This window comes from Gardnerella vaginalis ATCC 14018 = JCM 11026, from assembly GCF_001042655.1.
Classification (GTDB): Bacteria; Actinomycetota; Actinomycetes; order Actinomycetales; family Bifidobacteriaceae; genus Bifidobacterium; species Bifidobacterium vaginale.
On the sequence record NZ_AP012332.1, the window covers coordinates 1,557,130 to 1,667,406 of the forward strand.

At 40.9% G+C, this 110,277-nt stretch carries 90 protein-coding genes, 2 tRNA genes and 1 pseudogene (1 of these 93 only partly in view); 26 read left to right on the forward strand and 67 right to left on the reverse strand.

The annotated features are described in order from the left end of the window. Positions 1 to 919, reverse strand: partial view of a hypothetical protein gene (locus GAVG_RS06090; protein ID WP_013399332.1) — the 5' portion only. It extends 107 nt beyond the left edge of the window; 919 of the gene's 1,026 nt are visible here — the first part of the coding sequence; the start codon lies at positions 917 to 919; the stop codon falls past the left edge of the window. A gap of 15 nt (positions 920 to 934) precedes the next feature. Then, positions 935 to 2,740 (reverse strand): hypothetical protein, encoded by a 1,806-nt coding sequence (locus GAVG_RS06095; protein WP_009994589.1) that lies wholly within the window; start codon positions 2,738 to 2,740, stop codon positions 935 to 937. 248 nt (positions 2,741 to 2,988) lie between these two features. Between GAVG_RS06095 and GAVG_RS06100 the strand changes: the two genes are divergently transcribed. Beyond that, on the forward strand, positions 2,989 to 3,984 hold the full coding sequence (locus tag GAVG_RS06100) for an FKBP-type peptidyl-prolyl cis-trans isomerase (RefSeq protein ID WP_004114189.1): 996 nt from the start codon (positions 2,989 to 2,991) through the stop codon (positions 3,982 to 3,984). Between the two features lie 146 nt (positions 3,985 to 4,130). Here the strand turns inward: GAVG_RS06100 and nucS are convergent, their stop codons facing one another. The 31 genes from nucS to gatC all read right to left on the reverse strand — a co-directional run bounded on the left by nucS (position 4,131) and on the right by gatC (position 36,694). Next, positions 4,131 to 4,919 (reverse strand): endonuclease NucS, encoded by a 789-nt coding sequence (nucS, locus tag GAVG_RS06105; protein ID WP_004114187.1) that lies wholly within the window; start codon positions 4,917 to 4,919, stop codon positions 4,131 to 4,133. A gap of 42 nt (positions 4,920 to 4,961) precedes the next feature. After that, on the reverse strand, positions 4,962 to 6,434 hold the full coding sequence (locus GAVG_RS06110) for an amino acid permease (RefSeq protein WP_004114185.1): 1,473 nt from the start codon (positions 6,432 to 6,434) through the stop codon (positions 4,962 to 4,964). Positions 6,435 to 6,512: 78 nt separating this feature from the next. Next, entirely contained in the window at positions 6,513 to 9,287 is a 2,775-nt protein-coding gene (locus GAVG_RS06115; RefSeq protein ID WP_013399334.1) for an ABC transporter permease, read from the reverse strand. A 21-nt stretch (positions 9,288 to 9,308) separates the two neighbouring features. Beyond that, a complete protein-coding gene (locus GAVG_RS06120; protein WP_009994591.1) occupies positions 9,309 to 10,010 on the reverse strand; it encodes an ABC transporter ATP-binding protein in 702 nt (233 codons plus the stop codon). Positions 10,011 to 10,089: 79 nt separating this feature from the next. Continuing rightward, positions 10,090 to 10,710 (reverse strand): DUF5701 family protein, encoded by a 621-nt coding sequence (locus GAVG_RS06125; protein WP_004120463.1) that lies wholly within the window; start codon positions 10,708 to 10,710, stop codon positions 10,090 to 10,092. Between the two features lie 51 nt (positions 10,711 to 10,761). Continuing rightward, entirely contained in the window at positions 10,762 to 11,829 is a 1,068-nt protein-coding gene (locus tag GAVG_RS06130; RefSeq protein ID WP_009994594.1) for an aspartate-semialdehyde dehydrogenase, read from the reverse strand. 88 nt (positions 11,830 to 11,917) lie between these two features. Beyond that, positions 11,918 to 12,499, reverse strand: a complete 582-nt coding sequence (locus GAVG_RS06135) for an ACT domain-containing protein (RefSeq protein WP_004114175.1) — start codon at positions 12,497 to 12,499, stop codon at positions 11,918 to 11,920. Between the two features lie 70 nt (positions 12,500 to 12,569). Continuing rightward, complete coding sequence (locus tag GAVG_RS06140; protein WP_004114173.1) at positions 12,570 to 13,334, reverse strand: aspartate kinase; 765 nt, start codon at positions 13,332 to 13,334, stop codon at positions 12,570 to 12,572. A 202-nt stretch (positions 13,335 to 13,536) separates the two neighbouring features. After that, complete coding sequence (gene recR, locus GAVG_RS06145) at positions 13,537 to 14,145, reverse strand: recombination mediator RecR (protein WP_009994597.1); 609 nt, start codon at positions 14,143 to 14,145, stop codon at positions 13,537 to 13,539. A 6-nt stretch (positions 14,146 to 14,151) separates the two neighbouring features. After that, positions 14,152 to 16,467 (reverse strand): DNA polymerase III subunit gamma/tau, encoded by a 2,316-nt coding sequence (gene dnaX / locus GAVG_RS06150; RefSeq protein ID WP_009994599.1) that lies wholly within the window; start codon positions 16,465 to 16,467, stop codon positions 14,152 to 14,154. A gap of 154 nt (positions 16,468 to 16,621) precedes the next feature. Further along, the gene (locus GAVG_RS06155) at positions 16,622 to 17,032 is read right to left on the reverse strand and encodes an Rv3654c family TadE-like protein (protein ID WP_004114168.1); all 411 of its coding nucleotides are present in this window, start codon (positions 17,030 to 17,032) and stop codon (positions 16,622 to 16,624) included. After that, positions 17,029 to 17,433 (reverse strand): TadE/TadG family type IV pilus assembly protein, encoded by a 405-nt coding sequence (locus GAVG_RS06160; protein WP_004573653.1) that lies wholly within the window; start codon positions 17,431 to 17,433, stop codon positions 17,029 to 17,031. The genes GAVG_RS06155 and GAVG_RS06160 overlap by 4 nt, the downstream gene beginning before the upstream one ends. Positions 17,434 to 17,591: 158 nt before the next feature. Further along, positions 17,592 to 17,867, reverse strand: a complete 276-nt coding sequence (locus GAVG_RS06165) for a DUF4244 domain-containing protein (RefSeq protein ID WP_004114162.1) — start codon at positions 17,865 to 17,867, stop codon at positions 17,592 to 17,594. 101 nt (positions 17,868 to 17,968) lie between these two features. After that, positions 17,969 to 18,586, reverse strand: coding sequence for a type II secretion system F family protein (locus tag GAVG_RS06170; protein WP_004114161.1), 618 nt, complete (start codon positions 18,584 to 18,586; stop codon positions 17,969 to 17,971). A gap of 30 nt (positions 18,587 to 18,616) precedes the next feature. Next, the gene (locus GAVG_RS06175; protein WP_004114160.1) at positions 18,617 to 19,255 is read right to left on the reverse strand and encodes a type II secretion system F family protein; all 639 of its coding nucleotides are present in this window, start codon (positions 19,253 to 19,255) and stop codon (positions 18,617 to 18,619) included. A 30-nt stretch (positions 19,256 to 19,285) separates the two neighbouring features. Next, positions 19,286 to 20,344: a CpaF family protein gene (locus GAVG_RS06180; protein ID WP_009994600.1), complete on the reverse strand. Its 1,059-nt coding sequence runs from the start codon at positions 20,342 to 20,344 to the stop codon at positions 19,286 to 19,288. Continuing rightward, complete coding sequence (locus tag GAVG_RS06185) at positions 20,325 to 21,506, reverse strand: hypothetical protein (RefSeq protein ID WP_013399338.1); 1,182 nt, start codon at positions 21,504 to 21,506, stop codon at positions 20,325 to 20,327. The genes GAVG_RS06180 and GAVG_RS06185 overlap by 20 nt, the downstream gene beginning before the upstream one ends. A gap of 117 nt (positions 21,507 to 21,623) precedes the next feature. Next, positions 21,624 to 22,982, reverse strand: coding sequence for a ClC family H(+)/Cl(-) exchange transporter (locus tag GAVG_RS06190; protein WP_004574835.1), 1,359 nt, complete (start codon positions 22,980 to 22,982; stop codon positions 21,624 to 21,626). Between the two features lie 112 nt (positions 22,983 to 23,094). Beyond that, positions 23,095 to 23,514 (reverse strand): fluoride efflux transporter FluC, encoded by a 420-nt coding sequence (locus GAVG_RS06195; RefSeq protein WP_004114152.1) that lies wholly within the window; start codon positions 23,512 to 23,514, stop codon positions 23,095 to 23,097. After that, positions 23,511 to 24,068 (reverse strand): fluoride efflux transporter FluC, encoded by a 558-nt coding sequence (locus GAVG_RS06200; protein ID WP_004114151.1) that lies wholly within the window; start codon positions 24,066 to 24,068, stop codon positions 23,511 to 23,513. Before GAVG_RS06200 ends, GAVG_RS06195 begins: the two co-directional genes overlap by 4 nt. A 47-nt stretch (positions 24,069 to 24,115) precedes the next feature. Further along, positions 24,116 to 25,417: an adenylosuccinate synthase gene (locus GAVG_RS06205; RefSeq protein ID WP_004114149.1), complete on the reverse strand. Its 1,302-nt coding sequence runs from the start codon at positions 25,415 to 25,417 to the stop codon at positions 24,116 to 24,118. Between the two features lie 104 nt (positions 25,418 to 25,521). Next, a complete protein-coding gene (gene fbaA / locus GAVG_RS06210) occupies positions 25,522 to 26,574 on the reverse strand; it encodes a class II fructose-bisphosphate aldolase (protein ID WP_004114146.1) in 1,053 nt (350 codons plus the stop codon). A gap of 99 nt (positions 26,575 to 26,673) precedes the next feature. Continuing rightward, entirely contained in the window at positions 26,674 to 27,033 is a 360-nt protein-coding gene (locus GAVG_RS06215) for a chorismate mutase (protein ID WP_004114144.1), read from the reverse strand. 7 nt (positions 27,034 to 27,040) lie between these two features. Then, the gene (locus GAVG_RS06220) at positions 27,041 to 27,538 is read right to left on the reverse strand and encodes an Lrp/AsnC family transcriptional regulator (protein WP_004114142.1); all 498 of its coding nucleotides are present in this window, start codon (positions 27,536 to 27,538) and stop codon (positions 27,041 to 27,043) included. A 432-nt stretch (positions 27,539 to 27,970) separates the two neighbouring features. After that, positions 27,971 to 29,965 (reverse strand): transcription termination factor Rho, encoded by a 1,995-nt coding sequence (gene rho / locus GAVG_RS06225; protein WP_004116351.1) that lies wholly within the window; start codon positions 29,963 to 29,965, stop codon positions 27,971 to 27,973. Positions 29,966 to 30,144: 179 nt separating this feature from the next. Continuing rightward, complete coding sequence (locus GAVG_RS06230; protein ID WP_004114139.1) at positions 30,145 to 31,761, reverse strand: NAD(P)/FAD-dependent oxidoreductase; 1,617 nt, start codon at positions 31,759 to 31,761, stop codon at positions 30,145 to 30,147. A 103-nt stretch (positions 31,762 to 31,864) separates the two neighbouring features. Then, positions 31,865 to 32,179 carry a DUF2469 domain-containing protein gene (locus GAVG_RS06235; RefSeq protein ID WP_004105898.1) on the reverse strand — a complete coding sequence of 105 codons (315 nt, stop codon included), beginning with the start codon at positions 32,177 to 32,179 and terminating at the stop codon, positions 31,865 to 31,867. Further along, complete coding sequence (locus GAVG_RS06240; RefSeq protein ID WP_013399341.1) at positions 32,176 to 33,099, reverse strand: GNAT family N-acetyltransferase; 924 nt, start codon at positions 33,097 to 33,099, stop codon at positions 32,176 to 32,178. Before GAVG_RS06240 ends, GAVG_RS06235 begins: the two co-directional genes overlap by 4 nt. A 221-nt stretch (positions 33,100 to 33,320) precedes the next feature. Then, positions 33,321 to 34,820 (reverse strand): Asp-tRNA(Asn)/Glu-tRNA(Gln) amidotransferase subunit GatB, encoded by a 1,500-nt coding sequence (gatB, locus tag GAVG_RS06245; RefSeq protein ID WP_004105892.1) that lies wholly within the window; start codon positions 34,818 to 34,820, stop codon positions 33,321 to 33,323. 32 nt (positions 34,821 to 34,852) lie between these two features. After that, positions 34,853 to 36,394 (reverse strand): Asp-tRNA(Asn)/Glu-tRNA(Gln) amidotransferase subunit GatA, encoded by a 1,542-nt coding sequence (gene gatA / locus GAVG_RS06250; protein WP_009993697.1) that lies wholly within the window; start codon positions 36,392 to 36,394, stop codon positions 34,853 to 34,855. 3 nt (positions 36,395 to 36,397) lie between these two features. Beyond that, entirely contained in the window at positions 36,398 to 36,694 is a 297-nt protein-coding gene (gatC, locus tag GAVG_RS06255) for an Asp-tRNA(Asn)/Glu-tRNA(Gln) amidotransferase subunit GatC (RefSeq protein ID WP_004114131.1), read from the reverse strand. 501 nt (positions 36,695 to 37,195) lie between these two features. Between gatC and vly the strand changes: the two genes are divergently transcribed. After that, complete coding sequence (gene vly, locus GAVG_RS06260) at positions 37,196 to 38,746, forward strand: cholesterol-dependent cytolysin vaginolysin (protein ID WP_004573633.1); 1,551 nt, start codon at positions 37,196 to 37,198, stop codon at positions 38,744 to 38,746. A gap of 142 nt (positions 38,747 to 38,888) precedes the next feature. Here the strand turns inward: vly and GAVG_RS06265 are convergent, their stop codons facing one another. The 10 genes from GAVG_RS06265 to clpB form a co-directional block, all read right to left on the reverse strand. After that, positions 38,889 to 39,878, reverse strand: a complete 990-nt coding sequence (locus GAVG_RS06265) for an ABC transporter permease subunit (protein ID WP_009993690.1) — start codon at positions 39,876 to 39,878, stop codon at positions 38,889 to 38,891. Beyond that, positions 39,875 to 40,894 carry an ATP-binding cassette domain-containing protein gene (locus tag GAVG_RS06270; protein ID WP_004573631.1) on the reverse strand — a complete coding sequence of 340 codons (1,020 nt, stop codon included), beginning with the start codon at positions 40,892 to 40,894 and terminating at the stop codon, positions 39,875 to 39,877. The genes GAVG_RS06265 and GAVG_RS06270 overlap by 4 nt, the downstream gene beginning before the upstream one ends. Before the next feature lie 132 nt (positions 40,895 to 41,026). Next, positions 41,027 to 41,833 carry a TrmH family RNA methyltransferase gene (locus GAVG_RS06275; protein WP_004116368.1) on the reverse strand — a complete coding sequence of 269 codons (807 nt, stop codon included), beginning with the start codon at positions 41,831 to 41,833 and terminating at the stop codon, positions 41,027 to 41,029. Between the two features lie 57 nt (positions 41,834 to 41,890). Beyond that, entirely contained in the window at positions 41,891 to 42,739 is an 849-nt protein-coding gene (locus GAVG_RS06280) for a type I phosphoribosyltransferase (protein WP_004573630.1), read from the reverse strand. A 57-nt stretch (positions 42,740 to 42,796) separates the two neighbouring features. Beyond that, complete coding sequence (rmuC, locus tag GAVG_RS06285) at positions 42,797 to 44,137, reverse strand: DNA recombination protein RmuC (protein ID WP_004137617.1); 1,341 nt, start codon at positions 44,135 to 44,137, stop codon at positions 42,797 to 42,799. A gap of 54 nt (positions 44,138 to 44,191) precedes the next feature. Then, a complete protein-coding gene (locus tag GAVG_RS06290) occupies positions 44,192 to 44,923 on the reverse strand; it encodes a hypothetical protein (protein WP_004137763.1) in 732 nt (243 codons plus the stop codon). Next, positions 44,913 to 46,007 (reverse strand): hypothetical protein, encoded by a 1,095-nt coding sequence (locus GAVG_RS06295; RefSeq protein ID WP_013399345.1) that lies wholly within the window; start codon positions 46,005 to 46,007, stop codon positions 44,913 to 44,915. Before GAVG_RS06295 ends, GAVG_RS06290 begins: the two co-directional genes overlap by 11 nt. A gap of 530 nt (positions 46,008 to 46,537) precedes the next feature. Continuing rightward, positions 46,538 to 47,308 carry an ABC transporter ATP-binding protein gene (locus tag GAVG_RS06300; protein WP_004116382.1) on the reverse strand — a complete coding sequence of 257 codons (771 nt, stop codon included), beginning with the start codon at positions 47,306 to 47,308 and terminating at the stop codon, positions 46,538 to 46,540. A gap of 26 nt (positions 47,309 to 47,334) precedes the next feature. Beyond that, positions 47,335 to 47,523, reverse strand: coding sequence for a hypothetical protein (locus GAVG_RS07160; protein ID WP_013399346.1), 189 nt, complete (start codon positions 47,521 to 47,523; stop codon positions 47,335 to 47,337). Between the two features lie 266 nt (positions 47,524 to 47,789). Continuing rightward, positions 47,790 to 50,384, reverse strand: coding sequence for an ATP-dependent chaperone ClpB (gene clpB / locus GAVG_RS06305; RefSeq protein WP_048653139.1), 2,595 nt, complete (start codon positions 50,382 to 50,384; stop codon positions 47,790 to 47,792). 218 nt (positions 50,385 to 50,602) lie between these two features. Here clpB and GAVG_RS06310 point away from each other — a divergent pair, with 218 nt between their 5' ends. Then, entirely contained in the window at positions 50,603 to 51,418 is an 816-nt protein-coding gene (locus GAVG_RS06310) for a fumarylacetoacetate hydrolase family protein (protein WP_009993595.1), read from the forward strand. A 49-nt stretch (positions 51,419 to 51,467) separates the two neighbouring features. Here GAVG_RS06310 and GAVG_RS06315 read toward each other — a convergent pair whose 3' ends face one another. The 3 genes from GAVG_RS06315 to GAVG_RS06325 form a co-directional block, all read right to left on the reverse strand. After that, positions 51,468 to 52,268 carry a YggS family pyridoxal phosphate-dependent enzyme gene (locus GAVG_RS06315; RefSeq protein WP_009993596.1) on the reverse strand — a complete coding sequence of 267 codons (801 nt, stop codon included), beginning with the start codon at positions 52,266 to 52,268 and terminating at the stop codon, positions 51,468 to 51,470. Positions 52,269 to 52,302: 34 nt separating this feature from the next. Then, complete coding sequence (locus GAVG_RS06320; protein WP_009993597.1) at positions 52,303 to 53,352, reverse strand: glutamyl-Q tRNA(Asp) synthetase; 1,050 nt, start codon at positions 53,350 to 53,352, stop codon at positions 52,303 to 52,305. 162 nt (positions 53,353 to 53,514) lie between these two features. Then, on the reverse strand, positions 53,515 to 54,246 hold the full coding sequence (locus GAVG_RS06325; RefSeq protein ID WP_009993599.1) for an MIP/aquaporin family protein: 732 nt from the start codon (positions 54,244 to 54,246) through the stop codon (positions 53,515 to 53,517). A gap of 565 nt (positions 54,247 to 54,811) precedes the next feature. Here GAVG_RS06325 and GAVG_RS06330 point away from each other — a divergent pair. Further along, positions 54,812 to 57,049 carry an RNA degradosome polyphosphate kinase gene (locus GAVG_RS06330; RefSeq protein WP_004114108.1) on the forward strand — a complete coding sequence of 746 codons (2,238 nt, stop codon included), beginning with the start codon at positions 54,812 to 54,814 and terminating at the stop codon, positions 57,047 to 57,049. A gap of 89 nt (positions 57,050 to 57,138) precedes the next feature. Here GAVG_RS06330 and GAVG_RS06335 read toward each other — a convergent pair whose 3' ends face one another. Continuing rightward, positions 57,139 to 58,506: an ATP-binding protein gene (locus tag GAVG_RS06335; RefSeq protein ID WP_009994247.1), complete on the reverse strand. Its 1,368-nt coding sequence runs from the start codon at positions 58,504 to 58,506 to the stop codon at positions 57,139 to 57,141. 369 nt (positions 58,507 to 58,875) lie between these two features. Here GAVG_RS06335 and GAVG_RS06340 point away from each other — a divergent pair, with 369 nt between their 5' ends. From GAVG_RS06340 to upp, 5 genes are all read left to right on the forward strand, one after another. Then, positions 58,876 to 60,201: an AAA family ATPase gene (locus GAVG_RS06340; protein ID WP_009994245.1), complete on the forward strand. Its 1,326-nt coding sequence runs from the start codon at positions 58,876 to 58,878 to the stop codon at positions 60,199 to 60,201. Between the two features lie 55 nt (positions 60,202 to 60,256). Then, entirely contained in the window at positions 60,257 to 60,979 is a 723-nt protein-coding gene (locus GAVG_RS06345; protein ID WP_009994243.1) for an RloB family protein, read from the forward strand. Between the two features lie 303 nt (positions 60,980 to 61,282). Beyond that, the gene (locus GAVG_RS06350; RefSeq protein ID WP_009994241.1) at positions 61,283 to 62,446 is read left to right on the forward strand and encodes an NUDIX hydrolase; all 1,164 of its coding nucleotides are present in this window, start codon (positions 61,283 to 61,285) and stop codon (positions 62,444 to 62,446) included. Positions 62,447 to 62,492: 46 nt separating this feature from the next. After that, positions 62,493 to 63,155: a hypothetical protein gene (locus GAVG_RS06355; RefSeq protein WP_004114101.1), complete on the forward strand. Its 663-nt coding sequence runs from the start codon at positions 62,493 to 62,495 to the stop codon at positions 63,153 to 63,155. Positions 63,156 to 63,452: 297 nt separating this feature from the next. Continuing rightward, on the forward strand, positions 63,453 to 64,091 hold the full coding sequence (gene upp, locus GAVG_RS06360; protein ID WP_004114100.1) for a uracil phosphoribosyltransferase: 639 nt from the start codon (positions 63,453 to 63,455) through the stop codon (positions 64,089 to 64,091). 110 nt (positions 64,092 to 64,201) lie between these two features. Here the strand turns inward: upp and GAVG_RS06365 are convergent, their stop codons facing one another. The 6 genes from GAVG_RS06365 to ftsY form a co-directional block, all read right to left on the reverse strand. Continuing rightward, a complete protein-coding gene (locus GAVG_RS06365; protein WP_004114099.1) occupies positions 64,202 to 65,008 on the reverse strand; it encodes a type 1 glutamine amidotransferase in 807 nt (268 codons plus the stop codon). Between the two features lie 16 nt (positions 65,009 to 65,024). Next, positions 65,025 to 66,401 (reverse strand): Mur ligase family protein, encoded by a 1,377-nt coding sequence (locus GAVG_RS06370; protein ID WP_172822332.1) that lies wholly within the window; start codon positions 66,399 to 66,401, stop codon positions 65,025 to 65,027. 65 nt (positions 66,402 to 66,466) lie between these two features. Continuing rightward, a complete protein-coding gene (gene dnaB / locus GAVG_RS06375; RefSeq protein WP_009994238.1) occupies positions 66,467 to 67,942 on the reverse strand; it encodes a replicative DNA helicase in 1,476 nt (491 codons plus the stop codon). 111 nt (positions 67,943 to 68,053) lie between these two features. After that, positions 68,054 to 69,445 carry an MATE family efflux transporter gene (locus GAVG_RS06380; RefSeq protein ID WP_009994237.1) on the reverse strand — a complete coding sequence of 464 codons (1,392 nt, stop codon included), beginning with the start codon at positions 69,443 to 69,445 and terminating at the stop codon, positions 68,054 to 68,056. Positions 69,446 to 69,820: 375 nt separating this feature from the next. Further along, positions 69,821 to 71,644 carry an ammonium transporter gene (locus GAVG_RS06385; protein ID WP_004116419.1) on the reverse strand — a complete coding sequence of 608 codons (1,824 nt, stop codon included), beginning with the start codon at positions 71,642 to 71,644 and terminating at the stop codon, positions 69,821 to 69,823. A gap of 114 nt (positions 71,645 to 71,758) precedes the next feature. Next, positions 71,759 to 72,880, reverse strand: coding sequence for a signal recognition particle-docking protein FtsY (ftsY, locus tag GAVG_RS06390; protein WP_013399352.1), 1,122 nt, complete (start codon positions 72,878 to 72,880; stop codon positions 71,759 to 71,761). 151 nt (positions 72,881 to 73,031) lie between these two features. On the opposite strand from ftsY, the gene GAVG_RS06395 reads away from it, so the two are divergent. Then, on the forward strand, positions 73,032 to 73,295 hold the full coding sequence (locus GAVG_RS06395; protein ID WP_009994234.1) for a mycoredoxin: 264 nt from the start codon (positions 73,032 to 73,034) through the stop codon (positions 73,293 to 73,295). A gap of 99 nt (positions 73,296 to 73,394) precedes the next feature. Continuing rightward, a tRNA-Lys gene (locus GAVG_RS06400) sits at positions 73,395 to 73,467 on the forward strand. A gap of 103 nt (positions 73,468 to 73,570) precedes the next feature. Here GAVG_RS06400 and GAVG_RS07635 read toward each other — a convergent pair. Beyond that, positions 73,571 to 74,710, reverse strand: a pseudogene (locus tag GAVG_RS07635) (ROK family protein); the annotation flags it as partial. 307 nt (positions 74,711 to 75,017) lie between these two features. On the opposite strand from GAVG_RS07635, the gene GAVG_RS06405 reads away from it, so the two are divergent. The 4 genes from GAVG_RS06405 to GAVG_RS06420 all read left to right on the forward strand — a co-directional run bounded on the left by GAVG_RS06405 (position 75,018) and on the right by GAVG_RS06420 (position 81,595). Continuing rightward, positions 75,018 to 76,337, forward strand: a complete 1,320-nt coding sequence (locus GAVG_RS06405; protein ID WP_004114086.1) for an ABC transporter substrate-binding protein — start codon at positions 75,018 to 75,020, stop codon at positions 76,335 to 76,337. A gap of 108 nt (positions 76,338 to 76,445) precedes the next feature. Beyond that, on the forward strand, positions 76,446 to 77,378 hold the full coding sequence (locus GAVG_RS06410) for a carbohydrate ABC transporter permease (RefSeq protein ID WP_004114084.1): 933 nt from the start codon (positions 76,446 to 76,448) through the stop codon (positions 77,376 to 77,378). Positions 77,379 to 77,421: 43 nt separating this feature from the next. Beyond that, positions 77,422 to 78,339, forward strand: coding sequence for a carbohydrate ABC transporter permease (locus GAVG_RS06415; protein ID WP_004114082.1), 918 nt, complete (start codon positions 77,422 to 77,424; stop codon positions 78,337 to 78,339). 103 nt (positions 78,340 to 78,442) lie between these two features. Beyond that, positions 78,443 to 81,595 carry a glycoside hydrolase family 2 TIM barrel-domain containing protein gene (locus tag GAVG_RS06420; protein ID WP_009993889.1) on the forward strand — a complete coding sequence of 1,051 codons (3,153 nt, stop codon included), beginning with the start codon at positions 78,443 to 78,445 and terminating at the stop codon, positions 81,593 to 81,595. A 106-nt stretch (positions 81,596 to 81,701) separates the two neighbouring features. On the opposite strand, the gene GAVG_RS06425 is transcribed toward GAVG_RS06420, so the two are convergent. The 4 genes from GAVG_RS06425 to GAVG_RS06440 form a co-directional block, all read right to left on the reverse strand. Beyond that, positions 81,702 to 83,129 (reverse strand): alpha-L-fucosidase, encoded by a 1,428-nt coding sequence (locus tag GAVG_RS06425; RefSeq protein ID WP_009993891.1) that lies wholly within the window; start codon positions 83,127 to 83,129, stop codon positions 81,702 to 81,704. 224 nt (positions 83,130 to 83,353) lie between these two features. Beyond that, entirely contained in the window at positions 83,354 to 83,800 is a 447-nt protein-coding gene (locus tag GAVG_RS06430; RefSeq protein WP_009993892.1) for an RbsD/FucU family protein, read from the reverse strand. A gap of 158 nt (positions 83,801 to 83,958) precedes the next feature. Continuing rightward, positions 83,959 to 85,374 (reverse strand): DUF4032 domain-containing protein, encoded by a 1,416-nt coding sequence (locus GAVG_RS06435; RefSeq protein WP_009993893.1) that lies wholly within the window; start codon positions 85,372 to 85,374, stop codon positions 83,959 to 83,961. A 193-nt stretch (positions 85,375 to 85,567) separates the two neighbouring features. After that, on the reverse strand, positions 85,568 to 86,695 hold the full coding sequence (locus GAVG_RS06440; protein ID WP_004114066.1) for an ABC transporter ATP-binding protein: 1,128 nt from the start codon (positions 86,693 to 86,695) through the stop codon (positions 85,568 to 85,570). Positions 86,696 to 87,048: 353 nt separating this feature from the next. On the opposite strand from GAVG_RS06440, the gene GAVG_RS06445 reads away from it, so the two are divergent. From GAVG_RS06445 to GAVG_RS07460, 6 genes are all read left to right on the forward strand, one after another. Next, complete coding sequence (locus GAVG_RS06445) at positions 87,049 to 88,770, forward strand: serine/threonine-protein kinase (RefSeq protein ID WP_004116436.1); 1,722 nt, start codon at positions 87,049 to 87,051, stop codon at positions 88,768 to 88,770. A 99-nt stretch (positions 88,771 to 88,869) separates the two neighbouring features. After that, positions 88,870 to 89,811 (forward strand): DsbA family protein, encoded by a 942-nt coding sequence (locus tag GAVG_RS06450; protein WP_004573609.1) that lies wholly within the window; start codon positions 88,870 to 88,872, stop codon positions 89,809 to 89,811. Positions 89,812 to 89,917: 106 nt separating this feature from the next. Continuing rightward, positions 89,918 to 89,991, forward strand: a tRNA-Thr gene (locus GAVG_RS06455). 424 nt (positions 89,992 to 90,415) lie between these two features. After that, on the forward strand, positions 90,416 to 91,942 hold the full coding sequence (locus GAVG_RS06465; RefSeq protein ID WP_004116443.1) for an aggregation-promoting factor C-terminal-like domain-containing protein: 1,527 nt from the start codon (positions 90,416 to 90,418) through the stop codon (positions 91,940 to 91,942). Between the two features lie 3 nt (positions 91,943 to 91,945). Then, positions 91,946 to 92,836, forward strand: a complete 891-nt coding sequence (gene rsmA, locus GAVG_RS06470; RefSeq protein WP_004114054.1) for a 16S rRNA (adenine(1518)-N(6)/adenine(1519)-N(6))-dimethyltransferase RsmA — start codon at positions 91,946 to 91,948, stop codon at positions 92,834 to 92,836. Positions 92,837 to 92,977: 141 nt separating this feature from the next. Beyond that, positions 92,978 to 93,601, forward strand: a complete 624-nt coding sequence (locus tag GAVG_RS07460; protein ID WP_009993929.1) for a LytR C-terminal domain-containing protein — start codon at positions 92,978 to 92,980, stop codon at positions 93,599 to 93,601. Positions 93,602 to 93,671: 70 nt separating this feature from the next. Here the strand turns inward: GAVG_RS07460 and GAVG_RS06480 are convergent, their stop codons facing one another. Then, on the reverse strand, positions 93,672 to 95,141 hold the full coding sequence (locus GAVG_RS06480; protein ID WP_004114050.1) for a CCA tRNA nucleotidyltransferase: 1,470 nt from the start codon (positions 95,139 to 95,141) through the stop codon (positions 93,672 to 93,674). Positions 95,142 to 95,183: 42 nt separating this feature from the next. Here GAVG_RS06480 and GAVG_RS06485 point away from each other — a divergent pair, with 42 nt between their 5' ends. From GAVG_RS06485 to trxB, 5 genes are all read left to right on the forward strand, one after another. Beyond that, positions 95,184 to 95,948, forward strand: a complete 765-nt coding sequence (locus GAVG_RS06485; RefSeq protein WP_004114048.1) for an NUDIX domain-containing protein — start codon at positions 95,184 to 95,186, stop codon at positions 95,946 to 95,948. Beyond that, on the forward strand, positions 95,941 to 98,364 hold the full coding sequence (locus GAVG_RS06490) for a DUF6049 family protein (protein WP_009993927.1): 2,424 nt from the start codon (positions 95,941 to 95,943) through the stop codon (positions 98,362 to 98,364). The genes GAVG_RS06485 and GAVG_RS06490 overlap by 8 nt, the downstream gene beginning before the upstream one ends. Further along, positions 98,361 to 100,148: a murein biosynthesis integral membrane protein MurJ gene (murJ, locus tag GAVG_RS06495; protein ID WP_013399360.1), complete on the forward strand. Its 1,788-nt coding sequence runs from the start codon at positions 98,361 to 98,363 to the stop codon at positions 100,146 to 100,148. The genes GAVG_RS06490 and murJ overlap by 4 nt, the downstream gene beginning before the upstream one ends. Before the next feature lie 125 nt (positions 100,149 to 100,273). Then, positions 100,274 to 102,757, forward strand: a complete 2,484-nt coding sequence (locus tag GAVG_RS06500) for a protein kinase family protein (RefSeq protein WP_013399361.1) — start codon at positions 100,274 to 100,276, stop codon at positions 102,755 to 102,757. A gap of 37 nt (positions 102,758 to 102,794) precedes the next feature. After that, complete coding sequence (trxB, locus tag GAVG_RS06505) at positions 102,795 to 103,736, forward strand: thioredoxin-disulfide reductase (RefSeq protein ID WP_004114045.1); 942 nt, start codon at positions 102,795 to 102,797, stop codon at positions 103,734 to 103,736. Positions 103,737 to 103,831: 95 nt separating this feature from the next. Here the strand turns inward: trxB and GAVG_RS06510 are convergent, their stop codons facing one another. The 8 genes from GAVG_RS06510 to rpmH form a co-directional block, all read right to left on the reverse strand. Continuing rightward, complete coding sequence (locus GAVG_RS06510; protein WP_004114043.1) at positions 103,832 to 105,112, reverse strand: ParB/RepB/Spo0J family partition protein; 1,281 nt, start codon at positions 105,110 to 105,112, stop codon at positions 103,832 to 103,834. Next, the gene (locus GAVG_RS06515; RefSeq protein ID WP_162037912.1) at positions 105,112 to 106,062 is read right to left on the reverse strand and encodes a ParA family protein; all 951 of its coding nucleotides are present in this window, start codon (positions 106,060 to 106,062) and stop codon (positions 105,112 to 105,114) included. Before GAVG_RS06515 ends, GAVG_RS06510 begins: the two co-directional genes overlap by 1 nt. Positions 106,063 to 106,360: 298 nt before the next feature. Further along, complete coding sequence (gene rsmG / locus GAVG_RS06520; RefSeq protein ID WP_004114039.1) at positions 106,361 to 107,071, reverse strand: 16S rRNA (guanine(527)-N(7))-methyltransferase RsmG; 711 nt, start codon at positions 107,069 to 107,071, stop codon at positions 106,361 to 106,363. Between the two features lie 116 nt (positions 107,072 to 107,187). Beyond that, positions 107,188 to 107,745, reverse strand: coding sequence for a Jag family protein (locus GAVG_RS06525; protein ID WP_004114037.1), 558 nt, complete (start codon positions 107,743 to 107,745; stop codon positions 107,188 to 107,190). Positions 107,746 to 107,851: 106 nt separating this feature from the next. Beyond that, a complete protein-coding gene (yidC, locus tag GAVG_RS06530) occupies positions 107,852 to 108,859 on the reverse strand; it encodes a membrane protein insertase YidC (protein ID WP_004114035.1) in 1,008 nt (335 codons plus the stop codon). Then, complete coding sequence (yidD, locus tag GAVG_RS07185) at positions 108,859 to 109,179, reverse strand: membrane protein insertion efficiency factor YidD (protein ID WP_016827106.1); 321 nt, start codon at positions 109,177 to 109,179, stop codon at positions 108,859 to 108,861. The genes yidC and yidD overlap by 1 nt, the downstream gene beginning before the upstream one ends. A 6-nt stretch (positions 109,180 to 109,185) precedes the next feature. After that, on the reverse strand, positions 109,186 to 109,713 hold the full coding sequence (rnpA, locus tag GAVG_RS06535; RefSeq protein WP_004120215.1) for a ribonuclease P protein component: 528 nt from the start codon (positions 109,711 to 109,713) through the stop codon (positions 109,186 to 109,188). A 20-nt stretch (positions 109,714 to 109,733) separates the two neighbouring features. Continuing rightward, positions 109,734 to 109,868: a 50S ribosomal protein L34 gene (rpmH, locus tag GAVG_RS06540; protein WP_004114029.1), complete on the reverse strand. Its 135-nt coding sequence runs from the start codon at positions 109,866 to 109,868 to the stop codon at positions 109,734 to 109,736. Positions 109,869 to 110,277: the final 409 nt, after the last annotated feature.

Sequence of the window (110,277 nt, forward strand, 5' to 3'; positions counted from 1 at the left end):
CACGCATTGTAGAAGTAGCCTTAGCATTTCCAAACAAAGCTTTCTCCTCGTCAGACGCTGGTCTTGATTCTCGACCTTCTCCAGCTCTTCTAGTCCACACGGAGTCAATACGCGCAACCACTAAATCACTACCATCGCTTGCGCGCATAACGCTAATCTGATTTGGAACTGAAGTAAAAACCTGTTCCTGAGAACCTTTGTTTCGCTCCATTCCTGCTTGAACAGTCTTAGATAATTCTGCTAATTTTGCGCGCAAATAATCACTAGCAAAACTCTTTGCAAATTTACTAGATTCTCCTTGCTGCAGAACATCAGCATAAGCCGCTGCTGCCGCATGAGGAGTCATAACAAGGCCAGAATCATTTGCTTTACCCATTGAAGCACCGATTGAAGAAACAGGGAATTTTGGCAGACGCACACCAGGGAACAGTCTTGCAACTGCCCACAATTTATAGTTTGAGCGTGCCCTATCCTGACGGATCACCAACAATCTCTTAGACTGCTGGTCTTTTGTTGTAGTAGTAATCGTCATCAAATCACGAGGCCAGTTTGCATTCGTAGGCACAATAGTCTGAGCAACTTCACGAGGAATTGTTGTTTTTGGATCCAATTTTCCTGTTTTAGCCGCAATCGCAAGCTCACTAGTTCGCACAAGCATTGCAGGACCACTCATATAGCAATCAAGATTACTAGAATTCTTCTCTTCATTCGCGCGCTCTAGAGACCTCAAAACTCTTAAACGTATATCTTTTTCTCTAATAGACGTTACGTTTGGAAGTTCCTTTGTGCTATGCCCCTCAGCGGCTTTAGGAACTTGACCATCGCAAGCGCTAAGAGCAAAACACATAATTAGCGTCATTATTGTAGCGAATGTAAATCTTACATAATATTTGATTTTATGCGCATAAAACATAGTCATACTTACTTTCCACACTCACTTTTGCTCATTTCCACGCGCATTATTTTTACGCTTACGATTCTGGTTATAGTTTGAATTCGTGTTGCCACCAGCGTTTCTGTTATTTGCATTATTTTCGCCGCTATTTCTATTACGATTATCTAATTCGTTAGATCGACGATTTTTGCCATATTTTTGCCCGCGCTGACTATGCTGATTATTCTGACTATTCTTACGCTGGTCGCGATGATTACTCAAATCACGATTATTCCCTTGATTTCGCGACTTGCTGCGATTATTTGACTTTTCATTGCTTGAGTCGCAAGCCTCCGCTGATTTACTACGATTATCCCTATATTTGCGATTTTCTACATCTCTACTACTAGAACGACCATCTTGATTGTCATGCGAATCACGATTTCTTCTACCATATCTACTATTGCGGTTGCCGCGATTGCTATGACTCGACTTTCTAGAATTATTATTGCTACTATTCCCTGAATATTCCTTTGAAGATTGCTTTTTATTAGAATCATCATTCAAAGAATCTTTGGAATCACGTATAGCATCTTCATCTTTAAAAGAATCATAGGAAGATTTATCAGAAGAAGCATCAGAAACTTCTAAAACAGTAGACGAATCGCTATCATTCTTGGAAACATCCGAGAATGATTCACTAGCAAAACGAGCAAAATAAGACTGCAAATCTTCTTTAGAAATCACAGCAGTTTCATCCAAAGATGGAGTTGGAGAAGAATTTAAACCAGACTTTACGTTTACAGACAAATCCACGGTTGCTTGCGACTTTGCAACACGAGTTTTTGAATGAGAACCATGACGAGCATGAGAAGCTGAAGAACCTTTATGCCTTGACTTCTTATCTTTAGCAAAACTGCCAAAAATACTAGCCATTGTGCCAGCAAAAGCATCTGAGAATTTAACTTCTTCGTCTCTGGAGACACTTTCTACAGTAATAAGACCACTTCTACTAGCCACCAAACGCTTATTACGCCTGCGATGTGGAGCCATAGCGAACACAGAAGCAGAAAGGACACAAAGCAGAGCAAACAGTGCTCCAACAAAATACAAAGGAGTTGCAAAATCTGGAAGATTGTGTCTACGCCAACGAAACTCTACGAATGCTTCAGGAGAATTTTTACCTAAGTCAATAATCAGCACGCGTCGAGAAATCCTTGCACGCAATGCGGATGAAACTTTTTGATGATTCGACTGGCTATTTTCTTGATTTGCTTGATTTGCTTGATTTACAGCATTGCCACTGCTCAAATCTCCAGGAACAATGTTCTCAGATTGTTCAAAATCTTCCGCATTAACAAACAATTTAGCCAAACCCATTTGGCAAGTAGCATTAGTCCACAAATCTGAATCTTTAAAATCTACATCTTTAGAAGCCTTAGAATAAGAGTTATTCGCGGAATCTACAGAATTTTTGTTATTCACATCTGACTTTGCAGAATCATCCGCCTTCATAGGGACAGTAGAAAGATTCTCCCAATCTTGCAAACCAGTTATTCTCTGTACAGAGTAGCCACGAGTCCACCCACGAACATCTTTAGCCAAACCAACTGCTACACAAATCGGCTTACGAGTATTAAGAGCCGCAACACTAATTTTTACGCGGTAATCCACAAGATTTAAAACACCTGGATCCGTAACAATGTATCTTGAACCATACACGTTTGTATGAGCCGAAACAATAGAGTTTGGCTTCCAAACTGTGGCATTAAGAACACCAAGAACAATACTAAGCACAGCAAGCAACCCAAAAATAGGTGCCACGATTCCTCGCATAAACTTAGCTCGTTTTGTAGGTCGTTGCATCAAACCTCTTTCTGCATCCTAATCAGCAATAAATCATGCATTATGCTTGTAATCAGAGCATGAATTCTTTTTGATATTCGCCTTAATAATCGTCATATCGTATTTGCTCCTATCTATTCTACAATCTTTCATAATCTTTTATAATTAATCGATTGTTATATTTATTAATCTTTTACAATTCTTCGTAATATTTAAATATATTTGCTACTGAATAATTAAAATCAGACTCAAGCGATAGTCTTAAACCTATGAGAAAAACCAGATTATACACAATCAAATCTTTTGCAATACGCGCAATTAGCACAATTAGCGCTGCAGCCTTGTGTTTTACAATGGCATCTTGCAGCGGGAATAGCACGAATGATAACGGAATGGCAGACCCAGCCGCGAATGCTGCTGGAATGCAAGTTTTAGGCGGCGTTAAGGCTAGTGGAACTTTAGGCAAACAACCAAAGGTCGATATAACTACTCCTATAGACGTAAAGCCAAATTCTTACGCCATTTTGCAAAACGGAAACGGTGCTAAAATCCAAGAAAATAGTCGCGTATGCGCTAATGGCATTGTGTACAATGCTAAAAACGGCAAAGAGCTTATGAACACATGGAAACAAGGCAAACCAGATTGCTCAATCGTTGTTAAAAAAGGCGTTACGAGTAAACCTTATTATGCACTGTTTAAGGGAAGAAAAATTAATTCCACGATTGCATTTGGTGTGCCTGCAAATCCGCAAACTAAGCAAGATGCGTACGTAATGGTGTTAACTCTTGTTTCTTCAATGAAATCTCTTGAACGCGCAACAGGCAATAAAGTTAAGGATATCCCTGAAAATCTGCCGAAAGTAACTCTGAGTAAATCTGGAGAACCATCGTTAGATAAGAATAACTACGTGCCAGATGGAAAGTTGGTTTCTCAAACTTTGATTGAAGGAACTGGTAAAGAGGTGACCAAAGAAAGCACTGTAACCGCTCATTACACTGGCTGGACTATCGATAAAGACGGCAAATTGCATCAATTTGATTCGTCATGGAAGCGCGGCACGCCTGCAGACTTCTCTCTTGCAGGTCAAGTGATTCCAGGATGGACTAAAGGCTTAGCTGGGAAGAAAGTCGGATCTCAAGTTCTTTTGGTAATTCCTCCAGAAGATGGCTATGGCAAAGAAGATAAGAAGGATGCACAAGGAAATGTAACAATTCCTGCAAATTCAACGCTTTACTTTGTTGTAGATATTCTCTATGCTTCCTGATCTATTAATCTCTTAATGATTAATTCTCTTAGTGATTAATTACCAATCGAATCATGCCGCGCTTGAATAAATCTTGCGCGGCATTTTTATACGTAAATTTACGTAAATTTCGTAATAAATTACAGATAAAGCAAAAAATCGCTAAGCTAAAACAGGCGAAGATCGTTAGACTCAACACCGCGCATTTCATCGTAATCGAGGATTAAGCAAGTAAAGCCACGATCCTCAGCCAAAACTCGCGCTTGCGGGCTAATAGTCTGCGCAGCAAAAATACCTCGAACTGGTTTAAGCAACGGGTCTCGATTCAACAACTCACAGTAACGAGTAAGCTGCTCAACACCATCAATACCACCGTGTCGCTTAATCTCAATAGCAACATGAACACCGTTTGAATCCTGCGCCATAATATCCACGGGGCCAATAGCAGTAGGATATTCTCGGCGAACCAATGTAGCACCATCGCCAATACGCTCAATTTGCTCAGCTAAGTAGCGCTGCAAATGGTCTTCTACACCATCTTTAACGAGACCTGGGTCTGTGCCTAAATCATACGAAGAATCGCTATAAACGTGTTGCAGAACAATGCGAAGCAGGTCATTGCCCTTTTTTGCAGCAATTTTTAAAACAGTTCCATCGCCAAAAACGCGCGAAAAGTCGAAAGCCTCCGTGCTACAAGCGCCGACAGCACCATCTGAAGAAACAGAACTCGAATCGTCGTCTTCACAAGAACAATCGTTATCTTTAGAAACATTTCCATCAATAACGCGCATAGTACAAGGAGCAACCATCCAATTAAGTGGCTTATAGGACCCTAACTCTGAAAAAATCAGTACACTACCATCAGCCTTAATAAGCAACACGCGCTTAGCCACTGGAAGACTTGCATTAAGCCTACCCGTATATTCTGCACTACAATCCGCAACAATAATTCGCACACAAAAAGCGTAGCATAAATCGCGTAACTACTTGCACAAAAACTATCTGCCCAAAGCCGCCGCCAAATCGCGATTCTGCCAGCGCTGATGCAACGCGCAATAGCCTCCAAAAAGCAAGAGCCAAATAATGCCGCCAATTGCCGATCCGCGAGTGTCTTCGCTAATAAACAGCGTTATGTACACAAACACAAAGAATGCAATAGTAAGAGAATTAAGCAGCTTATAATGCGGCATAACAAAACCATCTGGCATAAAATCAGCAGAAGCGCGGTACTTTCTGTGCGTAACCATAATCAAAATGTAAATCATGATTATTACTGCCGAAGACGCAGAAGCAAACACAATAAACGCGCCATGCACTCCAGGAATTGAGTTAATAATCGGAGAGAACAGGATTAGCGCAGCAGAAAAAATGATTGCTCGTGCAGGAACTTTAGTGCGCGAAACTTTGCGCAAATGTGAAAGAACAGGAGAATTAGATTCTAGCGCAATTTGATACATATGCCTTCCTGCAGAATAAAGCAGCGAATTAAGCGCAGAAGATGCGGCTGTTATTACCACAAAGAACACAAGCGCCGAAGCCCAATGAAGCCCCGCATATTGGAAAACCATTATAAACGGAGACATATAAACGCCTTTAGAATCGGTAGCTTTAAATTGTTGCCAAGGAACAATTAGCATGATTGAAGCAAGCGCTCCAACGTAGAAAATCAAGATTCGCATAATAATCTCGTTGATTGCCTTTGGCAAAACTTGGCGAGGATTCTTAGTTTCCGAAACCGTAACGCCTACAAACTCAATAAGCTGGTATGCGTAGAACACCATTTGGAAACTCATCAAAAATGCCAACCATCCATTTGGCATAAGCGAGAAGTTGTTGAAAATATTGTCAAAGCCTGCGTGGCCTGCAGGATTTGCAACGCCGCTAATCTGTGTTGCAGGGTAATGGTAGCCAATAATAACCATAACTGCAGCAGTTGCAATAAGAGCCACAATCAACGTGATTTTAATCATTGAGAACCAAAACTCTGTTTCGCCAAATAGCTTAACAGCAACCAGATTTATGCACACTAAAGCAGCCAAAAACGCTATTTCTATAAGCCATTTCCAGCTGCTAACGTCTATGCCAAAAGTTTGGAAAAATGTAACACAATACGTACTTACAGCCGTAATCTCACTCATGCCAATAAGCACAAGCACTATCCAATACGACCATCCTGCAAAATCGCCCCAGCCTTTGCCCAAGTATTTAGTAATAAAACTAATAAAAGTGTGCTGATTTGGATCCTTGTACATAAGTTCGCCAATGCCGCGCATAAGCAAAAACATGATTAAACCAACAATTATGTACACAAGCATAATGCTTGGACCCGTAAGACTAATGGATTTGCCAGAACCTAAGAATAGTCCCGTGCCGATTGTTCCGCCTATAGCAATGAATTGCACGTGTCTTTTTGTAAGGCTGCGCTCCATCTTGTTAGTGTGACCATTGTTAGTTTGGTCAATATCACTCATTGCTATAACTCCATTCTTTTAGGCGTGAGCTTTCAATTTTATAAGAACCCGTAAATATTTGAATTTCATTATTCAACTTTATTCAACACTTTTAAGCGAACTAACAGGGTCAATGCGGTCTAACGCGGGATTAGTTGACCATTGAACAATTAAAGCAAAAATCAGCGTTGCAAAGCCAGCAATAACATAGCTTAATGGAGACACTTCAACCTCAAAATACAGAGAAGGCATGCGCAAAGCATTTGTTAACAAGCCTGCAACCAATCTTCCAAGAGGCAAACCAACAAGAATACCAATTACAGTAAGAGTAAGCATCTCCTTATGCACGTAAGCATGAACTTCTCTACGATAAAAGCCAAGAACCTTTAAAGTTGCCATCTCTCGCGCACGTTCCGAAATATTAGTGCTTGACAATGTAAACAGCACAGCTAACGCCAAACCTGCTGCAAGAGTTACTATAAGCGCAACCACAGCATTCATTAAATCAAAGCTAAACGAATGTTTCATGCGCGTAATGTTCATAACAGCTAACACACCATCCCTATCTGCCACATGGTCTGCGTAACGCATTCTTGCATCATCGTCTCCACGAAGACGCATAATTAGCGCATTATTCTTAACATTTTTTCCATTTTTAAAACCGAATATTCTTTCATAGCAGCGAGAAGTCATATAAATATTTGAACCAATAAGATTACGCACGACTGCACGCAACTTCACTTTTGCGCGCTTAAAACTGGAGTTTGTTATTGTAATATAGTTTCCGCTCGCAATTCCCAACGACGATGCTGCACTCTGTGAAAGAAGCGGACCATCATCATTAAGTGAAATATTTTGCAAATTATTGTTAACATCTTGTAGACGAACCATATTAGACAAAGCTGCGGCATCTTTAACAACTACGATTTGTACGCTTTCAGAATCTCCAACGATTTTATTATGCGAATTGTTATTGGAATTGCTATTAGATTTACCATTATCTGCATCGCTTTTTGCGATTTCTCCAGAGCTAATGTAGGCAGGCAAAATGGTATCAACAAGATTGCTGGATTTATCTTTTTGCACACTTTTCTTCATATTTTGAAATGCATCTGGAGTGGAAATAGAAATCATATCGTAGCGGTAAATGCCGTCATATTGGCGGATTCCAAGAGTGGCTACAGTATCGTTTAATGCTAAAGCACACACGATTAATGCCGTGCAACCAGCTACACCGCCAATCGTCATAAATAGTCTGCCTTTAAAACGAGCCAGATTCCTTATAGATACTTTGTTGAGGAAACTTAGACGATTCCAGATAAAAGGTAAATGTTCAAGAAGCACGCGAGCGCCAGCTTTTGGAGATTTTGGACGCAATAATGCCGCTGGTACTTGCCTTGTCTCCCTCCAGCTTACGATTATTGTGCATATTGCAACTGGTATTACAAACGCGAGTACACAAATCGAACCATAAAGCCAATCGTATCGTAAAACAACTCCTGGAACTGTGTACAATCCGCGCAAAATCTTAAGTAATAAAGATGGAATTGCTAAGAATCCTAGAATATCGCCAATTCCGCCTCCTACTAGACAAGCAAAAATCGCAAAGAAAGCGTGCCTTGTTATTGCTGCGCAACGTCCATAACCTAAGCTTAAGTACGTTCCAATTAGTCCTCGTTCTTCTTCTACCATTCTTGCCATGGCTGTTAGGCTCATCATCATTGCCACCACAAGAAAAAGCACTGGGAAAGCGTATCCAAGAGATTGAATCGAGGCAACATCAGAACGCAAGCGAGTATAGCTCCCGTTTGATATGCGAGCAAAAATATGCCATCTTGCTTGAGGAACATGCTTTTGCACTTCTGTCTTAATTTTTGCGTAAATTTGTGCGCGAGCCTTAGCTAAAACCGAGTCGGGAGCGTTTTTAAGCATTGGCATATTGGCTATAGTTTGATCTACTTGTTGATTAGTCTGGTCTTTTACAACCTGATTTGTGCGCGCCTCTTGGCAATCACTCTGCACACTGTCTTTAATTTGGTTTGAAGCATTTGCCACAATTGCGCGATACTTTTGCGAAAAATCGTTAACGCGTCGAGCCTCATTTAGGCGCACATATATAGCTGTGTATGGAAGATTATTTGTGCTTTCAGTAATCGCAGAGGTAAAAATAGGGTAGCGTGATATTACGGAATTGCGGAAAGCTTTTGATTGATACCCGTTTGGATTATCCAAATCGTTTACGTCTAACACGCTTCCTGTGATTAGAAGCTTATATTTTTGATTTTGAATCGGTTGATTAGACGAATTAGGCTGATTAGTGACTTGTTGCATACTCAAAAACAGTGTGCTACCAATTCGCAATCCGCTATCGTGCAAAAATCGTTCAGTTACCACAGCTTGACGATTGTTTGTTGGCATATTGCCACGCATCAAATGCAGACGATTCAGTTTTTTAACATTGTGATTATATTGCACAACGTTCATTGCATAAGACAAATTGGCATTATTCGAAGGATGAGCAGTAGCTTTAAACGACTTTTCCGCCTCTGCTTCACTAACAAATGGCAATTTTTTGATTGCTTTAACATCTTTGTCAGTCAAACCAAGCGTAGAAATAATTTGTAGGTCGTAAGCTTTGAGTTTAGAGTAAGTGTCATTTGCTCCAAGAAGCATATCGTTGCATCCTGCATAAATGCCAGTCATAACTGCAACGCCAAGCATTGCTATAACTGCTAGTATGCAGAAACGACGCCATTCGTGAAACCACATTCTAATAGCACTAATAAAAACCATTGGAAAAATAGAACGTGAGCGCTTATTACTAATCGCATATTTACGCTTGATTTTCTTAGATTTTACAGTTTCGCTACTCACTACAAACCACCACTCTACAAATCACCATTCAATATCTGCAATTGCCGTAGGATTTTCTTGTACTGTTTCGCTCACGACTTTTCCAGAATGGAATCTCACAACTTTATGAGCCATAGGAGCAATAGCAGCATTATGAGTAATAATAAGAACCGTCATTCCTTCTTTTTGGCAAATATCTTGCAATAATTGCAAAACAGCTTTTCCTGTTTCATAATCTAGCGCACCCGTAGGCTCATCGCATAAAAGCAACTTAGGCTTTTTAGCAAGTGCGCGCGCAATAGAAACTCGCTGCTGTTCGCCTCCAGAAAGTTGTGCTGGGAAATTATTAAGTCTTTTTTCCAACCCTACGTCAATAAGTGTTTGAGCTGGATCAAAATGATCTGAGCAAATTTGTGAAGCAAGCTCCACGTTTTCTAACGCCGTCAAGTTTGGAACAAGATTATAGAATTGAAAAACAAAACCAATATCTTCTCTTCGATACTTTACAAGCCCACGACCATTTAGCTTTGTAATATTTAAATCACCAACAGTTACGCTACCGCTTGTTGCCGTATCCATACCGCCTAAAATATTCAATGCTGTAGTTTTACCTGCGCCCGAAGCCCCTAGTATTACGGTGAGCTTACCGCGCTCGGCTGTAAAACTAGCATCATCTAGAGCGCGCACAACACTTGATCCAGATGGATACTCTTTTACAACATGATTAAAAGTTATGTATGCCACAATACACCTTGCTTACTTACTACCTAATGACGCTTTTTCTATCAACTTCTTAATTTATTAGATTAATATTTAATACTCTTCATTGGAATAGAGATACACCACGACGTGCTGTACAATACGCGTTACCAAGCCAAGTATGCCTTGAATTTGGCCATACAGCTCCAAGACGAGGAGCACCTTGACTCATCCAAATACTCGGCACTCTTCCATCGGAGCTTTTAGATCCGAGAAGATTAAAACCATTTTTTATTTCAAGCCAATCTGGATGCTGCGTAACAATCGCCAATCCTTCTTCTAAAGTCAAAGGAAGACGCTCGTCTGAATCTATAAGTTTTCTGGCAACATCTGGCTCACGATTCAAATACGATGTGCCTGTATGAGGGTCTAATGCCAAGTAAAATGGACCTTCTGGAGGCTCAAAACCATCTTGTGGCAGAAAACTAGCTATATCTCTAGGCGGCATTGTTGTAAAACCAGCCATACGATCAATACTCGTCCTAGAAATTAAGGACTCTGGCGAAACTAGCTCGCGAGTAGGCACAAGAAGAATATTAGTACCCAAATCGCTTTGCTCAAGAGCGCGAATAAGCGGCAAAGCTAAAGCACGAAACGATGCAGCACTCATATCTGCAACATCTGGGTAGCCAAGAGCAACAATGCGATCAAGCTGCTTTTGTATTTCTTGCGAAGCTATAGACATAATTACATTTTACGTAAAATTTTTTATAATAGCTAATTCGCGCAGGTCTAATTAATCTACAAAGTGTCGTTTTTTAGCTACGATTTCCGCCAATTGCACAGCGTTAAGAGCAGCGCCCTTACGAAGATTGTCATTTGTAATAAACATTGCCAATCCACGCTTTTCATCAACCGCTTGATCTTGGCGAATACGCCCAACGTAGCTCGCGGATTTTCCTGCAGCAAGCTGAGGAGTAGGAATATCATCTAGCGCAACGCCAGCGGCCGATTTTAGCACTTCGCGAGCCATATCTGGAGTTACATCGCACTCAAATTCGGCATTAATGCTCATTCCGTGACCTGTAAAAACGCCTACGCGCACGCATGTGCAGCTTGCTGCAAGCTTTGGCAGATGCAGAATCTTACGACTTTCGTTGCGAAGCTTTTGCTCCTCGTCGGTTTCTTGCGAACCATCCTCAACAATCGCACCAATGAATGGCACAACGTTGAATGCGATTGTGCGCGCAACTTTTGTTGGTTGCGGAAAATCAATAGCATCTCCATCAAACACAAGCTTATCCGCGCCCTGATCTAAGGCAGCTTGCGCTTCGTTCATAAGCTGCAACGCTCCAGCTCTGCCAGCTCCAGAAACCGCTTGATAAGAAGATACAATAAGTCGCTTTAAGCCAAAAGCATCGGAAAGCGGCTTTAAAACAGGCATGCACGCCATTGTTGTGCAATTAGGGTTGGCAACAATCCCACGCGGAATATCATTTAAATCTTCTGGATTTACTTCTGCAACTACAAGAGGCACATCGTTATGCATACGCCATTGAGAAGAATTATCTATTACTATTGCACCCGCATCCGCAAATCGCGGTGCCCACACTTTGGATGTTCCGCCGCCTGCGGAGAAAATCGCAATGTCAATTCCACTTAAATCTGCTTTTTCTACATCTTCTACAACAACATCTTTGCTGCGATATTTCAAAACAGTTCCAGCGGAGTGTGCGGAAGCCAAATATCGCAAGTTTTTAATTGGAAAATCGCGCTCGTCTAATACGCGGCGCATAACCATTCCAACTTGGCCAGTGGCGCCTAAAACCGCAAGGTTTACGCCTTTGTTGCTTATAATTGCCATTTTGTCTCCCTTATTTTGCGTGATTTTGCGATTTTCTTTGATTTTTGCGATTATTTAAGCGTGATTTTTGCGTAATTTTTTCGCGCGATTAGCGTCCGCTTCCTCCATAAACAACAGCTTCGACTTTGCTTGCGTCTAATCCGTAGGCTGTGTGAAGCGCACGAACCGCTTCGTCAAGCTGTTTTACTGGAACAATCGCTGCAATACGAATTTCTGATGTAGAAATCATAAGAATATTAATACCGTGATCACTTAGCGCTGTAAAGAAGGTTGCTGCGAGACCAGAATAGGTTTTCATTCCAACGCCAACAACTGCGACTTTGCCAACAGAAGGGTCCACGTCCATAGACGTAAATTGCAATTCGCCGCGCGCGCCCTGCAATACCTTGCACACAGCGTCTAGGGACGAGCTTGGAGCCGTAAGCGATATGTCAGCCGTTTCGGTGGATGCGCTTGCCTGAGCAATCATGTCTATGTTAACGTCTGCAGCAGCAAGAGTTGTAAACACTTTTGCAGCATTTCCAGGCTTATCGGGAACGCCTCGAAGAGTAATCATAGATTCGCTTCTATCGTGTGCAACGCCAGAAATCACAGGGGTCTCTGGGCCTAAGTCTGGGAATAAATCGCCCATTGTTGAGCGAATGTCTACATTTGTTATTTTATTTGCCATTTTTGCCGCCTTATGTCTATTGCCTATGCGTTCTGTCTGTTGTTATGCTTGTGTCTTCTTTAATAAATAATTAGTTTAAATTCGGCAAGCTCTTTGGATTTACTCCACTCGGCACAATTAATGTTCCGTTTCTGTGCGAAAACGAGCTGCGAACATGAAGAGGCATACTGAATCTTTGTGCGTATTCAACGCATCTCAAAGCTAACACTCGAGATCCGCAAGATGACATCTCAAGCATTGAATCATAATCGATAACAGGAATTCGCTTTGCGGTTGGAACAATTCGAGGATCTGCCGTAAATACGCCATCAACATCTGTGTAAATCTCGCAAACATCTGCTCCAAGAGCAACAGCAAGCGCCACTGCCGAAGTGTCTGATCCGCCTCTACCAAGCGTTGTGTCGTCACCAATCTCGCTGATTCCTTGGAATCCTGCAACAATAGCAACACTGCCTTTTTTAAGCGCATGCTGAACACGATCTGGCTTAACAGCGCGAATATGAGCTGCTCCAAATTGCGCGTCTGTCATAAATCCAGCTTGAGAACCAGTAAAAGAGTATGCGTGCGAGCCTTGAGCATGAATAGCCATTGCTAGAAGACTCATGGAAATACGCTCTCCTGCAGTCATAAGCATATCCATCTCTCTAGCAGGAGGATGCGCATTTACACTCATTGCTTGGTCAATCAAGTCGTCTGTGGTATCTCCCATAGCGGAAACGACAACAGCAACATCGTTACCAGCAGCTTTTGTATCAAGAATCCTTTTGGCTACACGCTGAATTGCGTCCGTATCTTCTACGGACGATCCACCGTATTTCTGCACTATAAGAGCCACTGTAACCCCTTATGTTCAGCCGTCACTATTATCTAAAGCACGCTAATGCAATAAGAATTAATCCAAATAAGACTAATCTAAAATTAGACTATCAACTGTGCTCTATTTATTTTTAGTTTTAGAGATATTATGAGTGGCGTATATACAACAAGCGGTTTCTTGCGACTTATCAAACGCGTTTGCTTATGAATTCACAAATCTTCTATACTTCTTGTCTTCCTGCAAATGCGCGACCAAGAGTTATCTCGTCTGCATACTCTAAGTCTCCACCAACTGGCAATCCGCTTGCAAGTCGCGTAATACTTATGTCAAGCGGCTCAAGCAAACGTGCTAAATAAGTTACTGTAGCTTCTCCTTCAATATTTGGGTCAAGCGCTAAAATGACTTCTTTTACTTGCGCGTCTTTTAAGCGCTCAAGTAGTTGCGTTATTTTTAAGTCTGCAGGTCCAACGTTTGCCATTGGATTAATGGCACCGCCCAAAACGTGGTAAACGCCAGCGTATTCGTGAGTTCTCTCAATGCTCATAATGTCTTTTGGCTCTTCTACAACGCATATTTTTGTGTGATCTCTTCGCGGATCTTGGCAAATAACACAAGGACTTTGCTCGCAAACATTTCCGCAAATTTCACAAAATCGCACATTCTCGCGCAAGTCACTGATTGCGCCAATTAAATCCTGCGTTTGTACATCAGATGATGAAAGTATATAGAATGCAATTCGCTGCGCGCCTTTTGGTCCTATTCCTGGAAGCTTAGAGAACGCATCAATAACTCTGCCTATTGCACCGTCATACGATGACACGTTATGCACTTTTACTTACTCCTCTTGCTTTCGCTTATGCAATCCTGCATTTTTAGGATTTTTTGGATCACTTGCAGCGAATTCTTTTACAGATTTCACCTCAAACATCTTCTCTAAATCATCTATGCTCAAATTGGTTGCCGACTCTAACGATTCGTCCTGCATTGAACATTCGTCTTCTTGCGCGCCGTTTACACCATCAGAGATTCGTGCTTTTGACTCATTATCTGCCTGTGATTCTGAATTTGCGCGCTGAGGATTTTGCTGGCTTATCTTCGACTTTTGCCCCCATTGCTGCGCGTTAGATGCAGCGTTATCTGCGTTTTCTGAATCGTTTACTACTTCAGCATTAAAATCTGCATTCTGTAATGCAGCAATCGCATCTCCCATTGGAGCAGATCCCATACCTGCCCATGCGTCATCTTTCTCAATATCTAAATCTAAAGCACTTTCTGAAATTGCAGAACCAGATAAATCGCTAGCCTCCGCACCAGCACTTGAATCGTCACTAGAGCCAGCATCATCGCTACTGGAATTCGAATTATTTGAATTTGAATCAGAACTTTTCTCGATTATTTTTCCGAATCCTTTTACGATTCCAGCTTTTCGCATAAGCAAGTCTCGCTTAACTTGTGCTAGTCGTTGCGGAGTCATTCTTGCAACAGACTCCACTTTTTCGCCGTTTGCAGCTACTAAATCTGGCGCTATTGCAACGTTTTTTCCAAATGCGTCTTTTACTTTGTTCATAACCACAACTGGCACTTTTTTACCATCGTAAGGTTCTGTTGTGCAAATCGCGAGCGCAAACGCATGTTGGCTTATAGGCTGGTCAAAAGTTAATACAAGCCTTCTTTTTGATGCATTTCCATCGTCTAATCTAACTTTTGGAACGCGATCTCTCTCTACGTATTCACGAACATCGTCTGGCAGATTTTTAACCAGATTATCCCAAGTTTCGTCCACGTCAAGCTCTTGTGTTGTCTGTTTTTCAACGGTTGCAGTTGACCAATTCGCTTGCGTGTTATTGTTGATTTCAGATTTATCATCAAGAATTACCGAAGGAGCTTCAGCAATTTTTACTGGATTTACTGGATTAACAGGATTAACTGAATTTACAGCAGAATTTGAACCAATAAAATGCCTTGCAGAAGATGCAGGATGCGAGGAGGACTTTGCAAGAGATTGATTAGTGGCTTTAGAAAATGGTTCCTGCGCAGTAGTACCAGATTGCATATCAGCAAGAAGTCTAGCCATAAGAATCTCAAGATTCATTCTAGGAGAAACCGCATTTGCCATTCCCGCAAAAGCATTATTGACGATTTCTGCCATTTTGGACAAGCTTCTCAAAGTTAGCTGACTTGATTGTCGTTGCAAATCTTGCATGTCTTCTGGCGATAAATCGCCTAACAAGTTTTTAGCACAATTTGGACCAGCAGAAACCAAAAGCAACAAATCACGCAACCGTCCGAGAAGATCTTCCACAAACTTACGAGTGTCAAATCCTCCGACTACCACTTTTTGTACAACTTCATACAGTTTTGCACCGTCTTTTTCAATAAGAGCATCAATAACATCTGCAATAAGATTAGAAGGCGTAAAACCAAGCAAAGCAACTGCTGAATCTAACGAGATAACACCATCATCTGAGCCAATCATAAGCTGATCTAAAACAGATAATGTGTCTCGCATGGATCCGCCGCCAGCGCGCATAGCAAGCCGCAAAACGCCCTTTTGCGCTTGAATACCTTCCTTTTTGCAAATGTCTTGCAAATACGGTCCCATTACTTCTGGAGGAACAAGTCTAAACGGATAATGGTGGGTTCTAGAACGTATAGTTCCAATCACCTTATCTGGTTCAGTAGTGGCAAAAATAAACATAACATGCTCAGGTGGCTCTTCCACAATCTTCAGCAAAGCATTGAATCCTTGCGGAGTTACCATGTGCGCTTCATCAAGAATAAAAATCTTATATCGATCGCGCGCTGGAGCGAAACCTGCACGTTCGCGTAATTCTCTAGCATCGTCAACACCATTGTGGCTTGCAGCATCTATTTCTACAACGTCTATTGAACCTGATCCGCCTGTTGCAAGATCTTTACAGCTTTGGCATTTTCCGCATGGTTTAGAAGTAGGACCCTCTTTGCAGTTAATACAACGAGCAAGAATACGCGCAGAGCTTGTTTTTCCACAACCGCGTGGACCCGAAAATAGGTAGGCGTGCGTTATTTTGCCTTGATCTAGCGCTCTCATAAGAGGAACGGTAACTTGATTCTGTCCTATCACTCCTTCAAACGTGTCTGGACGATACCTTCGATACAATGCAAGTGCCATAACTATAACCTACCGTCACCTGAATATTAGCTCAACTCTACTTGAGCAAAGTTTCTGTTCTATTCTAAACATTTAGACATTAACATGCTAATCGCCTATTAACATGCTACATTATGACCAATCGCATGAATACTTGATATTTTCCACACACTTATTAGCCACAATCTATTAAACCAGCTCTAGCCGTTACATTTATCTTATTAACCATAGGAAGTCGTAAAGGCACACTTAGACTGATTAATACATCATCATCTTTTTCAACACAAGATTCTATTTTCCCATTATTTGCCTTTGCTGTGCGCTCTGCAACTTGACATGCATCATCTTGCATATTTCTCATAGCAACTGCACCTGATATAGCCGATGCATTTGCAAGAGCGTAAGCTCGGTGTTTTTGCACCAAAATTGACCCTAAAGTTGCACAAACAACAAGCATAGAGCAGATTGCTATTACCAATCCTATGCCTAACATAGTTCCAGAACCACAATCTGCTCTACGCAAATGTTTAAAACTGTAATATTGCGTATTTAAAATGCTTAATCGCTTACATATTTTTTGACTCATATTAAAACCTGGCTAATGCGAGCTTCCACAGACAATGGCAATACTTTTAAAGGGTCTGGCACAACTGGGCAGCTTACAACAATATCTGCCATATTCCCAACATATTTGACTTTTACAGAACTATTAACTCCAGATACTTTAGATACTATATTTTGCGCATCTTTAGAATTGTGGTGCGAAGCAACATAGTATGCTACTTGACCTGCTGCATCATGGCAATTCATTGTATTTACTACTGATTTACCAACAAAAAATAACGTTAAAGCAAGTACCACAACTGCAGGAAGAATAATCGCAAATTCTGCGGTAACAGCCCCAGAATCTTTTGAATTATTTATCTTATGACAATTATTCTTAGTCGTTCTCTTATCTAAAATGTTCAAAAATACATGATTCTCCATTTTGTCTCGTTTCTTTTCGCATTAGTTAAAATCCCACAACAAATCACATAAACATCACGGTCAAAAAACTTTATAAATATTTCATATCACGTTTTTCAAAGTATGTTTTAAGTTTCACGCAATGTTTCACAGTTTTACAAATGACTATTTACTTAAAGCTAGCTAACATGTAGAGCTTTTGTAACAAGCTCACTGATAGCTGTACGAACAGCATCTGATTTGGCAATAGCAATAAGCACTGTAGCAAAAGCTGTGGCAGCTATAAGAACAACAGCATATTCTGCCGTAACAGCCCCATCATCACACTGCTTTAAATCTTTGCTCAAACGATTCTGCATGTTATTACATGCTTGTTCAGCTTTAATTAATCCTTCATTCATTCGCATTGAACACATGCAATACCATGTTGACAATGCAGCAGTAATTGATCTCATAATCACTCACCGTTACCTTTCTTTTTGTTATTTTTATTGTTATTTTTCTTTTATTTATGTACCCAATATTGGGATACAAATTTTTTATTTTTAGATTGCGATTAATACATAAATGCAGATACTGTCGGCAAAATTCCTACGAAAATAAACGCTGGCAGAAAACATAACCCAACAGGCAGAAGCAGACGAACAGAAAGCCTAGAGCTTTCTTTTTTTGCCACGTTTCGCATAGATTGCTCATAATTTTGTAAAATCGCTATGAGTACAGGAACTGGAGAACTTCCACAACTCCATGACTCTCTAAGTGACTGTCTAAGCCACATACTTAACACAAAAGATGCAGATGGATTTTTATCTTTTTTATCGAAGCACACATAAGGAGCACTCCAAGCTTCTATCCAAGTATCTCCAGAAAGTAGTGCTTTAGAAACATTCCTTAGCCAAATCCCTTTTCCTCCAGGAATAGATGACCCAACAGCGTCAAGCGCTCTGGTAATTGCGACTCCACTTTTTAAAGCAACTATCATCATTTGCAAACCCAAAATTGGATCTATATCTTCAACTTTGTTACACCTAAAATCGTAATTGCTTCTCATAGAAACCGCAGGCTTGTAGGCGCGCTCATAGCACGGATTAAGAATCATCTGTCTAGTAAAAAATTTGCATAACGTAACTATATAAGCTACTAAAATAATCCAGACGATAATTGCCTTAAACATTTTCCACGATCCTTAATAACCATTAGTTCATCAATCGACATTAGAAACAGCACTCAGCATTGCTTTTTTAGATGACTTCATGATCCATGTAACCCATAAAAGACCGATTACATAAAACAATAAGCCAATACCTAAGAGTGCGTATCCTCTAGAACTTGTAAAAATCATCAATATTGGATTTACACCCAACAATTGTCCAGTAAGAAGAGCCAAAAATGGTAGAGCAGTTAGCAATCTAATAGTTGCTTTAGGCATCGCAAAAACTTCTGAGCTTAAATCATTAACCCTCTTATTGGCATGATAAGAGTCAGAAACAGCTTGAACGCAATCAGTCATAGAGCATCCTATAGAACTGCTCAATTCGTATACAGACATAAGCGATTGTGCAACCTTGCGCATGTCTTTTCTAACTTTACTTCTTTGGCGAGCGCTAAGATTTTTAATCCTATTAGAACAGCGAGAATCAATCCATTTAAACACCGATTCAACGTTTATAACTTGGAAATAGCTTTCGCTGTTATTGCTGTTGTAATTGTTATTGCCATTATCGGTCTCTTCAATAAGTCCATTGCGATTCTCATTATTGCTGTCTCCTCTTATAATCGATTCAAAAGAAGCACCAGAACGCAAAGAAGACACAAGAGCAGCTAGTGATTCTTCAATACCCATTTTCAAAAAATCCTTTACTGTCGGTATCAATTACAGAAACAACCCTGTATTCAACGGTAAATGCCATTTAACAGCAAAATTTTTCCAAGCAGACGTTTCCTCTATCTGAGCAGAAAAATTACTATCATTAGAATTAACGCAATTTTTCAATCTTAAAATTGGCACACCTTCTAACGCGCCGGAATCCGTAGAACGCAATACTCCAAGTTCTTTTACAATTCGCATACCATTTACTCTTTCTACATGTATAACAACATCAAAAGCATCAGCGGCAAGAGCACATAGTGAAGAAGGTTCCAGTCCTGCAAGAAGCCCTAAAGACATTAATCTGGCTGGCACCTTTTGGACTTTATCAGCATGCAAAGTTGTCATTCCACCTTTATGACCACATGTAAAAACGCGTAATAAATCAGCTATTTCTTGACCTCTGCACTCACCTAAAATAATTCTGTCTGGTCTCATCCTCAAAGTTGCCTTTACAAGATCTGACAAGCCAACGCTGCCTACTCCTTCAACGTTTGCTTCTCTTGTAGCTAAAGACACATGATCCTTAGATAATGAACCTAATTCTCTTGTTTCTTCAACAGTAACTATTCTGTCTTTTTCATCACAAGAAGCTAAAAGAGACTTCATTAACGTTGTTTTACCAGAGCCAGTGCTTCCCGTAATCAAAATATTCGCACGTTGAGTTACCAATAAATAAAGTATTCTAGATAATTCAATAGGAAACATTCCTCTACTACTTAACTCTGTTAAGCAATAGCGTTTTAAAGCGGGAAAACGAATCGAAATAGCAGCACCACTTAAAACTATTGGAGCAATAAGAGCGTGTACTCGCACTCCTACTGGGCTAGAAGCATCTGCGATTGGGCATGAATCATCTAATCTTTTGCCTAATTGTGCACAAAGCCAAACTGCATATTCTCGCAAAATCATAGGATTATCAAATGGAATTCTTGGATTGTACTCTTGCAAACCAAGACCTTTATCTACCCAAACGTGACCTGTGTCTGTAACAACAATATCTGTTGTTTGAGGGTTATCCGCAAGCTCTTGCAGAATGCCAAAATCAATATCTTCTAAAACCATGCTTACCCCTTGATATTTTTGAGAATCTTTCAGATTCATATGATTGTGAATTTGATTGTTTATATTGTTGTTCAGATTGTTTTCCAGATATTTTCAAAGAGGAATTAGAGGAGTCTCCAAGCAACCATGTTGTTATTTTTTCTATTGGAATTTTGGCGGATTTTGGAATATCTCTTATACCGTAACCAGATATTATGTCTTCGTACATTTTAGGATCGTGACCAATTGGGCCTTCTACATCGCAAAGCAAATAATCACAAGCTTCATTAACATTTACAGGGCAAAACCTTTTAGAAAGACCACGCGGATTTAATCCTGCGACAATAGAAGTTTGTTTTCTAGAGTAATCTTTATGGTCAGATTCTAGGCTTCGCCAATATGCACGCAATCTGGCAAGACCAAGAACACTAAGCTCTGCAGCAAATATGGTTGGAACTTGCGCCAAAGTTGGAAGATTCTTTAAAAGCCTTCTTGCTGAAAAACCAGATCCAATATCAACAATTACTACATCACAAGCGTTGGAAAGACCTCTAATAGCAGCTTCAATAACCCATGGCTTAGGCTCTTCACCTTTCCAAGGAGCGTAAGCCAAAATATCAACGTTATTCCAGTGCAGAAGTTCACAACGCAATACATATCCGTCTAATCGTCCTAAAGGAGCTTGAACCTCTTGCAATCTTCTACCCTCGTCCTGCTCCAATCCCAACAAAACATCTAATCCGCCGTTAGAAATATCTGCGTCGATTAGTGCAACAACATATTTTTTACTAGATATATGACTTGCCAGAAGAGCAAGAGTAGTGCTTAAACCAACTCCATCATTTGCCGATGAACCGATTACAACATTTTTTGGAAAAGGCTTTAGCGAATAGTTCAAGCTACCAATATTTTTTTGAACACTATGATTATCTAATGCATCAAAATCGCTATGAACTGAAGTAGAAGATACACCAGTAGCGTAATCTACATGATTTGCGTAATCTGCATTATCCACATGATTCGCATGATTCAAAGATGCGATAACAGTCGAATCTTCCAACTTATTACTATCAGATGTACTTTTGCGCATACTTTTTATCGCACTCGCCTGAGGCGGGTACGTTTCTATAATGCGCGGAACGCAAGAAGGAGCATCGTAATTATCAATAGTCATATTGTCCATGTGGCTATTGAATCGCATACTAAACCATTAGGCAATACTATTTAAACAATGTGGTTAAAGGATCAATAAACGTTGCAATTCCGCCAAAAAGTTATCCACATTGCTGTTTTTGTTGTATTAACGCACAAGTTTTGGATTAGAAGCCATATATCTTTCCAGAAGTTCGCCATAGATTGGCTTAGTGTGCAAAATATCGGATACAAGAAGCGCAATAAAAGCAGATGCAGCAACTGGAAGAGTGTGAATCATTGTTCCCGACATTTCTACAGTTAGCAAAATCGAAGTGAGCGGAGCTTTTACAGAAGCCGAAAGCGTGCCAGCCATAACACACACTGTAAAAATTGGCATTAGCTTTGCGTCAATGCCAAGAATCGGAATGCTTATTATTGCGCGAGAAGCAACGCCGCCTGCAAGTGCGCCGACAGCAAGAATTGGCATAAAAATTCCGCCAGGCGCTCCGCATCCAAAACTTGTAGAAGTAAATAGCATTTTTGCAACAAACAGGATGCACAGAAGCGCTATGCTTGCTTTTCCATATTCAGAGAGCTTAACAAGATTCGATCCTCCTCCAAGAACATCTGGCAAATATAAGCCAACAGGAATCGCGATTAAGCATGCTACAGATACGGGAGCCCACTTTGGCAAATACTTATACAGCGTTTGTAATCCAAGCAAGGATCTGTTCATTAAAGAGCCAATAAGCCCTGCAAAAATGCCAAGTGGAATCAGCCAAAAATGAAGTGTCATTGGTAAGTCTGGAATTCTTCCAAAGTCTAAAACAGGTCGAAGTCCAAAGCATGTTTGAGACACAAAGTCCGCGCAAATAGATGCAGCAGCAGCTCCCATAAGAACTGTAGAAGACAATCCGTGTTGAACTTCTTCCATAGCAAACATGAGCCCAGAAAGTGGAGCGCTAAACGCTGCAGATAAGCCAGCTGCCGCTCCAGCGGTTACAACATAATGCTCTTGCGTATCGTTTTTATTGCCCTTTCTAAAGATGCGAGACATCATTTGCGCGCCGCAAGCTCCGATTTGAATCGAAGGGCCTTCGCGCCCAAGAGACAAGCCAAATAGCGAACCCAACAATCCGCCTACAAATCGAACAGGCAAAATAGTGTTCCAACACATTTTTAGACCGCGTTGAACGTATCCAACAACTTGTGGAATGCCGCTTCCAGACGCCATACTTTCTTTGCGACTCATCCAGCCAATAAAAAGCCCAGCAGCAATTGCAAAAACCACGCAAGGCACAATCCAAAGCATGTTTTGCAATATTTGCGCATACATCCATCGCGCAAAATCGGTTCCGTACTCAATCCCAAGTCTATAAGTTGCTACAAGCACGCCAGAAACAAGACCAACAACTATGCCAGCAAGAACCATCTTCCATCTAAGATGCTTAAGCGTTTTAAGAACGCGATCAGAAAAGTCGCGCAAAAAATCGCGTATAAAACCGCCTACGTTCTTTAAAGTCACAATAAACCTATTCTTAAATCAAATCGCAAACAAATACATCAAGCATTTTAACATTTTTAATAACACAATAAATATAAATTAATAAAATACGTCAATTAATAAAATTCAAAACTTAAGACTTTAGAAGCATAAATATTACAAATGACGGTCCAGCGTATGCAATAAATGCGCACAAGAATGGCACTATTAGTTCGCTAATAAAAAGCCATAGTCCAAGCTTGATTTTCTTTAGCTTAAACAGGCTTACGATTTCTAAGATTGCGGTTGAAAACGTTGAAAATCCGCCTAAAAATCCCAATGCGCACGTGTAAATAATAGTCGAAGCAAAAGTTAAATCGTATATAATCGAAGAACTTAAAAATACAACTAAGCCCATTATAAAAGACGCAAAAGCGTTGATTAGCAAAGTTGCGATTGGAAAATCATGGTTATAAACGCGCCCGATTGCGTCAGATATTGCACAACGAAGAACGGCGCCAAGTCCAGCGAAAACAACAGGCAGCCAAAAAAGAACATATGCGTAAGACATCATTTTGCACCGCCCCTGTTAGCGTCTATTTTATTGATGACGTTTGAATCACCAGCATTTTTTACGCTGCCATTGCCTTTAAAAGCAAAAATTTTATCTCCAATTAGACTCCCAACAAGCACTGCTAAAACGCCAAGAACCATAGACAACGCCATAATGGCAATTACTTCTACAATGTTCATTGCAGTAAATGCGGAATGCGCGCCCTCAAAAGCAAAAGTAGACATTGTTGAAAGTCCGCCGCAAAATCCTGTGCAAAAACCGTATTTTATTAAGTCTTTGTTCTTGCAGCTCTTCCCACTTACAACAAGTGAACTTACTAAAGCAAGAATAAAACATGCTAAAACGTTCGACAAAAGAGTTGCAAAAGTAAAGCGGCTAAAAAGCATAGAATATCCCGAGTCCCAATGCATGCCGTGCGTAAAACCACTTATTTCACTACGCACAAAAGCGCCAAGCAATCCGCCAATAAACACAACAAAATATGTTTTTGCACCAAGTGATTTATGCTTATGCTTTTTAGGCAAGTCGTGGCAATTACTGCTTGGAATACTCATAGTTTTTAGCCGCCTTAAATAGCCTTAAATAGCTATTCAAATAGTCACTAATCAATCAACGAATGAACGCTAATAATGTGGTCGCGCTGAGGACCAGTACCAATTGCCGAAATACGGCACTTGGAAAGTTCTTCTAAGCGCTTTACGTAGCTTTGAGTATTTGCTGGCAATTCTTCAAACTTGTGAATTTGCGAAATATCCTCACTCCATCCTGGAAGCATCTCGTAAACTGGCTTAGCGCTAGCAAACAGAGACTGATCTACTGGCATTTCGTTCATTCTCTCAACGCTTCCGTCAGACAAAGTTACATCGTAAGCTACGCAAACTGGAATTTCTTTTAAGCCAGTCAAAACATCTAACTTAGTAAGGACAATATCAGTTAAGCCATTTACGCGAGTAGCATAGCGGCTTACAACGGAATCAAACCATCCGCATCGGCGAGGGCGACCAGTAGTTACGCCATATTCGTGACCCTGCTCACGCAGCCAATCGCCACTTTCATCCAAAAGTTCCGTAGGGAATGGACCTTCACCAACACGAGTGATATAGGCTTTAGCAACTCCAATTACTCGCGTAATACGAGTTGGACCAACGCCAGTTCCCGTGCAAGCACCTCCTGCAGTAGGATTTGAGGATGTTACAAATGGGTAAGTTCCATGATCGACATCCAGCATGGTTGCCTGACCGCCTTCAAAAAGCACGGTTTTGCCATTTTCTATAGCCTGATTCAGTATAAGCGAAGTATCTGCAACATAAGGCTTCAAACGCTTTCCAAGCTCCACAAGCTGTGCTGTAACATCATCAATATCTATTGGATGCTGGTTGTAAAGTTTAACTAACATCTGATTCTTTTGATGCAAGCTAGCTTCAACCTTATCCCTCAAATGCTCTGCATTAAATAAATCATGCACACGAATACCAACGCGATTAATCTTATCTGCATAAGTCGGGCCAATTCCGCGACCTGTTGTACCAATCTTGTGCTTGCCAAGGAACCTCTCCGTAACCTTGTCAATTACGCGATGATAAGGTGTAATCACATGCGCAGACTCGCTCACTTTCAAACGAGAGCAATCAACACCTCTAGATTCAAGTGCGTCAATCTCCTCAAACAGAACTTCTGGGTCTACAACAACACCATTACCAATAACAGGAGTTACATTAGGGCTGATTATACCGCTAGGAAGTAAATGCAAAGCGTAAGACTCGTTTCCCACAACAACAGTATGTCCAGCGTTATTACCGCCATTAAATCTTGCGACAATATCTACCTTAGAACCAATTAAATCAGTCGCTTTGCCTTTACCCTCGTCACCCCATTGAGCGCCAATAAGCACAATTCCAGGCATGCTGAACCTCCATTTTTGGGCTAACGTTGCCCAAATAAACACAATTCCTACGTGTTAAGACTAGCGCAAAGCCAATACCGAATTTAATTTGCAACTTGATGAACTTATAAGGCTTTACCGGCAGAGCCAAGCTGTACACAGGCTTCAACAACACGCTGAGCCATTGCTTTTTCTGCCTCTTTGCCCCAAGACCTTGGGTCGTAGAGTTTTTTGGCTCCAACTTCTCCGTCGATTTTAAGAACTGAGTCGTAGTTGTGGAACATGTGATCTGCTATCGCTCGAGTAAACGCATATTGTGTGTCTGTATCGATGTTCATTTTTACTACGCCGTAGCTTACAGCTTGCGCAATTTCTTCGGGAGTAGATCCAGAACCTCCATGGAATACCAATAAGAATGGTTTTGTTGGCACACCAAACTTGCGATTACATAAATCAAGCTTGTACTTGTTGTATACAGCGCTTTGAATGTTGTCTAGCAACTGTGGTCGCAGCTTGACAACACCAGGCTTGTATGCACCATGCACATTGCCGAACGTAAAAGCAGCCATATATCTTCCGCTCTCTGCCAAACCTAATCGTTCAACTACTCGCATAGCGTCCTGCGGCGTTGAGTATAGTTTTTCATCAATGTCTGCTCTATGACCGTCTTCTTCGCCTCCCACGGCCCCAATTTCAATCTCTAACACCGTATGAGCCTTCGCCGACGCCTCAAGCAATTCTTCCGCAACGTCTAAATTGTGTTCAAGCTTAACTGTGGATCCGTCCCACATATGCGACTGGAAAATCGGCTCTTTGCCGTGCGCAACTTGATCTGCCTCATAGGCTAAAAGTGGCTTAATCCAATCATCTAAATAGCTTTCTGCACAATGATCTGTGTGCAATGCAACCGTAATGTTTGGGTATTGTGCAGCAACTTGATGTGCGAATTGAGCAAATGCGATTGATCCAACAACGCGATTATTTACGCACTGTCCCGAAAAATATGCGGAGCCCCCAACAGAGACTTGAATAATTCCGTCGCTTTGCGCTTCTGCAAATCCTTGTAGTGCAGCATTTAAAGTCTGCGTGCTAGTAACATTAATTGCAGGGTAGGCGTATCCACCTTTGCTGGCGGCATCAAGCATTTGCGCGTAACGTTCAACGGTTGCAATAGTCATATTTTTATTATGACTCTAAGCGCGCATATTTTTTTAGATTTTGCTAGATTTTTTACTAAATTTGACTAGATTTTTGATTAAATTTGTAGCTATTTTTAACTATTTCTGGCTATCTTTTATTTCTTGATGGCGCTTTTTTGCGGCAGCTACAACAAAATGTAAATATTCGAGCGCAATTTCTTCTTTTAATCCAGATTGTTCAGCAATTTTTTTAAGTCGATTTGCTTGGCGATTTTCTCTAGATTTATCTTCCGCAGCAAGATTTGCGTGCGCTTTTATTTCTCCGACTTTTTCCGTGAATTTAAAGCGCTCTGCAAGAAGTGAAACAACTGCATTGTCAATATTGTCAATCGATTGACGCAACGCAAAAATCTCGCTTATTGAATCGTTACAATCATTGCAACTCGGTTCAATCGAATGCTTGCGCGCGTCAACCGATTCTTTAGGAAATTCACACATATTACTTCTAGTCGAAATAAGTCTGCAAAACCATAGTTGTTTCTGTGCTAACTGGCACAATCCTATGAATCGTGTTAATTAGCTCTTCTAGCTTGCTAGGTGTAGCAACACGAACTACGAGCATGAAACTTGGGCTTCCAGTGATAGAATAGCAGGCTTCAATACCTTCAATATCTTTCAACTTGGCTGGAACAGATGCTTCTTGCTCAAAGTCAAGAGGTGTTACAGCAACAAATGCGCTTACTGGCAAGCCTCTGCGCTCATAGTCAATCAACGCACGGTAACCAGTGATAATTCCTCTGCGCTCAAGCTTTTGTACTCTAGATTGTACGGCAGAAACCGATAATCCAGATGCTTTAGCTAGTCTGGTTAATGTTGCACGACCATCATGTTCAAGAATATCTACAATAATCGCATCTGTAGAATCTATAGGAGCAACTGTGCTCACATTAGCGTTCAAGCCAGAAGGAATATTATTTTCAATCTTATGAGAGTTTCCTGTCATACGACCTCCATCCTCATACAGCGCATCTTCCTGAATACTGTTGTAGATTTCAGATTGCGCTACCCTGCAGTCTCTTCAATCGTATCGTATTTTTTAACGAAAAAGAACAAAATTATATAAAAAATCACGGTTTTTCACATTAAATATCAAATGTTTATAGGAATAAACTTTTGACAAGTAATTATAATTATTTAATTTTTATTATTTGCATACGCATTATCAATAGTAAAAATTACCAAGAATAGTGTATTTTATAGGAAAATAATTATATATAAACGTATATTTTTTTATTTTAAAACACAAAATGAGTTTGTAATAAAAACAGTATTAAAAAATAAACAATAAAAATTACCCCTCGATTGATCAAACCAAGGGGTAATTAAAGTGTATTTTTTAAAGTTATATTTATAAAATTACACGAACATAACCTACTTAAGCAGCGGTTGCTGGCGACCCGCCATTTGTAGAGTTATTCGCTTGCTGCACAATAGCCGCAAGAAAATCGCGATTCGACGCAGTTTTCTTTAAGCGTGGCACCAAAGTCTGATAAGCCTGCTCTGGCTCAAGTCCGCCAAATAGTCGCCTCAAGCGATAAATAATAGGCAATTCTTGAGCAGGAGTAATCAACTCTTCGCGGCGCGTGCCAGAAGAATTAATATCCACTGCTGGGAACAAGCGCTTATCTGCCAAATCGCGACTCAAGCGAAGCTCCATGTTTCCAGTGCCCTTAAACTCTTCGAAAATAACTTCATCCATCTTTGAACCAGTTTCCACCAAAGCGGAAGAAATAATAGTCAAAGAACCGCCATTTTCAATGTTTCGCGCGGCACCAAAGAACTTCTTAGGAGGGTAAAGCGCCTGAGCATCCACGCCACCAGAAAGAATACGACCAGATGCAGGAGCAGCAATATTGTATGCACGAGCAAGACGAGTCATAGAATCAAGAAGAACAACAACATCTTGGCCAAGCTCTACAAGCCTCTTAGCACGCTCAATCGCAAGCTCCGCAACAGTAGTGTGGTCTGATGCTGGACGGTCAAATGTAGAAGAAATAACCTCACCCTGAACAGTGCGCTCCATGTCGGTAACTTCTTCTGGACGCTCGTCTACAAGAACAACCATCAAATGCACTTCTGGATTATTAACAGCAATCGCGTTCGCAATATTTTGCAAAGTGATTGTTTTACCAGCCTTAGGAGGCGAAACAATCAAACCACGCTGACCCTTACCAATAGGAGCCACAAGGTCAATGATTCTGCCAAGCATACGATTTGGCGTAGTCTCCTGCTTTAAGCGCTCTTGCGGATACAAAGGCGTGAGCTTAGCGAATTGTGGACGATTCTGAGCATCTTCTACGCTCATGCCATTAATGCTGTCAACGCTTTGCAAAGGAACAAATTTTTGGCGCTGATTCCTACGATCACCTTCGCGAGGAGCACGAATAGAGCCTTGAACCGCATCTCCCTTGCGCAAACCATACTTTTTGATTTGGCTCATAGAAACGTAAACATCATTTGGACCAGGCAAATATCCAGAAGTGCGCACAAACGCATAAGATTCAAGCACATCTACAATACCAGCAACTGGAACAAGCTCTTCTTTTGGTTCCTCTCTACGAGAAGCTGATTCACGAGACTCGTGGTCTTCACGAATATCATTGCGATCAGAACGATCATTCCTCGTAGGTCGATCTTCACGCTCTAAATGATCAGAGCGATCCGAGCGGGAATCGTAATCATCTCTATCGCGTCCACGGCCACGCATACGGCGTTGATACCTGTCATTCCTATCTGAATGCGTATCATAATCGTCATCGCCATTAGAACGCGAAGCTCCGCGTTGCCTGCGAGATTCAGAATCACGATTTGCATTAGAATCAGAAGACTTTTCACTTGGCAAAGTAGCAAGAATCTGATCTAAATCATCTTCCGTATCATCTGCATCATCCGAGTTATTTCCGCGATAATTATCTTTAAAATCAGACTGACGACGACGCTGAGATTGATTATCACGCGTAAACTCACGACGACGCCTAGACTTACCGCTTCTATTTGAATCAACAGAATCATCAGAATCAGAAGATTCAACAGAATCAGGCAAGCCGAGATTTTCTAACAAATCCTCATCAGCAGATTTACGAGCAGACTCACCACTATCATCATCAAAATTGCGACGCGACCTAAAAGATGAAGATGAATCGTATTTAGACTCATCCTCATCATTAAGCGACGAACGACTATCCCTAACAATGCTTTTAGGAACATGTACGCTAACTCCTGCTGGCGCATCCCCACCATTGCGCGCAGCGGTAAGCGTAGCAATCAAATCCGGCTTACGCATTGTAGACGTACCGCGCAAGCCCATTTGCTTCGCAAGATCCTTAAGCTCAGAAAGCTTCATATCATCAAGATTTTGGCTTGTTGCCACAGTTATACCTTTCCCTAACCCCAAGAAACAAACTACTTGGAGCTTTACATGGAAGATTTCGGAAAAATCCGTTGTGAATACAACGATAAGCACATAACAATGTGACTTAATCGCTGATAAATGTATGCTACTACACTCATGCGACTCACAACAACACGGCGTGGCAAAAAGAAAAAACGCTACTTCTTTTCGTGATATGACTTTTCTGTATTAACAGACCAAACATTATCTTTAGACTGTTTTCCACTGTTAATATTAGACACGGCTTCAATAGCAGTAGCCATAGAATGATCCTGATTATTGTAACGATGCTGACCATTTCTACCAACACAATACAAGTTACCAAAACCATCCAAATACTTAACAAGCTCAGGCATCTGAGCATAAGTATCGAAGTAAGCTGGATAAGCCTTTGGAACACGCTCACGATGCGCATCCAAAACATCATCTTCGCCATCAATAACCTGCATACGAGTAAGCTCATCAATCGCAGATTTACGAGCCTCTTCGTCGCTCATATTCCAAAAATCATCGCCCTCATTGCAGAAGTATTCAAGACCAATCCACACAGTGTTGTCAACATCCTTAACGAGATATGGGCTCCAGTTGTTAAAGATTTGCAAACGACCAACTTTGTATCCTGGATCCTGCACATAAATCCAGCAATCAGGCACAATAGGAGGGTTACCTAACGTTGGAATATCAGTCGTATTACGCAAACGCATACGCTTAACAAGAAGTCCAACGGTTACGAAATCACGGTAAGGCAAGCCTTTAGCAACTCGTTGTAATTCGGCTGGAACCTGCACGGACTCATTTCCTTCGGCGCCATGCTCAATAGCTGCAACCAAATCTTTTATTGGCATAGAAGAAATAAACTGATCCGCATGAAGTTCTTGCTGCAAACCATCTTGATTTTCAACGACAACACTAGAAATTTTACCGTCGCACTGTTTAATAGCAACAACTTTTGCATCTGTTAAAACAGTAGCGCCATTTTCACGGCAACGACGTTCAACAGTCTCCCAAAGCTGACCAGGACCAAGCTTAGGATACCAGAATTCTTCAATCAGTGAAGTTTCAACTTCCTGATTTGCCTTCTTTTTCGGCATAAGCTTAGAGAAAGCATTCTTTAAAACTTCAACAATGCTCAAACCCTTAACTCGCTGAGCACCCCAATCTGCGGAAATCTGACTTGGATGCCTTCCCCAAAGCTTCTCGGTATAGCCCTCAAAGAACATAGAATACAGCTTTTTGCCAAAGCGATTAATGTAGAAGTTTTCGAGATTTGTTTCTGGCAACTTGTGAATCATAGACCAAAGGTAGCTAAAACCAACCTTCATAGTAAGAACAAAGCCCATAGAGCGCAAAGTAGACGCAGAAAGAGAGATAGGGTAGTCGAAGAAATGATGATTCCAGAAGATTCTAGAAACGCGATGACGCTTAAGCATAACCTCATCTTCGACTTCTGGGTCTGGGCCGCCATTCTCTAAATCGTGGTGTCTGCCAAGTTTTTTGTCGTCGTAAGAAGGAGCGCCTTGAAGTGGCAGCATATCTCGCCACCATTGCATAATTCGATCATCTTTAGAGAAGAATCGGTGACCGCCAATATCCATGCGGTTTCCGTTGTATTTTACAGTGCGAGAAATTCCGCCAAACTCTTTAGATGCTTCAAGAACAGTTACATCGTAGCGGCTAGCTCCGCCATCTTTTACAAGCTCCCATGCAGCCGTCAACCCTGCCGGACCGCCACCAATAATCACTACAGATTGTTTCTGGGATTGTGTATCAGTCAATTTTCCTCCATACCTAAAAGACGCTTTATAAAGTCAAAATCGCAAAATTGCAAGCACGTATCTATATTAAAATCTAAACATAAGCTTTACTAGCATACTCTTATCATGCGATAGATTCTGGAATATCGATATCTGTTTTCTGCACTTCTTCCACATTTACGTCTTTAAACGTAACAATACGAACGTTTTTCACAAACCGCGAAGGGCGGTAAACGTCCCACACCCAAGCGTCTGTTAATTGCACGTCAAAATACACATCTTGGCCTGCAGAACGCACGTTAAAATCCACCTTGTTTGCCAAATAGAATCGTCGCTCAGTTTCTACAACGTACGTAAAAAGCTTAATAACGTCACGATACTCCTTGTACAACGCAAGCTCGGCGTCAGTTTCGTAATTGTCGAGATCTTCAGCGCTCATCGCTTCCCTTCCGCATTATTGCCATTAGTGTTACGCTTACGACCGCGTCCTATAATACGCCACCATGCGCGTTTAGAAGAATCTTCTTTGACTGTAGCCGCATTATACGGCCACGATTCGTCGGAATTATCTTTGCTAACAGGTATTGCAATTGAATGCTCATGCGCACTTAGCGCTTCACAAACACCAGGATTATCTTCAATAACGTGCAGACCAAAAGCGTCTAAAGAACGAATGGCATCATATTCATCTACGAGAGTGTCCATAACAACAAAATCTTGATATTTTTGATTTTGTGAATCCCACAAAGCATCTCTAGCTGTTCCAGTTTTTACAAAACCAAGAGACTGATAAACAGAAAGAGAACGCGTATTCGCTGCTGGAACACCAACCCAAATCCTATGCAATGCTAAACCAACTGTGTCTGGAGCAAAACCATACGTCATAACTCTAGGCATTGCATCTCTAGAATACCCACGACCCCTATAATCGCGTCCTAGAATCACCTGAATTCTAGCGGATTTAGACCAACCATCAATGTCGATCAAAAAAATCATTCCAATAATATCGCCATTGGTATTTTTAGCGTCATCAATAAGATCTGGCACAATTGACCATGCGATTGTTGGGCGCGATTGAGCATCTCCAATAACCCCAGCATAATCAGACATACTTTTATCATTATTGCCCAAAGACCACTGCACAGAACGCTCAACCCACGCATGAACCATAGCACGTTCAGATTGTGAATCCTTGCCAGTTATAACAGCCGCACCATCAAAAGCATGTAATGAATCCATCCTCGCTAAATCTTCGATGGTTGCTTGCCTAAGACGAGCCATCTCGCCGCGTATTGACGGAATTACAATACTTTCTGGTAACTCTCGAGAGTTTGTAGAGTCAGCATTGACTTCCTGCATATTCACCTGTTTCCTGTACCTAATTGACCTTGCGTTACAAAAAGTTCTACAAAAAGCATAAGCAAAATACAAATGCGTAAGCAACTACAATATAAGATTACACTTTTTGCACTCTACACAATGCTATAAAACACAAGGTTAAAACGCAAAGCATAAAATGCAAAAAGTGCATCTATAAACTATTCTTTTCTAGCTAAATTTTAATCTAACTAAAATTTAAATCAGCCTTTAATCTTTGCCATCACGATCTTAGTAACAGCCTTAGCATCAGCCTGACCTTTAGTCGCACGCATAACAGCGCCAATAATTGCGCCCATCGGCTTCATATTTCCAGCCTTAAGCTTTTCTGCAACTTCAGGATCAGCAGCAAGAGCAGCGTCAACAGCAGCTTCTAAAGCGCCGTCGTCGTTCATAACCTTGAATCCGTGCTTCTTAACAACTTCATCAGGCTTACCCTCGCCAGCCAAAACGCATGCAACAGTTTGCTTAGCGAGCTTATCGTTAAGATTGCCATCTGCAATTAGCTTTTCAACTTCAGCCACATCTTGCGGAGTAATAGGCAATTCTTCCAAAGTCACGCCACGAGTGTTTGCTTCGCGAGCAAGCTCACCAAGCCACCACTTCTTAGCACCAGCAGCACTTGCACCAGCCTTAACGGTTTCTTCAACCAAATCAAGAGCATCCGCGTTAAGAATATCTCGCATTTCAAGATCGCTAATACCCCATTCGCTTTGCAAACGGTTACGGCGCTCGCGAGGCATTTCCGGCATTTCGGCCTTCATGCGCTCAATATGCTCTTTAGTTATATGAAGCATAACCAAATCAGGATCTGGGAAGTAGCGATAATCGTCAGCATCCGACTTCACACGACCGCCAGCAGTAGTCTGAGTTGCTTCATCCCAGTGACGAGTTTCCTGCAAAATCTCGCCACCTTCGCTCAAAATAGCAGCCTGACGACGAATCTCATATTGCAGCGTCTTTTCAATACCGCGGAATGTGTTCACATTCTTAGTTTCGGAACGCGTACCAAATGGATCGGTTGGCTTTCTGCGAAGCGAAACGTTCACGTCAGCACGCATATTGCCCTGCTCCATACGAGCGTGGGAAATGTTAAGAGCGCGAACAATATCGCGAATAGCACGCATATAAGCACCAGCAATTTCTGGAGCGCGGCTACCCGCACCTTCGATTGGCTTAGTTACAATCTCAATTAAAGGCACGCCTGCACGATTGTAATCAACCAAAGAATGATTTGCGCCTTCAATACGACCGTCAGCGCCGCCAACGTGAGTATTCTTACCAGCATCATCCTCAATATGAGCACGTTCGATCGGCACGCGGAACACGGTGCCGTCTTCCAGCTCAACGTCCAAGTAACCATTGCCATTAGTAGGCTTATCGTACTGGGAAATCTGATAATCACGAGGCATATCTGGGTAGAAGTAGTTCTTACGAGCGAACTGGCTCCACTCAGCGATTTCGCAATGCAATGCCAAACCGAGTTTAATAGCGTAATCAACTGCAGTCTTGTTTACAACTGGCAAAGAGCCTGGCAAACCAAGGCTTACAGGAGTTAACTGAGTATTTGGCTCACCACCAAAAGATACCTCCGCTGGGCAGAACAGCTTTGTGCGCGTGCAAAGCTCAACGTGAGTTTCCAAGCCGAAAACTGGGTCAAACTGCTCCACAGCATCGGCGTATTTCATAAGTTTTTCAGCCATGAGAATCCTTCTTACTTAAGCTTTATTTCACTTTACTTAGCCAATGAATCGAGCCAACCAGCTTTAAGCGACTTCCAGATTGGGCCACTCCACTTTTCTTCGAGCGCTGCTTCCAACGCTGCTGCAGGCTTGTACATCTTTTCATCATGGCATTGCGGAGCAATAATCTGAATACCAACAGGCAAACCATCGTCGCTTAAGCCAGCTGGGAGGCTCAAAGCTGGAACGCCAGCCATGTTTGCAGGAATCGTAGCAATATCGTTCATGTACATGGAAAGTGGATCGTTCATCTTCTCGCCAAACTTAAATGCCGTTGTAGGGCTTGTTGGGGAAACAAGAACATCTACCTTATTAAACGCTTCTTCAAAATCGCGAATAATAAGCGTACGAACCTTTTGTGCAGAGCCATACCAAGCATCGTAGTAGCCAGCGGAAAGTGCGTAAGTGCCAAGAATAATACGACGCTTTACTTCATCACCGAAACCAGCTTCACGAGTTGCAGCCATCATATTTGCAGCAGTTTGAGGCTTATCTGCTGGCGGCATTACGCGCAAACCGTAGCGCATGCCATCGTAGCGAGCCAAATTAGAGCTAACTTCTGAAGGCATAATAATGTAGTAAGCAGCCAAAGAATAAGGGAAATGAGGGCAGGAGACTTCTGTTACTTCTGCGCCCATATCTTTAAGCAATTGCACAGCTTCATTAAAGCGTGCTTCAACGCCTGGCTGGAAGCCTTCGCCGCTAAGCTCTTTAACAAGACCAACCTTCAAGCCCTTCAAATCACGGCGAGCGCCCTCACGAGCAGCTTGAGCCATTGGAGGAACAGGAGCTGGAATCGAAGTAGAATCGCGTCTATCGTTGCCGCCAATAGTCTCCTGCAAAAGCGCAGAATCAAGAACGGTACGAGAAACAGGACCAATCTGATCAAGAGAGCTTGCCATAGCGATTGCGCCAAAACGGCTAACGCCGCCATAAGTTGGCTTTGCGCCGACTGTACCCGTTAAAGCGCCTGGCTGACGAATAGAGCCGCCAGTATCTGTACCCAAAGCAATAGGAGCCTCGAATGCAGCAACAGCAGCTGCAGAACCGCCGCCAGAACCGCCAGGAACGCGCTCAGTATCCCAAGGGTTGCAAGTGGTTTGGTAAGCGGAATGCTCGGTAGAAGAACCTTGAGCAAATTCATCTAGGTTAGTCTTGCCAAGAATTGGCATGCCAGCTGCCTTGAGCTTTTCAATAACAGTAGCATCGTAAGGTGGAACCCAGCCTTCAAGAATCTTAGATGCTGCAGTAGTAGGAATGCCCTTAGTAACAATCATGTCTTTAATGGCAATTGGAACGCCTGCAAGCTCAGGTAAGCCTTCGGCTTCGCCATTAGCGTTCTTTTTATCAAAAGCATCTGCTTGTTCAAGTGCAACATCTGCAGAAACATGCAAGAATGCTTTGATTTCTGGCTCGGCTGCTTCGATTACTGCCAAGTGAGCTTCAACAAGCTCGCGGCTAGAGACTTCTTTAGCTTTTACAGCCTTTGCCATATCGGCAGCAGAAAGCTTTACTAAATCTTGAGTATTAGTCATGTTTTATTCCTCCCCCAAAATTCGAGGTGCTACAAACATGCCAGACTCACTTCTAGGAGCGCCAGAAAGCGCTTCTTCTTGAGTCAATGGCGTAGCAGGCTCGTCTGGGCGCAAATACGCTTCAAGAGGTACTGGATTTGCAGTAGGTGGCACATCTTCGCCAGCAACTTCCTGCACTTTGTTAATGGATTCTGCAATGACGTTTAATTCGCCTTGCAAGCGACTGATTTCTTCATCGCTTAAAGCAATCTGGGACAAAACACCCAAATGCTCAATTTCTTCGCGTGTGAATGTAGGCATAACCTCAACTATATGTGTGATGCGTGACCTTCTTATAGAAGAAAAAAGCAATATTGATAAAAGATTTACACACGTTACTGTAGAAATATTTTCCCAATTTTAGAACATGATTGTCGATCCATATTTTCTAGGGAAAATTATGTGTAATATTAAAAAAAATTTTATTAGTGAGACAATAAGCGAAATAACAATTATTGTCACATACAGTTTTCATAAAATTAACGAGTATAAAATATGTGAAAACGAAGGTCTATGCATGTCAACACGCCATGAAATGTAAATAATTCAATAAAAGAATGTTGGCATTCCAACCTTCTTCATACGTTTATTTGCAGAATAAAAAAATTTGTTTTATTTCACTATCCCAGAAATAAAAAAGCATGTAATAATAAGATGCTATGAGATATTAAGCTAATGCAGCGAAGCATGCCATGCATAGAAGCAAATAAGTTACGGTATCTCATAAAAAATAACAGAAAATATCATAATATAAGGATACATATGAAGAGTACAAAGTTCTACCGTAATGCAGCAATGTTGCTCCTCGCGGGCGCAACTATTGTTCCACAATGCTTAGCAGCACCAGCAATGGCCGCTCCTTCCGCTAAGGATTCTGAACCAGCTACATCTTGCGCAGCTAAGAAAGACTCGTTGAATAATTATTTGTGGGATTTGCAATACGATAAAACAAACATTCTCGCCCGTCATGGCGAAACCATTGAGAACAAATTCTCCAGCGACAGCTTCAACAAGAACGGTGAATTCGTTGTTGTTGAGCATCAGAAGAAGAACATCACCAATACAACTTCAAATTTGTCGGTTACTTCCGCCAACGATGATCGCGTATACCCAGGTGCTCTTTTCCGTGCTGATAAGAATTTGATGGACAATATGCCAAGCCTGATTTCTGCAAACCGCGCTCCAATAACGTTGAGCGTTGATTTGCCGGGATTCCACGGCGGCGAAAGTGCTGTAACTGTTCAGCGCCCAACCAAGAGCTCTGTAACTTCCGCAGTGAACGGCTTAGTTTCTAAGTGGAATGCACAATATGGAGCAAGTCATCATGTTGCAGCTCGCATGCAGTACGATTCTGCAAGCGCACAAAGCATGAACCAGCTCAAGGCTAAGTTTGGTGCTGATTTTGCCAAGATTGGTGTTCCGCTGAAGATTGATTTCGATGCAGTACACAAGGGTGAGAAGCAGACTCAAATTGTGAACTTCAAGCAAACTTACTACACCGTAAGCGTTGATGCACCAGATAGCCCAGCAGATTTCTTTGCTCCTTGCACTACGCCAGACAGCTTGAAGAACCGTGGCGTTGACAACAAGCGCCCACCAGTTTACGTGTCAAACGTAGCTTATGGTCGCTCAATGTACGTAAAGTTCGATACCACCAGCAAGAGCACTGATTTCCAGGCTGCGGTAGAAGCAGCAATTAAGGGCGTAGAAATCAAGCCAAACACCGAATTCCATCGCATTCTCCAGAATACTTCTGTTACTGCAGTGATTCTTGGTGGCAGCGCTAATGGTGCAGCTAAAGTTATTACAGGCAATATCGATACGCTTAAGGCTTTGATTCAGGAAGGTGCAAATTTGAGCACCTCTAGCCCAGCGGTTCCAATTGCATACACCACTTCCTTCGTCAAGGATAACGAAGTAGCAACTTTGCAATCCAACAGCGATTATATTGAAACGAAGGTTTCTTCTTATCGCAATGGCTACTTGACTTTGGACCACCGTGGAGCTTATGTAGCTCGCTACTACATCTACTGGGATGAGTACGGCACCGAAATTGACGGCACTCCTTACGTGCGTTCTCGCGCTTGGGAAGGCAATGGTAAGTATCGTACAGCTCACTTCAACACCACTATTCAGTTCAAAGGAAATGTACGCAATCTACGAATCAAGTTGGTTGAAAAGACTGGTTTGGTTTGGGAACCATGGCGCACAGTATATGACCGTTCTGATTTGCCACTAGTTCGTCAGCGTACTATTAGCAACTGGGGCACAACCTTGTGGCCTCGCGTTGCTGAAACTGTAAAGAACGACTGAATTCATAACACATGATTAAATATAGAAAAATAGAAAAGTAAACACAGGAAAGGGCTTTATCTTGTAGTCAGTTACGAGATAAAGCCCTTATTGTTTTTGCAAAATATTATTTGCAGAATATTTAAATATTTTAGATATCGCGCTAAATATCGCGATGCTTTTCCACAACGTGGCCAATTGCATACATGACTACGCCCCAAGCAAGAACCACCAAGCCTGATTGCCACCATGTAAAAACATATGCGTTTGGTGGAAGCTGTGCACCCGAATTAGGGGAGCCGCCCAAGAATTTCTCCACCGCTGTGGCTGGCAAAAGCTGTATAAGTATTGAATTCCACTTCGCGAAATTGCTTGCAAACATAATAATGCTAAGAACACTAGGCAAAATCATCACGGCTCCAATAACGCACATAATTCCGCCAGCAGTTGACTTGCAAATCATGCCAAAGCCGTACGCCATTGCTGCTACAACAACCATAATTGCAGGAGAGCCAAGAAACAGCGTAAGAGGCAATTTCCACGCGTTGCTTCCAGATAATCCAGAAGTGTTGTCTCCTATAAAGGCTAATTCTGCAGCGCCTAGCGAAACTGCCATTGCAATAAGTTGCACTACAAAAACGTAGATTGCAACAGCAATAAATTTAGCCGTAAAGAACATACCCCTTCTAGGTACAGCAGTAAGAGAAGCCTGAATCGAAGTTGTAGAATGCTCCGCGGTTACAGCAAGCACTGCAAAAATCGCTAGAACAATCAAAGATACAGAAGCAAAACTAATAACTAAGTGGAAAATGCTATCTTGAGATGCAATAAGGCTACTTTTATTGCTCGGCCCAACAGTAATTGCAGCGCTTGATTTGCCTTGATTTGCTCCATTCTTAATGTCAACTTTAGACATTGCTTTTTGCACAATCGCTATAATAAAGCTAAAGATTACTGGCAAAACAATTGTTAATGCCATGCACCACCAGGTGGATGCAAGTCCGCGCAACTTAACAATCTCGGATTTAAGCGTGTGCATAAATGTTAGGCGCAAGTGTTGAGCGTTCATGCTGCGGCCTGTTTTGTACGCGTTGGATTGGTGTGCGTTGAACTCAGAAGATTGCACTTGTTGATTTGCTACTTGCTCACTCATTTTGCACTCTCCTCATTATTAGATTGCTCTACGTTTTGTTCACTCGGCTTTTGTTCACTCGGCTTCGAGCCGCTGCTAGGAACAGCCTTCGTTACATACTGCTCTTGACCGTGTGTAAGAGCCAAATATGCTTCCTCAAGTGACGCGTGCTCGTAATTAAGCTGATATACCAAAATTTGATTATCCGCAATTTCTCGCGCAATCTGACTTAGTTCGCAATCTGTTATTCTAAAAAGTTCGCCTTCTTGAACGTCTTGAGGTGTGCGATTATCTGGCAAAATCTTGCACTCAGGATGATTTTGAGCAAGCACTTGCTTTAGCTTTTCGCCTTCTGGAGTTACAAGTCGCACAGCGTGCTGCGAATGTGCGTCAACAAAATCTTGAACCGTTGTGCGCTTCAAAATCTCGCCATGCGCAATAATCACAAGGTTATCTGCAGTAAGCGCAACTTCGCTCATTAAGTGCGAGCTAAGAAGTATTGCACGGCCTTCGCTTGCGTAATACTTGCATAATTCACGAACCCACTTAACGCCTTCTGGATCTAAGCCGTTAATTGGCTCGTCCAAAATAAGATTGTGCGGATCTGCTAAAAGAGCCGCCGCAATGGAAAGACGCTGGCTCATACCAAGCGAGAAAGATCCTGCTTTGCGGGTTTTAACACTTGATAATCCAGTAATATCAATCACTTCGTCAACGCGCTTTTTTGATATTCCGTGAGTTAAAGCCAATGAATACAGGTGATTGTAAGCCGTACGGCCCCTGTGAGCAGACTTTGCGTCAAGAACTGCGCCAACTTCTGTCATTGGGGATACGATTTTTGCGTAAGGTTTTCCGTCAATAAGAGAAGTACCACTATTGGCATGAATAAGATTTAACGCGCAACGCATGGTGGTAGATTTACCAGCGCCATTAGGTCCTAAAAAGCCTGTGACTTTGCCGTCTTCGGCGACGAAAGAAACGTCGTTAAGCGCTGTTTTTGCGCCGAAACGCTTTGTAATATGTTGAAATTCTAACATAAATTAACAATATCACAAATAAAAAAAAATACACCTAAAATGTAAGTGTTTATGAGTACAGGCTGCTGCATTTTGATTAATATTTTTGTTGAGATCTTGCTGATGAAATTTTAATTAATCTCTTATTAAGATTCAGCAATTTGGTGCTGCATGTTGCGCAATCCACGCGTGCATGGAAACAGCTGCGGCTGCTCCTGCGTTTAGCGAGCGAACAGAGCCAAATTGCGAAATGTAAACAACGTCATCCGCCATTTTTAGTGCTTTTTTAGAAAGACCAGGACCTTCCGCGCCAAAAAGCATAAGGCAACGTTTAGGGAACTTGTAGGTTTCCATAGCAACTGCGCCTGGAATAATATCGAGCGCTATAACGCGAGCGTTTTTAGCGTCTTGTTCCTTGATATTTGCGATTTTTTCGGCTTCTTTATTGCCATCTGCTTGTGCTTTAAGCAAAAGTTGATGCGCTTCTTCTGTTTCTCGTGCTATATTTTCGCGCCAATTAGTTACTAGAGTTTCAATAGTTGGGCAGCACTCAACGTATTGGTAAAGCTCAGTCATTAACGAGCCTTTGCGATTCCATTTATGAGGCCCTACGATATACACTTTTTTCGCAGTAAACGCGTTTGCAGTGCGAACCATAGAGCCTATGTTGAAATCGTGAGTCCAATTTTCTACAGCTACTTCAAACTCATGACGGCCTTTAGAATCGAGATCCGCTTTTATATCTTCTACTTTCCAGTATCGGTAGCAATCTAAGACGTTACGCTGGTCGCCTTCGTCTAGTAATTCAGCGCTAAACCGCACATCGTAATTTGGCGATTCTGGATTATCTGGACGAGGCTCACCTGGATGTTCTTCTTCCCATGGGCCAACTCCTATAGGTCGGAATTCTGGCTCATCGGAAGCTTTTGCAGCCAAAGTAATTGGATTCGGTTCGTGCATGTATAAGTTTTGCTCCGTTTAATACTTTTGCTTAGTATTGGCAGCTAGTCTTTGCAGCTAGTCTTGGCAGCCGTCTGTTACGCAATCTCCTGTGCAGTCTGACTTGCAGTGACCGCCACAGCAGTTGTCTTCGCAGCACGGCTCAGTGCAACCGTCATGCTTGCAATCGCCAGTGCACTCTACTTTGCAATGGCCACCGCAGCAATTATCTTCACAGCAAGGCTCAGTGCAACCATCATGAGCACAATCACCCGTGCATTTAACCTCGCAATGACCGCCACAGCAATGATCGTTGCAGCAATCTTCGTGTTCTGCATCTGCGCGTAATTCTTCTTCACCGAAAGCTTGAACAAATGCCATTTTAGTACTCTCCTTACTTATTGGATTTACTAATTGAAGATGCCTTGTGCCTTGTTCGTCGGCGTCAACACCACCAATTAATGCAACTATAGCAAGAATTTGCGCGCCTTGCTGATTAACAATGCCAAAATCAAGACTTAATTCATTTCCGTGTCGTAAAGTCACAAGCGAAGAAGTTTGAACATACGATTTTTCAGAAAGCCAAGAGTCAAGTAACAATACTCGCTTGCCTTTAACTGACGGACCTTTTGTTGCAGGGAAAACAAAATCCATAACAAAGCCGTCGAGTGCAATTCCTTTACGTTCTGCAGCATGAATAAGCGCAAAAACCATAGGCACTGCAGCAGCAGTTAACGCTCCAACTGCGTCAACATCGCGTTCTAACGAATACCCAGCTTTCTCAATTGCATCAAAAAGAACATCACCAACCAACTTGGAGCCGCGCTGAGCAAATGTAACAGAAAACAGTTCACTAAATGGTTTCGCACTCATATCCGCACAAAGCATGCGCTTAAGTTCCGCGCGCTCTTCTTGTAATTCTGTCATTTTGCACTCCTTAGCATTTAGAGTTGTTCAATTTTTGATGCTTTAATGTTTTTATGCTTAACGATCTTCTACTGATACTTCCGGAGCGCTCAGCTCTTTAACATCAGCTTTATCAGAATCTATAAGATCTATTGAAGCAATAACTTTACTTTGATCTAACTTCTGAAGTTTACGCGCTGTTACCAACACTCGCGACTCAAGCGAGGAAGCAAACTTATTGTAAGCTGCAACTGTTCTTGCCAAAGATACGCCAAGTTTTGAAGCATTTTCTCCAAGAACCGCAAAGCGATCGTACAATTCTCTAGATAAATCGAAAAGTTCTTTCGCATCATCTGTAAGACTTTGCTGCTGCCATGCGTACGCAACAGACTTAAGCACAGCCCACAAAGTAACTGGGGAAGTGAGTGCTACTTTTTGCGCAAAGGCATCATCCATAAGCGTTGGATCCGCTTCAAGAGCCGCCTGAAGCAACGCTTCGTTTGGAATAAATGCAACTACAAAGTCTGGTGCTGTTTCAAAAGCCTGCCAATACGCTTTAGCTCCTAATACTCTAACATGCTCTCGCAAAGCCTTAGCGTGCGCTTTTAGAAGCTCGCTCCTTCTAGCTAATTCTTCGTCACTTGCGTTATCTGGGATTTCGCAAGCACGCTGATAATCCGCATATGGAACTTTTGCATCAACTGGAATTGTTTTGCCTCCTGGCAGATGCACAACCATATCTGGCCTCTGCTGTTCGCCATTTACTCCAGTTACAACAACCTGCGTATCAAAATCAACGTGCTCAAGCAAACCTGCAGATTCCACAATATTCTTTAGCTGAGCCTCACCCCAAGCTCCGCGAACCTTGTTATTACGCAATGCTGCAGAAAGCGAACTAGTTTCGCGGTCAAGCCTTGTTTGCTGCTCGCTTAAGCCTTTAAGCTGAGTGCTCAGCACACCCATTTCTTGCTTGCGTCCTTCTTCAATCTGCGAAACTTTATTCTTCAGAGCTTCAAGATTGTCTTTTACTGGAGCAAGCGCTTCCAAGACTTTACCTTGCTCTTTCAAAGTTTTTTCACGATTTAATCGTTCGCGTTCTTCTCGCTCTGCACGCAATTGTTCTTCGCGATTCACTCGCAATTGTTCTGCTTGCTGCGCTTTTAGCAGCTCAGACTCCACAAATTTCAATCGCTCAGCAAGCTGCTCTGCTTGAGTGCGATACCGTATAGCTTGATTGCCATTTTCCTGCGCTTGAGCGCGCGCTTGTTCATACTGCGAGCGCAATTCGTTAAATTCGCGTTGGCTTACGCCATTAGAGCCTTGCGTTCCATTGTTGTGCTTAACAATAGCCAGCACAACAATGGCGGTTATTACGACAGCAACCACCATTAAAACAAACATCACAATATTATCGAACATACGTTCTATTAAACACTATTGAGTTGACTTTTGAAACATAATTAGACACGTCTTTTAAGCACGTTCAAAATAAAGCAATCCACGTCCACACGTGCCGCTCCATAGGCAAACTGCAATTACAGTAAGCACAACAATGACGTATAACAATATGGATTGTCCAGGAATTACAGGCAAAGTTCCAGAAGGATACCATCGCAAAATCAATCCAATTTTACTTTGCAAACCTTGTGTAGCAATATTCATCACCACTAAAAAGACACCAAATGCAAGACCGTAAAACCTTCCAAAACAGGCTAATCCAATCATTATGAGCACAATATCAATCCACGCATTACCTAAAATCATCTGCAATGTACTAAATAGCTGCAAGTCAACTATACGAACAATCAACACTGAAGCGCCAAATGAAACAAACAAACACAATAAAGCAGCACTCAATGCATATATTCGCAACCTTTTCATCACGAAACGTTCCCACGATACCATAATCGGAGCAAGACAAACGAATGCCGCGGCAATAAACCCAACTACAATAACTTCATACAGAGGAACAACAAAATTAACAACACTACTACCAGATTGACATTGAAACGTTATACCTCCTACCGCATTATGCACATTAGCAGAATCCGGCAAACAAATATAACCAACATAAACTGGCAACTGCGTTACAAATGATCTGAATATAACAAGCATTAAAGAGGGAAGGACTACGGACAATAAAATTGCAACGATTGCAACAATATAATGCCTACCTTCAAGCCAAGCGCGAAAATTATTTTTCATGCTTATCACCAAGTTCCGATAAGACTTGTTGTGGAGTTATGCGGCATTGATTAAGTTCTTTAACATGATTTTTTACAAATTGTTTCAGCTTAGCATCATCAGCATTATTAATACTCATAGCCACTTTATCGTTTGCTTCACCTGGAATAAATCCATATGACCCATACACATCATTACTTATACGAGAAGGAAGCTGAGCAAGCAAAAATGCTGTAACAGAAGCGTTTGAATCAAGATTCTTTTTTACATATACTTCTTTCATAGCATTTGATGCACATTTTGCAGGCACAAATCTTTGTAACACTTCTTGAGCGATACCAGTCATATCACCATATTTCTCAGAACGCCTAACAAATGTATCTGTTTGTTGTTGAATAACAGTAGCTTTAAGATTACGTAACTTTATTAAACCACTATTAGTAAGATTCCAAGATTTTTCAGTATTTGTTGGAGTAAACGCATTTCCAAGCACAAGCACAATTCCTTTGCCTTGCGAATCTCTCTGATTCTTAGGAAACCAAGAAGCAACAGTTTTCAAATGTTTAACAGCACGAAGTTTACGAATATAAGCTTCTTCAGGATGTACACAAACAGAAAAAGCAGTATCTTTAAACGTCGTACACTGAGGCACAAAAGGTCCAGAGCGAATCCAAGGTTTTGGACCCCACATAGCTATACAACAAGCACATACTATTGGCATAATTAAAGAAATACTTATTGCTTTTATGCACCAATAAGATCCCTTTTGCCAAAAATATCTAATATGCGCGCAACAAAGAATGCATGAAACGATAACAACACACACAAAGAATATGCGCAAAGTCACCAACCATGGGTTCATTCGCAAACCAGGCTCAGCACCAATACCAGCATCCGACACTGGAAGTATTGCGTATAAACTACTACCCCAATATCTAGGAAAAATATCTCCCTGAGGGATAACGCCATTACGCATTATAATGACGCCATAAATACAGCACCAAATTATTGCAAAAGATAATAAAGCTGATAATACAATTGCCCAACGATTGCCAATAATTACCCCTAAAGTAAAACCAATTGCAAAAAATGCACTCGGCGTCACGCCTCCACACAATAGTGGAAAATACGGAAAATTTGTAATATTTACATCACTCTGAATTACTGTTGGCAATATACTTACGCAATATAACAAACTGCACAGTATAGCGCCTTTTAGTATAGGAATAGCGTAACGACTGGCTGATTTTCCTGCACACCACGCAGAATTGACCAAACATCTGGGCGAGCAAGCTTTACATGAACACCATGCGCCAAAAATGCAAGCAACAATATCAGACAAACAATGCATCCATGTGACATCAATTCTTAACCAAAGCGCATAATTATTATTATGCGCTAAAAAATTTGCCACACCCAAAAAAATAGGATATGCAATCAAAAATAAGCTAAAAATACAACTGCTTATTAGAGATAATGGGGACATAATATGTGAAACAATCGTGCACTTCTTATGACTTTTCGTAAAAAATCTGAATTCAGTTAAAAAGTTAGAATATTGACGCATATTTAATCACATCCCTACTCACTACCACATTAACAAAATAAGAAACTATACATATCCAGTTACTGCTACTACTCACTTTTATGAAATTTAGATAGCAAATGCCTATATCCTGATTCCCATGGAGTTACCATAAGATCTTCACGATTAGCATACTGAAGAAGATTATCCATTTTCCCATCAAGCAATATAATTCCTTCATTAAGAACTATAACCCGATCCGCAATTACTGCTAAATCTTCTACTAAATGTGTACTGACAATAACAGTATGCTTTTGCGAATAAGACTTAAGAAAATTACGAATATCAATACGCTGCTCAGGATCTAAACCAACAGTAGGCTCATCAAGTATTAGTACTGCAGGCTGACTAGCAATCACACAAGCAATACCAGCACGCTGACGCTGACCTCCTGATATTTTAGCAACGATGCGATGTGCTTGTTTTTCCAAGCCAACCTGTTTGAGAGCATTCCAAGCAGCTTGATACGCAGCGCTCCACGATAAACCTCGCGCCCATGCGGCATATTGAACATTTTTTAACACACTCGATGCATTCATAAGTTCAAATGATTGTGGCAAATAACCAATATTTGACCGAGCTTTAGCCCTTTCCGCACGACAAGTTACATCAAAGCCATGAACAAAAAGTTTCCCACTAGAGGGAGCATAAATCGTCGCTATAACGTTAAGCAGAGTAGTTTTCCCAGCACCATTTGGCCCCAAAAGACCACATATGCCAAAAGATAAATCTATAGAAAGATTATGCAAAATTTGTTTTTTCCCATACGAAAAATTCACATTAACAAGTTGCACATCTGAGCCCGTATATGATTCTTGCATATCTCACCACTTAATAACTAGACTACTTACCTACAACTTCGTATATTTTCTCTGTCTATTCCAACTACAGAACCACTCATCTGAGCATAAGCTGAAATTGGCACAGTATAAACAATAGTAGCAAGCGCAACTATTGCAAATCCTTTCTTTGCGAACATATTCGTATCTCCATTTTCAATCTGCTTCATAACGTATTCAGCCTTGAATACGTACATATATTTTATGATAATTCAATATAAAAAAAATAGATTTTTATAAAAACCAATTAAAATTTTAAAAGATATGCATATCCTATAATGCCAATTATCAGCAATAACTTGAAAAATTAAGGGGGATTCCACCTTTTTATTTCAAGTTCCTTCTACAAATATTTTTTATTTAGATACAAAAATAGCGTGCTGTCTAATGGAAAATAATCCAATAAACAGCACGCTTTGTTTTATTTGACTATATTATTTGACTACATTAAATAATGCAGGCACTACGCAATCTTTAGGGTTACATGGTCGCTAGTATTCTCACAATCCGCAACTACGCGAGCCCCATCATGCACCTTGCCAGAAAGCAACAATCGCGCAAGTTGATCGCCAATTTCCGTTTGAACCAATCTACGCAACGGACGAGCACCGTAAACTGGATCATAGCCATGCTCCGCAAGCCAAGCGCGAGCAGAATCACTCACATCCAAGCTAATACGGCGATCACTCAAGCGTGCAGCCACTTGACGAACTTGAATATCCACAATTCCGCCAAGCTCTTCGCGGCTCAACGGATGGAACATAACAAGCTCATCCAAACGGTTAATGAACTCTGGCTTAAACTCAGCGTGAACAGCGTTCATAACAGCCTTGCGCTTAGCATCATCATCCAAGCCCTCTTGCACAAGGAATTGCGAACCCAAGTTTGATGTCATAATCAAAATCGTATTCGTAAAATCAACTGTTCTACCTTGCCCGTCAGTCAAACGACCATCGTCCAAAACCTGCAACAAAACGTCGAATACTTCTGGATGTGCCTTCTCAATTTCGTCAAAAAGCACTACAGAATACGGGCGGCGTCGCACGGCTTCAGTAAGCTGGCCGCCTTCCTCATAGCCAATGTAACCAGGAGCAGCACCTATAAGCCGTGAAACGGAAGCCTTTTCCATGTACTCGCTCATATCAATGCGAACCATTGCGCGCTCGTCGTCAAACAAGAAGTCGGCAAGAGCCTTTGCAAGCTCCGTCTTACCAACGCCAGTAGGACCCAAGAATAGGAACGAACCAGTTGGGCGATTCGGGTCTGCAATTCCAGCACGGCTTCTGCGCACAGCATCCGCTATAGCGCGGATTGCTTCGCTTTGGCCAACAACGCGCTTAGAAAGCTCCTTTTCCATGTTGAGCAGCTTCTCATTTTCGCCTTGCATTAAGCGACCAACAGGAATGCCAGTCCATTCGCTAACAACTCCTGCAATAGAATCGGCATCAACCTGGTCTGGGACCATTGGCTCTTTCGCTTCACTCTTAGCATTAGCAGCCTGTGATTCCGCTTCTTCCAAAGCTTTTTGAATGCTTGGAATTTCGCCATACAAAATACGGCTTGCCTGCTCCAAATTGCCTTCGCGCGTGAATTTGTCGGCTTCTACGCGCTTAGCATCGAGTTGCGCTCGCAAATCACCAACCTTGTTATGGCCAGCTTTTTCCGCATCCCAACGCGCTTTCAATCCAGTAAGCTTTTCGCGCGAGTTTGCTAATTCTTCTTGCAACTTTTCTAAGCGTTCTTTAGCAGCAGCATCTTCTGCTTTCTTTAATTGCATTTCTTCCATTTCAAGACGCGTAACTTTGCGCTGCAATTCGTCGATTTCTTCTGGCTGAGAATCAAGCTCCATGCGCAAGTGAGCTGCCGCTTCATCCACCAAATCAATCGCCTTATCTGGAAGCTGTCTACCAGTAATATAGCGGTTTGAAAGCGTTGCTGCAGCTACGATTGCATCGTCACTAATCGTCACCTTGTGGTGTGCTTCGTAACGTTGCTTAAGTCCGCGCAAAATCGTCACCGTATCTTCAACAGATGGCTCGCCAACAAATACTTGCTGGAATCTGCGTTCAAGCGCCGAATCCTTTTCAATATGCTCGCGATACTCGTTAAGCGTAGTTGCACCAACCAAGCGCAGCTCACCGCGCGCAAGCATTGGCTTAAGCATATTGCCAGCATCCATTGAACCTTCTGCAGATCCTGCGCCAACAACAGTGTGAATTTCGTCAATAAACGTAATAATTTGACCGTCCGATTGCTGAATTTCCTTCAACACTGCCTTTAATCGTTCCTCAAATTCGCCACGATACTTCGAACCTGCAACCATCGAAGCCAAATCGAGACTGATAAGACGCTTGTTTTGCAAAGTCGTAGGCACATCTCCTGCCACAATTCGCTGAGCCAATCCTTCTACAACTGCCGTTTTACCAACGCCTGGCTCGCCAATTAGCACAGGATTATTCTTCGTGCGGCGAGAAAGAATCTGAATCACGCGGCGAATCTCCTGATCTCGCCCAATCACAGGGTCAAGCTTTCCTTCGCGAGCGCGCGCAGTCATATCAACAGAATATTTTTCGAGCGCTTTGTAGTTGCCTTCCGCGTCTGGACTTGTAACTTTCGCGCCTCCGCGCACAGTTGGCACAGCCTTGCGCAACGCATCTGCAGAAACATTGTGCTTTTTGAAAATATCCGCAACAGCATTCGGCGCGCTTGCAACTATGCCAATAAGCATGTGCTCTGTAGAAACGTATTCGTCTCCCATTGTGCGCATTTCTTTTTCTGCCTGGCTTAACGCAGCCAAAAGCTGACGACTTGCGTCTGGCTTAGTTGTAGTTGAGCCAGTAGATGAAGGCAATGCCACTAATGCGTTGCGAATTTCAGCGCCGATTTGTTGCGCATCTGCACCAGTCTGTGCAATAAGCGCGCGCACTACGCCTTGCTCTTGGCGAAGTAAGGCATCTGCCAAATGTAACGTATCTACTTGCGCATTGCCAGCTGCCGCCGCGCTTTGCACAGCATCGCTTAATGCATCTTGCGCTAAGGTTGTAAACTTTTGTTCCATATTTACCCCCATTTGCACCGCTATCTAGCGGATTTTAGGTGATTTGCGTGCAATTTTTGCAATTACGCTCAAACCACATTCCGTCAATTTCTAAAACTTGAGTCTACTACACTCAAGTTTTGTTTTCAAGATGTTTGTGGCGTTTCCTTATACAACGGTTGCTTGCGACTTTTCCTAAGTATTTTCCTAAGTATTAAATATGTCGTAATCTTAAAAATATGAGAATTGCACGTTTTTCCTATAATGAAGTTCCTCAATACGCGTTTGTTCAAAAAGACGAAGCAGACGGCAAGGATTATTTAGTAGCGCTAGAAGGCCATCCACTAAGCCCTCAAGGAGTTAAACCAACAGGCAAGCGCTACGAGTTAGACGCCGATGGCGTGCGCCTGCTTGCACCAGTAATTCCTTCAAAAGTCTACGGATTGGCAAAAAACTACGATACGCGTTCTGCCGAAGAGCGCGCATCTTCTGCTGCGTCGTCAAGCCACACGGCAGCAGACATGGTGATTTTTACAAAGCCGAGCACATCTGTAATTGGCCCAGACGACCCAATTGTTATTCCGGCTTTTTCAAACGATATGAATTTTGAGCCAGAAGTGGCTGTTGTTATGGGCAAAATCGCCAAAAATGTGTCGGTAGATAAGGCAATGGACTACGTTTTTGGCTTTACATGTGTAAACGACGTGACTTTGCGTGATTGCGCAGGCAGCGATCCAATGTTTACGCGCGCAAAAGGATTCGACACGTCTTGCCCACTTGGTCCATGGATTACAACCGAGCTAAATTGGCGAGACGCGCATATCTCGTTTACGCTTAATGGCGAAAATGTTCCGGAAGCTGACGGCACTACAGCGCGATTGATTCACAGTATCCCAGAGCAAATTGCTGCGATTTCAAGCTTCTCAACGCTTCTTCCAGGAGATGTTATTTTGACAGGAACGCCGTATCCAGCAGGAACTTTGCACGCTGGCGACGAAGCGATTGTGCATGTAAATGGTATTGGTTCGCTGCGCAATGTGATTATGCATGCGTAACGGCAATAAAAGTAAAAGATGAAAATCAGAAGCTAGACAAAACTTAATACTACACAAATGCGCGCGGGCCAAAGATTGCCGAACCGATTCGGACCATCGTCGAACCATCGGCAATCGCCCACACAAAATCGCCAGACATTCCCATTGAAAGCTCTAATTTTGCAGAGTTTCCATCATGATCTTGCGCAAGTTGTTCACTCACGCAATCTCTAATTTCTCTCAATTTTGCAAAACCGCTTCTCACTATTTTTTCATCATCCACGCGCGCTCCGAGCGTCATAAATCCGCGCAAATTAAGTGCAGTCAGGCTAGATATAGCGAGAGCTTCGTCAATCGCACGTTCCGGCACACATCCGGATTTTGTAGCTTCTCCTGAAACATTCACTTCCAACATAACGTCTGTGCAAAGTCCCAAATTTTGAGCGCGAGCAGATATTTTTTGCGCAAGCTCAATGCCGTCAACCGACTGAATACCATTTGCAAGCGGCAAAACTTTGTTTATTTTATTGCTTTGCAGCTGACCGATTAAGTAGAGCGGAATTTTTCCATTTACGCCAACGCTTAAATTCTCGCGAGCAGCTTGTGCGCGTAAAATCTCGGCTTTTGCGACAATTTCTTGCGGACGATTTTCCCCAATTACGCGCACTCCAGCTTTAAGCGCTGCCATAATTTCGCCAACATCTCGCGTTTTAGTTGCAGCAAGCAGCGTAACCGACTCAGATTTGCACCCATAATGCGATTCGGCTTGAGCAATGGCGTCTTGCACGCTGTGCACGCCGTCGGCAATTTGACGCGCGCGAACACAATCTACCTCAGTATTCGCTAAATCTTTTTGCGTCATGTATGCCATTTAGTGCCCCAATCTATCATTCTAAATACATAGTTTAGTCGAGGAAGGGCACGGATTTGTCTGCTAGGTTTGCGCGAACAGAATTCCACGGCGTTTCGTCGCTTTTAAATAACGCGAGCGCATCTGCAGCGCTCATATCTGCTGGGCGAGTTTGCCCAGGATTTTTATATCCCAAAAGATACATGCAATAGCCAATCATGCGCTCGGCGCTCCAACCAGCTTCTCGAAGTGCGCCAACATCAAGCGAATGTTTACTTTTGGCGAGTCGCTCGCCTTGAGCGTTATCAATTAGTGGCAAGTGCGCAAATTGCGGACGCACATAGTGCACGCCGTTAGCCGCAAAAAATCCAGATTTTTCAAGCAATTCACCAATCCAAATTTGAAGAGCCGCCGAACGCAGCAAATCACGTCCGCGCACAATGTCGTTTACTCCCGAAAGCACATCGTCAACAACAACCGCAAGTTGATAAGAAAAAACGCCATCCGCGCGACGAATCACCATGTCTCCCAAGTCGCGATTAATGTTAAACGATTGCGCACCAAAAATCGCGTCTATAAAACTCACATTCGCTTGGTTTAAATCAGCAGTCGGAACAGCAAGCCGCAAAGAATGTTGTTGATTATTTTGCAAACGCTTTTCGATTTGCGCCAAGCCTTGCGCATTTTTGCGAAGATTTCTGCACGTACCGGGATAGCGTATAAAGCCGTCGCCTTCTTGCGGCGCTGCAATCGCGCGAATATCGGAACGCGAGCAAAAACACGGGTAAATCAGGGAATTCCCGTCTCCGTCTTGCAAAGATTCTAACGCATCAAGAGCTTCTTGGTAGAGTGCAGTGCGCTCATGCTGATAAGTCGGCTCACCAACCCAATCAAGCCCAGCCCACTTCAAATCGTCAATCACTCGCGCGCTTGCATCTTTTGGCATTCTAGCAATATCGAGATCTTCCAGGCGCAAAATCATGCTTCCACCTTGCGACTTTGCAGAAAGCCAAGCAGCCAACATTGCTACCATATTGCCAATATGCATACGTCCAGAAGGAGTCGGCGCAAAACGACCAATTGCAATAGGTGACTTAGAAAACATGATTTCGTCTTTCTAATATCTTTCTTAAAATCTTTCTTAATAAGCACAAGTTTGCAAAGCATAAACTTGCAAAACAAGAAGCGCGTAACGCATTCATACTAGCATCACGCGCTTCTTACAACCGCAATTAATCACAATCAATAACAATTAAAAGCAACTGTTTTATGCAAATAGCGACTTAAACATAAGCACGCCCAAGATTGCGCCGGCAATAGGGGCTACGACTGGAATCCACGCCTCGCCCCAACGAGAAGAACCCTTGTGTGGAATAGGCAAAATGGCGTGGAGCAAACGCGGCATAAGGTCTCGAGCAGGATTCAAAGCAGGACCAGTCGGACCACCCATAGAAGTCACCAATCCCCAAACAACAAAGCCAACTACGATTGATGCTCCAGCCAAATTCTTCTCTCCCCAAGGAGAAGTAAGGCAGCAAAGCGCAGCCAAAACAAGCACGAGCGTGCCAAAGAATTCGTTTAGGAAGTAGTTAAGCTTGTTATTGTAAGCATCCGTAGTGCAGAACGTGCCAAGAATAGCCTCTGGCTCTTCGGTTTCGTTGTAATGTGGCAAATAAGTTACGTACACAATAAGCTGACCGACCAATGCGCCCAAAAGCTGAGCCACAATATACGGAAGTACGTTTGACCAAGGGAACATTCCGCAAACAGCTTGCGCAATTGTCATAGCAGGATTTATGTGCGCTCCAGAAATTCCACCGAACATTAGCACTGGGAACATAACGCCAAAACCATAGCCCATAGCAATGTTTAGCCAGCCTGCGTGATGACCTTTAGTGTTTTTAAGTTCAACATTGGCAACGGCTCCATTGCCAAAAATCATAAGAATGGCAGTTCCAATAAACTCGGCTGCCAACATTACTGTAAATGAATGTTGCATGGTCCTTCGATCCTTCTTAATTGTTTTGCTGCTTTTGCTTTTGTGCCACATCTCATTTTCAAAGAAGCTAAGAAAATGAATCCAGCAATTATTATTCCAACAATTATTCTTTGATAGTTTCCCCTATGAACACGACACTGCGAGTAAATATCAAATCAAAAGAGGCCCGCCACACTGGCGAGCCTCTTACTTACAAAAACAATCTTCAGCGGTTCTATCTGCACAACATCCTCGTTGCAACGGTAAAGTCTTATGTATCCGTCCAACGTAATTGGAATCTAACATCCATACATTTTCTGTGGTCTACCGCTCTTTTAATTTGTTCTTGTGATTCTTATTATTACTGTTTTTTGTTCTTTAGTAAAGTACAAAACCATCTTTGTTCACATATTGTAATTAGTGTTCATTCGAACATAAAAAATAGATGGTTTTGCATCATTTTGTGAATATGCAATGGTTGTCATGTTCAGATGCGTTCACATATTGCAATTATCGGCGTGTCGAGCACGCGCAGCTGCCGACACTCAGTCGCGCACATCCCTTACAGCGCATACAATTACGGAGTATGGTACAAATTTTTGACGCTCCCTCAAAGGCGATTCTGCGCGGTCAAATTGCAGAGCACATCGCCGAAGACGAAAAGGCAGAAAAGCGTGAGGCTCGTGAGGGCGAGCTACCGTTGCCAAAAGATCGCTTCTTTGACCGCGAGCTTAGCTGGTTAAAGTTCAATCGTCGCGTGCTTGAGCTAGCGCAAAATACTGATTTACCACTTCTTGAACGCGCTAATTTTGCAGCCATCTTTGCTTCCAACCTAGACGAGTTCTTTATGGTTCGAGTTGCAGGCTTAAAGCGCCGAATTGACTCAGGAATTGCAGTAACCGCTGCAAGTGGGCTTAGCCCGCGTCAGCAGTTGCGCGCAATTAGCGAGGTTACGCATCGTCGTCAAGATGAGCATGCGCATTATGTTATTGACCACATTTTGCCAGAGCTTGCTAAGCAGCGCATTGTTATGCTCAGTTGGGACAAACTTACGCAATCCGAAAAAGATAGACTTTCAGACTATTATCGCAAGCAGGTTTTCCCAGTATTAACGCCACTTGCAGTGGATCCTGCACACCCGTTCCCATATATTTCTGGCAAGTCTATTAACTTGGCTGTTATTGTAGAAAATCCAAATTCTGGCAAATCGCATTTTGCTCGCGTAAAGATTCCAGATAATTTGAATCGTCTTGTTCCAGTTGACGATTTAACCGACGAAGAGGGTCGCGAAGAGCGCTACGGCTTTATTCCTATGGAAAAGTTGATTGCAGCACATTTGGAATCGCTTTTCCCAGGCATGATTATTAAAGAAGCGCGATCTTTCCGCGTTACGCGTAACGAAGATATTGACGTTGAGGAAGACGATGCAGAAAACTTGCTTAACGCTATGGAAAAGGAGCTTTTGCGTCGTCGTTTTGGACCGCCTATCCGTCTTGAGATTTCCGACGAAGCTAGCCCATTCTTGTCGCAGCTGCTGGCTAATCAGTTGCGTGTAAGCCCAGAGGAAGTCTATCGTTTGCCTTCGCCGCTAGATATGACGGTTCTTTTTGAGTTGCAGGCGCTGGATCGCCCAGATTTGAAGTATCGTCCGTTTATTCCTACTACAAATCGCCAGATTGCAGAAGTTGAAACTAGCCATGCGCAAGATATTTTCGCTTCGATTCGTGAGCATGATATTTTGCTTCATCACCCTTACGATTCGTTCTCTACTTCTGTTCAAGCGTTCTTGGCGCAGGCGGCGGCAGATCCAAAGGTGCTTGCAATTAAGCAAACGCTGTACCGCACGTCTAGCAATTCGCCAATTATTGACGCTCTTGTTGACGCAGCACACGCTGGCAAGCAGGTTCTTGCGCTTGTTGAGATTAAAGCGCGATTCGACGAAGACGCTAACATCGCTTGGGCGCGTAAGCTTGAGCGCGCAGGCGTTCACGTTGTTTACGGCATTGTTGGATTGAAGACGCATTGCAAGCTTTCGCTTGTGGTTCGCCAAGAAGCCGAAGGATTGCGCCGCTATTGCCACGTTGGTACTGGCAACTATAACCCTAAGACGGCTCGCCTTTACACAGATTTGGGCTTGCTTACTTGCGATCCTGTAGTTGGTCAAGATTTGACTCGCTTGTTTAATCAGCTTTCGGGTTACGCTCCAAAGTCTAGTTTCCATCGCTTGCTTGTGGCTCCTCGCACAGTTCGAACGGGCATTATTGAGCGAATTCGCAGGGAAGAGGCAGCGGCTCTTGCTGGAAAAGAAGCGTGGATTAAGATTAAAGTCAATTCTGTTGTTGACGAAAAGACGATTGACGCTTTGTACCGCGCGGCTCAAGCTGGAGTAAAGATTGACATTGTTGAGCGTGGAATTTGCTCGCTAAAGCCTGGCATTGAAGGATTGAGCGAGAATATTCGAGTTCGCTCTATTCTTGGCAGATTCCTTGAGCACAGCCGAATCTATGCTTTTGCTAATTCTTGCGGTCCGCAAATTGGCGATGGTCCTGCAAGTGGCCCAGAAGTGTGGATTGGCTCGGCCGATTTGATGCATCGAAATCTTGATCGCCGCGTTGAAACACTGGTTCGCATAAGCGCTCCAGACCAGGTGGAAGCGTTGATTCAATACATTGATTTGCAAATGGCTGATTCAACAGTTTCTTGGTGGATGGATGGAGATGGCACATACACGCTGCATTCTCGCGATTCCGAAGGTCGTCCTCTAGTTGACAGTCAGGAATATCTAATTCATACTCACACACGCAAACCTCGAGGTGTGAACTGATTGCGAGTAACTAATAAACAATAGGCAAAGAGCCAGATTCAGCAATATGATTCTGGCTCTTGTTGTATTTATTGCTCCTTCTAATCTGACTAAATCTCAAGCGTTCCCTCAGCCAAATCGCTAGCCACGAACGTCATAAAATAAAATGGCATAGTCGCGATTTTCTGATTTGCATCATAGCCATAATTATTTTTAGAAACTTTTATTGCAAACTCAAACTTGTTGTGCATTGCAAACTTATTTAGAGAATTAAGAGTTCCTCTGCCTTTTTTAACATCAATCGGAAAAAGTTTGTTATTTGATTCAATTATAAATTCCAATTCTGAATCTGATTTTCCGCGCCAATAAAACAGTTTTAAACCATTTGCGCTAAGTTCGTTTGCAACGTAATTTTCGAAGAAAATACCAGATAGCGTATTGTCTCTTTCGTTTGAAATAAAAGATGCTGCATTAACTCCGCTTTGATATGAGAACATGCCAATATCGCACAAAAATAGTCGGAAATTACTTTCGTTTTCTTGCATAAGCGGCGTGGTTATATGCTCTTTGAGTTGGAATGACTGATTAACAATATGAGTCATAAGCAGCCACTGAATGGACGTCGCAAAATCTCTAGTTCTACTGTCTTTTTTAATAAGACCAGCTGAAAAGTTTTTTGATTCCTTGTTAAGCTCTCTGAAAATATTCTCAAATAAAAGTCGAGATCTTAAAATCGATTCGCTACTTGCTTGGTACAACTCCATATCTGCAAGATAATTGTCATAAAGCGAGCGCAAAATCTCACGCGATTCTAGTAAATCTTTACGTTCAATGTATGCCTGTACTGCTTCTGGCATACCCCCAATCAGCAAATATTTATACACTTCATTTAACGCAAGATTGTGAATTTCTGTAGGCAGCGCTTGCTTAGAATCATATGCTTCGCGCACCTTTGAATATAGAAGACTATTATTGTTCAGTAGGAACTCACCAAAAGTCATTGGATATATTGTTATCTGGTCAATTTTGCCTACTGGAAAGAGGAATTGACCAACTGCTGATTTCGACGAATTTTGCTTGTGAGCTTCGCGATGCAATTTAATTCGCACCATTGAACCCGTTGCAATTACGTGAATTTTTCTAAAATCTTGGCAAAAATATTTAAGCGACGAAATAATATTTGGGCATTCTTGGATCTCGTCAAAAATCAGCAAAGTGCCTTCATCTATAGCCTTGGAAAATCGCAAAGACAAGTATTCTATAATCTTTTCTGCGTTTGCTGTGCTTTCGCAAAAGTTACGAACCTCATCTTCTTTTTTAAGATCGATGTAAATATAACTATTTTTATAATATTTTTCCGCAAAAAGTTCTTTTACTAGATACGTTTTGCCAACCTGGCGCGCACCCCATATTATTAGCGGCTTGCGATTCGGCTTGCTATTCCAGGCGATTAATTTTTGTAATGCTAGTCGTTCCATGGCTTACTCTTTTTAATGTTGATATTACAACGATTATAGCATTATTTGCCAGTTTTAGGAGGTTTTTTGAGCAATTATTTGCCAGTTTTGGCATGTTTTTTACGCCATAATTTGCCAGTTTTTGTAAGTTTGGGAATTTAGTGTTGCCAATGTTTTAGTACAAGTCAATTACACGCGCGAGAACAATAATCTTATTCTTTAAATTTTCAACTACTTTTATGTACATTTTATACAAAAAACTATTTGTAGATTGCAAATATGATATTTTACGATATTCTTATATAAGATATATCGCTGTAGATAGTAGATAATAATCAAAAAATTGATGCTATTTTTGGTTAAATAGCAAACTTAGCACTGGAGACCACTATGTTGCTTAATTTTAGCGTAGAAAACGCACTAAGTTTTCGTCAATCGCAACAATTCAGCATGCAAAGAACCGTACATGCAAAAAACAGTTCGTGGCCCCATCCAGATGTATCAACTCTTGCAGCCATTTACGGAGGAAATGCCTCAGGGAAAACAAATCTGCTAAAATGCATAGCATTCTTAAAAAATTTTGTGGAAGGAAGCTTCAAAGGCGGTAACTCAAATTCAAAAATAAATGCACTTCCTTTTCTTTTAAATAAAGAATCTGAAAATGAACCTTCAACATTCTTTATAGAATTTATTGCAAAAGATAACAACAGATATAAATATTGGTTTACCTTCAATAATAATTACATTATTGAAGAAGGACTATGGCTTTTCCGCTCTACAACAAACAGAAAAACTGTGCTGTTTGAACGAGAGCATGGCAAACCAATGCGATTTGGCTCAAATCTAAAAACCATAGGAAAAACTGTAGAAAAAATTACAAGAGACAACGCATTATTTCTATCTGCATCTGCAGCATCAGGTGTACAAGCATTGCAAGCTGCATACGAAGAAATAACTTCTACACAGCAATGCAAAACAGTTGACTTTGATAAGTATTCCAATAATTTGATAACAGTTTTACAAGAAAATCCAGATTTTGCATCCAACATTAGCAAGTTGCTAAAATATGCAGATTTAGGATTAAAAGGTGTAACAGTCCAATCCGAACAGCTAGATGCTAAACAATCAGAAAAACTAGCGAGACTCGCAAATCTTCTTAATGAACTTGACGGAGACAACAATAAACTTACAGATAACACTTCTGAAAACACTGAAAAATTGCAAAAATTCAGTGTTTCACGTTTAATGTTTACACATTCTGGTCAAAAAGATTGCCAACTTCCTGAAGATTTTGAATCTTTAGGAACTAAAACAGCATTATTGCTATTTGCTTTCGTTATAGATGCATTATCAAAACATTCCATACTTCTAATCGATGAAATCGACACAAGTCTAAGCATGCAATTCGTGTCTGAAATACTCAAGCTTTACAGTAATCCAGAAACGAATCCTAACCAATCGCAATTAATTTTTACTACTCACGATTTAAGTCTTATTAGTAATTCTGGAACCGACAAAACTATTCTCGACAGAGATCAAATTTGGTTTATAGAGAAAAATACATTAGGCGAATCTTCACTACATCCACTTACGGAATGGGAAAACCGCAATGTAAACTTTGGTAAAAACTATCAACACAACATATATGTCTCAGCGCCACAACCTTCGCTACATGATGTTTTTGCGGAAATACTTACAAATACTAACAGAAGCTAAAACACTACCAATATTCAAAACGATATAAAACACTAGTATTCATGAGGAGCGGGCTATGGTTCATGTTCCATCACACGGCCGTTCAAAGAAACAGTCGAAACGAAATAAAAGATTCCTCATTGTTTGTGGCGGTGTAGTTACAGAGTTTGAGTATTTTAGCTATATAAAATCAGAAGTAAGTAAATATTGTGCTACATCATGGGATATTCATAAATCAATTAACATAGAAAAAGAGGGCGTAGATCCACTCACTTTAACAAATTATGCGATTAAACTTGAGAGATTAGACTGCAAAGAAGCGAAAAAAGAAAACTACAATCCGTTTACACTGGTATGGGTTGTAACAGACGTTGATGAATTTGGAGAAAAAATTCAACAAGCTCAATCTAAGTCGGATTCAACTTGTGGGAAGATAAAATTAGTAATTTCCAACCCTTGCTTCGAAGTATGGCTTATTGACCATATAAAAAGCTGCCCTCTTTCTTGCACAGAAACGCGAGATTGCCAAAAAGAAGCAAAAGAACTTGGGCTACTTCACAACACTACTGGGAATAAAAATAAGCATATCCAATTAGAAAAATTAACTGGAAACTATAAGAATGCTTTTAAAAACGCAAAGCAGCATATGCAAACCGAACAGATAGAAAATCGCAAAAATCACCCTTCAGTAACTCAAAAGTCAAACTACGCTCCTTGGACAGATGTTCCAGAAATAGTAGAAACAATATTAAATGAATGCAAGCGTGTATCAGGAATAGATTTGTCAGAAAAATTGTGAATTAATGATGTAACTACATATGTCTTCATTACTGTTATTAACAGCAATAATCTAGATGTGGGTGAGATGATGGCGCAATATTGATGAGTCATCACGTCTATGGAGTGAATTATCACAGTCACGGAAGTTAAAATGACAGTCACAGCGCTTTTATCACTATCATGACTGTGATAAACGTAAGCAACGTAAATATGCGAAAACCAGCAACTAAATTGACTCTAACCAAATAAGCGAATAAACGAATCGTAATAAATAACCAGGCACAACTAAAAGTTGCGAAAGAAAGCCGCTAAAATAGTGAATATGAGTGTAGTAACGACGCGATACGTTGAGGCTGCTGGCGGAATTATTTATCGCAAGCGAAATACAATAGACAGCTCAAACACAAGTGACTTGAAAAAAACAAGCAATCAAGCGGACATGATAAGCGATGACGACTTTGAGCTTTGCCTAGTCTACCGTCCTAAATATGACGATTGGAGCTGGCCAAAAGGCAAGAATGAGCCAAAAGAATCGCATCGTCACACAGCTGTGCGCGAAGTTGGGGAAGAAACAGGCTACGCAGTAACACTAGGACCTCACATTGCACAAATAGAATATCCGCTTGAAAACGAAGGCAAAAAATCAATCTCAAAAAGCGGTGCGAAAAACAGTTCACAAAACAACAACAAAACAGAAGTAGTTAAGCGAATTCACTACTGGATGATGCGCGAAATAGACGAGAATGCCGCAATGAAGCGACTACCAGCATTTGGTCCAATAAAACCAGCAAAACCTACTGAAATTGGCAATGTTATATGGCTTACTCCTTCTAAAGCTCGCAAAAAACTCACACACGATAGCGATAGAAAAGTTTTAGATGCTTTTCTTGAAAAGCTACACGATGGTCAAACTGAATATAAGACATTGATACTAGTACGACATGGAAAAGCTGAATCACGTAAATCATGGCAAGGCAGCGAAGCAACTCGTCCAATCACTCCTCTTGGATCTGCAGCATCCTACGCTCTAGGTCGTGAGCTTGCTTGCTATGCTCCAAATCGAATTGTCTCGTCACCTTGGAAACGTTGCGTGGAAACTGTTGCAACTTTTGCACACGATTCTTCTCTTTCTATAGAACAGATTGCGGAACTTACTGAAGACCATCATGAGAATAAACCAAAATCTACATTATCTGTTCTTATAAGTGAAATACAAAATCTTGATTGCAACGCACAAAACACACAAAACACACAAAACACAGAAGCAAATATTAACAATTCAACAGTTATGTGTTTGCATCGCCCTATTATCGGCACTTTCTTTGACTATTTGCGAGGAATCACAAAACCGCGAGCACATAAACGTATACTTAGCCAAAAATCTCCATACATGCCTACTGGTAGCGCAATAGTTTTGCATATTAGCAATACTTCTAAAGGCGCTCGCATTATTGATATTGAAAAGGTGTTACCAATTGTCTACTAGCCTTAATTCACAATCGAGTTCTATCCATTCGAGCAGATCTGCTTTTATGCCAAGTCCAATAGGTGCAAGTCGCCCAAGCAGACCTGCACAAATGGATCCTGCAATGCTCGCGCAAATTGAAGGCGGCACAGATCCACAAATTGTAAACGAAATCAGCCACACTTCAGCAGCAGTTCTGCTTAACCGCGTGCATAAAACACAATCTCCAGAGATTGTGGAACGCGTACTGAATTTGGTTGAGAATGAGGGTATTGAGGTCATCGCAGACTTGTGGAGTCAAGCGCAACCAGATTCGCTCCCTGGAATGCTTTTTAGGCTATATTTGCTTAGGGAGTCTTTGCGTAAGCAGCGAGAAGCATATGCGGAGTATTGGAATCTTGGAGAACCCTCTGCAACTAGCGCTTCAGCAATTACTGGAATTGACGAATCTCCTACAGGAGAAGATATTGCGCGACTCGCGGATTCTATTCTTTCTGGTGCTTTTACGGGCGATTTTGCTGTTGCTCTATATCGAGCTTCTGCGTTTACTGCGATTATTTCGTGCGGAATGCGTTCTTACGCGAAAAAATTAACACAGAAGATGAACGATTCCAAAAGAGATGATTCACAGCGTCTTGCTAGCGTTTTGCACAAATCCGCAAACATGCATGCACTTTCCTTATGCTTCGCTAATGGAGCTAAATTGTGGAGACTTGGAAAACTCGATTAGTTTATTTGTTATCACACTGCGTTTATTTGTTATACAACAGCGCGGCGCGCTGAAATCTAAAAGCATGTATACTCGGGAAGTGACGCTGGCTTGTGTTTAAGCCCCGGGCTCCATTTTTTGCCGCTGCGAGCGGCGTTTGCGCCGACAGGCGCTTTCGCAAGTCAGCGTTTTCAAGTATGTTTTAATTTTCCAGCAATTCACAAAATTCAACCTTCATTAACACTTGTTTATATTTTTTCTAAATAGTCACGGCACGCCGATAGCTTAACATGCCGCACTTGCACTAATCTAGAAGGTATGGATCTTCATGTTTTACATCATCCGCTGGTGGACCACAAGCTCACCGTTTTGCGTGATAAGAATACACCTTCTAACATTTTCCGCGAGTTAGTTTCCGAATTGGTAACTCTCGAAGCATACGAAGCAACCCGCAATTTGGAAGTTAGCGATCGCGAGATTGAAACTCCTATTTGCAAGATGACTGGCAAGCATTTGAACCGCCCACGCCCAATGGTTGTGCCAGTTTTGCGCGCAGGTTTGGGTATGCTTGACGGCATGACTCGCCTTCTTCCAACCGCTGAGGTTGGATTCCTTGGTATGAAGCGCGACGAGCAGACTCTCGACATCGTCACTTATGCTAACCGTTTGCCAGAAGATTTGACTGGTCGTCAGTGCTTCTTACTGGACCCAATGCTTGCCACTGGTGGCACTCTTATTGCGGCTACGCACTATTTGGCTGAGCGCGGCGCTAAGGATGTTACTGCTATTAACATTTTGGCAGCTCCAGAAGGCTTGGAACGCCTAGAGAAGGAGATTGATCCTTCTATTGACTTTAAGGTTGTTGTTTGCGCTGTTGATGAGCACTTAAACGACAAGGCTTATATCGTTCCTGGTCTTGGCGATGCTGGCGATCGCTTGTATGGTTTAATTGATTAATAGTTACTAACCGAATCAAACGAAAACTAGAATCAAAAACTAGAATTTAAAACCACAAAATAGCCTGCTGTTTTGCAACACTTTGCAATTTTCAGCAGGTTATTTTGTATTTAGCGCGGACGAGTTATGGCGACTTCGCGAGCGCGATTTGCCAATTCGTCCAATTTTTCAAGCTCCGCGCGCTGAGCATTAGTCTGCTTTGGTGCAAATTCTCCGTAACGATTCTGCGCAGCTGTACGAATTAAAAAGTCAGACAAACGCGGATTTTTTGGCAAAACTGATCCGTGCATATAAGTGCCGATAACGTTGTATTTGCGCGCACCTTCCGTATGATCTTCGCCGTTATTTCCGCAATTTTCGCCATCAACTGAGCCGAGTGGCTGCGTACCACTCTCCAAACTTGTGCGACCAGAATGGTTCTCGTATCCCACAATATCTCCAAAATCGCGGCTATGCTCAACAAGATTCCCAATCATGCGCACGTCTTGACCAACCGTATGCTCTCCGAGTATGCCTATGCCTTTAAGCTTTTGGCCTTCAATAGTCTCAAAGTACTCTCCAAAAAGCTGGTAAAGCCCACAAATCATAAGCATTGGAACGCCATTTTTTGCAAGCTCGCGAATCGCGCCCGCGCGCGCAAATAAATCATCCGTAACTCTACTTTGACCATGATCTTGACCGCCGCCACCAAGAACCATATCTACTCGCTTTGGCCAATCATCGCCAACGTTGTATTCGTGAAGCACAGGCTTGTAACCGTACAATTCCGCTCGACGCATAATCGTAAGTACATTGCCATAGTCACCGTAAATATTCATGTCTTTCGGGTACAGCGACACAATATCTAATACACGATTTTCGGCTTTATTAGTAGCATTCGCTTGACTAATATAATTAACATCACTCATATCATTCATGACGACTACTTTCTTGCTACTTTCCAACTCCAACGTCTTTAACGCTTGCGATTTGCCCCAACGTAGATCGCACGCGAAGCATAGCAGTGTATGTGCAATATATGCGCTTAGCATTTTTAGCATCACTACTAAAATCGCCATTTACAAAGGTTTTAACATCTTCTTCTAAATCAGTGTTCACATTTCTAGAGGCAACTTTGTCGTATTGTAAACGCAAAGCCATATCCCACGCGCGCGTGCCAGAAACACAAGTGACTCCAGTGCCACTAAAGCATGTAAAATCAACGTCCCACAGCCAGCTCATGTCTCGCCCATCCGCGTATTCGTCACAAATCGCAATCATTGTGTCATGATTTGCAGGCTTATCCGAGGCGAGCGCAAGTCTAAACCCAATAGGATTTTTCACTAGAACAAGCTCCACAGGAGCGCCGTTAACTTCGATTACTTCGCCTCGACCAAATGCTGGCGTTACACGAGAAATAGCTTCCATAAGCGCATCGTCGTCGAATTTTGCGAGTGTTGCATCTTTTTTAGCAGCATCTGCCAAAATAGAGCGCACAATCGCCGAAGCAGCAGCAGCGTTAAAAACGTTATACACGCCTCGCAGCTTAACGCTAGTGGTTTTTCTATGCCCATCAATCAAAAAATCGGCTTTATTATCTGCAACTTTTGCCAACACAACATCTGCATGCAAAAGATTGCGCGAATCATCATGCGAATCATCATGCAAAGCATCACGCGAATCGCCAGCCAAATCGCCATTAAAATCGCCAGCCAAATCATTATGCAAATCGTCGTCGGTTGGAAACATGCTTCTTAACGAATCATCCAAACCGAAATATTTTATCTTACAAGACGGCAAAACGTCTTTAGAAAGCGCAGAAATTCGCGGATCTTCGCGATTTAGCACAACTACTTGCTTAGTTGCGCGCGCCACATTACTCAACAATTTAGCTGTAGTGTCAATCTCGCCAAATCTATCTAACTGATCTCGCATAACGTTTAGAAGAAGCGAATAGCGCGGCTTTATTTGATTTACAAAATGCACCGCATAAGCTTCATCAAGCTCTAAAACAGCTATATCCGCATCTAACTTTGTGCCAAAAACAGGCATTTCTTGCACCAATGCTGCTACAACTCCGCGTGTAAAATTCGATCCCGTAGGATTTGTAAACACGCGCAATCCAGCATCTCTAAGCATAGACGCAACCATGCGAGTTGTAGTGGTTTTACCGTTAGTTCCAGAAATTAACACAACACCATAAGGTAATTTTCCTAGCGTTCTAGCCAAAAACCCAGGGTCTAGTGTTTCCACAACTTTGCCTGGTAAAGCACTTCCTCCGTGGTTTGTCGCGCGCGAAATCATCCTAACCAGTTTCCCTACAGCTGGCATTATGAATCCAAAACAACAGCGTTTTACCACTTTATTTTTGACGATCATCAATCCCCCTATTAACTCTACTGCTGATATGCCTGAGACTGATGCGAATCATAACCTTGAGCATCATTACCTTGCGAATATGATTGCGGCTGGTATCCTTGCGGCATATCTTTAAACTTAGACGTTGCTCCAAGAAAAGCTAGATTAAATGTTTCTGTAGGGCCATTACGATGCTTTGCCATAATAATGTCTGCTTCGCCTGGACGATCTTCTTTGTTGTAAAAATCAGGTCTATGCACAAGAAACACAACGTCAGCATCCTGTTCAATAGATCCCGATTCGCGCAAATCTGAAAGCTGAGGCTTTTTATCGTTTCGCATTTCTGGTCCGCGGTTTAGCTGGCTTAGCGCAACAACTGGCACTTCTAGCTCTTTTGCTAAAAGCTTTAATGCACGCGAAAACTCCGAGACCTCTTGCTGCCTCGATTCAACTTTCTTTCCAGAAGTCATAAGTTGCAAATAGTCGATTACAACCAACTTTAGATCGTTCGTTTGCTTTAGTCGCCTGCATTTTGCGCGAATTTCCATAAGACTCATATTTGGGCTATCGTCTATAAAAAGCGGAGCGTCTTTCATTTTTGACCAAAACGCATTTAGCTTAGTCCATCTATCTGTTGTAATGTCTTCTGAAGTCCCGCGATGCATTGCCGTCATTGGAATATCCGTTTCGGCTGCAATTATTCTTTGAGCAAGCTCCAATTTGTTCATTTCTAGCGAGAACACAATTGTTGTCATATTGTGATGCAACGCTGCAGAACGCGCAAAGTCGATTCCAAGAGTTGACTTTCCCATTGCAGGCCTACCAGCTACGACTACCATTTGCCCTGGTTGCAAGCCTTGCGTCATGTCGTCAATATCTCTAAATCCTGTTGGAACGCCTTTTTCAATCTCGTTACTTTGCAACTTGTCTAATTGTTCAAGAGCATCTTGAACAACAGGACCAATAGCAGAATAATCCTGGTGAACTTTGCCAGAACTCATCTCGTAAACTTCGGATTGTGCAAGATTTACAACGTCTTCTGCTTGATCTCCCGTGGCAGAATACCCCATTTGCGCAATCTTTGTTCCAGCAGCAATCACATTTCGCAAAATCGCATTTTTGTGTACAATATCCGCGTAATATAACGCGTTTGCAGCTGTTGGAACTGATGCAACTAGACTATGCAGGTAGTCTGCTCCACCAATTTTCTCCAGGTTTTCGTCTTTTAGAAGCTCGTTTGCGACTAAAACAACATCTACTGGTTGTGAACCAGAAAATAAGCTTATGATCGCGTCGTAAATTGTTTGGTGTTTTGGCACATAAAAGTCTGCTGTTTCTAGGATTTGCGAAACTTCGCCAATGGCATCTTTGCTCATTAGCATTCCACCTAAAACGGCCATTTCCGCGTCTTCGTCGTGAGGCGGAACCTTGTCAAACAAAATACTTTTATATGATGCGTTGCCTGACTGGTTTGCGTCATTTCTACTTGACTTCCACATATCATTACCTGCCATAGAATCGAGTATAAACGCCCGCACGGAGCACACCAACAAAAGTTGATATAAACCAACACAAGTCGCAAGTTGAATATTTCACATATTTGAATATTTCACATATTTACATACTTACAGACTTGCAGACTTCATCCAATCATCTGTTTTAACCCTATGAGAATTTCCTAAAGCTCTTCCACCAATGTATACAAGGTTCAGAGCCACCCACAATGACACGGTTCTAATTATGTCAGTAGAGCCAAAAGCTATATTTACGAAGCACATTGCACTAATCGCAACAAGGTATACAACAGCTGTAATCGAACACGATTTGGCCAAATACTTGTGGTCTCCAGCTCCGATTAGCACTCCGTCTAAAGCCCACATAAATCCAGATAACGGCAAGAAAATTCCAAGAATCGTCATTCCTATTGAAACTAAGAGTTGTATTTCTACGTTTGGGCTAAATAACGGGGATAATAGCCATCCTGCAAATATCATCAAAATTCCAACGATTACGCTACTTAATGCGCCTACTTGTGCGCATATTTTTGTGATTATGTTAGCGCGTTTTAATAATCCAGCTCCAAGCGCAGAGGCGACTATTGTTTGAGCTGCAATTCCTATAGCGTCTAATATGTTCATAACAAAATTCCAGCAAGAATTTGCAACTTGGTATGCAGCTAAAGTATTTGTTCCAAGACGAGCAGCCGCTGCAACAGTGGCAACCATGCACGCGCGCAACGCCAATGTGCGTATAAACAGCGGAATACCACTTCCAGCGCTTTTAAGTATGCTATGCGCTTGCGGACGCAAACGTGCTTTTTCACGAGCTGCCCAAAAAATCGCTGGAAGCGTTAAAACAATACCCATATACCATTGCGCTATCATTGTCGCTATTCCAGATCCAAAAATGCCAAGATTCATTCCAAACACAAATAGAATATCTAAAATAGCGTTTAGCACAGCTCCACTTATTGCAGCAAAAAGTGTGATTTTTACTTTGCTAAGTCCTCTGAATATGCCATTTGCCGCGTAAATTAGTAGCATCGCAGGCAATCCTGGCATAACAGTTTGAGTGTAAATAATCGCGTTTTTAAGCGTATCTCCACTTGCACCAAAGCTTTGACAAAGCGGACCTGCGAACACCATTAAAACAAGCGTTAAAACAACACCTAACCCAAGAGCCAGCCATAGACCGTCCATTCCAACGCTTAGTCCTTGACGATTTTTCCCAGCACCCAATAGTCTCGCGACTTGGCTTGTGGTGTTGTATGCCAAAAACAGGCATAGTCCCGTTGTTGTTAAAAGCACAGTTGATCCTATTGAAAGCCCTGCAAGTTGCGTTTTGCCTAAATGACCTACTATTGCGGTGTCTATTAAAACAAACGCTGGCTCTGCAATAAGCTGTCCAAATGTAGGAATAGCTAGAGAAAATATATGCTTTAGTAAATCTTTTTTGTTTATAGCAGATTCTTTATCTTCTTGTCTATTGGTAGCTGCGTTACTCTTGGCTATTGTCATAATGCACTATTGTACTGTCGAAAAAACTTATTAGATTAAGTATTTAATAAAACTATTATTTTTATTACTTTTATTATTTTTATTACTTATTACATTACTTTTCTAAATCTGATGTTCGGTAGCTTGCGACTTTTCCTTTTTATTTCGCTATCATAAATATTTGCCAATTGCAAATCAAAATTGTTTTTGGAAAAGTTATCCGCAGGATATCCACAATGTTATCCCCCATTTGTGTATAACTTTTTGAGATACACACAGCAACACGCCTAAAATGTGGATAACTCAAAGTTTTTATCCACATCACTTAGCCCGTGTGTGTCATAATCTTGAGATATTCACACCAATGGGGGATTACTTTACACAAACTTTGATATTTTATTGCTTCTTTTGAGATTTCTTAGAATTACTTCTAGATTTATCTGACTTATTTTCCACAGAACTAGAATCAGATTCTTCTGAATTTTCTGACTCTTTTCCATCATTTTCAGTTTCAATTTTCTCTTCGCCCAATTCAACTTCGTCTTGCGATTGAGCAGAAACATTATCATCAGAATGAGCTGAATTATCGCCAGCAACCGTTGAATCACCATCTGCATCTACAGAATCACCATCTGCGTCTACAACTGATTCATCAACAGAAATAGCTACTGGAGTAAGAACTGCCACTTGGGTTTTCCCTTCTTCAGAATCAGCAACTTCTACAACAGCTCCAGCTCTAGCTTGAGCAATACTCGAAAAGTCATATGCGCGCTCACCCTGATCTGCCAAATCAACACCCTTACGCTCTTTAGCTTCCGATATTCTCCAACCAAAAAGCTTCTCTAAACCAAATGCAACTAAAGCAGTAACTGCACCGGAATAAAGAACAGTGATTACAAGTAAACAAATCTGCGCGATAAGCTGATGCCAGTCACCAACGCAAAACAGTCCGCTACTATCAGCAAATAATCCCACTGCAAAAATACCGATAAGAGCAGCGATGCCGTTCACGCTCACAACATGAAGCGCTCCATCATAACGCGCAAAAGTCTTAGAATGCGTTGCAAGGCATGTAACGACACCAACAATAACTCCTAATACCATTGCCCATAAAGGCGCAATCACATCTGCAGCGGCAGAACTAGCGGCCAAACCCGCCATAATTCCAGACGCGGCGCCAACAGCAGTAAAACAACCTGAACGCAAACGCTCTGTAACACCCCAAGCAAGCATAGAAGCAGATGCTGTAATAGTGGATGAAACCCAAGCATATCCAGCAACTCCAGGAAGACCTACAGAAGATCCAATCATTAAGCCAAGCCAGCCAAACCAAATAATAAAAATTCCCAGAACAACAAACGGTACATTATGCGGATGGCGTTTTAGAACATTTACAGAATTATCAGCAACATCACTAACAGCTTCAACAGAACCATTAGAATCTTCTGCTTTAGAAGATGATGAACCCGTATTAGTCTCTAATTTACTAAATCTCGCAACGTCAGCCCACAATGCACGAACCAAATTTCCCTTATGCTCAGAATTATTACTACTGTTACCTTGAACAGTAGAGGATTTGGTATGAAGCACAAATCGCTTTAACGGGAAGTGCGCATGACCACCAATAATTAGCACGATTGCAAGCGCAGAAACTGCTGCAGTCAGGTGCAGCAACGATCCTCCAGCAAAATCGTGTACTTGAATTCCTAAAGCTTGTGATATTGCGCCATTAGGGGAAAGCAATCCCCCTCCGCAAACCATATGCGCTAGAGGAGCAAATACTAAAGTGACCCATACCGCCACGAATATAAGCCAAATTGCGTATTTTACGCGTCCAGCCAACGCACCAGTAATAAGAGCAACTGCTACGACAGCGCACGCTAATCTAAAGGCTGCTGGAATACCTCCGCCCGACAAGCCTGTGTTTGCGTCCATAGAAGTAAAAATTCCATGATCTGCAACCATTGAATCACGTAGAAGCAAACCACTCACAGGATCACCCACAACGCCGCCAATCATGTCTTTCCCAGCGAAAGCCATTGACCATCCCCATAGCGTCCAAACTATGGTTGTTACCGCAATAGCTCCAGCAGAAAGCATCATCATGTTGACCATAGATGTTGCTCGTTCGCGACCGCCATAAAATAGAGCAATCCCTGGCGTAATTACAAACACTAAAGCAGCGGCCAATAATGCCCATTGCGGATCCATTGCGGTCATCTTTCACCTCACAATACACAACCCTCGGCGGTTATGTCTTCAATATTCTATTTTATATGTTCTTTTATATTCTACTCAACTGGCGCTGCGTGATTAATAACTAATTACGATAGATTAATCCAATATTCCATCCACAAAACTTTCTGGATCGAATGGAGCTAGATCGTCTGGACCTTCTCCCAATCCGACAAGCTTCACAGGAACGCCTAACTCTTTTTGAACAGAAACCACGATACCGCCTTTCGCGGAACCGTCTAACTTAGTTAAAACCACACCTGTAATTCCAATTGCCTCAGCAAAAACTTTTGCCTGGACCATGCCATTTTGACCAGTTGTAGCATCAAGAACCAAAAGGACTTCATCTACAGGAACAGTTTTTTCAATAACTCGGCGAATTTTGCCAAGCTCGTCCATAAGATTTGCCTTATTTTGCAGCCTTCCAGCCGTGTCTACAATCAAAACATCTGAATTGGATTCCTTAGCTTTGGCGGCACCGTCAAATGCTACAGAAGCTGGATCTGCACCGTCTTTTTCGGATCGAACGATTTTAACACCTACAGCATTTGCCCAAGTTTCAAGCTGATCGGCAGCTGCAGCGCGGAAAGTATCTGCTGCAGCTAATATTACCGAGCGATTTTTCGAAACCATCAATCTAGCAAGTTTCCCAGCAGTGGTGGTTTTTCCAGTGCCATTTACACCAACCATCATGATTACACTTGGCTTATGTGCTTTAGAAGAATCCGCATTTAGGCTTCTATCTGTTTTGGCACCAACAATATCCAGCAATTTTGCACGAAGTATTTCACGTACATCTTGTGCACTTGCTGTTCCAGAAATCCTAGCATCTTTTCTAAGTGATTCAACCAATTCATCACTTGCCTGTGCTCCAACATCTGCCATTAAAAGCGTATCTTCTACATCTTGCCAATCTTCTTCTGAAAGATTATCTTTGCTCAATATGTTGAACAGAGCACGACCAAAAGGATTCGCACTATTAGCAAGTTTAGAGCGCAATCTTGTAACTCGAGAGGCAACGTTTTCAGGCGCAGATGGTTCAACATTGCTATCACTTTTTACCACGCTAGGCAGTGGATTATCTTTGCTAGTAGGTATTAAAGGACCTCGCGACTTGCCGATAATTCTCAGCACAACTGCCGCAGCCACTAAAAGCACTGCTAAAATAACTGTGCCAACAGCGGACCATATAATCAAATCTAAATCCATAACTATATTCATATAATAAAGACTATGAAATTAAAGGGACAGTTGATTAGATTGCAACAAAGACTGTTGCTAAAGTAAGCAAAAATCACGTAAATATTAGCATTTTAATACAATACTTTTGTAAGTTAATTTTGTAATCAAAAATTGAATTGGGGTATTACGTATGGAAAACTCGCCATCGATTGATGTTTATGGAGCAGATTGGTGCGGCGATTGCATCAGAGCTAAAGCTGCGCTTAATAAGTTTAATGCTGCTTTTACTTGGCATAACATTGAATCTGAAGAAGGCGCCGAACAAAAGGCTATTGATATTAGCGGTCAGAAGCATATTCCTGTCGTTACTTTTAGCGATGGAAGTTTTATGGTTGAGCCGACTGCAACTCAGATTAAAGAAAAACTTGAGGAACTAGGACAGATCAATTTGTGATTTTTGCTTGCAATTTCGCAGCAACTTGCCACAAAACACACGCTACATGTAGCCATAAGTTGGATTAGTCTACAAAATGTAGTATACTTGGCATTTGTTGCCCCTTTAGCTCAATTGGCAGAGCAGAGTCCTTTTAAGTCTTGGGTTGTGGGTTCGAGTCCCACAGGGGGCACTCTTTTATACTCATTTGCATTTCGAAGTACTGCTTGTACAACAGCAATGCTCTCACCACGTAAAACTATGTCATTACCGCAAGAACATTGTTGTACACGAATAGAATGATTTTGTAATGTTGAGGCGGCTTCGGCATTAATTGCATATTCAGTTGCGCCTAAAAATATATCATCAACAATATCTTTTGAACCGTATACAAAAATATCATCTAAATCAAGTAAGCTAACAGACGGAGCAAGCACATGTCCAAGTGAACGACCTGCTTCCTGTAGTATTGTTGTTCTGTCTAAAGGATTCTCATTAATTCTTCTTCGTAAGTTAGCTGCAGATATAAAAGTCTCTAAACAACCACGCTTACCACACGTGCATTGTGGACCATCTGGATCAACAACTACGTGACCGATTTCACCTGCAGCATGATGAATCCCCAAAACGAGCGAATCATCGATTAACAATGCTGCGCCTACGCCAACAGCGATTTGAACAAAAATGCCAGTTGCTCTTCCAGCTCCACAAAAACGTTCACCGATTAAAGCACTATTCGCGTCATTATCTACCGTACAGAACTTACCAAAATGTTGTTGAAACATCTTACGTAAAGGTACATTCTTCCACCCAAAATTCGCAGTTTCAACTACTACACCATCTTCATCAACAATGCCTGGGACAGCAACACCAAAACCAAGTATGTGCGAGGCACCATCAAGTAGTGACTCAGCTAAAGCAATTACAGTTTCAGGCGTAATAGCAGTAATTTTATCAAAGGATTTTTCAACTCTAGTTACAATTTCACCGCGTAAATTCATGACAGCAGCTTGCAACAAAAATGGCATTGATAAGTCCAGAACAATCACATTCCAATATTGATCATCTACACTTACTAAAGTGCCTTTTTTACCAGGTCGCGTTGGTTGTTCATATCCATTTTCCATCAGAAAGTGTTTATCTAACATGTCAGACACGACTTCGCACGCAGCAACTCGCGATAATCCGGTTTTCCTTCCAATTTGCGCTCTAGACATAGGACATGATGAAAAAATTTGTCCAAAAACCATCATGCGATTATTGATTCGTACATCAGCGGGTTCATGTTTTTTAGTAACTGTCATAGAAGGTGATAGAAAGCAAGACAGGGCATTATCATCAGTTGTTCCAAACATGACACTCCTCAAGTATAGGGCTGTTGCAGCATACTGAAAGTAAGTACTACATCGTACCATCCCACCAATAGGCCAAATCATCAGGAAAATTGTTGTCAGCACATGTACTCACAACAAAATTTCACAATAAACTATATTGTACTCTCTCAACCATTGTAGCCAGCTGTAACACATACGCGCTAGGCATAATTACCATAATTACCATAATTCTTAACAATGATTTCATCCCAATATACACACAAGTGTTTGTATATTTCTTGGTCTTTACAACAAATAAATAATTTGTTAAGATAGTTAACATTGAATGTTCCAACGACATAGATGCCGCCGGCAATCAATACACAACTCGTCAAAGTCGACAAGTAAAGCTTCAAAGAAAGGAAGCGCCATGCATAGTGGAAAGAAAATTATTGGCATCATTGCAGCAGCGAGCGCCGCTCTACTATCGCTTGCTGGATGCGGTAACACCAATAACTCGAGTTCATCAGCGCAAGTTGATACTAAAACACCTGTTAACCTCACTGTGTGGACTGGTAATACAACACCAACAAAAGCAGCAGCAGCAATATTTGAAAAGAAATATCCAAACGTAAAAATTAAAGTAGAAACTGTAACAGACGCTTATCAGGCTCTGGATACAGCCATTCAAGCTGGATCGGGAATTCCAGACGTTATGGAATTTGAGTACTTGACAGTTCCTTATTTCGCAATTCAAAACAAACTTGTAGATTTAAGCACTCTTGGCGCAAATAATGATAAAGGCACATTTGTGAAAGGCGCATGGCAGGACATCAGCTTCAACAATAAGCCATACGCAATTCCAATGGATTACGGCCCAAGCGTCATGTTCTACAATAAGGCAATATTAGAAAAAGCAGGAGTAAGCAAAGTACCAGAAACTTGGGAAGAATATTACCAAGCAGCTAAGAAAGTAAAAGCGCTCGGAGACAAGTACTACATAACAAATGACGCAAGCGATATCTTCACATTGCTATCTCTTGTATGGCAAGCTGGAGGGCATCCATTTAAGGTGAACGGAACCACTGCTCATATTAACGTAAAAGATCCAAAGATGCAGGAAGCTGTATCTTACTATCAGAAGATGATTCAAGAAGGATTGATTGCAACTAATATCAAAACTTGGTCCGATGATTGGAACAGAGCTTTAAACGATGGAACTATTGCCACACAAATCATAGGAGGATGGTTCACCTCTAGCATTAAAGATCGCGCTCCAAAACAAGCTGGAAACTTCCGTGTTGCCCCTATGCCTCAATGGAAAGCGGGCGAACAGTTGAGCGCAGAAAACGGCGGCTCTGGCTTTGCTATTCCAGCGAAAGCAAAGAATCATCAATGGGCTTGGAAATTCTTGCACTTCCTTGCCTACGATAAGGAAGGCGTAAAAGCACGCGTTGATGCTGGAGTATTCCCTCCAAATGTTTCCGTACTTAAGAATAACGAATTCCTCTCTTCTACTGACCCTTACTTCGGAGACCAGAAGTACCGTGAGCCTATTGCCGATTCAGCTCAAAAAGTAGGAGAAGGATGGCAGTACCTTCCGTTCATGGAAAAAGTGCGTGATCTATATGGTGACAATATGGATTATGCAAAAGTAGCCAAAGGCGAATCACTGCAAACTCAGCTAGAAAACTGGGCTAAGCTGTGCATCGACTATGGAAACAAACAGGGCTTCACAGTAAGCAAATAATGTTTACTAATAATAGCAAATAAACTCATTACCATTTAAGGTGCTGTTGGTGCTACAACACCAACAGCACCTAATTTAACTGAAAAGTTTTTACATTGGGGGAAAGCAATGATATTGAACACTTCTAAAAATAAACGAGCGAATTTAACACGGCAACGCAATGGAATTAAACGCGAAGGAGCTGCTGGTTGGATGTTCGTGCTTCCATTTTTGCTTCTCTTTACCTTCGTGTTTATTATTCCACTTGTATACTCGATGTACATTAGTTTCTTTGGACACCAATTAATTGGCGGAACCGTGTTTGTCGGCGCAAAAAACTATCTCGAACTTTTGAGAGATCCACTATTGTGGCAGGGTATTGCACGCGTCCTCATATTTACAGCAATCCAAGTCCCTCTAATGTTAATAATTTCCATTTGTCTAGCGCTTGCTATCGATTCGAAACGTCTATATGGTACAAACTGGTGCAGAATCTCAATATTCATTCCATACGCTGTTCCTGGTGTTATCTCCACATTAATGTGGGGGTTCATCCTTGGAACTAGGTATGGTCTGTTCAAGAATTTTAATGAGATATCTCATACTGATATAAATCCATTTTCTCCTTCATTTATCATGATTTCTATCGGAGTAATGATTAGCTGGGCTGCTATTGGATATAACATGCTCATCTTCTATTCTTCATTAAAGGCTATTTCACCAGATCTTTACGAAGCTGCTGTAATTGACGGCGCAAGCTATCGCCAAATAGATCGTTATATCAAGCTTCCAGAGATTAGAGGCTCACTGGCTATAACTACTATCTTCTCAATAATAGGTAGTGTACAGCTTTTCAACGAGCCGCAAATTTTGTCAAAAATGGTTGGAGGCACTGGCATTACAACCAGTTGGACACCAAACTTATACATTTACAATCTAGCTTTTGGTGACTCTTCACAGGGATATGCTGCTGCAGCAGCATTGATTATGGCAATTATTGTCATTGTCGTTACATTTACGATTCAAATTCGCAATATGCGCAAAAATGTCACCGCTGATTAACCATAGACGAAATATGCAACGAAGCATCCAAAAGGAAGAACAAATGATTAATACAACAAAATCATCAAATAATCAGGCAGCGATGCCTCCACTCACGAGGTTCTACACTGTTGAACATCCAAAGAAGAGTCCAATGATGACATTCTGGGTGTATCTATATCTATTATACGCTCTCGTTCCATTTGTTTGGCTATTCATAAATGCTACAAAAACTAAGGCTGATTTTGCTTCTACATTCGGTCTATCATTTGGATCCTCATTCGCTCTATGGGACAACATAGTAGAGGTATTTACATATAACAATGGCATTTTCGCACGATGGATTCTAAATACGGTCCTATACACAATAATTGGCACTATCATTTCTGTATTGTTTGCAACTATGGGAGGATATGCTCTAGCAAAACTCAATTTTAAAGGCAAACACTTTATTTTGCTAACCATCTTAGGATCTATGGCAATTCCAGGAGTACTGCTTGTAGTTCCACAGTTCTTGATTTTCTCGCAGCTTGGTTTAACAAACACTCCTTGGGCTGTAATAATTCCATCTCTACTAAACCCATTTGGTCTATATTTAATGTGGACATTTTCAGGGCAAAGTGTTCCAACTTCTCTTATAGAAGCAGCACGTATCGATGGTGCTGGAGAAGGACGCATTTTCTTCCAAGTTGCATTACCACTTATGAAACCATCATTGGTAACAGTGTCATTGTTCGCATTTGTTTCCATTTGGTACAATTACTTCCTTCCATTGATAATGCTGAAAGACTCTAAATGGTATCCATTGGCATTAGGTCTTGCACAGTGGAATGCTCAAGGCAATGAAGGTGGCAATATGCCTATTATTCCAAACCTAGTCATTACCGCATCTTTGCTAGTCGTATTCCCACTGATTCTGCTCTTCTTGGCATTGCAACGCTACTGGCAATCAGGCTTAGCAATTGGAGCGACAAAAGGGTAACCAGCTAAATCTGCTTTTATTGCTTCTGACAGTTTTATGCTGTCAGAAGCATAATTAATCTATACGTATTCTTAACTTTTACTAACACGATTTGGAGCATGTAATGGCTAGGCCATCTATTTATAATGACAATACTTGTTGGGATGAGCCAACATATACTTGCATATCTTCCAACTATGCAAAAACTGATTGGATAACAAATCCTCAGGTTTTTGCCGTTAACACTATTTCAGCGCATTCACATCATCATTACACAATCAACGGTACCACACCAATACAGTCACTTAATGGAACGTGGGAAGTAAAGCTACTTTCTTCCCGCATATTCAACCCTGAAAACTTAGATGAGAATATTAAAAATTACGAAGATTCTTCATATAAAACAATCTCAGTTCCATCACACTTACAGATGAATGGTCTATTAAAACCGCAATACGTTAACGTTCAGTACCCTTGGGATGGCCATGAGGACGTTCAAGCACCAAATGTTCCTTCCTTAAATCACGTGGCAATTTATAAGAAACATTTTGTTTTACAAAATAATCTTAAACAGATTTTGAACGAAGAAGGTAAAGCTACTATTACCTTCCATGGAGCACAAACAGCTATTTACGTATGGATTAACGGAAAGTTTGTTGGATATGGTGAAGACTCTTTTACGCCGAGCGAATTTGATATTACTCAATTTTTAAAAGATTCTGAAAATAGTATTGTTGTAGCGTGCTACGAATTTTCTAGCGCATCATGGCTAGAGGATCAAGATTATTGGAGACTACACGGCATTTTCCGTTCCGTTGAACTGTGTGCACATCCTTCCACCCATGTATCAAATCTTCATGTTGATGCAGATTATAGCAATGATACAAATACTGGGAAACTCGCATTCAGAGCAAACATTGAAGGAGACAATTTAAAAGATATTACACTACACGCTTACATTACAAATCATAAATACAGCAACGATAAATTCACAAATAATAATGAGATTTTGTGGGACTGCACGCTACCTGTACAAACGATTACTGAACTAAAACAGACTACTATTCCTAAAGCACTACCTTGGAGTGCTGAATACCCTGCGCTATACGACTTACATATTGATGTTGTAAGCAAAGAATCGAATATTATTGAACATGTAGTGCAGCCGATTGGTTTTAGACATTTTGATATTGAAAACGGCATAATGAGATTAAACGGAAAACGCATTATTTTCAAAGGCGTAAACCGTCATGAATTTAATTGCGACAGAGGCCGAGCAATAACATATGATGACATGGTTTCCGATGTGCTTTTTTGTAAGCAACACAATATAAACGCTGTGAGAACTTCTCACTATCCTAATCAAGATGTTTGGTACGATTTATGCGACGAATATGGGTTATATCTTATTGACGAAACTAATCTAGAAACACATGGAACGTGGTCAGATGGGCGCGGAAACATAACTCCAGAATGCGTTATTCCTGGGAGTAGAGATGAATGGCGTGCCGCGTGCGTAAATCGCGTCGATAACATGATTCAACGCGATTACAATCACCCATGTGTGCTGATTTGGTCTCTCGGAAACGAATCCTTTGGTGGAGACGTATTTCGTTCTATGTATCATCATGCTCGTGCTCTAGATGCACATCGCCCAGTGCATTACGAAGGTCAGACTATGGATAAGTCTTGGCGCGATACTAGCGACATTGAAACACGCATGTATGCTCACGCAGATGAAATAGAAAAATACGTGTCAAACAACCCAGATAAACCTTATATATCTTGCGAATACATGCATGCTATGGGGAATTCATTGGGAAACATGAACGAGTATGTTGCTCTTGAAAAGTATCCGCATTACCAAGGTGGTTTTATTTGGGATTTCATCGATCAGGCAATAAAACAAACCCTACCAGACGGAAGCACGCATTTGGCATATGGTGGCGACTTTGATGATCGACCTACCGATTATGAATTCTGTGGCAACGGTCTATTATTCGCAGATAGAAAACCAAGTCCTAAGGCCATTGAGGCTAAACAACAATATGCAAATATAAGACTATATCCAAACGAAAATGGTGTTCGAATAGAAAATCATCAGCTTTTCATGAATACTGAAAATTACGTATTCTTGGCAAAATTACGCGTTGACGGCAAAATTATGTGGTCTCAACCATATACGTGTAATGTGGAACCTGAAAATGATTTTGAAATGCCTATAGAGTGGCCGTTGGAACAGTATCAAAGCAGTGGGGAAGAAATTACTTTTGAAGTTTCGTGCACGCTTGCAAAATCTACATGTTGGGCACAAAAAGGATACGAATTATCGTTCGGCCAATACACAATACTCACTAAAAATTCAGAATCACAAGCTAAGCAAATATCAGATGCACGATTACATAAAGATGGCACTGTTACTATTGGACGCTGGAACGCAGGAACACGTAACTCTTCAATAGAAACGCTTTTTTCATATTCACAATGTGGGCTTATTTCATACCGTCTTGGCGAACGAGAATTTGTGATTAAACGCCCTTTGATCACTACATTCCGAGCACTAACAGACAATGACCGCGGTTGCAAACATGGTTTTGAGCGTGCTCAATGGTCTGTAGCAGGTAAATATGCTAAATGCGTAGATCAAACAGCTGAGAAGCTCGACGACAATACGCTACAAATTGTATACAAATATGAACTTGCTAACGCAGACCATACAACAGTGAATTTAACATATGTGTCTAAAACATCAGGAGATTTACACATTGAACTAAATTATGTTCCTTCTGGAAAAGATTTACCTTCCATTCCAGCATTTGGATTGGAATGGATGCTACCAATAGAATACAGAAACCTTGAATTCTACGGTATTGGTCCTGTTGAAACATATGCAGACCGTATCAGTGCGGGACGTTTAGGGATTTGGAAAACAAATGCTTTTGACGATTTTATGCCATATCTTGTTCCACAAGAAACTGGCAATCATGAAAAAGTAAGATGGGCAAACGTAACAGACGATTCTGGGCATGGCATGCGTATTCAGCGGCATAATAGTACTAGCAACTTCTGCGTAAGTTTACTTCCATACAGCAGCACTATGATAGAGGAAGCACAACATATAAGTGATTTAGGTGACTCAAAACATATGTTCTTGCGAATTCTTGCAGCACAAATGGGAGTCGGCGGCGATGATTCGTGGGGCTCGCCTGTGCATCCCGAATATCATTTGCCTGCCAATAAACCATATTCTCTAAATGTGGATTTGCAATTATTCTAACCCTCCCTCCTATAGCTAATACCGCTGATATAGTTACAAGAAAGTTTCTATGTCAGCGGTATTTTATTGCTATTGAAATAAATTTATATCAGAGTTTTCTTTTCTACTACTCGTCTTGTGCAACTAGTGGATAGCATGATTGAAGAGCTACATATTGACGAATACTAGTTATTCTCACAGTTAACGATACTGCACGAATCGCGTCAAAACGTAGAATTTTGCGATATCCTATGGCATGAACATCTGAAACATGATGATTTACTCCATATTCATCAATAACGTGAATTTCAGCTGTTTCAACGTGTTGTCCTTTACTAATATCTTCTTCAATAACTAAGCCATCAATATAAGTAGGTTCAGTAAATACCATACGAAAATCAATCGGCTTAGAAGATGACAATGCTGTACCCTGTTTTCTGTCAACCAAGTACTTTGGATTTCCTTCATATGCATTAGGACTTAAAACTTGTATTGATAATGCTTCATAATCTCGTAATTCGCGCCCATGGAATTTACGAATCTTATCGCCCAATTCTTTTAAAATTTTAACATCAGAATCTGCTAACAAACCATGACGTGTCGGTGGCACATTCAACAAAAGTGTTGAGTTACCCCCTACAGATTTACACCATATATCAAATAATTCATCAGAACTGCGAACATTATTATCCTCATTATCGTGATGGAACCAACCTTTGCGAATAGAGGTATCAACTTCTGCTGGATACCAAACAAAATCGCCTTCGTAGTGTGCAAGCGCCTTACGAGACCCTAAATCTTCATCAGTAGACGCAAATTTGCGAGAGAATTTACCATCATCTGATTGTTGTGATTTTGAAGAGGTTAATTCAGCACTACGTAATTCTGTAGGTAATACGCTCCACTCATTAGAGCGCGTATGACCAGCTTCATTGCCGCACCAACGCACATCTGGACCGCAAACACTGATAACAGCATCTGGCTGCAGCGCACGGACTGTATTATAGATTCGTTGCCAGTCATAAGTTTGCGTTTTACCATTCTCACCCTCGCCGCAAGCACCATCAAGCCATACGGAAAAAATAGGACCATAGTGCGTTAGCAATTCAACAAGTTGATTAATATAAAAATCGTTGTAAACTTTGCCAGTGCCATATGATGATTCTGTACGATCCCATGGTGAAAGGTATACGCCAAATTTCATATTATGTCGATAAGCTGATTCACTAACTTCGCGCACAATATCTCCTTTTCCATTTTTATATGGAGAGGACGCAATGGTATGCTTGGTGTACTTTGAAGGCCACAAGCAAAAACCATCATGATGCTTGCAAGTTAGAATCACGCCGGTCATACCTGCCGATTGTAGAGCATCAAGCCACTGGTCAACATCTAAATTATCTGGATTGAATATCTTCGGATCTTCGCGACCAAGCCCCCATTCACGATCTGTCATAGTATTCATTCCAAAATGAATAAAACCATACATTTCCATGCGCTGCCAAGAAATTTGACGTGCTGTAGGCCTTACATTTGCTAAATAATCCTCATTCATGCTGCCACCCTGCTTTAGCGATCAATGCAACTTTACACCGACCAATCAATTGTTTACTATATTAACAAAAAACAAGGATGTGCGCCAGTTAAATCATTATCAATACAAAACTAAAAACACTGCAGCGCAAAATAAGAAATTACAAAAATCTTATTTACAACAATGCAGTGTTAAAAAATACTCTAATCAGAATCTCTGGTGGGGTTTATTGGTATAAGGGTTATTTATTCTCCAGCGAAAACCACACCTTTTCGAAGCATAATATTCGCATATTGAGCGCGTTCACCAGTAGCAACCACACAATATGCATTCTTAGCTTCATCATAAAATGCAAAACGCTCTAAGGTTCCTATGGCATTAGCGGCGCGCTTATCAAAACCAGAAATAATATCTTCATAGTCGTTCCAAATTGGAGTTTCACAAGGATCCCCTGGAACAACTTCCATAAGAGTAACTGGCTTAGATGTGTACTGGTCAAGAGGCATAAGCTTCAATATAGCTTTTAACAATTCTGAAGTACCATGACCATCGCAACGAACAACAATTGCATCTTTTCCTACCGATTCGGTTGGAAAATTTCCATCTGCCAAAACCAAAACATCTCCATGTCCCATTTCGCAAAGTACTTTCAATAATTCTGGCGGTATAATGGGATCAATGCCCTTTAACATAGAAATCTCCTTTGATTTACATAATAACTATTTCCGTTAGTTGACAATCATTGGCAACTAATAGGTTGAATAATATCACACGATATTAATAAAAAATTCCATAATTATAGCAAAATATTCTTTGCTAACTAAAGAAAAATATGAACTAACTAGTGAATTCAACTAGCCCAAACACTAGCGTCTTGGTCATCTTCATCAATATCGCGAGTCATAGGATACGAAGTGGAATACGTGTACTCATCATCTACCACACCAGAATCAGCATCCGCATTAATCGCGGCCAAAACACGCTTGTCCATCTTATATTGCGGTAAAACGTTCTTAATATAGCTTGTTACAGCGTCTTGCATAGAAACATCATGCCCAACGCGTTCCGCCATAAACCAACGATGATCTAATACTTCATGGAAGAACTGTGCAGGTTGGATTTGCGATCTAAACTCAGCAGGAATCATGCGTACCGTAGGCTCAAACACCTCACGCATCCAATCAGTAGCAACAATCTCCAACTCTTCGCCCTGGCGCCACGTAGACGTACGATAAGCATCTAAATCATTAAGAAGCCTACGAGCCTGATTCTCCTGAACATCAAGACCAGTCAAACGAAGTAGCTTACGTGAAGCATAACCAGCATCCACAACTCGTGGACGAACCAACACTCTTCGCCCATCCACAGAAGTCTTCATTTCCAACTCGTCAACATAAAAACCAAGCTCATTAAGCCTATTGACTCGTCTTTCAATACGCCACATTTCGTCTGGGCTAAATTTGTCCACATCTGTAAGCGTGCTCCAAAGAGAATGATAACGGTCAACTAGCCTATCTCCAATGCTAATCTCATCAACCTCACCAGGCAAAAGTTGACCAGAACTTAAATCCATTAGTTCGCCAATTATGTTTGTGCGAGCTAAATCAATATCGTATTCACGCTGACCTTCTGTAAGGCTTCCATGCAAATCACCTGTTTCAGCATCAACTAGAAATGCTGTAAAAGCGTCCGCGTCTCTTAAAAATAGAACGTTAGAAAGAGAAACATCTCCCCAATAGAATCCCGAAAGATGCAGACGAACCATAAGCACAGCAAGCGCATCAATCAAACGCTCTGCAGTATCAGGTCTTAAGGTACGAGCAAACAGAGCGCGATATGGAAGAGAGAATTTAAGATGACGAGTTACCAGCATTGCCTCAAGCGGTTCACCGTTCTTATCTTTTCTACCAGCTACAACCGCTATAGGAGTAACGGTTGGAAGCTCCAATTTGCGCAAACGCCTTAAAAGCTCATATTCTCGTTCAGCAACTTGACGAGTAATTTCCTTCATTGCATACACTTCGTCACCTACGTGCACAAAGCGCACAACGTGCCTAGAGATACCGCGCGGCAAGTTTACAAAAAGATTCGTAGGCCATTGAGATAATGGAAGCTCCCACGGAAGCATAAACATTTGAGGATTAGAGCTTGCAGCAGTAATCTTCAAAGCTTGAGGCTCTGCAGAAGATACAGTTTCATCCTGCGCAGATACTGATGTTGCTTGCATAGCACGTGGATCCAATAAAGGAGTATCGTTCCATTCCATAAACTTTAATCTACCCGTTAAGTTCGAACGCCAATAATTGAATAATAAATCGCAATCAAATTATAACTAATCGCATTATAACTAATCGTAAATAATTCAAACGATGCGAAAACGGGGCTCGCGTAGCGAACCCCGCCATACCCTTATACAGAAATCTTGGGCACTTTAGACAAAGCACCCAAGAAAACAGCAATTAGTTCAAACGCAGCTCTGTAGAAGGTGCAAACAGGTGCATCTTGGATGGATCAATCTTGATCTTTACAGTGTCACCGACCTTTGGAAGCGCACGTGGGTTCACGCGAATCGTTGTGAGCTTGTTCTGGTCGCTCATCATTGTAGACGCTTCTTCTGGAGAACCATCAGTGATGATGTTTCCGTAAATATAACCGTCAGAGCCAAGATCTTCCACGTTCACAACCTTCAAGGAGAAGGCATTTGGATCATCAGAAGTTGCCAAGCTTGCATCTTCTGGACGGAAGCCGACAATAATCTGACCCTTATCTTCTTCAGTAAGCTTATCAACAGCTTCTGCTGGAAGAGTGATGGAATCTTCGCCAATTTGAGCCTTGCCATCAACAACTGGATGCTGGTTGATGTTCATAGATGGGGAGCCAATGAAGCCTGCAACGAAGACGTTCGCTGGACGATCATAAAGCTCGGTAGGAGCACCAACCTGCTGCAAAACACCAAGCTTGATTACAGCAATACGATCACCCATTGTCAAAGCTTCAGTCTGATCGTGGGTCACGTAAAGGGTAGTGACGCCAAGCTGACGCTGCAATGCTGCAATCTGTGTACGAGTCTGTACACGAAGCTTTGCATCAAGGTTGGAAAGAGGCTCATCCATGAGGAAGACTTTTGGTTCACGAACAATTGCACGACCCATTGCCACGCGCTGACGCTGACCACCAGAAAGTGCCTTAGGCTTACGATCCAAGTACTCAGTCAAATCCAAAACCTCAGCAGCCTTTTCAACACGCTTGCGGATTTCTTCCTTACTTACGCCTGCAATCTTAAGAGCAAATCCCATATTGTCTGCAACAGTCATATGTGGATACAATGCGTAGTTCTGGAACACCATTGCAATATCGCGATCCTTTGGCTGCATTGTAGTAACATCTTGACCACCAATAAGAATGCGACCTTTGTTAACCTCTTCCAAACCAGCTAACATTCTCAATGTAGTTGACTTACCGCAACCAGATGGACCAACGAGTACAAGGAACTCGCCATCCTTAATAGTCATGTTCAAATCATCAACCGATGGCTTGTCATTGCCAGGGTAAATACGGGTGACATGATCAAATACAACTTCTGCCATGATATTTTCCTTTCATCGGCAGGTACGTGCCGAACGATCCGTTGTGAAGGGTGTGCACTCAAGACCCCAAGTCCTACGTCGGCGGCGTCAATCGTCCACATTTACTTACATGGTTCATTGAAGGTTCTCTTCGTTGAGCCATGCTCTAATATATCATGTTTATTTAGTAAAAACAGCAAAATTACAGTATTTTCTAGCATTTCGGCGTGTCGAACAGATAAATCACATATAAACAATGTTTAACAAACACGCATTAATATGCATTAAATATATAAACATTTGTTTATAAAATTTTGTATAAATTTTCCACCAAAACGCATAATTGGCATACTCTCCCATTACCATAATGCATTATGGAAGATGTGAGCATATTTGATTTGCGTTCTGGTCAAAACATTGGCGGATACACGCTAATTGAACGCTTAGGCGGAGGCGCTATGGGGTCTGTCTGGCGCGTTCACGATGATGGTGGCCAACTTTACGCAATGAAAATTCTGCGCGCATCTATGTTAGAAGATCAAAGTGAAGATTTAGATTCATTAGAAAACACTAATCCTCAAGAACAAGCAAGACTTAGACTTAAACGAGAAGCTCTAGCTTTACAAAAAATTCATCACGAAGGCGTGTGCTCAATAGTAGATATGGAGCTTGATGCTTCCATAGCCTTTATAGTTACAGAGCTAATTGATGGGCACAATCTTAAAGAAGATGTCGCTATTAATGGTCCATATGTCGCAGACGATTTAGAACGACTCGCTCATAAGCTAATCGATGCAGTAAAAGCTGTTCATAACGCTGGAATAATACACAGAGACATTAAGCCTACAAACGTTATGATTTCTACAACAGGACCAGTTTTAGTTGATTTTGGTATATCTATGGGTCAGGGCGAATCACATGTAACACGCACTGGTTTAGTTATGGGCACCCCTGGTTTTATTGCTCCAGAAATCATTGAAGGATCAGACTCTGACGAGATTACGGATTGGTGGAGTGTTGCTGCAGTTCTTGCTTTTGCTGCAACAGGAAAGCCTGTTTTTGGAACAAAACCAATAATGGCGGTTTTGGAAAGGGCAGCTTCAGGAAACGCTAATCTTAATGGACTCCCTATAAATACTATGCATGCATTTAGATCTGCATTGAGTCCTAAAAGAAGCGAACGCTGTACTCCCGAACAACTTGAGCAAGCTATTTACCAAGATGCGTTAAATCCCCTGTCTTTACAGGAATCTAACTACCCTTTTGACTATACGGCTGATGGGTTAACCGTACCTAATCAGCTAACACAAACTCGGATTATGTCAGAAAATCCTAGAAAAATGTGGGTTTCTGAAGATACTAAAAGAAGTGATTTTACAACAACTGTTAATACAACACGTTTTAATACAGATTCTGATGACTCTACAAAAATTGTTGATAGACAAAATTTCAATCAACAAGATGTTGATGAGCAGAATAATGTTTATCAAGATGAACAGGAATACGAGAATAAGCAAGAATACGCAAAAAATTCTGAACAGGGTAACATACATCCTAAAATAAGCAAATACATGTTTCGCGGAACATTTTTTTTAATAATATTTGCAATACTTTCCTCATCTATTTCAGTATTCTCTATTATTGACGCACTGTCTGCAAACATTATTCTTATGCTTGTTACAGCCACAATAGGATACAATGTTTGCGCGCAATTACGCAGACAATCCGCAAATGATTCGACCGGTGGAAAAGATTGGCTAATAAGAATCGGGAGTATACCTTGGCATTTTGTACGAGCGTCTATTTACACGATACCTAGATTAGTCACAATGATAATTACAGGTGTTATTGGCGCATACATCTACCCACTTATGATTCATGCAACTCCACAATTAATTAAATTCAAAATATGGTTTATTACCATACATTTTCCAACTTACTCTCCAGAGGTTTTCTCTCAAACATCAATTGGATATCTTATTGGTTTTATAGCAGGATGGATTATTGCTTTTATTTTAGGGAAAACTAAGATCTTCAGAATCGGGGCAGGAGCAATTCTCGGAGCGGGAAAAATCTCAAACGAGCAAGAAATATAGACAGTTGATACCGTCAACTAGACTATTCTGCAGATATTTTTATTCCACGAGAACATCACCAAATTTGCTTGTACAGAAACCTGTGCAGAAAGGAACAACATGCCAAACATTAATCAAAACAGCATTCAGAATCACAATGGTAAGGATCTTAAAGACAAAAAGGCTAAAGAGTTACGCCAGCAAACTATTGTTGGAATCGTTGTTGTGGTTATTTTACTTGGCATGATTGCTGCGATTGGCATTACGGCTCTTAATGCAAACAATATGGAAAATCAAAAGAAAATTGAGCAGGCTCAACAAGCAAGACGCGCTGTTAAAAAACTTACGACTAACCAAAAGCCTAAGTACGCTAACAACGAGGGCGGAATTTTAATCAGCAAAAACGGGTATGGAACAACAGTTGAGAATGCTCCAACCATTGCAGTTTATGCTGATCCACTATGCCCTGGGTGCGGTAATTTTAATCGCGATTCCGATCAAATGCTTATTGCCATGATGAAGGCTGGTCAGATTAACCTTGAGATTCACCCAATGTCATTCTTAGATCGAATTTCTAGCGACCACTATTCAACACGTGTAACTGGCGCAATCGCATACATTTCGTCTAACGACGACAATCCTTTGCATTTGCTTCAATTTATTAACAACATTTTTGCTGAAGATTTCCAGCCAGAAGAAGGCGATGATTATAAACCTGTAAGCAATGAAAAGCTTATTGAACAGGCAGTTAAGGCTGGAGTTAGCAAAGAGGTAGCAAGTAAAGCGTTTGATAGGAATTATCTCGCTTGGCAAGACGCTATTAATTCCGATACTCCAAATCGTAAAGCTTTGTGGAATGTTAGCGGACAAAATAAGGGAGCTATGACAACTCCTACAACTACTATCAACGGGAAACTTCTTGATATGGTTGAAGTTAGCAAGAAGAAGCTTAGTACACCAGATGCAATTCTTAAGTCTATTGGGTTAGACAAATCTAAGGTTGGAGTTGAAGGTGTTATGCCAAAAATAACTGACAAAGATCAGCCAAATCCTATTGACTAGTTCTTGTTGATTAGTGTTTCAGCGCAAACAAGTTGCATTTTGGCATTGGGTGCTGGTACACTAATCAATGTTTTGCGCGCAAGCTAGTTATTGCACGCAGAGACGTGCCTCCTTAGCTCAGATGGCCAGAGCGGCCGCCTTGTAAGCGGCAGGTCGCCGGTTCGATCCCGGCAGGAGGCTCTGTTTTATTCTTCTACTTGTTAAAATACGATCGTTAATAGTGTTAAGTTGAAGGCTTTTGGCAATTTTAGTAAAATTTGCATTAAAGGGTTAGAATTAAAGCAAATACGTTTATAGATTTGTCGTATGATAATTTATAAAAAGTAAGACTTATTCATCATAAAACATAAAATAAAAACTTACAAAAGATTTGCATTGTAGACTTTGCTTGAGTAAGTTCTCGGAAATCTTCCCCCAACTCAGGATTTCCGAGTAAGAGGGTGGAGCGTCCCCCAACCAGCTCCTCCTCTACGGGGGCGGGAACAATCCCCTTCTCTCCCGCCCCCATTGTTATGATAGATTTCATCAACATTTAGAAGCTTTTAGCTCAGTTGCGAGCATTATATATAATTAAAGTTCAGTTTTACTTTGGAAGTGAGGTTGAATGGCACGCAGATGGACGCCTCAGAGGTTTGTTGTAATGAGAAGAATACGCATCCTTGTATGCGTTTTGGCTCTTATTATCTCAAGCACTGGGATTTTTACTCTTTCTGCGCGCAAATCTGTAGCTCTAATTGTCAATGGTAAAACAAGAATTGTCACAACCTATGCGTCTACTGCACAAAGACTTCTGCAGGAACAAAAAATACCCGTTAAAACGCATGATCAAGTTATTAGTACTTCGGGAGAAATTCTTGCAGATCACACAACTGTAACTGTTAGGAGCGCTTACCAAACTTCTGTAACAGTAGATGGCATAACAATACCATTTTGGACTGTTGCAACCAGCGTAGATCAATTAATTGGATTCTTCCAAGCAAATGCAGATCATGCTGCAAAAATCACAGTAAATTTGCAGAATATTTACGACAAACTCACTGGAGGATTGTCTATTAACAAAAAAGGACCTGTAGAGGTTATTTGCGATGGCAAATCTAGGATAGCGCCAGATGGAACACTTCCAGCAAGTTCTATTCTCGATTCTCTAGGAATCGTTTTGGGAAAAGAAGATAGAGTTACCGTAAGCGAAAATGGATCACAAACCGTATTACGCATTCTTCGCGTAACTCATGGAAAAGAATCTAGAAATGTCATCGTTCCTTTTAACACTAGAACGATAAATGATCCAAATTTGCCATCTGGAGTGAGAGTTGTTAGACAATCTGGAATAAATGGCGAGCGAACAGATTTATACAATGTGACTTATGTTGATGGTAAAGCAGAAAGCTCTGTATTAATAAAACAAAACGTGATTACTCCTACAACAGATCAGATTGTTGCTGTAGGTAGCAAACCTAATTATCAAGCCCCTAAGCAGAATAAGCAAAGTAGTAACAACACTAACGGAAAGACTTCACAAAAACCTTCTAGCAATACTAATTTGAATAAAACTAACACTAAACAAGAAATAAAACCACAAGAATCTAAAAAACCTTCTCAAAATAGTCAATCCCAACAAAGTGTGCAAAATTCTCAAAACCATAACAATAGTAATTCACAAAATCAGCATCAATCTAATGCGAATAATCAGCAAAATCCTTCTTCCTCTTCTCAAACACAAGCACCTGCAGCATCACAGCCAGCATCACAAACGCCAGCTCCCGCTCCTGCAGCCCCACCAGCACCTGCTCCACCAGCCAACAATCCCAATGGCATGGTTCACGCCACTCCTGAGCAAGCAAAGCTATATGCTCAAGCTGCATGTGCTCAAATTGGTTGGACTGGTGCAATGTGGGAAGATCTTGTTAAATTGTGGACAAGAGAATCTCACTGGCGTTGGAACGCAGAAAATAAAAGCTCTGGCGCATACGGAATACCACAATCTCTTCCAGCAAACAAAATGGCGAGCGCAGGAGCAAATTGGCACGAAGATGCATCAATACAAATAACGTGGGGAATTAATTACATTAAAAGCAAATACGGGAATCCTAGCGAAGCATGGAAGCATTCAGAAAAGTTTGGATGGTATTAAAGTTTGGATGGTATTAAATTGACACAAAATAATATTAGTGAGCAAGAAGGCTCTCTTCTTGGAGCCGCTGACATTCGTAGGATTGCAGCAGAAGAGGGTATTACTCCTACTAAAAAATTCGGTCAAAATTTCGTTATTGACCCTGGTACGGTTAAGAAAATCGTTACTGCGTCAAAAATTAATTCAAACGATTTTGTTATGGAAGTAGGCCCTGGTCTTGGCTCTCTTACACTTGCGATTCTTCAAGCTGGCGCAAATCTTACGGCTGTAGAAATAGATCCTCCGCTTGCTAAACGTTTGCCGAGTACCGTTAAAGAATTTATGCCTAACGCCTTAGAACGATTTAATGTGATTCTTAAAGACGCGCTCGAATTAAACGCTCAAGACGTTCCCAATTTAGCAAATGCACAACACTTTACTCTTGTTGCTAATCTTCCTTATAACGTTGCAACCCCTATTATTCTTACACTTCTTGAAAAGTTTAATAATCTTACAAGTTTCCTTGTAATGGTTCAAAAAGAGGTGGCAGATCGCCTCTGCGCTCAACCAGGCACAAAAACATATGGAACTCCAAGTGTAAAGTTGGCTTGGTATGGCGAATCTCAAAAAGCTGGTTTAATTGGTAGAAATGTATTCTGGCCTGCTCCAAATGTTGATTCTGCTCTCGTTTATTTTGAAAGAAATAACGAGATAAGAGAAGATGAACAAGAGCGAGAAAAAGTGTTTAAAATTATTGATGCAGCGTTCCAACAGAGAAGAAAAACACTGCATTCTGCTCTTAAAGGCATTATTTCTAATGAATCGTACGATATTGCCGGAATAGACCCAACTAGGCGTGGAGAGACCCTTACATGCGCAGAATTCTTGGCTCTTTATAAAGCTTCGCAGATATGAATTATTTTTAAAAACACAGTCATACATAGTAAGTAAAATTGCTAGTATTGTTTTGTGTATAAAACATTATGATTTATGCATAATTGCAAGTCTCGTACAATAAGATACGCAACAGAAACATAGTACAGATCGGAAGTTAGCATGACGCAATTTTACGACGAGCGGCTGGCGCGCAGAGAGTTCATGTATCAAAAGAAACGATTTGTACTTACTACTGTTGGAATTTGTGTTGGAGCAGCGTTTCTTCTTGCTGTTCTAGTGCAATGCCATGTATTTGGTATTGCTGCCCCTAAAACTCCAGAAATCGACCCAAATTATGGAGTTCAAGCGCCTTGCCCTACAAAAAATAAAGATGAGAATAAGGCTACTTATATCGATAATCGTGCTGTTCCTATTCGAGTACTAAACGGAACAAAATTCCGTGGATTCGCAAGAGCGGTAGGAGAAGGACTACGAAACCGCGGTTTTAACCTGATTGAAGTTGGAAATAGCGAAAAAAGTGTAAAACGCACAACAATCTACTTTGGTAAGAAATCAATTAATGAAGCTTATACTTTAGCTGCTAACTTTAAAGACGCTATTTTGCGAATGGACGATAGACAAGATAAGCTAATTGACGTGGTTTTAGGCGTAACATTCAACAATCTTAAACCTAAGACTGATGTTCCTGCAGCAGGTGCAACAATAGTTGAAATAAAAGGATGCGCTGATTTTAACTCTATGAAAAATCTTCCAAAATCCGCAAATCATAATCCAGTTCAATAAGTTTTATTCAACAACATGATGTTAAATAAAGCAAAATAAAGTTAGAATAATAAAACTTTACTTATTTAAGCTACTTATTTAAGCTGGAATACCATTTCTTTAATTCCTCAACAGCAATATCGTGATCTACTGGACCGTTATCAAGGCGATAATCCAACATATGCTTATATGCTTTACCAACAATAGGACCAGGTTTCAAATCAAGCAATTGCATAATCTCATTGCCATCTAGGTCCGGACGAATCGCGTTAAAATCTTCCTGCTTTTTAAGCTCTTTAACTCGCTCTTCCATCTCATCCATAGCCTGCTCAAACATCAGCGATTTACGCTTGTTCTGTGTAGTTGCATCCGCGCGGGTTAGACGATTTAATCTCTCATACAAGTGTCCTGAATCCTTAACATATCTGCGTACAGCAGAATCAGTCCAAGGCTCGTCAACATATCCATGGAATCGCAAATGCAGATTCACAAGCTCGCTTACATCATCAATAATATGATGATCAAAATGAAGAGCTTTCATGCGTTTGCGAGTCATTTTAGCTCCAACAACATCATGATGGTGGAAACTTACTTTTCCGCCTTCTTCAAATTTTCTAGTACGAGGTTTGCCAATATCATGCAAAAGAGCAGCAAGTCTCAAAGTCAAATCGGGTCTAGGAACCGCGCCTTCGTTATCTGTTTCTAATGCTATTGCTCGTTCAAGAACCATCATTGTATGCTCAAAAACATCCTTATGCCTGTGATGTTCGTCAATTTCTAAGCGCAATGCAGGAATTTCTGGCAAAACCCTATCTGCAATACCAGACTCGACCATAGCTTCAATACCAGCACGAGGATTAGCAGAAAGCAGCATTTTTGTTATTTCATCGCGGACGCGCTCTGCAGAAACAATATCCAACCTAGAAACCATATCTAAAATAGCTTCTGCAGTATTTGCTTCAATAGTGAAACCAAGTTGAGCAACAAAACGAACAGCACGCATCATTCTTAAAGGATCATCGTCAAAAGATTGACGAGGATCTACTGGAGTACGCAGAATACCTTTTGCTAAATCATTCGCTCCACCGAATGGATCTACAAATTCCAAATCTGGAACACGCAAAGCCATTGCGTTCACAGTAAAATCACGCCTAGAAAGATCACCTTCCAAAGTATCGCCATATTTTACTTCTGGTTTCCTAGAATCTGGCTCATAGTCATCACATCGGTATGTTGTTATCTCGACTTTTACTTCTGTTCCGTCTTTTCTGCGACGCACAGCTCCAAGCGTGCCAAATTTTCGACCCATATCCCAAAAGCCATCGTGCCCCCAACTCCTAAGAATATGCTCAAATTCTTCTGGTTTGGCAGAAGTGCAAAAATCAAGATCGTGCGACGTTCTATGCAACAACATGTCTCGTACAGGACCGCCTACAAGAGCCAGCTCATAATTATGTTTAGCGAATAATCTACCCAACTCCATGGCTTCAGGCCAAACTTCAAAGTTCACAGACACGCTTGGAAACACCCTTTCAACAAAAATCAAACTATATTCCAGCATACCGTTACCCCAATGCACAGCGGATTGAGTAAGGTGGAGTGTATGGTTACCCCAGCAGACTTAAGACGCATGCTCGCCAGAGCCTCGGATAATCATGCCCAAAATACGCCAGATATTCGAGTTACACCACTTGATATCGCTAGAATGAAAAGCAAAATACAGCCTCAACAGGCAGAAGAAGACGAGTCAATTTTCGTTGATATTTCAAGCTTTTCGAGCGATTATCACGTTGAAAATATTCATGTTGATATAACGGAATCTCGCCAACAAATAACATCATTAGAGGCACCTTCTCCAGCTTTAATGCCTCAGAGAAGAGTTAACGACGGTCCTAAAACTTTTGCCTCTTTAGATGCTCAAGACTTACCTATTGTGAGAGAATATTCCGCTGGAGGACTAGTTTTTGACACCCTTGGGCGTGTCGCGATTATAGCTCGTCATTCAAGAAGTGGGCATATGGAATGGTGCTTGCCGAAGGGTCATATAGAAAAAGGCGAAACTCCTCAGCAAACAGCTGTTAGGGAAATTCATGAGGAAACTGGAATTCTTGGAGAAGTAGTGGATTCTATTGCTACTATTGACTACTGGTTTACTGGAACAAGTCAACGTGTGCATAAGCTAGTTCATCATTTTGCTTTGAAATATGTTAGTGGAGAACTATCTGTTCTTGGAGATCCAGACCATGAGGCAGAAGATGCAATTTGGGTGGATTTCAAAGAGCTTAATGATGTTTTAAGCTATCCTAATGAACGCAAGATAGCGTGGATGTACGCTAAAAAGGCAAATAGGCGGTCTAATCGTGATTAATGTGATTGATTTTGCAAACAACCAATTACGGGAGTTACAAAAAGTCACTAATAAAATCGCCCGTAAAATGTTTTATTTTAAAAATCCTATTCAATTTTGTTTTAAATTTAGTATTACTTTAATTCTTGTAGTACTTTTGCTTGCTATTACACCGCTTTATTGTGTTTCAAATACAGCTTTTGCTTACGAATCATCGCAGAATACAAGCCATTTATCTAACGTTAATCAAGCTTCTGTAAAATATTACGAATCTTATAATTCTAAGGATAAGGGTATTTCTTTACAAATAGTTAAATCAACTTCAATTCTTACAGACAAAAGCGGATACCATATAACCATTTTGGTTAAAAATACTGGTTCTCAAGATTTTCCAGATGGAAAAATTCAGGTTGCATTTAACCCTTGGTACACGTTTATGTCTAGGACTGATTTGCAAAAATGGAGTCAAGCCGAGTCCAGAATCCCTACTCCTCAGCTAATTGGCGAAGTTAGCGTTCCAGCTCTTGCTCGTGGCAAATCTTATAACGCGCAAATTGATGTTGACTCAAACAGCCCTAATCTTTCTAACATCCTTTATTGGGGACCAAAGCCTCTTTCTGTAACGTATTCTTCATCGGATTTTAAGCATTATTCTTCTGTAAAATCGTTTGTAACACGAGCAAATATTGGCGTTAAAAACATACAAACACCTCCGATTAATGTCACATTGCTTATTCCTATAGTCGCTAAAGCATCTGACTGGCGTTATGAAATTAACAAGCAGAATATTTCTCCTTCGATGAATATTCCACCTAGCGAATCTAATATTGTTTCTAAAGAGGAATCTAAAGCAGATACTAAAAAAGAAAATTCGAACAAAACTAACACAAAAACGGTTGCTGGCGACTCTTCCCAAGTAAGCAAAGATTTAAACCAATTTAAAGACAATAGAAAAATAAGGTTAAGCAAAAAGAGCATAAAGCATATTGCTTCTTTGATATCTCTTGCACAAAAGCATCCTCGATTACAAACGATAGCAGATTTAAATACTCTTAAATCTTCTGGAATTAGCTTCACTCCTTCTGCATTTATGCAAAATAACGGTTTTGACATAAGTAAATATGCTGAAACAAGTAATTCTTCTTACTACCAATCATCTGGGATTGACGCTGAGTCTTGGAGTGAAGAATCGTCAATTCCAAAAGATCATACAGCTAAAGCGCCAAAATTCGAGTCATACGCTTTTCAAACAGGCGGAAAATGGACCTTAAAGGCACTAGAACAGGCTAAAAGCAATGGTTATAAGACCGTTGTGGCAACAAACGGATTTGATGCTTTAGCGCACCGTTTTGCAGTTAAGAATGGCGTGTATGACGTTCAGACTTCTTTTGGAAACGTAAAAGTGCTTTCCTCGCAAGAAACTCTTAGTGATTTGGCAAACGAAAAACCAACAAGTAGTAGGTCAACTGGCGAAAACACTAATGCTGGCAAACTAAACAGGATTATTGCTCAAAGCGCGTTTTATCAGATGGAACAACCGTATTCTTCAAGACACTTGCTTATAACATTCCACCAAGATACGCCATCTTCTTATATCGATTCTGTTATAAGCAATTTGGAAAAATCTCCGTGGATTTCCCTGCTAGATTTAAGATCTTTATCTAACGCAAAATCTTTTTCTAAAGAATATCTTGGGTACAATCCAGTTCCTAAAGATAGTGCGATATCAAACGAATCTATAATCAATAGAAAGTCAATTCTAAATCAACTATCTTCAGATAGAGAAAACATTAAACAGTTCATAAGTGATATTCTTGACCACGGTGAATTAAATAATCATCACGTTAATGAGTCAGATGTTCAATCTCTTGCAAAACAAAACGCAAAACTGAAAATTAACCAGAACAGCAATATTTGGAGTAAGAATCTTCTTAAACTTTTTGATGCTATGGCTCAACGAGAAGTAAATGATAGTAGACCAAATAATGTTGATTCTAAAGGCACTCATAATCTATCCAAAATTTTAATTTCTGGAATACATATTATTCCTCCAAAAGATGTAACGCTTGTAAGCGAAACAGCAACAATGCCGATTACGATCAGCAATACTAATCCATACCCCGTTAGCGTATATCTTACTTCTTACACTAATTCAATGGAGATAGTAACTCCTAGAAAAACTCCAGTTAAGATTGCTGCAAACAGTGAAACACAAATTATTCTGCCACTTAGATCTACAACTTCTAGTAAAGCTAGAGCAATTTTCGGACTAGAAGATAGAAGCCATCGCGCTTTCTACAATCATAAAGAAACAATGATTACAAGCACGCTGCAAATCAGCGATAAAAGCGGTACGATTATTATAATATTTGCCTTCGCGCTTGGAATTTTAGGGCTTTGGAGGCAGTTCCACCGTAAAAAGGATCCAGACGAATGAATTCAGTAGGCCGCAACTCAATCATAATGGCAAGCGGCACGGCAGCTTCAAGAATAACTGGTCAGGTTAGAACTATATTACTTGCTGCAGCCCTTGGTACTACAGGTCTAGCAGCTAATGCATATCAGGCTGGGTCCATGATCCCTCAGCTTATTTACACTCTTGTGTCTGGTGGCATTTTCAATGCTGTTTTAGTCCCACAAATCGTTAAAACTCTGGAAAAACAAGATGCAAAAGATAGGTTAAATAAGCTTATAACCTTTGCGATTATTCTGCTTTTAGGCGTAACCGCTTTAATGGCAATTGCCACACCTGTTTTAACATGGCTCTATGTTGGATCAAACCAATCCATGATTGCTCTTACTAACGCTTTTACGTTATGGTGTATGCCTCAAATATTTTTCTATGGACTTTACACCGTGCTCGGTCAAGTTTTAGCCGCAAAAGGCAAGTTTGCAATGTATGCGTGGAGTTCCGTTGCAGCAAATATCGTCAGTTGCGTGGGCTTCGGCGTTTTTATTGCAATTTTTGGCAGAGCAAGCAGGCAGCCAGTGGGTTTCTGGAACAACACTACTATGCTTCTTACTGCAGGATTTTGGACTTTGGGTGTTGCAGCTCAGGCACTTGTTTTATTTATTCCTCTTAGAAAAATCGGATTAAAATACAAACCAAGTTTCGGCATTAGCGGCATTGGTTTGCGTTCAATGGGCCCTGTTGCAGCATGGAGTTTTGCAATAGTGGCTGTTAGTCAGCTTTCTACAATGGCAACTACTCACATAACTACAAGCGCTCCTTCTGTAGCAGAAAAAACGTTGGGGTTAAGTCAATTTGATGTTGCTGGAAATGCTACTTTTCAAAACGCATACACAATGTTTATTCTTCCTTATTCGCTTATCGCTGTGTCGGTTGCTACCGCTGTTTTCCCTAAAATTTCTAGATCAATAACAAACCATGATTTATCAACAGTTCGTGCAGATTTAAGCTCTTGTCTTAGAAATGTAAGCATTTTAATGTGCTTCTTTAGTGTTGCTTTTATTGTGATTCCAATGCCTATATCTTTGGCTCTTTTACCTTCAATCAGCATAAAAGAAGCGTATCTTATGGCAAATCCGCTTATGATGCTTTCGCTTGGATTGCCTTTATCTAGCGCATATTTGATTATTCAACGCACATTCTACGCTTTTGAAGATGGAAAACATCCGTTTATGTTTTGTGCAGCACAATTATTTGTGGAGCTTATTATTGTATTTTCTTGCATACAATTCCTTCCGCCAAACTATTGGGTTACCGCTTTAGCTGCAGCCGCATCTTTTAGTTATATTCTCACTTTTCCTTCGCTTGTTAAAATGATTAGATCTCGTTTTAACAACGATTTAGACGATAAGCAGCTTGTTATTACGCATCTAAAGGTGCTTGCAGCTTCTATAGTATCTATTCTTGTTGGAATTTTGTTTAGAGAATTTATTTACAAATGGATTTCTTTAGATTCATCAAACCTCCATGGTGTTAGTCGTTGGTTGCTTGCGATTTTTGTTTGTGCAATTATCACCATTATTTTGGCGATTATTTACATATCTATCTTGTTACTTTTAAGAACGAGTGAACTGGCAGGTCTTATTAATCCAATTCTTAGAAGAATCGGTGTAAAACTGCCATTTTTGTTGAATCTTGAAAACATCAATAAAAGCAAGTTAAATAATAAACAGACTAATCATAGTGAAAATAATAAGAATGCACATACTAGGATTATTAGATCGAAAATAAATCAACACAGTGAGCGATAATTAAATCAAGATAATTAAATGCAGTAACTCAGGGCGTTTCACTAGATTCTACAGTTACAATAATTTGTGGGATTTATTATGTAACGCATTATTATTCATTACTCATGTAGGAAGACGGGGAGTAGATGAAACCTCAGTTGGGAGATATTATACTTGATCGCTACGCTTTAGTATCACCTTTGCGCGAAGAAGCGGGTCTTCAAGCATGGCATGCTAGCGATCGTATACTTGCTCGCGATTGTCAGCTTTTTATAGTACGTGATTCTCGTTTTCTTCCAGAAGTCAACACTATATCTTCTACTCTTGCTCTGTCCAGAATACGCAAATTTACGCCAGTTTTGAAGCTTCATCATATAGATGATGTCGCTATTATTATAACCGAGCTGGATTCTGGAGTAACTTTAAGCGATTATATGAAGCTACATAGTTCAACACTTAGCTATGAAGCAATACGTTCCATAGTTGCAGAAACAGCTAATGCGCTTAGTAAACTGTTAGCAGATGGAATAACACACTATGCTATTTCTACGAATACCGTAAGGCTTACTGATTCTGGAGTAGAACTGGCAGATGCTCCGATAAGCCCTCTTTTAAAAGATGTGACTATTGAAGATGAAAAGCCAAAAAAGTCAGCAGAAGATGGGGAGTCTGCTGTAGAGTCTGCCGACGAAGGTTCAGGTAACGATTTTAACCATCCTAAAGCTCAAAATAAGAGCATAGAAAATATTGCTACGCATCAACTTTCAGCATTGCTATATGCTCTACTAACTAGAACAAATTACACTCAGAATAATTCTGTATTTAATCTTTCTAGGCTTACAGATGGAGTGCCTAGTGAATTTTCTATGATTTGTAGAAGAGGACTTTCTTCTACAGAAGATTCCAATATTATACCTATGGCATCAATAGGAGAGCTATTAGCATTACTTGGATCTTATACTCCTGTTAGAAAACTTTCTGATAAAGATATTATTTTTGATAAAACTACAAGTAAAGCCTCCGTTCAAAATGCGTTATTGCTTCCAGAAGACGATAAAAATCTTCTTGATTTTCCAGAAGGATTAGCTCAAAATGAGGACTTGCTTGAAAATAAATTATCAGAACAGGAGTCCAATAACAGTCTTGACTCTGTTGAGAAACTAGATGATAGTAAACAGGGTAAATCCAATAAAAATGCTGGTTTTACAGGCGGATTTTCTGCAGCAGGAGCTGGTTTAAAAAATGCTGGAAGAACTATAGGAGCATTAAGCGCTCTTCTTAAAAGAAACAATAAGAACGATTTAGATAATAATTCAGATTCTTCTACAGAAACTGACTCTACTGGAACAGATTATGACTTCCATGATATTGCTGCCGCAGAAATGGCTAATATTTTAGCACCTACGGAACTTGATGCAGATGATTCTATATTCCACAACCTATCTTCCACATACACAAGTTTTCCTAGTTATTCAGAAAGCAAGTCTTCTGATGCGTTAAATAATGAAGAAGCAGAAAAATATAACAATATAGAAAACGAATCAGATTCTAAAAACGATTATTCACAAAAAGATAATTTAGCTTCCCCATTAATGCCTAGAAGATTTGATTTTGAAGACCTTCTCACAGATAACACTAAACACACTGAGCTGATGTCTAGACCACAAAGTTTACCTTTGGAAGCAGAATCAACAGGTAGGGTTCCAGTTGTAGATAGTAATGGGCGTTTTATTGCTCCTGGAGAAGAATCTGCACGCGCTTTGCGTGAAGAAGAGTTGGAAAATGGTGACTATGAAGATTATGATGGCGGTTCTTTAAAGTCATCTTATTCTTCAATGCCTCCTAGTTTCCAGCCTCATGAGCGTCAGGAATCTCTGGAGTCCAAAAAGAATTCTGGGCAGAATGGCGTGGATATAGCAGACGCAAAAATTTTTGGCGGTATTTCAACAAAGGTTCTTGCAATCAGTGTTGTTGCAATATTGGTTGTAGTGGTATTCGCATTATCTTTGCATAGTCTTTTTAATTCTCATGATGCTCCTTCTAGTTTTACAAAATCTAACTCGTGGGATTCTCAAAGCGTAGAAAATGTTCCTTTTGGAAGTCAAGGTGTTCTTCCAGAAGATAAAAGTGATTCGTCTAAAAATAAAGCAAAATCTGATTCCAATGCTGTTTCTAAGGCTGATGCAAACGCAAAGAAAGACAAATTAAATAAAGAAAACAAATCAAATAAAAGTAAGCATAAAAAACTTAATAAGAGTAAGAAGGTAAAGCAGGTTCCAAAACCTAAAATGCCTACTAACACTACGCCTTATCCTATAGATGTACAACAATTCTTGGATTACACGGCTAACCAGAGAGGTTATGGCTATTACATGCATTTGGCTCAACCTCAAGAAGCATATCGTTTTGTTGTTTCAATTCGTTCTTCTGGAGGACATGGTTATTTGATTGCGAATTCTAAAAATGATCCTAGTGCTGGAGATAAAGTTGCTGATTTTACCTTTGATGCCAGTGGTGTAACAGATGTAAAGTTCAAAAAACCTATTACGGCACAAGACTTTATTTTGTGGGTTCCAGAGGACTCTATGCCTCAAAACAGCCTATACATTAATTACGTAAAAATTTACTAAATTTTATTAAGATTATTGAGAATATTAGGAATATTTTATGGAAAAACTAAACAAAAAAGTAATAATTATTGGCTCTGGCCCTGCGGGTTATACTGCGGCATTGTATTTAGCACGCGCAGGCTACACTCCTTTGGTCATTGCTGGAGCATTAACTCCTGGTGGACAACTCATGAACACTACAGAGGTTGAAAATTATCCAGGATTTGTAGATGGAATACTTGGACCAGATTTAATGGAAGCTATGCAAAAGCAAGCAGAAAAATTTGGAGCACAAATTATATTAAACGATGTCGTGTCTGTAGATTTTAAGGACGATTTGAAGACAGTTACAACAGACGATGGAGAAACTTATACAGCAAATGCAGTAATCATTTCTACAGGCTCGCAAGTGCGAAAATTGGGGGTTCCTGGAGAGCAAGAATACTCTGGACGAGGTGTTTCTTATTGTGCAACTTGTGATGGATTCTTCTTTAGAGGAAAACCAATCGTTGTAGTTGGCGGAGGCGATTCAGCTTTTGAAGAGGCATTGTTCCTAACTAGATTTGGTTCTTCTGTAACATTGATTCATAGGCGCGATTCATTCCGTGCTTCTAAAATCATGATTGATAGAGCTCGCAAAAATGAGAAGATTAAATTTGTTTTAAACTCTGTTGTTCAATCAATAAATGGTTCCAATGAAGATGCTCAGTCTGTAACTGTAAAAAATGTTGTAACTGGAGAAACTCAAGATATTGAAGCATCTGGTATTTTCGTTGCTATTGGTCATCTACCATCAACCTCATTCTTAAATAACTCTATAGCTCTTAACGAAGATGGAACTATTTCAGTACAGGGTGCATCTACTAAAACATCTATTCCTGGTATTTTTGCTGCAGGAGATGTGGTAGATAGCGTTTATAGGCAAGCAATATCTGCAGCAGGAATGGGCTGCCGCGCTGCTCTTGATGCTCAAGCTTATTTAAATGATTTAAGCGAATAATAAATTATGTTCCACGTGAAACAAAAAGCTTCAATGAATTACTTTAAAAGTAATTCATTGAAGCTTTTCAGTTTGTATTATGTTAATTTATGTTGCTAATCTTTTTTGTTTACTAAAATGTCAAAAATCCTTTGCATTTCTTCTGGAGATGAAAATACAATTTCGATTCTTCCATGGTTTTCTGTGCCCTTAATTGCAACTTTTGTAGAAAATATATTCTCAAGTTGTTTTCTAATAGGAGAATGCGCCCACTTATTATTTCTTTGAACCCTATTTCTCTTAGAAGACTCATCACTATTGTCTACTCTAATAGACACAATCTCTTCAGTACTTCTAACAGATAAGCCTTCTGCAATTATTCGTTTTGCCAATGATTCCATTTCTTCAGATGTAGGCAAAGCAAGAAGTGCGCGAGCATGACCTGCAGAAAGAACACCAGATGCAACATGCTTTTGCACGCTAGCTGGAAGATTTAACAGACGTAAAGTGTTTGCTATTTGCGGACGTGATTTAGACACAGATTTTGAGAGTTGAACCTGTGTTAATCCAAAATCATCAATCATCTGAGCATACGCTGCAGCTTCTTCTAAAGGATTTAAAGCAACTCTGTGCAGATTCTCCAAAAGAGCATCTCTAAGCATATTCTCATCAGAAGTTGTTCTAACAATTGCTGGAACTTTTTTAAGACCAGCTAATTGAGTTGCTCTCCATCTGCGCTCACCCATTATTAATTCATAATGAGCATTATGCGTATCCTCTTGATCTACGTTATTAATTTTTCGCACAACAATAGGCTGCAAAACTCCAACTTCTTTGATTGATGCAGCTAATTCTTGAAGCTCTTCTTCATCAAAAATCGTACGCGGCTGGTGAGCATTTGGAACAATATCAGTTGGATCTAAATATGCTAAATAGCCGCCTTCAACAGGTTTTAATTCTTTATTTTCCGCGTTGTGTTTTTCATCAATTGTTTTATTAAAAATTTTCTTTTCTTCAGTTTTTTGTTTTGAAGACACAAACGTTTTAGACGCAGAATCACCAAAGAAAAAGTCAATTGGTCTAGTTACATCGTCAATTGATGGCATAGAAGATCGCTTTGACGAATGCTTATTTTTATTAGCAATCGGCGGCACTGTTTCACGTGAAACGGTGGTTTTTTGAACATTATTTTGACCTTCATGTGGAGAAATTGCTTTATCAATACTAGGAACTTTAGTTTCACGTGAAACATCGTTAAAAACATCTTTTTGTATTAATGTTTCATGTGAAACATTTTCATTATTTTTTGCCTCAGCATTAACAAGAGCATTTTCCCCAGGTAGTGCAGGAAATAGCGCCCCTAACCCTTTGCCTAAACGAGATTTAGTTGTACTCATTATGCATTACCCTCTCTTTTAGCGTCAATTACAGCTAAAATAGCATCAGACTTATTTGCTATCTCTAACGCAGCTTCCCTATACGACACTGCTCCAGTTCCGTGTGGATCATAAGTTATAACACTTTGATTAAAACTTGGTGCTTCTGGTATTTTGACAGTTCTTGGAATGGTAGTATTTAGAACAATATTTGGATAATGGTTTTTAACTTCTTGAAACACTTCTCTACCAAGAAGAGTTCGCTTATCAAACATCGTTACTAACATTGTTGAAACAACCAGCGTAGGATTGTAATGTTGTTGCACTAATCCAATTGTCCTAATGAGTTGTCCTAATCCTTCTAGTGCATAATATTCAGCTTGAATTGGTATTAGCATTTCATGAGCAGCACACATCGCGTTAATTACCAAAAGACCTAGAGATGGTGGACAATCAATAAACACATAATCGTAGTGCTCATTATTATTGCCAAGAAACTCATTAACAGCATTTTTAAGAAGATTATTTCGATCTTCCATCTGCGCAACTTCTAGTTCTGCTCCACTTAAATCAATAGAAGCAGGAACAACATCAAGTCCTTCAATATCTGGGCAAGTTTTCTTTACTTCAGCAATAGTTTTTCTTCCCTCGATAACATCATAAACAGAGGGATCTGCTGAAGAATGAGGTATATTCATAGCTGTGGAAGCATTACCCTGAGGGTCCATGTCAATCAACAAAACTTTTGAACCACCAATAGCCATAGCTGCAGATAAATTTACAGCCGAACTGGTTTTGCCAACACCACCCTTTTGATTCGCAACAGCAATAAATCGCGTTTCTTTAGGCTTAGGAAAAACTACCCCATCAATGGCATGAAATCGGCTTGATATATTAGCCAATTCACTACCTAAGGAAGATCCAGAATCTCCAAAAATACGCTTAATCGTATCTTCAGCTGACTCCAACATAACTTCATCCACCCCCGACCACCTATGGGAAAATTACCATAATTTAACCAATTTAAACCTTAGTATTTTCAAGTTTCGTTTCTTCTATGGACATAAAACACAGCAAAAAGAGCACAAGTTTCACGTGAAACACGTGCTAAATATAAAGGAAAATGACGAAAAATAGAAAACAAAATAAACTACATTATACGTATTTTATACAAATATTTTTACATAAAAATATTTGTTTCACGTAAAACACTGGAAGATTAAAGTTTCACGTGAAACGAATTATTTTATATGTAATTAATAATATGAATTATGCTTTGTCAACTAATACAACAGTCGTAGATTGAAGACCATTTGCAACAGGAGCATCAACAACCCTAGGATTCACACCCTTCGCTTTTTTGATCATTTTTGCGGCTTTCTCAATTTCAGCCTGGGCAGATTTTCCCTTTAACGCAATCAGTTGACCATGTGTATTTAATAGAGGGATAGTCCACCCTGCTAGTTTTGTCATAGGTGCTACAGCTCTACACGTTACAACGTCAAACGGTGATATATCATGAGATTTTATTTTTTCAATAATTTCATCTGATCTTCCGTGAAAAATAGTGACATTGTCTAATCCCATAAGTTCTACACATTCTTTTAGCCAAAGAACGCGTCTTTCCATAGGTTCAATTAATGTTACATCACAATCAGGCAAACATGCTGCTATAACAATACCAGGGAATCCACCACCACTTCCTACGTCTGCTATAGATTTTTTCTTAGACTTTTTAATAGCTTCCTTAATAAAAGGAACAACAGCTGCAGAATTTAATATATGTCTTTCCCAGAGAATACTCATATCTCTAGGTCCAACTAATCCTCTCAGCAAGCCCTCTTTTTGAAGTTTCACGTGAAACATCTTACATTTATCAAGAGCATCACCTAAAACTTCGCTTAGCAATGGTGAATTTTCTAATTCATCAATTGTCTCTTGAGTATTATCGTTATTATCTTTATTTAAATTTTCTTCCATACTTCCCCGCGCTTATCAAATAAAAAGTAACACAATAAAACATTTTTTGTTTCATTGTGTTACTTTTATAGTGTTTCAACAGCCTCGTGCAATCATGAAAATTGCAAAATCTTAAATCAGTCTTCTATATACTCTTCATCTACGTCAACAGCTATATCATCAAGATCTTCGTCTTCAACTGCACTTACAGGCATATAAACGGTTACATAACGATGTGGTTCTTCTCCATGAGACCTAGAACGCAGACCCTCATCTCGCACAGTGTCATGAATGACTTTACGTTCAAATGAATTCATCGGCTTCAATTCAACTGGATCCCCAGTCTCACGAACCTCATCAACAGCATCCAAAGCAATATCACGCAAATGCTGACGCTTACGCTTAAGGAATCCATCAACATCAACAATTAAATGAGATCTCTCACCAGTTTTTTGTTGAATAGCTAATCGGCTAAGCTGCTGCAATGCGTCAACAACTTCTCCATCCCTGCCAATCAAATGCTTAATATCGGAATCATCATCCGCAACAATCTGAATCATCGGTCTATTGTTACGAACACCCATTTCAATATCGCCCTCATAATCAGCAATATCTAGAAGTCCTTCTAAGTAATCGGCAGCTATATCAGCTTCCTCATTGAGCTGGTCAATGCTTCTAGTTTCGTCTTGCGCCATTTACATACTCCTTAATTGCAATAAATGTCAAGAATCACAATTCTGTTTACAAGTGTAACTGAAGATAAATCCAAAATTACCTACTTGTTTATTCACATATTTTTATCTATTTATTTTTTCGCTTACGCGTAGGCTGCTTACGTTGAAACCCTTCGGCTTCTCTACGCTTAGCTTCTTCGCGAGCTTTTTGAAGCTTTTCTTCTTCAATAGAAGGCAATCCTTCACGTTTACGACGTTCGGATTCATTCTTATAATCTCGTTTTTCTTTTTCCTCCGCAGCTGGAGAACCTGGAGTTGGGAAAGCATATACCTGCCAAATAGAGCGAAGCATATTCATAATGTTGTTTACAAGCCAATAAACAAGCATTGCAAATGGAAGAGCGAATGCAGAGAAAACGTAGATTAATGGGAATCCCCACATCATAAGTTTTTGCATCGTATACTGGGGACCCTGCTTCGATTCTGGCGGAAGATTCTTACGAATATTGTTAAATTGCATGTACCACATTGCAGCACACATCAATATAACAAAGATTACAATAACAACTTTTCCGCCCGCTTGAACCGTCATAAACGTGTCGGAAACACCAACGCCAAACACATGAGTTTTAACAAATTGCTGTGCTGTAGCAACATCAAAAGCACCAAGAGCAGTATGCTTGCCTCTAGCAATAAATGGTATAACGGAAAGCGTGTACCAAATACTCATAAACGCTGGACCTTGAATCATCATTGGCAGGCAGCTTCCTGCAGGATTTGCGTTGTTTTCTTGATACAGCTTCATCATTTCTCGCTGCATGGCTTCTTTGCTAGCAGGATCGCTTTTACCCTTATACTTTTGCTGAATTTTCTTCATTTTAGGAGCGATTGCTTGCATATTGCGCATACCTTTAATGCTTTTTATAAAGGCAGGGAATATGCACGCGTGCACAACAAGCACAAGGAAAACGATTGAAAGTACCCAAGAGAATCCAATTTCATTCATCCCAATAAGAACAAATAGCTTGTGGAAAAGTGACATTACTTGAGTCATAAGCCATTCAACTGGCGTAAGGATTTTATAAAACCATCCCCAAATTCCGTTATCAAGTAAGAAATGATCTTGATTAAACATTAGTTATCCTTGTCTTCGTCAGCCAAGGGAGTTAACCGTGGCTCTTCATGCGCTTTAGACCAGGCGCAACGATAAAAAATTGAATATTTTCGTGGTACGTCGTCAATACTGCAGCTAGTCCATGGTCTACAGCGCAACAGACGTAAAACGGCTAGAATACCACCCTTAAACGCCCCATAGCGGCTAACGGCTTCTATAGCGTATCTTGAGCACGTTGGATAATAACGACAGCAAGCAGGTCTTTTGGCAGAAATCACGCGTTGATACCAGCGAATCGCTTTTATAATCAAATTCGCTACAACACTATTTCTACCGCTCATGATTCATCACTGCTCCTGCGAGCTTGCTTTACTATCACTATCTTCGCTAGTTTTTAAGCACATAGTTTGCATGAATTGATTTTGATCTTGAAGATTTTTAGCTATTTTGCCGAAAATCTTTTTGATTTGCTCATTCAACGAATCAAACGAAGATTGTGCAGCAGTAGGTTTTGCACGCAATACTACATCGCAACCATATGGAAGCAACGACTCGTGCTCTTTTGCTATTACCCTAAAACGTCGTTTTACCTTATTTCGAATAACAGCTTTTCCAACTGATTTAGATACAGCAAGACCTAACCTTAAAGCAACATCATTTTTTTGAGGTTGCTTTAAGGTATCACAAAATGCCGCGGGAGTGTTTTCAAAACCCGTGGCAATATCATCTGGACTTACTTTTCTGTCTTCGTTAAGCGCGTCTAATACGGTTACACATACACGCATATCATAATGCGCGACTATATCCCGTGAACACACTTTGCGTCGTTTTTTGAGCACCGCAACAAAATCGCGATGGCTTTTCAGCCTATCCATGCTTTACGACGCGTCCCAGCTCAGGCAGAAAGTGTCTTGCGGCCCTTGGCACGACGACGGTTAATCACTGCGCGACCAGCACGCGTACGCATGCGGACGCGGAATCCGTGCTTCATGTGACGACGACGGTTGTTAGGCTGGAATGTCCTCTTCATAACTAACGCTCCTGTATTTAGCCATGCAAAAGCATGGCTCCGTATGAGTCAAGCTATACCAAATTACTATCACCCCTCACCAAGAGCTAAAATTTTATTAATTATCGTGTTCTAAACAGGACTTTTAGAATAATTCTTATTCTCTAAATAACTTTATAAATCTATTAAAAAACGTAAATAATTCGTCTTAAAATCGTTGGAAAATGTGGATTACTAAGTTTTACATTATCCACAAATTACACACATGTTATTAACATACAAGTATTTTCAACACGCTAGGCTGTGGATAACTTCTTAGGGTCGGAGTAAACATATTCTACTAGCACTCTTTTCACACATAAATGTGTATTAAAAAAATACACTGAGTTGTTAATGCGAAAAGGAAATTACTTTTGATTGGGGGTGTAAC

Bases quoted from the DNA above. Each gene is read 5' to 3' on its own strand.
- GAVG_RS06095 (WP_009994589.1), bottom strand. From the start codon at position 2,740: ATGCAACGACCTACAAAACGAGCTAAGTTTATGCGAGGAATCGTGGCA.
- GAVG_RS06100 (WP_004114189.1), top strand. From the start codon at position 2,989: ATGAGAAAAACCAGATTATACACAATCAAATCTTTTGCAATACGCGCA.
- GAVG_RS06110 (WP_004114185.1), bottom strand. From the start codon at position 6,434: ATGAGTGATATTGACCAAACTAACAATGGTCACACTAACAAGATGGAG.
- GAVG_RS06125 (WP_004120463.1), bottom strand. From the start codon at position 10,710: ATGTCTATAGCTTCGCAAGAAATACAAAAGCAGCTTGATCGCATTGTT.
- GAVG_RS06130 (WP_009994594.1), bottom strand. From the start codon at position 11,829: ATGGCAATTATAAGCAACAAAGGCGTAAACCTTGCGGTTTTAGGCGCC.
- GAVG_RS06135 (WP_004114175.1), bottom strand. From the start codon at position 12,499: ATGGCAAATAAAATAACAAATGTAGACATTCGCTCAACAATGGGCGAT.
- dnaX (WP_009994599.1), bottom strand. From the start codon at position 16,467: ATGGCACTTGCATTGTATCGAAGGTATCGTCCAGACACGTTTGAAGGA.
- GAVG_RS06155 (WP_004114168.1), bottom strand. From the start codon at position 17,032: ATGAGTCAAAAAATATGTAAGCGATTAAGCATTTTAAATACGCAATAT.
- GAVG_RS06160 (WP_004573653.1), bottom strand. From the start codon at position 17,433: ATGGAGAATCATGTATTTTTGAACATTTTAGATAAGAGAACGACTAAG.
- GAVG_RS06165 (WP_004114162.1), bottom strand. From the start codon at position 17,867: ATGAGATCAATTACTGCTGCATTGTCAACATGGTATTGCATGTGTTCA.
- GAVG_RS06170 (WP_004114161.1), bottom strand. From the start codon at position 18,586: ATGTTTAAGGCAATTATCGTCTGGATTATTTTAGTAGCTTATATAGTT.
- GAVG_RS06175 (WP_004114160.1), bottom strand. From the start codon at position 19,255: ATGGGTATTGAAGAATCACTAGCTGCTCTTGTGTCTTCTTTGCGTTCT.
- GAVG_RS06180 (WP_009994600.1), bottom strand. From the start codon at position 20,344: ATGGTTTTAGAAGATATTGATTTTGGCATTCTGCAAGAGCTTGCGGAT.
- GAVG_RS06185 (WP_013399338.1), bottom strand. From the start codon at position 21,506: ATGGACAATATGACTATTGATAATTACGATGCTCCTTCTTGCGTTCCG.
- GAVG_RS06195 (WP_004114152.1), bottom strand. From the start codon at position 23,514: ATGATGTCTTACGCATATGTTCTTTTTTGGCTGCCTGTTGTTTTCGCT.
- GAVG_RS06200 (WP_004114151.1), bottom strand. From the start codon at position 24,068: ATGAGTATTCCAAGCAGTAATTGCCACGACTTGCCTAAAAAGCATAAG.
- GAVG_RS06205 (WP_004114149.1), bottom strand. From the start codon at position 25,417: ATGCCTGGAATTGTGCTTATTGGCGCTCAATGGGGTGACGAGGGTAAA.
- fbaA (WP_004114146.1), bottom strand. From the start codon at position 26,574: ATGACTATTGCAACCGTTGAACGTTACGCGCAAATGCTTGATGCCGCC.
- GAVG_RS06215 (WP_004114144.1), bottom strand. From the start codon at position 27,033: ATGTGTGAATTTCCTAAAGAATCGGTTGACGCGCGCAAGCATTCGATT.
- GAVG_RS06220 (WP_004114142.1), bottom strand. From the start codon at position 27,538: ATGACAGGAAACTCTCATAAGATTGAAAATAATATTCCTTCTGGCTTG.
- GAVG_RS06235 (WP_004105898.1), bottom strand. From the start codon at position 32,179: ATGAGCGCTGAAGATCTCGACAATTACGAAACTGACGCCGAGCTTGCG.
- GAVG_RS06240 (WP_013399341.1), bottom strand. From the start codon at position 33,099: ATGCAGGAAGTCAATGCTGACTCTACAAACTCTCGAGAGTTACCAGAA.
- gatB (WP_004105892.1), bottom strand. From the start codon at position 34,820: ATGGCTGAAAAACTTATGAAATACGCCGATGCTGTGGAGCAGTTTGAC.
- gatA (WP_009993697.1), bottom strand. From the start codon at position 36,394: ATGACTAATACTCAAGATTTAGTAAAGCTTTCTGCTGCCGATATGGCA.
- gatC (WP_004114131.1), bottom strand. From the start codon at position 36,694: ATGCCTACATTCACACGCGAAGAAATTGAGCATTTGGGTGTTTTGTCC.
- vly (WP_004573633.1), top strand. From the start codon at position 37,196: ATGAAGAGTACAAAGTTCTACCGTAATGCAGCAATGTTGCTCCTCGCG.
- GAVG_RS06265 (WP_009993690.1), bottom strand. From the start codon at position 39,878: ATGAGTGAGCAAGTAGCAAATCAACAAGTGCAATCTTCTGAGTTCAAC.
- GAVG_RS06270 (WP_004573631.1), bottom strand. From the start codon at position 40,894: ATGTTAGAATTTCAACATATTACAAAGCGTTTCGGCGCAAAAACAGCG.
- GAVG_RS06275 (WP_004116368.1), bottom strand. From the start codon at position 41,833: ATGCACGAACCGAATCCAATTACTTTGGCTGCAAAAGCTTCCGATGAG.
- GAVG_RS06280 (WP_004573630.1), bottom strand. From the start codon at position 42,739: ATGACAGAATTACAAGAAGAGCGCGCGGAACTTAAGCGCATGCTTTGT.
- rmuC (WP_004137617.1), bottom strand. From the start codon at position 44,137: ATGTTCGATAATATTGTGATGTTTGTTTTAATGGTGGTTGCTGTCGTA.
- GAVG_RS06290 (WP_004137763.1), bottom strand. From the start codon at position 44,923: ATGAAAAATAATTTTCGCGCTTGGCTTGAAGGTAGGCATTATATTGTT.
- GAVG_RS06300 (WP_004116382.1), bottom strand. From the start codon at position 47,308: ATGCAAGAATCATATACGGGCTCAGATGTGCAACTTGTTAATGTGAAT.
- GAVG_RS07160 (WP_013399346.1), bottom strand. From the start codon at position 47,523: ATGTACGTATTCAAGGCTGAATACGTTATGAAGCAGATTGAAAATGGA.
- clpB (WP_048653139.1), bottom strand. From the start codon at position 50,384: ATGGAACAAAAGTTTACAACCTTAGCGCAAGATGCATTAAGCGATGCT.
- GAVG_RS06310 (WP_009993595.1), top strand. From the start codon at position 50,603: ATGAGAATTGCACGTTTTTCCTATAATGAAGTTCCTCAATACGCGTTT.
- GAVG_RS06315 (WP_009993596.1), bottom strand. From the start codon at position 52,268: ATGGCATACATGACGCAAAAAGATTTAGCGAATACTGAGGTAGATTGT.
- GAVG_RS06320 (WP_009993597.1), bottom strand. From the start codon at position 53,352: ATGTTTTCTAAGTCACCTATTGCAATTGGTCGTTTTGCGCCGACTCCT.
- GAVG_RS06325 (WP_009993599.1), bottom strand. From the start codon at position 54,246: ATGCAACATTCATTTACAGTAATGTTGGCAGCCGAGTTTATTGGAACT.
- GAVG_RS06330 (WP_004114108.1), top strand. From the start codon at position 54,812: ATGGTACAAATTTTTGACGCTCCCTCAAAGGCGATTCTGCGCGGTCAA.
- GAVG_RS06335 (WP_009994247.1), bottom strand. From the start codon at position 58,506: ATGGAACGACTAGCATTACAAAAATTAATCGCCTGGAATAGCAAGCCG.
- GAVG_RS06340 (WP_009994245.1), top strand. From the start codon at position 58,876: ATGTTGCTTAATTTTAGCGTAGAAAACGCACTAAGTTTTCGTCAATCG.
- GAVG_RS06345 (WP_009994243.1), top strand. From the start codon at position 60,257: ATGGTTCATGTTCCATCACACGGCCGTTCAAAGAAACAGTCGAAACGA.
- GAVG_RS06350 (WP_009994241.1), top strand. From the start codon at position 61,283: ATGAGTGTAGTAACGACGCGATACGTTGAGGCTGCTGGCGGAATTATT.
- GAVG_RS06355 (WP_004114101.1), top strand. From the start codon at position 62,493: ATGCCAAGTCCAATAGGTGCAAGTCGCCCAAGCAGACCTGCACAAATG.
- upp (WP_004114100.1), top strand. From the start codon at position 63,453: ATGGATCTTCATGTTTTACATCATCCGCTGGTGGACCACAAGCTCACC.
- GAVG_RS06365 (WP_004114099.1), bottom strand. From the start codon at position 65,008: ATGAATGATATGAGTGATGTTAATTATATTAGTCAAGCGAATGCTACT.
- GAVG_RS06370 (WP_172822332.1), bottom strand. From the start codon at position 66,401: ATGCCAGCTGTAGGGAAACTGGTTAGGATGATTTCGCGCGCGACAAAC.
- dnaB (WP_009994238.1), bottom strand. From the start codon at position 67,942: ATGGCAGGTAATGATATGTGGAAGTCAAGTAGAAATGACGCAAACCAG.
- GAVG_RS06380 (WP_009994237.1), bottom strand. From the start codon at position 69,445: ATGACAATAGCCAAGAGTAACGCAGCTACCAATAGACAAGAAGATAAA.
- GAVG_RS06385 (WP_004116419.1), bottom strand. From the start codon at position 71,644: ATGACCGCAATGGATCCGCAATGGGCATTATTGGCCGCTGCTTTAGTG.
- ftsY (WP_013399352.1), bottom strand. From the start codon at position 72,880: ATGAATATAGTTATGGATTTAGATTTGATTATATGGTCCGCTGTTGGC.
- GAVG_RS06395 (WP_009994234.1), top strand. From the start codon at position 73,032: ATGGAAAACTCGCCATCGATTGATGTTTATGGAGCAGATTGGTGCGGC.
- GAVG_RS06405 (WP_004114086.1), top strand. From the start codon at position 75,018: ATGCATAGTGGAAAGAAAATTATTGGCATCATTGCAGCAGCGAGCGCC.
- GAVG_RS06410 (WP_004114084.1), top strand. From the start codon at position 76,446: ATGATATTGAACACTTCTAAAAATAAACGAGCGAATTTAACACGGCAA.
- GAVG_RS06415 (WP_004114082.1), top strand. From the start codon at position 77,422: ATGATTAATACAACAAAATCATCAAATAATCAGGCAGCGATGCCTCCA.
- GAVG_RS06420 (WP_009993889.1), top strand. From the start codon at position 78,443: ATGGCTAGGCCATCTATTTATAATGACAATACTTGTTGGGATGAGCCA.
- GAVG_RS06425 (WP_009993891.1), bottom strand. From the start codon at position 83,129: ATGAATGAGGATTATTTAGCAAATGTAAGGCCTACAGCACGTCAAATT.
- GAVG_RS06430 (WP_009993892.1), bottom strand. From the start codon at position 83,800: ATGTTAAAGGGCATTGATCCCATTATACCGCCAGAATTATTGAAAGTA.
- GAVG_RS06435 (WP_009993893.1), bottom strand. From the start codon at position 85,374: ATGGAATGGAACGATACTCCTTTATTGGATCCACGTGCTATGCAAGCA.
- GAVG_RS06440 (WP_004114066.1), bottom strand. From the start codon at position 86,695: ATGGCAGAAGTTGTATTTGATCATGTCACCCGTATTTACCCTGGCAAT.
- GAVG_RS06445 (WP_004116436.1), top strand. From the start codon at position 87,049: ATGGAAGATGTGAGCATATTTGATTTGCGTTCTGGTCAAAACATTGGC.
- GAVG_RS06450 (WP_004573609.1), top strand. From the start codon at position 88,870: ATGCCAAACATTAATCAAAACAGCATTCAGAATCACAATGGTAAGGAT.
- GAVG_RS06465 (WP_004116443.1), top strand. From the start codon at position 90,416: ATGGCACGCAGATGGACGCCTCAGAGGTTTGTTGTAATGAGAAGAATA.
- GAVG_RS07460 (WP_009993929.1), top strand. From the start codon at position 92,978: ATGACGCAATTTTACGACGAGCGGCTGGCGCGCAGAGAGTTCATGTAT.
- GAVG_RS06480 (WP_004114050.1), bottom strand. From the start codon at position 95,141: ATGCTGGAATATAGTTTGATTTTTGTTGAAAGGGTGTTTCCAAGCGTG.
- GAVG_RS06485 (WP_004114048.1), top strand. From the start codon at position 95,184: ATGGTTACCCCAGCAGACTTAAGACGCATGCTCGCCAGAGCCTCGGAT.
- murJ (WP_013399360.1), top strand. From the start codon at position 98,361: ATGAATTCAGTAGGCCGCAACTCAATCATAATGGCAAGCGGCACGGCA.
- GAVG_RS06500 (WP_013399361.1), top strand. From the start codon at position 100,274: ATGAAACCTCAGTTGGGAGATATTATACTTGATCGCTACGCTTTAGTA.
- trxB (WP_004114045.1), top strand. From the start codon at position 102,795: ATGGAAAAACTAAACAAAAAAGTAATAATTATTGGCTCTGGCCCTGCG.
- GAVG_RS06510 (WP_004114043.1), bottom strand. From the start codon at position 105,112: ATGAGTACAACTAAATCTCGTTTAGGCAAAGGGTTAGGGGCGCTATTT.
- GAVG_RS06515 (WP_162037912.1), bottom strand. From the start codon at position 106,062: ATGTTGGAGTCAGCTGAAGATACGATTAAGCGTATTTTTGGAGATTCT.
- rsmG (WP_004114039.1), bottom strand. From the start codon at position 107,071: ATGGAAGAAAATTTAAATAAAGATAATAACGATAATACTCAAGAGACA.
- GAVG_RS06525 (WP_004114037.1), bottom strand. From the start codon at position 107,745: ATGGCGCAAGACGAAACTAGAAGCATTGACCAGCTCAATGAGGAAGCT.
- yidC (WP_004114035.1), bottom strand. From the start codon at position 108,859: ATGTTTAATCAAGATCATTTCTTACTTGATAACGGAATTTGGGGATGG.
- yidD (WP_016827106.1), bottom strand. From the start codon at position 109,179: ATGAGCGGTAGAAATAGTGTTGTAGCGAATTTGATTATAAAAGCGATT.
- rnpA (WP_004120215.1), bottom strand. From the start codon at position 109,713: ATGGATAGGCTGAAAAGCCATCGCGATTTTGTTGCGGTGCTCAAAAAA.
- rpmH (WP_004114029.1), bottom strand. From the start codon at position 109,868: ATGAAGAGGACATTCCAGCCTAACAACCGTCGTCGTCACATGAAGCAC.